Genomic DNA, 111,362 nt, shown 5'->3' on the forward strand with positions numbered 1-111,362 from the left:
TATATCGGCTCAGAAACTACCGTTGAGCATTGCCTCACTCATTCGGATTAATTCGCGCCTATGCAATCAAGCCAATCTACCTCGCCCGGATTAACTTGGATGCCGCCGGAAAATATCGAAAGAGGCTTAACGAATATTCCTAACAAAAAGTTAAAAAGCCTTCACGGCTTCAGTCCGCTGCCATGAGCGGACAGCCCAAATCCTTATCAGGGGAAGGCCTCCACAATGAAAAGAGTCACAGTCATCGGGTTCGCGCTGCTCGCCAGCACGTCTCTCAGCTCCGCCAATGAATCTTTCATCGCTCAGATTGGCGAACGAAATGCCGCCATTGTCGGGCAGCAGAACGGCGGCAATAAGCAAGTGAGCTTGCAGAACGGCCGCGGCAACCGGGCGTTCACCGCTCAGAACCGGACGGGCTCGGCCGAGAACGGCTCTCTGTCGGTCCAGAGCGGCGCCAGAAACGAAGCGGCGATCAGCCAGCTCGGCAGCAGGAACAGCCAGGGCACGGTCCAGCGCGGTTACCGCAACGCGGCAGCCACCGTTCAAAGCAACACGGGCACTAACGGAAACACATCCTTCACGGCCCAGTCCGGCGCGGGCAACCGCTCCTTCGCCGCGCAGGCCTCCGGCGGCAACAACCAGGTGACGACGCAGGACGGCTACCGCAACCAGGCGGTCACCGTGCAGACCGGCGGCGACCAGTCGAACGGCTCGGCCACGGTCCAGGCCGGCGTGCAGAACCATTCGGGTGCATTGCAGATCGCGAACGCAGGCGCCGAGAACGTGCAGAGCACCCTGCAGATGGGCTTCGGCAACGTGGCCGGCACGGTCCAGTCCGGCGGCTCTGAGAACACCTCCGCCACGATCCAGCTCGGCGCAGGCAACGTCTCGGTCGCAACCCAAAGCGGCTCCGCCGAAGGTGTCAACGGGCAGGCCACCATTCAGGCCGGCGCTCTCAACCTCGCCGCGACCGCTCAGGACGCAGCCGGTTCGAACCAGTCCGTCACGATGCAGTCGGGCATTAAGAACGCCTCGATCGCGGGCCAGAGCGGCTCCGCGAATGCGCAGGCAACCGGTCAGTTCGGCTTCGGCAACAATGCCGTGACCGCTCAGGTCGGCTCCGCTGGCTACACGAACGACTCAACGACGATCCAGATCGGCGCGTCCAACGAGTCCTTCGCGGGCCAGACGAGCACCGCCGGCGCAACCAACACGCAGAACACCCTGCAGATTGGCGCTGGAAACCTCGCCACCACGGGCCAGGCGGGTGCTTCGACCAACGGCTCCTCCACCGTGCAGATCGGCGGTCGTAACGCCTCTCTTGCCCTGCAGACGGGCGAAGCTACTGGAGACAATGCCCAGACCACGCTGCAGATCGGCAAGGGCAACTTCGCAAGCACGATCCAGACCGCTGGCGCTGAGCGCACCAATGAGTCCGGCATCGTTCAGCTCGGCAATGGCAATGCTGCGGCGAGCCTCCAGACCGGTGGCAACAACCAGCAGGGCACGCTGCAGGTCGGCGTCGGCAACTTCGCCGCAACCGCGCAGCAGGTCGCGACGGGCGGTGGCACCAACGATGCACGCACCGCGCAGTTCGGCGCTGGCAACGTGAGCGCAGCCATCCAGGCCAACGCAATCAACGGCGGCCTCAACGACTCGACGACCCTGCAGGTCGGCATTGGCAACATCGCCAGCGTCAGCCAGAGCAGCAGCGGATCCGTCGCGAGCGGCCCTGTTGAAGGTCGTGATTGGCTTCGGCGTCGTACGGAAACGACCACGCACGAGACAAATGGCGGTGGAAACAATCAGTTTATGATCCAAGCTGGCATCGCGAACGCAGCCCATGTCGGACAGGTCAGCGGCGGGAATGGCGGCGACAATGTCTCGACCACGGCTCAGTTCGGCGTCGGAAACAAGGCGACTGTGGCGCAGAGCAGCGAAGGTGAGGCAGGTTCAACGGTCACTACCTACCGCTTCCTCGGGGGAACCGATACTAACGTGACCCCTGGTGTCGATGGTGGCAATAACGGCCAGTCCACGGTCCAGCTCGGCTTCGAGAACGCCGCGTTCACCGCTCAGGACAACACGGCCTTCGGCGGCGACAACAGCAGCTTCACCGGTCAGTTCGGTGCAGGCAACAAGGCGACCACGCTCCAGTCCACGGGTGGTTCTCGTGTTCTCCTCGGCGACGCCGCCGGCGGCGATAACGGCTCCTCCACCCTGCAACTCGGTCTCCGCAACGAAGCTGTCACCCTCCAGGAAGCCAACGGCACGAGTGTTGTCGGCGGTCTTGGCGGCCTCTCGGCTGGCACCAACAGTGCCACGACGATCCAGGCTGGCGGCGGCAACAAGGCCGTGACGGCTCAGTCCAAGTCGCGGAGCCTCGGTGATCTCAGCGCCGACAACAACTCGTTCGTCGCTCAGATCGGCGTGGACAACGGCGCCTTCGTGGCCCAGGCCGGCGGCCTGAACACGCAGGGCACGCTCCAGATTGGTAAGGACAACTTCGCTGCAACCGCGCAGTCGAACGCTGAAACCTCGCTCGGTCTCAACACCGCCGTCACCGTGCAGGCCGGCCGTGGCAACAAGGCCCTGACGGCGCAGATCGCCAACCCGCTCTCGGGCGGAGCCAACACGATGCTGGTCGCCCAGCTCGGCGTGGACAACACCGCGATCACCGCTCAGAGCATCGAAGGCCTCGGCGCCAACACCTCGGTGGCCTTCCAGGTCGGACGCGACAACACGGTCGTGGCGGCGCAGTCGGCCTCGGCCGGCGCGAACACCGCGCTGGCCTTCCAGGCCGGCGTCGGCAACCAGGCCTTCATCAGCCAGTCGGCTACCTCGGCCGGGCTCACCAACACCTCGGTGTCGGCGCAGTTCGGTAAGGGCAACATCGCCGCGGTTGTCCAGCGCTAACCCGCTCCCGGGACGGCGGGCCTAAAGCCCGCCGTCTCTTTTCATCTCCGGAACGAAAGCGTTCCACGAGGCGGGCCATGTTTCTTCCCTTCGGTGCATTGAAACGACCGCTCCCGATCCGCTTCTCCATTATCGCCGCCGCTCTTCCCGCCCTCTGCTTCGCGCAAGATGCTCCAGCCTCGGCCACGGAGGATGGCATGGACGTGCAATGCCAGATCCGGACCGACGAAACTTCCGGCTTCGTTCGTCTCGACGCGGTTGCCGTCTCCAATGCCTCCATCACCGGCACGTATCAGCTGCAGGTCGTGAAGCGCGGCACGGGCGGTTCCAGCCAGAATTTGCAGAGCGGGCGCTTCGCTCTCGCGGCAGGACGACCGGAAGTCCTCTCCTCCGTGATCCTGGACGCCTCTGCCCATAACGCCTACGCGGCCCGACTCGATGTCGCGTGGGACAAAGGAACCCGCACATGCACAACTCCGTGAAAGCCGCCGCCATGAGGATCTCTGGATACGGTCGCCACGTCCGGTCGTTCCTTGTCGGGGCGCTTGCTTCTAGAGCATCGGACCCAAAAGTGGAATCCACTTTTGGGATCGATCCGATGCTCCCTTCTTGGAAAGAGCGCATCGTTCTGGCGAAAAACCGGGGCCACTTTTTCGCACGATGCACGAGAGCATCGGACCCAAAAGTGGATTTGCACTTTTGGGGTCGATCCGATGCTCACTCTTGGAAAGAGCGCATCGTTCTGGCCAAAAACCGGGTCCACTTTTTCGCACGATGCGCTATTGCGCTCAGCCTCGTCGCGGCGCCGTCAGCGATGGCAGAACCCGTCTTCATCAGCCAGGTCTCCGGAACGCTCCGTTCGGCCGAGAACATCGTCACCCCAACCATCCCCACCGCCACGACCGGTGCCGCGGTTCGTTCGGCCGCAATTGCCCACCCGGCCGCTCCGATGGCTTCCTCCGCCGCGCTCGGAGTTGGAGGCAACACTGCGCTGTCGATTCAGGCCGGTCTCAACAACGCCATTACGCAGCTTCAACTCGGCGCGCATAATCAATCCACCGTCGCTGTCCTGGGCGGGCGCGAGAACAATGTCGGCGTTCTGCAGGCGGGCAACGGGCTACGGTCGCAGGTCGCGCTCGTCAATACCCAAGGGCTGAATGTCGGCGTGCTGCAGCCCCAAAACTCCGCCCCCGTCAACGTCTTCATCGCGCGGCTCCCCAATGGAGCCCTGCTGATCAAGCGGTAATGCCCGCACGCCCACCGGTGACGCTCCCGGGAGAAACCCATACCGGGAGAAGTCCACGCGCCCTCCCCTCCCCTGAACCCAATCGGCATGCCATCAAAGATCGAATCCGGCGGCTTCCATTCGCGAGGATGATTGGCGGGAGATCAATAAAAGCTCTGAATGACGCAGGACGAACACAGGCTCCGCTCGAATGCGGCTCTGCTCCGGGTGCGCGGCGGACGCTTGTTCTCGGCGATGCTCACGGTGATCGTCGATGAACCGGACGATGCAGACGGGCTGGTGTTCCGCATGAGTTGCGCGAGCAGATCCGCCTCCCATCCACGTCGCGGCATAAGGCTGCGCCCGATCGAACCGGCAGGTCCCAGCCGCACAGTGCCCGCAGGAGCCCATTCCGCCACATCCTTTCCCGTGATAGCGCGGACGTAATGGATCGTCTCCATTGGAAGAGCACGACGACCCGCCAGCCAATCGCGCACGCGAGTGGGACCGGCATTGTATGCCGCAGCCGCGAGCCCCTGATTGCCGAACTGGGACCAAAGATCGCGCAGAAGTTCGGCTGATTTCGGCAGGGCTTCAATGGGATCGAAGGGGTCGCGCACGCCCCGCAAGGCCGCCGTTTCAGGCATGAACTGCGCTATCCCCTGAGCGCCTGCAGGACTGCGCGCGTGGCGGTCGAAGCTGCTCTCGCGCTGAATCAGGCGCAGGAAATAGGCCACGGGCAACAAATGCGCTTTTGCGGCTTCCTCTGCAACGCGCTCCAGTTCGGCGCGGCCGATTTCCGGTTTGGGGTTCACACCAAGAGGCTCGGCTGCCGCCCAAGGGGAGTTGACGAGAACGAGTGCCAACGCCGTCAGAAGGCGCAGGCGGCCGCACCATGAAAATGCTCGAGCGGCGGACCTGCTTCCCAGACCGCGATGCACATCGTGAGATTGGATCAAAGTCTTGAGATCCATTGGAGCAGCCGCACCTCTTCATTGCTTTCGTGGCTCAACCGTCACCGCATCGCGTTAACGCCCGCTTACTTTCGGCATGTCGGCGCTACGAATGGAAGAGGATGCTGCTTTCGCCTGAGGCTGGTGACCAGCCATATGAGGGTCGAACCGTGCAAAGATGAGAGAACATCACCCGGCACATTACGCAGCGGTTCCGAAGGCGGGCGAGACACGCTCATATACAAAACAGCAATGAGCCACCAAATGAAACGTTGATACACATAGTGTTTCTGACAAGTAGCGGCATGCATCTGCGACCACCGTGGATTTTAACCTAGAATGCGGTGCTTGGTTTACATCTATTCATTCTTTCGTAATTTGTCGCCAAACTAGGCCACTCTCCTTTACGATAATGAGATACAGAATGACCGAGGAAGAGATCGAAGCTGTTGCAGAGGAACTCGCAAAGATCGGAGGGATCGCCTGGTATCCAGGCCGGACAAATGGTCCCTTGCTCCGTCCAGTGGGAGAACGCTACAGAAGCCGTGCTCGCGCAGCGATCAGCGCGCTCGATCGGATACGTGCGATGCCCAAGGGGTCCGCAATCGAGCGAGGCTCCTCTTCCTCAGATGCAGCAGTCATCCAGCCTGAAGCGAACGAAACCGATGAGTTGTTCGTGGGCGCAATCGTCATGTACCGCCCGCCGGCAGACCAGCGAGCAGTTCCATGCCGGGTCGAAAAACTTGAAGGTGGCCGAGCCTACCTCGTTCCATGTCCGAAGCCGGATTTCGGCTGGATCTCCCTGGAAGATCTGCTACCGTCGCAGTAATGCTCTCACACTGTCAAAGAATTGGATGCGCTCCATCCTGTACTTTGAGGACAGAGCATTGTTGGGACTCCAACCGAGCCTACATTCCAGGCACGATGCGATAGCCGGAAACAGTTCATGCGATCAACTCAACCGTGCTGTGCCTCTCAGAACATTTCGAAGGTATCGTGATGCAGTCTTTGCAATCCCAGAATTCGAAGTTGCGCTGTTTCTTCCATCTCGTGAATGGCCAACAGGCAGTTCTGGACGAGATCGGCATCACGGTTTCCAACCTCGAAGATGCCAAGGCCGAAGCGTTGATGGCGATCAACGAGTTACGGCGGGAAAGCGAAGGGACGTCAAACGACGACTGGAAAGGCTGGATGCTCAATGTCGTGTGCCTGGAGGGCAACCTTCTCTATTCCTTGAATCTCGACAGCGACATGCGTGGGGATGGGTGATTGGACACGATGACCTCTCAAATCGCTAAAATGAGACTCCTCCGGGCTGCCCCGGAGCCAACAGTCGTTCCGACAGTTATTTTGTGCGAGAACTCAATCGTTCGTCTCGGTTTTGCCCACCTCCTATCGAATACCTGCTTTCAAGTCGTTGATGTCGAAGTCGCCAAGGATGTTCAGCCGCTTCCATTTGAGGATGCATCAACTGCCCTCATCATCGTGAGCGCAGGCTCCGATGTGTGCGAGGCCGCGAAGACAGTCGAGCAATTGCGGCGCGAGGCCTCCTCGGCGAAGGTTGTCGTCATTGCGGATTCGGTAGACGTAGCATCGATTACGCGCATGTACCGCGCCGGAGTGGATGGCCTGCTCCTGTCGACAACGCGACACGAGGCTCTGATCAAAGCGCTTGAAATGATCATGATGGGTGAGCGCCTCTTTCCATCGACTGCGCTCCTTGACGTCACACAGGAAATCGAACAGCAGCAGATGCGCCTCACCGATCGTCCGGAAGCCTCACAGGACGACAGTACGCCAGCCGTTCTGCGAGCTCTTTCGGAGCGAGAGAAGGAAGTTCTCTCCCGCTTGACGAAAGGCGCTCAGGACAAGGTCATTGCACGTGACCTGAACCTTGCCGAAGCAACGGTGAAAGTCTACGTCAAATCACTGCTGAAGAAACTCGGAGCTCAAAATCGCACTCAGGCTGCAGTGATTGCGAGTTCGTACATAGCATGAATATTGTTGGCATCAGGCTACGATGAGCCCTCGGGCCCGCGCCAACCTGGAATGAGAGGCAACTCTACAGGCCGATCACTGACGGCGCATTGTGCTGAAATCGCGTTCCATACGTTCCGCGAAGTGAGGCTATGCACCGGCACATCGTGCGGACCCGGTTTTGACGGACGGGCCCGTCGGGCCCGGTCAAGCGATGCGCTCACCTATGAAGGGAGCATCGTGCGAAAGAGTGGCTCCGGTTTTTCGCTCAAACGATGCGCTCTTCTATAGTGGGAGCATCGGAGAGAATCCCAAAAGTGGAATCCACTTTTGGGTTTGATGCTCTAGGACGGCGGATTGACGGGTTTGGCAGCTGCGATCGGCTCCAAAGCGTCTACCGGAATGACTGCCCTACCCTCTGTTTCAAGCGACCGGATGAATGCGTCGCCGGCTTTCTTATCCGCAAATGACCAGGAACCGTTCTGCACCCCTTCGAGGATCAGCGCATGAACGGCGAGTTGGATCGCTTCGCGAACCGCCAGCGTCGGCGGATGGTTGCGCGTAAAGCCGGACTCGATCTCAAGAAGCTTGTCGACAGCCACGAAGTGGAAGGCACCCCCGCTCACGGCAACGGAGTAGAGCGTCTTGGTGGTCGTCACGGAAGCGATCACACGACCCGTTTGGATACTGACGGCTCGCAGTGCAACCGTCACGATGTCATGCCGGTACTGCGTACCTCCGCCGATTCCAAGGTAACGAGCTCCGAGGCCTCCTGTCGTCTCATTGGAATCATAACCGACAATGCCGCCCTGCAAGGAAATCCCGGCAAAGCGAAGTGGAGGCAAACCCGGCGCCTGATCGCCGAGAGCTGCAGTTCGGGTATTCTGAATGATCTGACGTTCCTGCAGCAACGCCTGCAGTTCATTGCGCTCGACGACGTCGAACCACCTTCCGCCACCGGCCTTGGTGAGCACATCGATCAGAATGGCACTGCCGCCCTGCGTGACGGCGCGCGAGAACTCAGCGAAGTTTTCGCCGGGTTTGTTTTGCCCTGTCAGATCGGGGAAGCTGTAGACAGCCACGTCAAGCTTGCGGGCCGGAGGCGGCAGCTGATCGAGGACGACACCGGTTTTCGTCTCGGGGACCAACGTTGCGGGCTGGGACATCGGGTCTTGTACGCTTCCCGCCGAGACACAGCCTGCGAGACCCGCTGTCGCGAGCAGGCCAGCGGCCATTGCCGCCTGACGCAAGTACACTTTCATCCTCGTAACTTCCCCGCCGCTTCCGAATGGCTATCGGATTCTTGATCTTATGGATTGGCCGGGATGGTCGGTTGACCGCTGCCGCCGATAATGATGATTGGCGGCGTGTTCCCAACGCCACCCAGGTCAGGGAAATTGATCTCGGGTATCTGTTGCTCTTGACCCTTTGCGCCTTTCCCCTGGGCTTGAGCCTGCTGCATGAGCAAGGTACCGTTCAGCGGGTTTCCACCGAAATTCGGGTTCTGCGGCCGGTAAATCATCTCCGAAGCAAAAGCTCCTGACGAGGCGAGAACTCCGCCAATCGCGATCGCGTAGAATCCGAAATTCCTCATACTCCCCCCATACGCTACGCAAACGCCAGGTTTCCGGCTAGCGGCCGTCTCGTGCGCCCAGGCTTGAAAGCCATACCTTGATGCACACAGGAAAAGCCCGCTTTCGGCGTTCCCCTGCACAGGATCACCGATTCTAATTACGTAACGTAAATCCGAATAGCACAGCCAGAAAGGAGAATGTGTCTTAATTGTGCAACAGGCTAATGCAAATCTTCTTAGGATTGAGCTTTAAGAGGGAAATTTTCGGGTGGCATTCGCCATGCGTATCATCGGCGAACTCCGAGTTCCGGGACAATGGAAATCGCCAGATCTTGGGGGCGGTTCGCTGTCTTCCTGGTTATGCCCCGGTCTCCGCTGCAGCGGCGCACGACACGAATCCAACCTCTGGGCAAGCTCGCTTTCGATGAACTGGCCCGGTTGATCGAACCCGACCCCAGAGCGAAGAGACGCCACGACTTGCGGAGTGGTTTTGAGGGACCTCGAACGATTTTACTGCTTTATCACCTGCGCGGAACCCGATGCCTCTCAGATCCGAACGCATGTGGGTTATCGGCTCGCCCCGCCCCGGGCCGCAGCCGTCGCGCACTCAGGCGTCGTGGCGTTTTCCGGCGTGCAGCGGGTCGATCGGCCAGGCATCGGCACGGAGTCCGTCGCGTTCGGTTCCGGCGCTGTGGACGATTCCGGGCGGACCTTCAGCGTTGGGTCAAGCTGCTGGATATGAGTCTCTGAGCTGCGCGAAACGGGCCTCTCGGCCGCACAGGCGAGACTGGGCAACATTCCAGACAGGATAACGAGAGCGAGATGTCTGCGCATCGCCGGGATCCAAGATAGATTGCTAACTATCTCGCCAAAATGCGCTTTCCGCCACCAAAGGTCCAGAACGAAATCGCCTGGGCAGCAGGTTTCCCTTCCAGACATGCTGCCTGAAAGAGCCCGAGCCCCCTCAGCGCCTCTGAATGACGAAGGCAGAATTGCCGCGGCCATTCTGCAGGATCGAGGCTGTGCCGCCACCGCCGCTCTGCAGGATCGCCGCCTGATTGTTCACGCCATGCTGGACAATCTGCGCGACGCTTCCATCCTGGGAGAAACTGCCCGTAGGGTTTGACCCCGTCGTTGCAGTGGTTGGCACTATATCGATGCTTTCCCGAAACAGGCGAGTGGTGTCGATCTGCCTGATCGCCTCGCTCACGATGGGGGGCATCTGCTGGATCACGACCTCATTTGCCGCAACTCCGAAGCTGAAGGATATGCCAGCCACGACCAAAGTCGAACTCACGATTTTTTTTCGCATTGCCTTTATGCCTGCTCGTCGACCGCACTTGGTCTTACAAGGAGAAGTAAGCAATCGTTCAACGGATCAGTAAAGCGAAACCAAATCTTTACCTTAATTTGCGCCGCTCGATGCCCTGAACGAGAGCGCGCCGATCCTCGCCTCGTTGATTGATCGGCCGCCATTGGGATAGCGCTCCTGTCTGGCCAGGCCTTATGGTGGGAGCTGCTGCCACAGCGTCCTGCCCTGGATCGACACGCCCCTCGCATCCAGATGGATCGCGGGACAGATGCCGGTCAATCTTCGGATCGATCAGAGGGCCCTCGTTTCGAGGCCCAGGCTCCTCTGTTCAAAAGGAGCCCTGCCCCCCAAGCCTCTGAGCACTGCCTGTGGGCGCGTTGATCGGATAGACCTGGTGGTGGGGTGGGTCACACTTTTTGAGCCCTCGCTGTCGGTGGTTTCGGGCTCCCGCAACCAATCCTCAAAACACACCAAAACACACCAAAACACACCTTCCCCCCTCACCTGCAGAGAACCGGCTCGCACGAGACCGATGATCGTGGATGGAGCGCGGCGGCTAGCGCGTCGTGCGAAAAAGTGGACCCGGTTTTTCGCCAGAATGATGCGCTCATTTCAGGAAGGGAGCATCGGATCGATCCCAAAAGTGCAAATCCACTTTTCACGTACGATGCTCTAGTGTCCCTGCCCTTGCGGATTCAGCCGACGAAGCGCATGTCGGCTGAGGGAATTCTCGATCCTGCATGAGGCTCTGGACATGACGACGAAGGACAAGGACGCCGAAGGACCGCAATCCGCCGAGACTCAGGAACGGAGCATGGCCCAACCTGAGGCCCTGACGGAAACTGACCTGGAGAAGGTCACCGGCGGCAACGCGCACTTCGCGGGCGCCATGAACGGCATCCCCTTGGAAAGCCTGATCGGGCAGCCTCTGACGGAGGCGGCAGGCGGCTCCGGCAAGCCCAAACAATAGGCGCCACCCCTTCCACGAATAACGGGACGCGCCTTTCGCGCGACGCGCGAGGTGTTTGCATCGCGCGTTCGAGAGGATCGCGCAATAGGACAGGGCAAGGGCTTGCACAAATGTGAGGCAAGTCCATGGATCGTCTTTCATTGACACGCTCGGACACCCGGAATACTTTCCCTTACGTAATTTCACGGTGATCTTGGGGGGATCCATATGGACGAGAAGCAGGCGCCCGTCGCTCTGACGGAAGAGGAACTCGCGCAGATCACGGGCGGCGGCACCGTCAGCGGCGTAAGCGGCGCGACGACCATATCCTCCATCGACCTCACCAGCATGGACATCGAGACCGCCATGATGATGGTGCAGCAGCAGCGCGTCAGCCTTCTGGACACGCAGCTCAAGGATCAGATCGCGGAGGTCCAGGCCCGCAACACGCTGGTCGCGAGCCTCAACAACGATCTCTCGTCGCTGAACCAGTTCGCGGCCCTCTTCCCCAGCGACGCCAAGCCCGACGACAAGATTTCGGCCAGCACCCTGGTGCATGTCGGCGGCAAGGAGATGTCGCTGGGCGACGCCCTGACGAGCCTGAACCATGCCGGCGACGCCGCGCTGAAGATCGGCGAGATGCTTCAGGACGGCCAGATCAGCAAGGCGGAGATCGCTGAGTCCATCACGAATGCGAAGTCCCTGATCGACAGCGCCTCGAACAGCCAGCAGATGGACATGCTGCGCCTGCAGTCGATGTCGAGCAAGCGCAACGAAGCCTTCGACGTCATGACAAACTTCGTCAAGAAGATGCAGGAAAACCGCAGCAGCATCATCGGCAACATGCGCTGATGCTCCCACGATAGAACAGCGCATCGTTCCTGCGAGAAACTGGGTCCACTTTCTCGCACGATGCGCCAAGCCTCCCTGCAGGAGCCCCGTTCGGGCCCCGCGAGGCGACGGGCGGATGCAAGGTTTTAGCAGGTGACTCAGCTCTTTCGCCCGGCTGCCGTGGCATCCATGGCAGCCTCCCATGTTTACAAGGACGCCCTGAAGGTCATGCGCCCCCGAATGTGGGGCGCCGGCCTTTTTATCGTCACTCTCCTGGTCGCCGCCATCGTCTGGAGCGCCTTCTTCCGCGTGCCCGTCTCGGTCAACGGCCAGGGCATCCTGCTCGCCCCCGGCGGAATGATCGACGTCGTGGCCGATGCGGGCGGGCAGGTGCGCGCCCTCGACGTCGCTCCCGGCGATGCGGTCGAGCCCGATACGGTGGTTGCGCATATCAATCAGCCGGAACTCGACCTCAAGCTCTCCGTCGCCCGGAGCGAATTGCTCGATGCGGAGAAATTCCGCAGCGATCTGATCCTGTTCCAGCAACGGGACGCGAAGAACCGGCAGACGCGGCGCAGCGCCCGGGAAACGTCCCTGACCAACCGCGTCTCGGCCGTGAAGGAACGGCGCGACGCTCTGGTCGACCAGAGAGCCGGCCTCTATCGCCTCGTGGAGAACGGCACCGTCGTTCGCGAGCGCCTGATGTCCATCGATCAGGACATCCTGATCATGAACAGCCAGATCGCCGAAGCCGAGGATGAGCGCGTCGCCATGGCGTCCGAGGCGGCCATCAAGGAAACGGAGGACGAGCGCGCCCGCCTCGAGGCGGATCGCCGGGTCACCGAGGCGAGGAGAAGCGTCGCGACCATCGAGCAGCAATTGGCCCGGATGGGCGCCGTCCGCTCGCCCTTCGCGGGACGCGTGGTCGAGACCAAGGTCAATGTCGGCCAGGTCGTCCAGCCCGGAACGGCCATGGTGGCCCTGGAGCGCAAGCCCGAGCGCACGGCCTCGAAACTTCCTTTCGTGGTCGCCTATGTGTCGGCGAGCGACGGCAAGAAGATCCGGAAGGGGATGGCGGTCGAAGTCTCGCCCGCGACCACCCGGCGGGAGGAGCACGGCTTCGTGATCGGCCATGTCGCTCAGGTCAGCGAGGTACCGGCGAGCAGCGCTGGAATGATGCGCACGCTGCAGAACGACAGGCTGGTCCAAACCTTCCTGCACGATCTCGGCGCGCCATTCGAGGTGACCATCCTGCTCGACAGCGATCCTCGGAACGAGGATAAGCCTCTCTGGTCCTCGCAGCTCGGCACCTCCCCTCCCGTCGATAGCGGCACGCTCGCCCAGGTGCGCGTCACCGTCCGGTCAACCTCCCTGCTCGCCATGGCCATTCCGGCCCTGCAATATGTCGACGCGGACGCGGCCGGCCCGGGAGGCGAATGAACGATGCCTTCCCGTTTCCTTCGAAAGCGGACACCGACGGTTCTCCAGGTCGAGGCGGCCGAATGCGGAGCCGCCGCGCTCGGGATCGTTCTGGGCCATTTCGGCCGCTGGGTGACCCTCGAGGAATTGCGCCTCGCCTGCAACGTCTCGCGTGACGGCAGTTCGGCGAAAGCCATCGTGCGGGCGGCCCGCGCGATGGGCCTCGAGGTGGAGGCCAACCGGGCCGAGCCCCATCATCTGCGCACCATGCCTCTCCCGGTCATCGTGCATTGGGGAATGAACCACTTCCTCGTGGTCGAGGGATTCGGACGCGGAGAAGTCTATCTGAACGATCCCGCGCAGGGACCGCGCCAGGTCTCGGACGCGGAGTTCGATCGCAACTTCACCGGTATCGTGCTGAGCCTTCGACCGGGACCGGCCTTCGAACGAGACGGTCGGCCACCGTCGCTTTGGCGCGGTCTGGCGGATCGCCTGCAGGGCAGCCGGGACGCGTTCGCGTTCATTCTCCTGATGTCCCTCGCGCTGGTGATCCCGGGTCTTCTGGTTCCCGTTTTCACGCAGGTTTTCGTCGACCAGATCCTGGTGAACCAGTTCACGGACTGGCTGCTGCCGCTCGTCGCCGGCATGGGCATCTGCGGGCTTCTGACGGCGTTTCTCACCTTCCTGCAGCGGGAAGCCCTCCTGCGCCTCGAAACCCGGCTTGCGCTCGCCGGCGCGCTCCGCTTCGTGGAGCACATCGTCCGCTTGCCCCTGTCCTACTACGCGCAACGCCACCCGGGCGAGGTCGCGAGCCGCGTCATGCTGAACGATCGCGTGGCGCAGCTCGTCGCCGGCGAGGTGGGCTATGCCGCCTTCAATCTCCTGACCGCAACGGCCTATCTCGCCGCGATGCTGCTCTATGCCCCGGCGCTGTGTCTCATCGTCGTGGTCTGCGCTTCGATCAACCTCGCGCTTCTTGCCTGGTCGTCCCGCGCCCTCGCCGACGACAACCGCCGGCTTCTGGTGGCGACGACGGCACAGACCGGCTTTGCCAAGCAGGGCCTGCAGATGATCGAGTCCTATAAGGCGACGGGCATGGAAGACCTGTTTCGCGAGCGGCTCGTCGCCATGCATGCGCGGATGCAGAATCTGCGCCAGCGCCTCGCGGGGATGCAGCTGCGGCTCAATGCGGTGCCCGGTCTCACGGCGACGGTCACGGGCGGGCTCGTCCTGGTGATCGGCGGCGATCTGGTGATCAGGGGCGAAATGACCCTGGGCATGCTCATTGCCTTCCAGGCTCTGATGGCCGGGTTTCTCGCGCCCATGTCGCAACTGGTCCAGTTGGGCGCTCGCATCCAGGATGGACAGGCCTATCTGCGGATGCTGGACGATACGCTCCAGCATCCGCCGGCCCCCGAGTTCGAGTTCCGGGAGACGGCTCCTCCGAAAGCCTCCGGCCGCCTGATCGGAAAGGTCGAAATCCGCGACCTCAATTTCAGCTACAGCCCCAGCACGCCGCCGCTGATCCGCGATGTCAGCCTGGTGCTGGAACCGGGCGAGAAGCTCGGGATCGTCGGGCGTTCCGGCTCGGGCAAGTCGACCCTCGCAGGGCTCGTCGCCCGGATCCACACGCCGGTCTCCGGAGAGATCCTCGTCGACGGCGAGCCCCTCGCGTCGATCCCCCGCGAGCGGCTGCGCCAGTCGCTCGCCTATGTGGACCAGCGCGCTTCGATCTTCGAAGGCACGATGCGCGAGAACATCGGCCTCTGGGACCATAGCCTTCCGGACGAGCGGATCGTCGCCGCCGCCAAGACGGCCCTGATCCATGATGTGATCCTGAGCCGGCCGGGGGGCTATGGAGCGGCAGTTGCGGAAGGCGGAACCGACCTGTCCGGCGGCCAGCGCGCGCGTCTCGAAATCGCCCGCGCCCTCGTCCGCGACCCGCGGATCCTGATCCTCGACGAAGCGACCGCCGCGCTCGACGGCGAGACGGAAGCCCGGCTCCTGGCCAATCTGCGCGGCCTCGGCGCGACCGTCATCGTGATCGCTCACCGTTACTCCGCCATCCGTGACTGCGACCGGGTCATCGTCATGGAGGGCGGCATCGTCGTGCAGGACGGCAGGCCGCGGGATCTGCTGGCCGTGCCCGGCCCCTTCCAGGCCCTCATGCGCGAGGAATAGGCATGGACACGCTCGCGCACGAACGGGACGAAGAGCTGCCCTCCCTGATCCGGACGACCTCGATCCTCCTCGACACGCCCGGCACCTGCCATGCGGTCGTGGAAGGCGAGGTCGACCTTTACGCCGTGCGGCCCAACCACATGTCCGCACGTCATCCGCTCGGCCGCATCGGCCGGGGCGGCCTTCTGTTCGGCTCCGACCCCAGCCTGCTCGGAGACGAAACGCTGCTCGCCGTCCCGAGCGCCGACGCCCGGATCTACCGTCTTCCCGGCGAGGGCTGGCGGGCCGAAAAACCGCTCGAGGCCTTCGCGACCGGAGCCGCCGCCTGGCTCGCCGCCCTGGCTGCGGGCATCGGCCATGGCATCGAACCGAAGCCGCGCCTCGACGTCGCCTTCTCCGACGCGCTCCCCGCCCCGCTCCCCCTGCCTCCCAAGGCCGTGGTCGGATGCGGCAGCGGCGTCGTCTGGATCGACCTGCCCGAGGAAGGCGGTCTTCTGTTCGGGGTCGAACCCGTGCAGGGATTGATCCCCCTGCCCATGGGCGCATGGGTGACGCTCGACCAGGGCGGCGCGGTCACCGTCCTCTCCTGGTCGGGCGGTCTCGCGCGCGCTGATTGGTCGACGGCCCTCGACGCCTTCAACGCCGCCTCGACCGAGCTGCTTCCTGTGGTGCGCGGCTTTGCCGAAGCGGATGAGTTCAACCGCATCCAGAGCCGCGAGCAGGCCGAGGACCATGACCGACAGCAGACCGCCGAGCGTTTCGCCGAGATCCTGCACAACGCGGTTCCGCAGAAGCAGGAGACCATCGACCATGGCCTGATGGACGTGCTGCGCATCCTGGGAAAGGAGCTCGGCATCCGCATCCAGCGCCCGGCCAAGGCGCGCAGGGCCCAGATGGACCGCCTCTCCACCGCCGAGGAGATCTGCCGTGCGTCCGGCATCCTGCTGCAATCCGTTGCGCTGGACGAGGGATGGTGGCGCTTTGAGATGAAGCCGCTCCTGGCCCGACGCCGGAACGGCGACCCGGTCGCCCTGATCTGGCGTCGCGGCCGCTATGAGGAAGTGGATCGAACCGGAGCGCGCCGCGTCGTGTCGGGCAAGGTCGCGGACACGATCGAACCCCTCGCCCAGATGCCGTTCCTGCCGCATCCGGCAAAGATCGGCCTGATCGAGCTGCTCGTCGCAAGCCTGCGCAAGGGGGGACCTGACACCCTCGCTTTCCTGGCCGCGACCTTGACCGGCAGCCTGATCGGCCAGCTCCTGCCGATGATGACCACGCTCGTTTTCGGCATCCTTGTGCCGGCCGCCATGCAGGACAGCCTGGCTCAGATCGGCGTCGTCATCATGCTGGTCGGGGTCGCGGGCTTTCTGGTTCATATAGCGGGCGAGACGGCCCGCCAGCGGCTGATGACGCGCGGCGACGGCGCGATCTTCGACGCGACCTGGAGCAGGATCGTCGCCCTGCCTCTCGCGGAGCTGCGCAAACAGCCCAGCGCCATGACGGCCGCCCGGGTCGGCGCGAGCGTTTCCACCGTCGCGGGCCTGCGCCAGTTTCTCTATTCGACCGGCAGCACCCTCGGCATGGTCCTGTCGAGCCTCGCCACCATCGCCTGGAACAGCCCGCTGCTGGCGGCCCTGGCGGCCGGCCTGGTGACGGTGCACGTCGCGACCGGCCTCCTCGCGGGCTGGCTGCAGGCCCGCGCCTATCTCACGGGCGAGCAGCTGATGGGCGCGGCCGACAGCCACATGGTGCAGATGGTCAACGGCATCGTCAAACTGCGCAGCGGCGCCGCGGAGGAACGCGCAGTCCTTCGCTGGGCGGATCGCTTCGCGGCGATGCGGAACCGTCTCGTCAAGGCGCGGCGGGTGATGAACGTTTATGAAAGCTGGCTGGCCGCCTACCCGATCTTCGGCAGCGCCGCGCTGTTCTGGCTCATCCACACGCTCGCCGTCAGCAAGGACGGAAGTGCGAGCCTGCCCATCGCATCCGTGATTGCCGTCGTCACCGCCTTCACGATCATGTTCGCTTCGGTGGGGCAGTTCCTGCGCAGCATCCTGTCCGTCTGGATGCTCAAGCCCAGCTGGACCTTCGCGAAGCCGCTCCTGGAGACCCCTCCCGAGCGTCTGACGGGGCTTTCCGATCCCGGCTCCCTCACGGGCGAGATCGAGTTCTCGTCCGTCGGCTTCCGGTACGACGAGAACGCCAATGTCCTGAACGGCATTTCATTCCGCGCCGCGCCGGGCGAGGCGATCGCCATCGTGGGATCGTCGGGCAGCGGCAAGTCCACCCTCGTGCGGCTGCTGCTCGGGCTCGAGAAGCCGACATCAGGGGCGATCTATATCGACGGCCAGGATATCCGCTCGCTTCACCCGACCGCTCTTCGCCGCCAGATCGGCGCCGTTCTGCAGGACGAGAAGCTCCCGCCCGGCTCGATCATGGACATCGTCAGAGGAACCACCGACGCGGACCCGGACGCCATCTGGAGGGCCCTGAAGGCTGCCGCCATGGACGAGGATGTCGCCGCCATGCCGATGGGTATCCATACGGTCCTGCCGGATGCGAGCCGCACCCTCTCGGGCGGCCAGGTGCAGCGCCTCGCCCTGGCGCGGGCGTTCCTGCACAAGCCGCCGATCATGGTTCTCGACGAAGCGACGAGCGCTCTGGACAACGCCACCCAGGCCCGCGCCATGCAGACCGTGATGAGCATGCCGGCGACCCGGATCATCGTGGCTCATCGTCTGAGCACGATCCGCTATGCCAGCCGCATCATCGTGCTGCATGAAGGCCGCATCGTCGAAAGCGGCACCTACGCGGATCTGATGAAGCGCCGCGGGCGCTTCGCCGGCCTGGCGGAAGGCCTGGACGGCGGGCGCACCGCGCCTGCCGCCTGATGCCGCCGGAGGAGCATTTGGGGAAGCATCACGAGAGAGCGGCGGCGGCCGTACCGACGTCGTCGAAGATCTGAAAGATCGGTGTGAAGCCGCTGACGTCGAAGACCTCTTTCACCTGCGGCGCGAGACCGACGAGCGCCAGCCGGTTCCTGCCGGCCTTCGCGAGCTTCGCGGCCTTGAGCAGCACCCGCAATCCCGCCGAGCTGACATAGGCGACATCCTTGAGATCGACGACCAGGGCGGGCCTGCTCCGGGCGCGTTCGCTGAGGATCTCCTCCAGGTGACCGGACGTATTGCTGTCGAGCCGTCCGTTCGCGACGACGACGGCGACGTCGCCGATGGATTGTTCCTGAATGATCATCTCAAGCGCCTTTCGAACGAGCCGTATAGGTTTTCTGAAATCGAAGATGGTTGCGTCCCTGTGAGCGTTCATAAACGATATCGCTCATCATCGTGCGCAGGAAATGCACCCCGAGGCCGCCGATGGGGCGTTCCTCAACGCCGCTGTCGAGATCGGGCGGCGGCGCATGGAGAGGATTGAAGGGCCTGCCGTCGTCGATGATCTCGACGCGAACGGCTAAGGGGCCCGGCGCCATGCGCATCTCGACGACGCCCCCGCCCGGCTCGTCATGGCCGTGAGTGACGATGTTGGTGAAGATTTCCTCGATCACCAGGCAGAGCTGCGCGGCCTCCCGAGACGGGACGCCATGCGCCTCGCAGAAGGCCTCGATCGCGGCCACCATCTTGTCGAGATCGCCGAGATCGTTCGCCAGTTCGGTGACATGGGCTCCGTGACCCGTCGTTTCAGCCATGGCCGGCACCGCCCTGGTAGGTCCGGTGCGTCGAAAGGCCGAAGGCGACGAGAAGCCTGTTGGGATTGATGCCCAAGGCACCGCTCAAGTCGTTGATGTCCTGGTTCGGCCCGACGATTTCGACGCGCTGTCTCGGCCGGATCTCGGTGTCCGCAAGGCCCGTGACGTCGACACAGGTGGTCGTCATCGCGGCATCTCCGACGAAGGCCACGCGCCGATTGTTCACGAAGGCGCTGCAGCGATCCGTGAACGCCTCCGGCAGGCCGTCGGCATAGCCCAGGGCAATCGTCGCGATCCTGCGCGGCTCGTCGATCCTGTCGCCCCGATAGCCCAGGCTGCTTCCCGCCTGCAGCCCCTGCACGGACAGGACGGGAGCGTCGAGCGCGATCACGGGCTCGGAGTGGTATCCGGCGATGCGAGCGCTGTGCACGCCGTAAAGGGCGCTTCCCACCCGCGCCAGCCCGATATGCCAACGGGGCCCGGCATAGACGAAGGACGACGTGGCGATGCTCGGCAGCGCATCCGGAACCAAAGCCGAAAGCTCCTGGAACAAGGCGAGCTGGCTCCTGTTCCCGTCGCGGTCCGGCTCCGAGAAGCCGGCGAGATGGGACATCAGAACCGCCACGTCCAGCGATTCCAGCGCGGAGCCCGCCGCGATCTCCCGGAACGTGTCGGGCAGAACGCCCATGCGGCCGAGACCCGTATCGAGATTGATCGCGACGGACATTCCGGGCGCCGCCCGGGCGCTGAGCGCGATCTCCTCGGCCGTTCCCAAGGCGGGGACGAGGCGGGCTTCGACGAAATCCTGCGGCCGCCGGCCGGCGAGCCCTTGAAGCACGAAGACGCGAGCCCCGGCCACGACCTGCCGGACGCTCAGACCTTCCTCGAAGGTTTCCACCCAGAAGATCCTGCATCCGGCCGCCGCCAGGGACCGGACGACGGGCACGAGGCCCAACCCATAGGCGTCTCGCTTCACGACGGCGGACGCTGCTCCCTGCGAGAGTGCGCCGCGGACGGCTGCGAAGTTGCGGCCGATCGCATCCAGATCCACGGTGAGGCGCGCCCGTGCGGCCGGCTCCTCCACCGGCGGATGCAGGCGCTCGACGGCTTGCGCCTCCTTCAGCCTCAACATGCCATGAACTCCAGCAGAACGCTTTCGCCCGAGCGGCGGTACCGGATACCGCGCCATCCCGCTCGGAGAAGATCGGCCTGCCCGGCGACATCGGACGCGTCGACCTCCCTGCATCCCCCAGCCTGGTCCGAGCGGACCTCGTCCAGGACCAGCGTGTATCGAAGCCTGCCGCCGTAGCGCTCGCCGAGCGCGGCGATCATGAGCCCGGCCCGCATCAGGCTCATCCAGCTCGGGCAATTCTGCGGAGCGGCGGTCGCGAAGAAGCGTTCGATTCCCGTTCTTCTCCCGAAGGCCAGCCGCTCGCGGCTCAAGGCCTGCTGCAAACCTCTTCCGCGATAGTCCGGATCGACGGCGCTTCCGCACAATTTGGCGGTCGGGCGAGCGGCGGCATAACCGAGAAGCGCGCAAAGATCGTCCTCCGGCTCCAGGCGCGTCTGGATCAGCGCGTAGGCGATCAGCCTCTCCTCATGGAACACGCCGAGACCGAGACCATTGCCGTCGAGGATGTCCGCGAAGAAATCCGGCGTCTCGCGCCTCACCCAGTCAGCGCTGTCGAGCGTGCCGACCGCGACGTGATGGAGAGCGCACACGGCCTCCACATGACGCCCGTCGAGCGTGCCCCAGCTCAAGGCCTCGTCCAAGCCTGCGCGTTCCAGGGCGAGCATCAGATGACTTCCGCGTAGTTGAGCATGGCGAGCGGCGGATAGAACGCGAGCTTCTTGGCCACCTCCATGTTGATGATGAGCGAAAAGCGCTTGAGCGTTTCGGCCGGGATCGTCGCCGGATCCCGGCCTTTGAGGATCTCGATCGATTTGGACGCGGCGAGCTGACCGACCGAATAGTAGCGGCTGATCAGGCCGACGAGGGCGCCGCCCTCGCGGACCGCCAGCTCCGCGGCTCCGAAGGTCGGCAACCCGGCCGCCAGGGCCGCGGGGGACACCCGGTCGTAGATCGTTCCGAGGAACGTATCCGGCAGATAATAGAGCCAGTCGGCCCCCTCGCGGCGAATGTCTGCGACGAGTTCTTCCACGCCGTCGGCCAGCGGCGCGCCTTGCGCGTTTTCGGCGAAGGTGCGCTCGACGAGGCGGAACTCCATCGGTCCCGCGAGGCGGCGAAGCTCGTCGACGATGGCGACGGAATTCTGCTCGCTCCTGCTGTAGAGCACGCCCAGCGTCCTGAACGGCCGGTAGGATTTCATGGCCCGAAGCTGCTTCTCGGGCGGCACAACGTGAATGGCGCCCGTCACGCGGCGGCCCGGCCTTTCGAGTGACGGGATGATGCCTGCCGCGACCGGCGCCGCGACGAGCGCGAAGACCACGGGACTATCGACGATGTGCCGGGCCGGATCGGCCGCATCGAAGCGGCCCGCGACGCCGAGGGTGACGGGCGTCCCCCAGGTATAGACGAGGTCCGGCTTCAGCGCGCGGATCTCCTCGACCAGGGCGGGCAGCTTCCGGACATCCCTGTCGATGTCCCGTGTCGTGAAGAGGGCGTCCACGTTGTTGGCCGCGAAGTAATCGCGATAGCCGCGCTCGACCTCGGTCTCACCCCGGAACGTGATCATGTAGATGCGCGGCCGGGCCGTGGCGTCGGCCGCCCTGCCCGCGCCCGCACCGAGAGCGAGCGTGCCCGTCGCGCCCAGGCCCAGTGCGGCGATCATGTCCCGGCGGTTCAACATCTCAAATCCTGACAGAACTTTCGACCGAGACCGAACGGTGCCTCGTGCCCATGTGAACGAAAAGAAACAGGACGGCACCGGCCGCCACGATGCCGCCCAGCGTGAGCAGCGCCGCCTCGAAACCGAACCGCGCGAGCAGGAGGCCCGCCACGACGGGCCCCAGGGCGCTCCCCACGCGCTCCACCAGCCTGTAGAGCCCGAAGGCGGAATCCTCCGCGCCGATGCGGGACGCCAATTCGCCGACGAGGCCCGCCTGCGGGGTGATCGACATCGCCTGAGCGACACCGAACTGCAGCAGGATCACGAACAGGATCCAGTTCCCGGCGGGCAGCAGGATGTAGAGGCAGGCAAGCCCCGTCAGCAGGGCGCCGCCCAGCACGAACGGCATCCGCATGTCGAGCTGTTTCGACAGATGGGAGAAGACCGGAACGAGCAGCACGGTCGCCATGGGATAGACGATCTGCGCCCGCCCGATTTCCACGGCGGACGCGCCGTGAGCGGCCATCTGCATCGGAACGAGATAGAAGCACAGCGCGAAGAGAATGAGTTTCGCCGGCAGGGCGCAGCCCAGCAGAAGGACGCCGAAGGCGGGCGAGCGGCTCAATCCGGTCCAGAGGGACGACGCCTTCGCGGGATGCGAGACCATCGCGTCCATCGCGGCCCGCTTCAGGGGAATGATCGTCCAGCCGATCGCGAGGCTCAAGAGCGCTAAGCCGCTGATGACGAGATAGGTCGGCGACGGCCCTATCTGCTCGGCCAGCATTCCGCCGACGGCCGGGCCGCAGAGGCCCGCGACCATGATGGCTCCGACCATGATGGCGAGACCGCGCATGCGGCTTTTGCCCCTGCTGGTATCGATGACATGTCCCTGCGCGGCCACGAAAACCAGTGCGAAGCCGATCGCCGACAGGCCATGGCCGGTCAGAAACACGAGGAAACCGGTCGACACCGAGCAGATCAGATATCCGGCCGCCGCGACGCTCGCTCCGAGACGGAACGACAAGCCCCTTCCCCACCGCGCGGTCTGTACGGCGAGCGGCAGTTGCAGCGCCGCCACGATCCCCATGTAGAGAGCCATCGCGACGCCGACCGCCATCGTCGGAGACAGAGGGATGAGATCGGACGCGAGCGCGCCGACATAGCCCGGCATGAAGGGGCGTGTCATTTCAAGCGCGAACATGAAGAGGAAGAGCGGCGCGCGGATGCTCTCGGCGGACGTCGCCGAACCGTCCTGCGTCTCGAAGATCTTCGTGTCCGCCGCCAGAGAAGCGAGTTCGGCGCGGGCGGCGGCGTCTCCGACATCGTCGGCCCGGGCAACGAGCCGTTCGTGCCGCGCTCTCGCCCGCTCGATCCCGCGGTCGAGAGATCCCGCGGCTTGCGCCAGCGCCGAAGCGTCGGACATCATGGGGCGACGGCTGAAATCGCCGATGCGCAGCGCCCTGATGCGGCTCTCCACGCCATCGAGAGTGGAAACGAGGCGGACGCCGAACAGAAGCACCAGCAATTCGAGCGCGATCAGGACCGAGATCAGCAGCACGACGGCAAGATCGCTCCACAGTCCGTGCAGGATGCGCCGGGCATAGCCGGGATCGCCGGTCACCTCGATCCGGGCAACCTCCTTGCCGTCGAACCGCACGGGCGCCGCCACCGCGCGCCCGCCTGCGACCGCCCTGCCCTCGCTGATCATGGGCTTGCCCGCCCCGGCCGGGAACAGTGCAATTTGCGCGAACTCGCCATTGGCTTCGAGGACCGTCCTGAAACTCCCGTCCACGCCGACCAACCCGCTCAGCGGCACCCCGAGCGCGAGAGCGCGCTCCACCTGAGCCGCGAGAGACCGGCCCACGGTTTCGGCCTTCTGATCGATCTCCGGTACCAGGAGCTGACGGCTCGCCGTGAAGGCCGCATAGGATACGGCGCCAAGACCGAGCGTCAGAACCGCCACGAGCAGCACGGCGAGACGCAGGCGGAAATTCGCGCCGAACCGGGACCCGTCGAAGCCCGCCGCCCTCCTCATCCCGCATGCCCCAGGCGCGCTTCGATGCGATCGTGAGCCTGGCGAAGAGCGCTCCACGCCGGGCTCTCATCGAGCTGCCCTGCGGGATTTGCCGCAAGCCGCTGCATGGGCCTCAGAAGGACGAGCACTCCCATGGCCGACAGCGCGGTCGCGCATAACGCGACGGCAAGCGCGGCAAGACAGATCGTCCACGCCAAATCTGACAGCGCCGCCCCGATGGGGCCGGAGGCATAGACCGCCTCGACCCTGGCAGTCACCTCTCCCAGATCGTTCATGACGGGGACGGAGACGACCAATTGCCCTTCGCTCTCGCTCAGATCTTCGCTCCGGAACAGGACGCTCCGGTCGGGCAGGCGGACGAAGAAGCCGAGCAGCAGAGGCACGCCCTTGGATTCGCGCGCAAGCAGACTCGGAACAGCCGCCTGTTCGGTCACGGCGATCCCCATCGACTGGCTGGTCTCCATCGCGGCGGCGACCTGTTCCGCGAGCATGCGCATGCGCGCCGCGATGCCGTCGAGATATGTGGTGCGTGCGGCCGCATAACTCATGTAGGCGCCGAGCCCGAGGCAAAGCGTTACAATGATACATATCGTTGCAAGTATGCGCCCCGAGAACTGCAACATTGTCGTTTTTGTCCGCAATATTTTAAAAGCGATTTCCGCAAGCGGATGCAGGAATATTTTAATATAGAATAAATCGACCCTTGCAAGAACCCTGGCAAGAACCCTTGCATGAGTTCGCAGATCTGCTGAATCGGCCATCGAAAACTCGACGCCTCATCCACACGGTCCTGTTCGGAGAGACCCATGGGCTTTGCTTTCCGCGTCATCGCAAGCTGCGCGATTCCCGTCGCGCTCGCGATGATTGGCATCATCGTCGCCACCTATCTGACCCTCTCGGGCATCGCGGAGCGGCAGCAGGAAGACCGGATTCTGTTTCGCCTGGAAAATCTCCGCACGAGCATCGAGGCAAATCTGAGCCTCGGTTTCCAGCTCGCTCAGATCGGCGGAACGCAGGACGTGCTGGAGCGAGCCAGATCGACGGATTCGGTCCTTCAGGCCCTCGACGTCTTTTCCGGCGACGGCGTGTCCGTCTACAGCACGGATCGCGGCGTCAAGGGCGAGCCCGTTCCGGCCGAATGGCGCGCCGCTGCGACCACCGGCAACGCGGAGGACCATTGGCGGTATGAAGGCCCCGCCGAACTCGTTCTCGGCCTGCCGATCCGCAACGATCTCGGCGACGTCGTCGGTCACATCGTGAGCATCACGTCGCCCGAAGAGGCCCTGGCGGCGGATCTGCCAGGTCTTCTGCAGAGATTGGCGTTCTGGATCGTTCCCGTCGGTCTCGCCGCCTCGATGGTTGCGGCGCTCGCTCTGAGCCGGCGGATCACGCGTCCCTACCACGCGATCGCCGATGCGCTTGCGGGACGGATCGCCTCTCCGAATCCGGACGAGCCCCGAGAGGCCGCCGCGCACGCCGCGCGGCGATCCGGCCTGATGGCGATGGCCGATCTGGAAAGCGCCACCGAGCGCCTCGAGGCGATCGACCATGCCCTTTGAGCACAGGAAGGGCAGCCATGCGCGACATCTGCCGGCGCATGTCGCGGGGGTTGTCGCCGTCTTCATCATCACGGCGGCGACAGGCCTCGGCATCGCCTGGCTGTCGATCTCCTTCGTCAGGGAGAGCCTGCGGTCGGAGCAGCGCTCGGCCCAACGCGCTGTGGCGGAGGCCGTGCAGCGATCGGTCGACAGGGCGCTTGCCCATGGAATTCCCCTGACGGCCATCGAAGGACTGACTGATTATCTGAACGACATGAGCCGCCGCATCGCCGGGACCAGGGCCATCGAGATCCGCTCGGATGCCGGATTCAGGGCCGTCGGGGGTGCCCCCGGCTCCGCTCAGGACACGCTCGTCTTGCCTCTCGCGAGCCTGGGAGCGGAGATCGTCGTTTATCGCGACGACGGCCCCGTGACCGGCGCGATCGAGCGCCTCCATGCCCAGGCCCTGATCCTCGCGCTGGCCGCGGCGCTGCTGGCGTCGGCCCTTCTCTGGTTGCTGGCGCTTCGCCCGCTGACGCGGGCGCATCGCCATCTCGCAACCGTGATCGACGCCGTGAGCGGGGGCGACTTCACGCAGGCCGCGACGATCCACACGGCGACCCCGGCCGACATGCCCCTTCAGGAAGCCCGCGCGCTCACGCGCGAGGTCACTGCCCATTACGCGACGATGCATTTTCAAGCCGAAAGCCTCCGGGCCATCGATTTCGATGACAGCCTGGCTCCCTTGATCGACGAGGCCGTGGAGCGTGCCTGCGGCGGGCGCCGCTTCGCTTCGGACCCGGTTGCAGAAAAGACGCCCTGATGCTGTTGCGCCATCGACTTTCCATCATCGCGTCGGCAGGCGCCCTGCTGATCGTGTGCGGTCTGCTCTGGGCCTCCCGCCAGGGCGAGACGATTTCGGCGCAGCGCCTCTCCTCCGTGGCGACCAACGGGCAAAATGCGCTCTGGCAGCAGCTCGTCCGCTCCGAGGTGGAGCGCCTCGACCAGATGGCGGATGCCCTGCAGAACCCTTCGTTCCTGCGGGCCATCGACGACGGCGGCACCGGTCGGATCTCATCCGTCATCAATGCCGAATTCGGCGCGACCCGCGACCGGCTGGCGGTTCTCGAATTGTCCCGCGGCGACGGCCGGGTGCTGCATTCGACCGGACGCGCGCTCGACAGCGAAAGAGCCCTGGACCTGACCACTCTCGCGGAAGTGGCCGCGGGCGCCAGCAGGGCGGGCCTTTGGCAAAGCGCGCCGGACCGCTTCCTGATCGCGAAGACATTTCCGCTTCGCGACGCGAAGGGCGACACCGTCGTCGTCACCCTGGGCCTCGATGCGGCGGACGTTCTGGGCCGGTTCGCCGAGAGCCTGAAGACCGACGCCTTTCTGATCAACCCGCGTGGGCGAATGGTCGTGGGGACCGGTCCGGAGCTGTGGCACAGGCTGCTCCCTCGCCTGCCCCTGCGCAGCGCGAGCGTTGCGACGCAGGAGATCGACGGCCGCATCTACTCCCTGGTCGGGGTGCCGGTGAGCGATCTGAGCGGAGGCCTTGCGGGCCTGCTGGTCACGCTGGACGACGCCACGCAGGCCCTGGCTCCGGCGGAGCGGATCAGGACCCTGAGCATGGCCGGATCCTTCCTGTTCGCCCTGGCTCTCGTGGCGGGGCTTCATGTCTACCTGATCCGGGCCTTTCGTCCGCTCGACCGCACGACCAAGGTGCTGAACGCGCTCGCGCGGGGCGACACGACGGCCCGGATCGCTCCGACCGGCGACGACGAGATCGGCCGGATCGCCGAAACGGTCAGCCATTTCCGGGACAACGCCATCGCGCTCGACCGGCTGCGCCTTCAGCAGACCCGGCAGCGGCGGCGCCAGGAGCGGCTCATCCGGGGCAGGATGAAGGAGCTCGCCGGCACCCTCGATTCGAACGGACGCGATGAGATCCTGACCATCCTCGACACGCAGACGCCTCATGGCGGCGAGGATGCGGATTTCGTCCTGTTGCCCCATGTGCTGCAGCAATTGTCGAACCGCATCACCCAGCAGCATCTGAGGCTGAACGAGCTGATCGCGGACCTGCGCGACTCTCTCGTGACGAAGACGAAGCTCGCCGGCATCCAGCAGGAGCTGGAGATCGCCCGTCAGGTGCAGCTCGCCATGGTTCCGGCGACCTTTCCGGCCATCGACGCCATCGATATCGACGGCGGGATGATCGCCGCCAAGGAGGTCGGGGGCGACTTCTTCGACTGCTTCGCCCTGACGGAGAACACATACGTCCTGATGATCGGAGACGTGTCGGGAAAGGGCGTCCCGGCCTCCCTGTTCATGGCGATCACCCGCACCCTGCTGCGGGCCACCGCTCTCTACGAGCCCGATCCGGCGCGTTGCGTCGAGAGCGTCAACAACCTTCTCGCCCGCGAGAACGAGCAGATGCTGTTCGTCACCCTGTTCTACGGCGTGCTCGACGTTTCCACGGGCGAGCTCGTCTACGTCAATGCGGGCCACAACCCTCCCCTCCTCGTGAGCGCCTCGGGAGCCGCGCGCTATCTCGACGGGACCGGCGATATGGCGCTCGCGGTAATGGAGGATCAGGGCTACCGCGCCGAGCGCCTGACGCTGATGCCGGGCGATCTGCTCGTCACGTTCACGGATGGCATCACGGAGGCCTTCAATCCGGAGAACGAAGCCTTCGGCGAGGAGCGGTTGAAGGATCTCTGCCTGCGCGAGCGAGAGGCTCCGTCCGTTCAGGTGCTGATGCAGCGGGCCTACGGAGCCTTGACGGATTTCGTGCGCGACGCCGAACAATCGGACGACATCACATGGCTCGCCCTGCGCCGGCGGCCATGAGGTCCTATGGCATCGGACGTAACATCGAACCCGCATCCGACGCTGTAAGTCGATGTCTTTCAGCTTTTTTCGCGCAAAACCGGTTCCCACTTTTGCGTCCGATGCTCTCGACAAAAGAGCCGCCGGGAAACCCGGCGGCTCGTCGTTTCATTCAGGAACTCGGACGATCGGCGTGACTACGACGCGGAGCCCATCTCGCCGGTGAGCCAGTATTTGACCCGCGCGGGATGCTCGCTGATGTAGTTCTCGATCGCCTTGTCGACCGAGCCTTCGTTCGAGTCCGACATCGCGGCTTCGAGTTCGCTGAGCGGAAGGTGCATGCGCATCAGGAACTGCGCGACCTCCGGATGGTCGCTCTGGAAGCCCTGGCGGGCGATCGCGTAGACCCGCTCGACGCCGCCGAGCGCCTGTTTGGGATCGTCGAGATAGCGCAGCTCGTACTTGCCAAACATCCAGTGGGGGCTCCAGCCCGTCACCACGATCCACTCTTTCCGGCGGATCGCGCGATCCAGGGCCGACACCATGGCGGCGTCGCTGGCGGTGGTCAGATCGTAGCCGCTCAGGTCATAGGTCTTGACGGCTTCCTTCGACAGACGGGTGAGGCCCGCGCCGGGGTCGATGCCCTGGATCTTGCCTGAGAGCTTCTCCTTCACGTCCGGCTTGGAGAGGTCGGCGATGGACCCGATCTGATCCTTCGGGACGTAGTTCGGCACGACCCATCCGAGCTTGGCGTCCGTGTAGAGAACGCCGAGGGTCACGACCTTGTCGCCCACGCGCTTCCAGTAATCCTTATGGGTTTCGGGCAGCCAAGCCATCATCATCGCATCGATGTCGCCCTTCGCCACGCCCTGGTATTGCGGCGCGATATCGGTCTGCAGAAGCTCGACCTTCTCGGAATAATTGTCCTCGATGAGCTTCTTGGCGAGCTTGGTGACGAACTCCGCATCGGCCCAGGCGGTCCAGCCGATCTTGATCGGCTTCTTCTCCTCTTGCGCCTGCAGCGTGCCCGCAAGGCCTGTGGTCAGGGCCGCCGCGAGGGCGATCCGGGCGAAGGTCTTGAGCATAGGGTTCTCCTTTATCGCTCTTGGGGTTTCTTGGGGTTGTCGGGCACGGGACCGGAGGACCGGCCCCCTGCCCGTCGTCACGCGCCTGCCTGGGCAGGCACGGTTTCGATTCCGGCGACGGCCCGCCTGGCTCCGGCGCGGCGGGCGACGGGAAGCGGGATCCTCAGGGCTGCCGGCCGTGAGAGGCTCTGCGTCAGACGGTCGAGGATGATGGCCAGGATCACCACGGCGAGGCCGCCCTCGAAGCCCACGCCGACGTCGAGACGCTGAATGCCCGTCAGCACCGTGTTACCCAGGCCTCCCGCGCCGATCATGGAGGCGATCACCACCATCGAGAGCCCCAGCATGATGGTCTGGTTGATGCCGGCCATGATGGACGGCAGGGCCAGCGGGAACTGCACCTTGAACAGAAGCTGGCGGTCGGTGCAGCCGAAGGCTTGCCCGGCCTCGACGAATTCGCGGTTCACCTGCGTCAGGCCCAAAGCCGTGAGGCGCACGACGGGCGGCATCGAGAAGATGACGGTCGCGATGGTGCCGGGCACCGCCCCGAGACCGAAGAACATCGCGGCCGGGATGAGATAGACGAAGGCCGGCATCGTCTGCATCAGATCGAGCAGCGGGCGCGTGCCGGCCGCGGTCAGAGGGCTGCGGGCCATGAGGATGCCGAGCGGAATGCCGAGCGCGATCGCGATCGCCGTCGCGGCGATGACGAGGGCGAGCGTCTCGATGGTCTCCTTCCACAGGCCCATGCCGACGATGAGAAGAAGCGCCGCCCCGCAGAGTACGGCGAATTTCCAGCCGACCCGCCAGAGCGCGAAGAGCGCCACGATGCCGATGAAGGCCCAGGACGGCAGCCACGAGAGCCCATCCTTGATGCCGTCGGCGAAGAAGCCAATGACGTCCGCGATGGCGTCGAGGGTCGGCGAAAAATGGTCGAGCGTATACTCGACAGCGGCGCTGGCGGCAGCGCCGATGCTCAGTTCGAAATCCATGAATGTATCCTTCGCGCGGGAGCCGGGTTCAGGCGGCGCGGTCGAGCGTCATGAGGAGGGACGACTTGGAAATGGTGCCGACATAGCGCCCGGCCGCATCCACGACCGGCACCGGCCACCGGCTCTCGGCGACCCGGCCCATGACCTGCGCCACCGGCGCATCGGCCTCGATGGGCACCATGTCGGGCAGGAAGGCCCGCCGATAGGGATCGGGCCAGCCGGCATGCACGGCCTCCTTGAGCGACTCGGCGCTGACCATGCCCTGGTAGCGCTTGTCGCGTGCGACCACGATCGCGACGTCGCGATCGTGAGCCCTGATGCGTTCGAGCGCGGCATGGACGCTCAGGCCGGCGCGATCGATCAGGGTGATCTGGCTGTGGCGGGCGATGTCGCCCGCGCGGAAGACATGCGCGACGTCCACGTTGCGGAAGAACGACCGGACATAGTCGTTCGCCGGATTCATGACGATCTCTTCCGGCGTGCCGACCTGCACCACAACCCCGTCCTGCATGATCGCGATGCGGTCCCCGATGCGCATCGCCTCGTCGAGGTCGTGGCTGACGAACACGATCGTGCGGCTGTGCTCCGCCTGGAGGCGAAGAAGCTCATCCTGCATCTCGGTGCGGATCAGGGGATCGAGGGCCGAGAAGGCCTCGTCCATGAGGAGGATCGTCGGCTCGTTGGCGAGAGCGCGTGCAAGACCGACGCGCTGCTTCATGCCGCCGGAGAGTTCGTCGGGACGGCTTGCCGCATAGCGGCCGAGACCGACCGCCTCGAGCGCCCGGAGAGCCTTCTCGTGACGCTCCTTCTCGGGCATGCCGGCCACCTCCAACCCGAAGGCGGTGTTGGCCAGAACCGTGCGGTTGGGCAGAAGCGCGAAGCTCTGGAACACCATGCTCATGTCGCGGCGGCGCAACTCGATCAGGTCGCGCTTGCCCATTTTCGTTACGTCCTGGCCGTCCACCAGGATCGAGCCCAAGGTCGGGTCGATCAGCCGGTTCAGCAGGCGCAGGAGAGTCGACTTGCCGGAGCCGGACAGCCCCATGACCACGAAAATCTCGCCTTCCCTGATGCTGAAGCTCGCGTCGTTGACCCCGATGGTGCAGCGCGTCTCGGCCTGGACGGCATCCTTGCCCTGTCCGGACCGAATCATGTCGATGGCGCGCGGAACCTGCGGGCCGAACACTTTGAATACGTTGCGAAGGACGATCTTGTCAGCCGATAGGGCCGCAGCAGCGCTGCGCACGGTATCGTCTTTATCAGTCATCAAACCCCCGATTTCCCCTGCCTAAAAGGTTAGGGGCAACCTCCGTTGTGTAATGTTTGCCAGGAGAATAGTTGAAAGATTGGACCAGGCCATATTCCTGCACGCGTCATAGCGCGCAAATGCCTCGGTCCGGCGAAACGGACAGCATATTTGGCTGCCTTCGATGAGGTTTATCTAGACGGTTCGAGCCATATTGCCAACCCTTGAGGCATGAATTGGCTGGATTCCCTGTTCATGACGATGGGAATTCGACCGCCGCGCGCCATGTCTTTCGGTTACAAAACAGGAGCTTAGCGGCGATCGGAACAGGGCGGCCCCAAAGTCCGGGCAATGTTGCAAAACGCGGGTCTGGGCCAGGCATTCTTGTGGCTGGGGGCGCAGCACGGCGATTTTTCGGTGCCTTCGCGAACACCGTTCAGGGCCGGTTCAGGCGACTCGTTTTCAGCGAAGCGCCTGACGCCATGGGGCTGGCGCATCGTGCGGAAAAGTGGATCCGGTTTTCGCTGACGCGGCCCTTCGGGTCCGCAATGAACGATGCGCTGCTCTAAGAAGGGAGCATCGGATTCAATCCCAAAAGTGGATTCCACTTTTCACGTCCGATGCTCTGGAGCAGCTCGACGAAGAGCCGGACAGGATGCCGTCAGGGATGGTCCTGATCGGAGGGCAGGTCCGCCAGCCGCTTGATCTCGAAGATCGCCGCGACCACGAAGGCCGATAAGACGACGAAGGTCGTGAGCGTTGCGAGGGTCCCTTCCTGCACGCCCGAATTCACTCCGATCACCAGCATCATCGCCAGGACGGGAAGGCCCAGAGTGATCGCAGCCAGGATGACCAGGGGGTTCGCGAATGCCTCGGTTCCATGGGCCTTCGAAGAAGCCCGGGAAGGCTGCCGGGACGAGACCTCCTGCCGGAGGACCTCCCCTTGCGGCACAGGCATTGCCTGCCGGGACGGATCCCGTGCGGGCGAGGCGTCCAACGTTCCAGTCTGCTGCTTCATGAATGCGATCCCGTGATGCGATGCCGAGGAATTGTGCCGGTCGAGCCTGAACTTCACAAGCAAGCCGCACACCATTGGAGTTGGAGCAAAAGGGGTATTTTCAAGACGCTCCACGAAACATCGCCTGCGGCGCCGCCTTGAAAGTCAATGGCCCGCAGCCGAAGCGGAACTCGTAAACATGGCCGCAATGCCTCCCGTCGCCACGGGCTCGCTCGCGGCGCTTCTGAGCTGCCGCAGCAGGCCTTTCCGTTTGGCCTCGTAGTAATAGCCGCGCGAATACAGGGAGACCGCCCGGTCGATATTGCCCCCGGCCACCGTATAGGCATTGGCGAGATAGGGCACCGCATAGGTGAGATTGGTATTGGCATCGAGCAGGCCCGATGCCGGACCCGTGTATCCCATGCCGCGCGCCGTGGCGTAGCGGATCTGCATCAGGCCGAGGAAGCCCCGGTTGGCAGCCTGCGGATTGTAGCCGCTCTCCCGCTGGATGATCCGGTGCACCAGAGCCGCGGGCACGCCGTGAGCCTTTGCGTGCTGCGCCACGAGGGCATCGATGGCGGCGTGGTCCGAAGCGGCAGCCGGCAATGCGCAGGCCGCAACGGCACAGCCCAGAACGAGACGAGCGATCATAGCAACCCCTATGTTTATAGGGGGGCATTCTCCGGGCGAACGTGGCAATTAGGCGTCAGCTTGGCCGTATCGCGGGGGCCGCGCCTCTCTCCGACCCTGGGGAGCGCAGCGATGGACAGTCCGGAAATCGCGCTCCAGGACGGAACCTGAGCCGTTCTTCATCGTCATCCCCTTATGCTTTCCCACGCCGATAACCGAACCGGAGGCGGAGACGAACCGATGGGCAGAAAGTCCTTGCTGATGGCTGCATGTCTTGCCGCTCTCGCGGCCGTGTCTCCAGCCGGAGCCGCCGAAATCTCCATTCTGGTCAACAAGACGACACAGCGCATGACCGTGTCGGTGGACGGCGCGGAGCGCTATTCCTGGCCGGTCTCGACAGGCCTGGGGGATTATTCCACGCCTTCCGGCACCTTCGCTCCATCCCGGTTGGCGAAGGAGCACTACTCCAAGGAGTGGGACGACGCTCCCATGCCGCATTCGATCTTCTTCACCGATGCCGGCCACGCCATTCATGGCAGCCAAGCCGTCGCCCGCCTCGGCACGCCGGCCTCGCACGGCTGCGTACGGCTTGCTCCGAGGAACGCGAGCACTCTCTTCAACCTCGTCGCCGCCGAAGGAATCGGCAACACCCGGATCGAGATCACCGGTTTCGAGCCGATCGGCACGGCGCTGGGATCCGGAAACGGCTCGCAGGGCGACTACAGCCGCCTGACCAGCTTCGATCCCCTGACGGACGGGATCATGGCCGGCGGCGGAGCCGCCCGGCGGTCGACCGACGTGAGACGATAGCCACGGACCGTCATGGCGTCCCCGCGCAGGCGCGGATCCATAACCGCGATATTCCAGACAAAACACGGCGGCGGCCGCTCTCGCTAGGTCCGACCCGGGACGATAGCGAAGACACGATGACATGGGCGCGATGACATGGGCAAGAGAGCGCGGACTTCCCGGCCCGCGCGGATTCGGTTGCGCATCGCACGCACAAGTGGGAGCCGGTTTTGCGTGAAAGGATGGGCGAAAACCGGGTCCACTCCAGGCTGGAAAAAGTGGACCCGGCTTTTCGCAGGAGCGATGCGCTAACGCGGCTTGCGCGGACCCGGCTTCGACGATCCGCCGGTTTTCCGCGTCGATTTGCTCGCGCCCTTCAGGCCGGTCGACGATGCAGCCGCGCGACGCCTCGTAGCGCCCGCCGCGGCGCCCGTCTTCCTGGCGGTCGTCTTGGCAACGCCGGTCTTGGTGGCGCGTTTCACGGCACTCTTGGAAGTCGCGGCACGGGTTTTTGCGGCAGGACGGGCTGACGACACACGCGTCGTTTTCGCAACGCGCCCGGAACGTGCCGGCGTGGCTCTGGATGTCGTCGCAGAACGGCGCGCAGGCGTCTTTGATGCGGAGGCTGTCGTCTTGCGAGCAGTCGACGCCGTCTTGCGGTCGCTCGATGCCGTCTTGCGCGCAGCGGCCTTTTTGGCAACGCCTGTCCTGGACGAGCCGGTCGAGGATGCGCGTTGCGACGTGCTCTTCGTCGCACCGGCGCGTTTGGTGCCGGCAGTGCGACCGCCAGAGGTCCCGGTTTGGCGGGAACTCCTCTTGCGGCCGTCCGTGGAAGCCGAGGACGCGCGCGCGGCGCTGCGTTTCGTCCCTGCGCTCTTCGCCGTGCCGGGTTGGGCCGTCGCATTCCCGACCTTCCGCGATACTCGCGTCGTTGAACTCTTCGTTGAACTCTTCCTGGCGGTACTGGCGGCAGGCCGCCTCGCGGGGGCCGCCTCCGTCGCGATGAACTTGAAGAAGCGGCTCGTCTGATCTGCCCCGATGCTGTCCTGATGCAGGAACGTCAGGTCGCTGTCGTCGAAGATCCGAAAGAATTCATCCCAGGGGACTTCTTCGAGCGCCTCGTCCTGCTCGCCGAAATCGAAGCGGAGAATGCCGCCTCGACCTCTCCTCGTCCGAACGACCGAAGGCCGGCCGCCGCGCTCCTCCGCCCACCGGCGGATCTCGTCGTGATCGGTGGTCGTCGTGGCTTGACTCATGGTCCTTCTCCACCTGTACGAGTTTCATCCTCAACGTCGGCGGCAAAGGTCAGTTCCTGGCACGGCCCCCCGGGAGACCGCCTCGCCGAGCAGGCTTTTCGGTCAAGCTGAAACCAAGTGGTGCGCGACGCGTCTCTATCGCATGCAGGCCCGTGCCTGCCGATGTTGCGAACGCAACGAGCGGATCGCCGGTTCGACATGCTGCACCGTCAACACCAAGCCTTGCAAGCGCAAGCCATGCGGACAGCACCCGTGGACTTTCCCCTCTTTCACACCTGCAGGAGGATTGATCGAATGCTCCGCCAGCCCCTCACCACCCGTCTTCGGGCCACTCTCTTCACCAGCATGCTGTCGGCTGCCGCTCTCTCGGTACCGGCGACGCCAGTCTTCGCCCAGCAGCCTCAGGTCCCGACCGATTTCACCGCGATCGTGAAGCAGAAGATGCCCTCCGTCGTGGCGATCACCACGCGCCAGCACGTGCAGGAACAGAGCCAGATGCCGTCGCTGCCCGAGGATCTTCCCTTCCGCGAATTTTTCCGTCGCTATTACGGCGACGGCGCGCATCAGGATCAGCGGGAGCAGATCCGGCAGGCGCTCGGCTCGGGCTTCGTGATCAGCCAGGACGGCTACATCGTCACGAACAACCACGTGGTCGAGGGAGCCGAGGAAATCCATGTCGTTTTCGGCGAAAACACGAACGTGCCGGCCAAGCTGGTCGGTCATGACCAGGCGACGGACATCGCCGTGCTGAAGGTCGACCCGCAGCCGAACATGACCGTGGCGTCCTGGGGCGATTCGGATGCGGCCGAACCGGGCTCCTGGGCAATCGCCATCGGAAGCCCCTTCGGCCTGGGAGGAACGGTGACGGTCGGCGTCGTATCCGCCCGCGCCCGCGACATTCGATCGGGTCCTTATGACGACTTCATTCAGACAGATGCCTCCATCAATCGCGGCAATTCCGGCGGCCCCCTGTTCAATGCGGCCGGCGAGGTCATCGGCGTGAACACAGCCATCTTCTCCCCGACGGGAACCAATATCGGCATCGGCTTCGCGGTCCCGTCCCGCACCGCTCAGGCCGTCGCCAATCAACTCATTCAAACGGGTCACATCGAGCGTGGCTTCATCGGATTGAGTCTTCAGGACATCACGCCCCCCATCGCTCAGGCGCTCGGAAGGCCCGACGACACGGGCGTCCTCGTCGCTTCCGTGGAAGCAGGCGGACCGGCCGAGAAGGCCGGCGCCCAATCAGGCGACATCATCACCAAGTTCAATGACAAGCCTGTCGAGAACGGACGCAGCCTGTCGCGCTCCGTCGCTGCCGTGAAGCCCGGATCGGAAGCGACTCTGACCGTCGTGCGCGGCGGCAAGACGCAGGATCTGAAGGTCACCGTCGGCCAGCGCCAGGAAGAGCAATCCACCCAGATGGGCTCTCTCGATCAGCAAGACACCGGAAAGCGGCTCGGTCTCGCCTTGAGCCCGATCCCGGACGCCGCACGAGACCAGCTCGGCCTCAAGCCCGGCACGACGGGCGTTCTCGTCCAGCGGGTCGAGCCGAACAGCCCGGCGGCCGAGAATGGCCTGAAGGAGGGCGACGTGATCGTGTCGGCCAACAACCAGTCGGTGACCTCGCCGTCCGACGTCGCCAATGCCTGGTCGCAGGCGCAGCAGAACAAGAGGCCGGTCCTTCTGCGCGTGAAGCGCGAAGACCAGTACCTGTTCGTTGCGATCGGGTCCTGACGGCGCATGGCGCACGAGCGCCGTGCGGCTCCTACGGCATCGGGTGTGGAATGCGGGTGTATCCGAGGGACACAATCCCTCGGTGCCGCATCGCTTCGGGAGGAACCCGCCATGAGGCAAAGCAACTGGCTTGCCCTTTCCGTCGCCGCGATCCTCGTCATCCTGATATGCACGGCGCTGTGGCTCGTTTTCGTGAACCGCAACGAGCCGCCCGGGGCGACGGGGTCCATTGCCGGAGCGCCCGCCGAGGGGCACCCGGTGACGCCGGAGACGCCCGGCCGCTGAGAAGGCCGCATCGCAAGAGCATCGAACGCGGGAAGTGGGCACCGGTTTTGCGTGAAAAGGTGCTCAAGAACATAGACTAGACTGCATCGGATGTACGTTCGATGTCACACCCGATGCGCGACGACGTGCCGACCGGATGGACCGGGACGGCCGCGGTCATTTCTTCACGAATTCCGGAGCGGCTTTGAGCTGGTCCTGCGGGATATCCAGCGTGATCCGCTCGGGCGCGAGAACGTCGCTTACCTGAATGTCGGCCCGCGTCTTGGCTCCCGCCGCCGTGCTTGCCGGCAGGTTTCCGCTCACCATTCCGGTCGAGGCCGTCGTCTCCACCGGATCGATCCGCACAGTATAGAACGGGACCGCGATCTTCCGCTCCCCGATGCCCGCAATGCCCCCGATCGAGATCACATAGCCGCTGATATGCCCGTCCCGGCTGAGGATGACATCCGAGATGGTGCCGTCCGATTGTCCGTTCGCGCCGACCACGCTGTGCCCGATCAGGTCCGAAGTGCGCCAGAATCCGCGAGGCGGAGAAGCATCGGTCGAGCCGAGGGGTGTCTGGTCCTGCGCCATGGCGGTCGTGCTCAGTAGCAGGGCGGCCATCAGATAGGTCCTCGTCATGGAAGTTCCCTCCCTGTCGGTTGCGCGTCACCGGGGGCTCGCCGTCACGCGCATGCGACCCGGCGCGATCGGCCCGGCTCAGACCGAACGGCGGAAGCGGACAATTCGTTGCCGCAAGAGAGGCGTTCTCGAAGCCGCACGGAGACCTGTGCCGCCCCTCTCCCGAGGGTCCGAAGCCGAAGAAGCCAAGCGTTCACGCGAAGCGCTCGTTCAGGCGAAGCGTTTGGCGCCAGCGACACACAGGACGACGACACACGTCGCCGCGATCATCGTCCAGGCGACCGGCTCGTCCAGCAGCAGGCCCGCCAGGGTCAGGCCGAAAAACGGCTGGAGCAATTGCAGCTGCCCGACGCCCGCGATGCCTCCGAGCGCGAGGCCGCGATACCAGAAGACGAAGCCCAGCAGCATGCTGAAGACCGAGACATAGGCAAGCCCGAGCCAGGCCGGACCGCCGATCGCGCTCCAGGAGCCAGGGACCGTGATCAGCGCCAGGATGCCCATGACCGGCAGCGACAGAAGCAGCGCCCATGAGATGACCTGCCAGCCGCCGAGCCTTCGCGACAGGGTAGCTCCCTCCGCGTAGCCGAGGCCGCACAGCACGACCGCGGCCACCATCAGAAGGTCGCCCGTGAGCGAACCCGCATCGCTGTTGACGAGGGCAAATCCCGCGACGGTCGCAGCGCCGAGGCCCGAGAACAGCCAGAAGACGGGCTTCGGCCGCTCGCCGCCGCGCAGGACGCCGAAGATGGCGGTCGCGAGCGGCAGCAGGCCGATGAACACGATGGACCGCGCCGAGGTGATGTGCCGGAGCGCGAGCGCCGTCAGCAGCGGAAAGCCGACCACGACGCCGAGAGCGACCACGGCGAGCGACCCGAGATCGCGGCGCGCCGGCCGCATCTGCCGGAGGCCCGCAAGGAAGAGGGCCCCGAGAAGTCCGGCGATCACCGCACGGGCCGAGGTCAGGAACAGGGGCGAGAAATCGCCGACGGCGACCCGCGTCGCCGGCAACGAGCCGCTGAAGATGATGACACCCAGAAGGCCACTGCCCCACCCGTCCGTCGTACGATCCATGTCGCTTCTCCTTGAAAGGCGGATCCTAGGATCTCGGGGCTGGCCGCGACAGAGACAGTGCAATACAATTTTCCAGAACTGTATGGGTACGGCAGAGCATACAATTGGCAGGGACTGGATGAAGAACGGCGACCAGACACGAACCGGAGACGTGATGGCGGCGATCCGCTCGAAGGTGTCGAGCCGCGCCCTTGCGGCCGGTGACCGGCTGCCTTCGATCCGGAGCTTCGCGGCCGCCATGGGCGTCTCGCCGTCGACGGTCGTGGAAGCCTATGACCGGCTCGTGGCCGAGGGCCTGATCCGCGCCCGGCCCGGCTCCGGCTTCTATGTCGCGGGCGGCGGCCAGCCGCCGCTCGCGCTGGCGGAGGCCGAGCCCCAGCGCGACCGGGCGGTCGATCCGTTCTGGGTCTCGCGGCAGTCGCTCGACGCCGATCCCGCGGCGATGAAGCCCGGATGCGGCTGGCTCCCGGCGGACTGGATGCCGAACGCCGCCCTTCGCCGCGCCATGCGGACGCTCGCCCGGGCGGAGGATTCGATGCTGACCGATTACGGCAGCACGCGCGGCTCCCCGCGCCTGCGCCGGTGGCTCCTCGGCCGCTTCGCCGAAGAAGGCATCGAGGCCTCACCCGATCAGATCATGCTCACGGGCTCGGGCACGCAGGCGATCGACCTGATCTGCCGCTTCCTGCTGAGGCCCGGCGACACGGTGCTTGTGGACGACCCCTGCTATTTCAACTTTCAGGCGCTTCTTCGGGCCCATCAGGCCAGGATCGTCGGCGTTCCGTACACGCCGTCAGGCCCCGACGTGCCGGCCTTCGAGGCGGCTCTGATCGCGGAGCGGCCGCGCCTCTACATCACCAACTCGGCGCTCCACAACCCGACCGGCGCGACCCTCTCGCCGCAGACCGCCCACAGGATCCTGAACGCGGCCTCGGCTCACGATCTGACGATCGTCGAGGACGATATCTTCGCCGATTTCGAACCTGAGCCCTCACCCCGCCTCGCCGTGCTCGACGGGCTGGACCGCGTCATCCGGATCGGCAGCTTTTCGAAGACGCTCTCCGCCTCGATCCGCTGCGGCTACATCGCGGCGCGGACGGACTGGATCGACGGTCTGGCCGATCTCCAGGTCGCCACCTGTTTCGGCGGACCGAGCCCGGTCGCATCCGAACTCGTCGCGAGCGTGCTCGTGGGAGGCGGCTACCGCAAGCATATGCACGATCTGCGCCAGCGCCTCGCGCGGGCCAGGCACGCCATGGCGGCCCGCCTCGAGCCCCTCGGCATAAGGCCCTGGCTGATGCCGAGGGGCGGCTTCTATCTGTGGTGCAGCCTGCCCGAGGGGCAGGACTCCGCCGCGCTTGCCCGCATGGCCGTGGACGAGAACATCGTGCTCGCCCCGGGTAACGTGTTCAGCGTCTCGCAGACCGCCCGCTCCTTCCTCCGGTTCAACGTCGCACAATCGGACGATGCGCGTATCGTGGAAGTCCTGCGGCGAGCCATGCATTCGCTTCCGGTTCAGCGATCCTGAAGCTGTGAGGGACCAACGCTCGGCAGGATGAAGCGGAGCCGCTACAGGAAGGGCATGCTCCGCCTCGCGCATCGTGCGAAAAAGTGGACCCGGTTTTTCGCCGGGACGATGCGCTCATCGAAGGAGGCAGCATCGGATGCAATCCCGCAACTGGATTCCACTTTCCACGTCCGATGCTCTTGCGCTCACCGGCCGGCCGACACCTGTCAGGCCGCCAGGAAGAGCTCGCTCTGGCGCCAGGAGGCGGTCGGCCGGCGCTCTCTGGGCCGGGCCAGCGCGATCCGCTCCTCGAACCGCACCTGCGCTTCCTTGAGCAGGCGGCGCTTGCGCGCATAGGGCTGCGAGGCGATCGCCACATCCCTGACGACGGCGGCCGCCGCCGCGTAAAGATCGGTGGTCGCCGCATCGAGGCCCGGATCGCGTTCGTAGAGAGCGAGAAGGCTTGCCAGGTTCTTTCTCAGGAGGGTCTGAAGATCGCGCAGATAGGCCTCCTCTCCCCCGGCCTGTATGGCTTTCACGATGGGTGGGATCATCTTCAGCTTCTCTTCGATGGCTTCGTTAAGCGTCTTCTCCGTCATGGGCAATCGTCTCCGGATGAAGGGCCCGCCCAGTCCCTTAGTTCACGCAGCGTTAGGATGCGCCTTCCTGGTTAACCGACGGTTTCAGGCGCGCGCTGCACAGTGGGAAACCGACAGCGCCGGGACAACATGACGCTGTTCCTCGTTCAAATGGCGTTGAAGGCGCCCGGCCTCATGCGGCTCCGGCGTTCGATCACGTCCCGGCCGCCAGCGCGATCGAGTCCGCGACCTTCTCGTAGCGGTCCGACAGGGTCGCCGTGGCGATGCGCAGATGCCGCGTCGGGAGATTGGAGAACTTGGCCCCCGGATGGATGGCAATGCCGTGGGCCGCGAGCGTCACCATGGCGAACGGCTCCGAGGACACCGGAACCCAGGCGCACAGCCCCGCGCCATGCAGGGCGTGAACGCCCCTGTTCTGCAGTGCGCCGACCAGATGAGCGCGCCGGGTGTGATAAACCGTGCGCGCGTGATCGACGGAATCCCGCGTCGCCGGATCGCGCAGCAGCCAGGCGGTGGCGGCCTGCAGGATGCGGCTCGTCCATCCCGCGCTGAAGCTGCGATACGACTGGATCTGCTCGACGATCACCCTGGTGCTGGACAGGACGGCAAGGCGCAGATCGGGCCCATGCGTTTTCGAGAACGACAGGATGTGGATGACCCGGTTCGGAAAGCGGGTCCCGAGGGAATGGCGCGGGGCCGCGGAGATATCCCCGACGCCATCGTCTTCGACGATGAGCGTATCGCTCTCCTTCAGGACCTCGGCGAGCGCCTCCAGGCGTTCCCGGCTGACGCTCTGGCCTGTGACGGAATGCAGCCGCGGCTGAAAGATGAAGGCGGCGGGCCTGGATTTCATCGCCGCCGCGAGAGACGACGGCAGCGGCCCCTCGCCGTCGCATTCGACCGGAACGATACGGACGCCCCGGTCCTCCAGGATGTCGAGGATGCGCATGCCGGTCGGGTTCTCGATGGCGACGGACGCCCCCGGCGGCAGCAAGGCGTGAACCAGCGTATAGACCGCGTTGTAGCCGCCATTCGTCGCCAGGAAGGCCTCCGGCTCGTAGGGCCACGCCTTCCTCACCTCCTCCTCCAGCTCCGGCAGGATCCGGTTGCGCTCGTAGCTGTTGAGGTTCTCGGCCGAGGCGCCGTAGGCCATCGCCTCGGCGAGCGGCGGCAGCAGGCGCACGTCGGGAACGGCGGCGGTCAGGTTCAGGATGCCTTCGCCGTAATTGCCGGAGCTCCCGAGGCGGTTCGGCTTGGCGACGAAGCGGTCGCCGCTCACCCAGGTGCCGTTCCGCCCTCGCCCGCTGATGATCTTCTGACGCCGCAGCTCGCTCCACGCCTCCGAAATGGTCGCGGGGCTGACCCCGAGGGCGAAGGCGAGATCCCGGATCGGCGGCAGCTTCGTCCCGACGGGAAGCGCGCCCGCCCGGATCAGGGCCCCGGTCTCAAGGGCGATCCCGCGAATGCTCCTGTCCGTCAGCCTGTCGGTGAACCAATTCGCGTCCCTGCTCTCGGCCATGTCGCACCAGATTTAATGTTCAATAACATAATAGAGTTTGATCAACGTCATGTGAACATTTTAATTAGCCGTTAAACAAGTTTGCAGCGAGTGAATGCCGATGCCGTTGACCCTCCGCCTCGCCCTCCGCGACTGGGATTACATGACGCCTCTGGTCCTAGGCGACGTCCGGTCGCCGCGCCTCGACGTCAAGGTCGATCGGGTCGGTACTCTCGTCTCCAACGTCGCCCGCGATCCCGCCTATGACGGGGCCGAGATGTCCTTCAGCCGCTACTCGCAGCTGCGGCACGACGGGGACGACAGCGTCGCCGGCATCCCGAACTTCATCATGCGCGGGTTCCGTCACCGCTGCATCATCACCAGGAAGGACAGCCCGATCCGCAAGCTCTCGGATCTCGCCGGCAAGAAGATCGGCATCACGGGCTGGCGGGATTCCGGCAATACCTGGACCCGCGCGGCCATCCGTCGCGAAGGCGTCGGGGTCGAGGACGCCATGTGGTATGCGGGCCGGCTGACCGAGGCCCATCCCATCACGGACCGGCTCGACGGGTTCGGCCGCCCGGGCCGCATCGAGGCCGCTCCCGGCGAGCGTCCGATGGTCGATCTTCTGAAGGACGGGGGCCTGGACGCGATCTTCACCCCGTTCATGCCGCCCAGGTTCTTCGACCAAGACTCGCCCTTCCGCCAGGTCCTCGACGACTTCAGGGCGGCCGAAGTGGCTTATTTCCACGAGGTCGGCTATGTGCCGGGCATGCACCTGATCGGCCTCAAGGCCGAGATCGTGCGGGAAAATCCGTGGGTCATGGACGAGCTCAGCGAGCTGATCGACGCCTCCCAGCGCATGTGGCTGCAGAAGCGCGAGAAATACGCCGACACGACCCCCTGGATGATCGACGAGCTGCGCCGCTGCGCCGCCGATTTACCTCCCTGCTGGAATATCAGCGGCTTCAAGGCGAACGAGAAGATGATCAGCGACTTCGCCACCGAGCTGTACGAGCAGAAGATTCTTCCGCGTGTCCTGACGCCCGCCGAGTTCTTCCCATGGCACGCCGACGCGGCATGAGTTCCTGTCAGAACGACTGAAGACCTGAAACAGCGTCCTCCAATCGAAAGGGTCCTTCCCATGCATTCGAAACTGATCGCCTCCGCCGCCCTTGCAGCCCTGGTCCTCGCGGGTCCGGCCCTGGCACAGGAAACCGCCATCCCGAAGCAGAGCGTGAACGACGAGTTGCGGGCGCGCCTGCCGGAAAACATCCGGACCGAAGGCAAGATGATCTCGGTCAATAACGGTTCGTTTCCTCCCTATGAGATCGTCACCGGCACCGAGATGACCGGCGCCAGCAACGATCTGACGGACGCGATCGGGCAGGTCCTCGGCGTCAAGATCGAGCATGTCACGGTCGGCGGCCTGCCGGCCCTGCTCGCGGGCGTCAATTCCGGACGCTATCAGTTCGCGTTCGGCCCCGTCGGCGACTTCAAGAGCCGCGAAGAGTCCAACGACTTCGTCGACTGGGTTCAGGAATTCGTCGTCTTCGCCGTCCAGAAGGGCAATCCCAAGGGCATCACGTCGCTGGATACCGCCTGCGGCAACCGCATCGCCGTCATGGCCGGCGGGTCGGCCGAACGGGTGATCCAGGCTCAGGCGGAGAAGTGCAAGGCCGACGGCAAGGAGGCGCTCACGGTTCAGTCCTATACGGACCAGCCGAGCTCGATTCTCTCCGTCCGCTCGAAGCGCGCCGACGCGTTCTTCTCCTCCCAGGCTCCCCTCACCTACTTCGTCGCCCAGGCCAACGGCCAGCTCGAGCTGACCGGCACCGGACAGCGGAACGGCTTCGAGGACCTCTATCAGGGCGCCGTCGTGCCCAAGGGCTCGCCGCTCGGACCGGTGCTTCTCGATGCCATCAAGCTCCTGATGAGCAACGGAACCTACGCCCAGATCATGAAGAAGTGGGGCCTCGAGAACAACATGATCAAGGAGCCCGGCATCAATCTCGGCGGAGCGCTCCCGAAATGAACCGGCTTGATCTGTCGAGCGCATCGCCCTCCGGCGATGCGCCCTTCCGGGACGTGGCGACGGCCCACGCTCCCTTCCGCGTGGGCCGATTGATCCTCTGGGCCGTCATTCTTCTCGTGGCGGCGAATTTCGCCTGGATCGTCGCCAACAACGAAAACTTCGGCTGGCCCGTCGTAGCCGCCTATTTCTTCGATCCGACGGTGATCAGCGGCCTCTACGTCAGCCTCGGGCTGACGGTCGTCGCGATGGCGATCGGCACGATCCTCGGGCTGGTGCTCGCCATCGCGCGCCTGTCCAAGGATCGGCTCGCGAATTCGCTGGCGGCCCTCTTCATCTGGTTCTTCCGGGGCACGCCGCTGCTCGTGCAGCTCATCTTCTGGTACAACCTGTCCACCCTGTTCCCGCGGCTTTCGATCGCGATCCCCTTCGGTCCGACGCTCGCGAGCTGGGACACGAATTCGGTGATCACTCCGATGACGGCCGCCATCGTGGGCCTCGCGCTGAACGAAGCCGCCTACATGGCAGAGATCATTCGCGGCGGCCTCCTCTCGGTGGACCGCGGCCAGGCCGAGACCGCCGAAGCCTTCGGCATGACGAGAGGCCGGGCCCTGTGGCGCATCATCATTCCGCAGGCCATGCGCTCCATCGTGCCGCCGACCGGAAATCAGCTCATCAGCATGATCAAGGCGACCTCCCTTGTCAGCGTGATCGCGATGGCCGACCTGCTCTATTCCGTGCAGTCGATCTACAACCGCACCTTCGAGATCGTTCCGATGCTGCTCGTGGCGGTCATCTGGTATCTGCTCATCACCTCGATCCTCAACATCGGACAGGGCTATATCGAGGCCTATTACGGCCGCAGCGAACGCCGCAACAAGGCCGACGGGAAACCGGCGCTCGCGGGCGCCGCGGTACAGGAGGCAAGCCATTGAGCGCCGCCCAGACCATGAAGCCCATCGTCCAGGTCCGCGACGTCCACAAGTCCTTCGATCAGCTCGAAGTGCTGAAGGGCATCGACCTCGACATCATGCCCGGAGAGGTCGTCGTGATCCTCGGCCCCTCCGGATCCGGCAAGTCGACCTTCCTGCGCTGCATCAACCACCTGGAGGCCATCAACAAGGGCTTCGTCGCGGTGGACGGCGAGCAGATCGGCTACCGGCTCCATCGCGGCCGCCTGGAGAAGCTCTCCGCGAACGGCATCGCCCGCCAGCGCCGGAAGATCGGCATGGTGTTCCAGCAGTTCAATCTCTACCCGCACATGACGGTGCTGCAGAACATCATCGAGGCTCCCGTGGGCATTCACGGCGAAAGCCGTCAGGAGGCGACCCGGAACGCCATGAGCCTGCTGGAGCGGGTCGGCCTGTCGGAAAAGGCACAAAGCTATCCGCGCCAGCTTTCCGGCGGACAGCAGCAGCGCGTCGCGATCGCCCGCGCCCTGGCGATCAAGCCCAAGCTGATGCTGTTCGACGAGCCGACATCGGCGCTCGACCCGGAACTCGTCGGCGAGGTGCTGGCGACCATGCGCGACCTTGCCAAGCAGGGCCTCACGATGATCGTCGTCACCCACGAGATCGGCTTCGCCCGCGAGGCCGCCGACCGGGTCGTGTTCATGGACGGCGGCAAGATCGTCGAGATGGGCAACCCGGAGGACGTGATCGGGAACCCGCAGCATCCTCGCACGCAGGCCTTCCTGTCGCGTTTTCTGTGACCGTCGACGGCCCCTTCCTTTCAAGCCAGCCTTTCTCAAAGTCATTCGGACGATATTCATGCTCAACGACAACGTCTTCGCCAGAGTCTCCGATTTCGATGCCATGGAAGCGGAGCTCACCGGCATCCGCCGCCATCTCCACGCCAACCCGGAACTCTCCTTCGAGGAGGCCGAAACGGCGCGTTTCGTCGCCGAGAAGCTCGAGGGCTGGGGTTATGAGGTGACCCGCAACGTCGGCGGTCACGGCGTCGTTGCACGCCTGAGCGCAGGCGACGGGCAAAAGGGCATCGCCATCCGGGCCGATATGGACGCTCTCCCGATCGTGGAGGAAACCGGTGCGCCCTATGCCAGCCGTTCGCCGGGCAAGATGCACGCCTGCGGCCACGACGGCCATACGACCGTGCTGCTGGGCGCGGCCGAATATCTGGCCCGCACCCGCCGCTTCGACGGCACCGTCACGCTGATCTTCCAGCCTGCCGAAGAGGCCGGAAAGGTGAGCGGCGCCCAGGCCATGATCGCAGACGGCCTATTCGAGCGCTTTCCCTTCGATGCGATCTTCGGCCTGCACAATCATCCCGGCGCACCGGAAGGCAACATCCTTCTGCGCTCCGGTCCGATGATGGCCTCGTCCGACACGGTCAACATCACCATCAAAGGGGTCGGCGGCCATGCCTCGCGCCCCCACCTCACCGTGGACCCCGTGGTGGTCGCGTGCAACCTGGTCGTCTCGCTGCAGACGATCGTTTCGCGAAACATCGACCCGACCCAGACGGCCGTCGTCACGGTGGGGACGATCCATGCGGGCAACGCCGTCAACGTCATCCCGGAATATGCCAAGCTCGCGCTGAGCGTCCGCTCCTTCGATCCGAACATTCGCGATCTCCTGGAAGAGCGCATCGTCAAGCTGACCCGGTCCGTCGTCGACGGCTACGGCGCGACCGTGGAGATCGACTATGAGCGGGGCTACCCGGTGGTCGTCAATTCGGAAGCGGAGACGATCTTCGCCCGCTCCGTCGCGGAGGAACTGATCGGAGCGGACCGGGTTTCGACCTGTCATCTCATTCCGGGAAGCGAGGACTTCGCCTATTTCCTCGAGCACAAGCCGGGAAGCTTCCTGCGGCTCGGCAACGGCGTGAAATCGGCCATTCTGCACAGCGCGAAGTACGACTTCGCCGACGGCAGCCTGACCACGGGCGCTGCGCTCTGGGCCCGTCTGGTCGAACGTTACCTGGCCTAGAGCCTTTTCCATGAACTTCGGTTCACGGAAAAGGCATTTGTTGTTTGAGAAAGACGCCTTTTCTTCGCAAAACCGGCATCCACTTTTGCGGAAAAGGCTCTAGAGCCCCGAACCCAAAAGTGGGAACCGGTTTTGCGTGAAAAGATGCTCAAAATATAAACTTACAGCATCGGATGTGGGTTCGATTTCACGTCCGATGCCGTAGGGTACGCGGCCTTACTCGGGCGGCGTCCCCTTGACGAGCTTGAGCGCATGCTGCGCGGCGGCGGGCTCGCTCTCGCCGCGACCCGCCACCTGCACGGTCGGGAACGCGAACTGAATCCCGTTCTCGTCGAAGGCCTTCTTGAGATTTGCGAGGGCCCTGCGCCGCACCGCGAACTGCTCGCCGGGGCGGGTCATCATCTTCAGGCGGATCTGAATCGCGAAATCCCCGAACTGCTCCACGCCCTGCATCTTGAGCGGCTCGATGATGTGCGGCGCGAACTCGGGGTCCGATGCCAGGTTCTTGCCCACCTGCTTGATGATCTTCTTGGTCAGGTCGAGATCCGTGTCGTAGGTCACGTTGATGGACAATTTGTCGATGACCCAGTCGCGGCTCATGTTCTCGACCGCCCCGAGCTGTCCGTAAGGCACGGTGAAAATCGGCCCGCGATGATGCCTTAGCTTCACGGAGCGAAAGCCGAGGGACTCGACCGTGCCCTTGTAGCTGCCGCTCTGGACGTACTCGCCCACACGGAACGCGTCGTCGAGAAGGTAGAAGATCCCGCTGATCACGTCCCTCACCAGCGCCTGCGACCCGAAGCCGACCGCGACGCCGAAGATCCCGGCGCCGGCGATCAGCGGCGCGATTTCCACCCCGAGCGACGACAGCGCCATCAGAACGGCCACCACGGCGAGCACGATGAAGGCCGTCATCCGGAAGATCGGCAAGAGCGTCAGGAGCCGCGCCTGCTTCAACGCCTCCTCGCTGCCGGGCACCGTCGTGGCCTGAATGCGCGACAGCCTGCGGTCGATCTGGGTCTTGACCACCTGCCAGACGAAGTCTGCGAGGAGCAGGATCACGAGACTGCTCAGGACGCCCCGCACCAGCCGCGTGACCGCCGTGTCGCGGCTGGTCAGCTCCACGAGATCGATCTGCCAGACCCAGGCGAGGAACAGGGCGGCTCCGGCGATCAGAAGCGCGCGAATTCCCCGGTCGAGGTAAACGGCGTTCATCTCGTGTTCGGCCGAGAGTTCTTCCGACCCTTGGGGATGAAGAAGATTGCGAACCGAAAGCCTTGTGATCGTCACGGCCTGCGGCAGGATGACGGCGACGGTCGAGAGCCAGAAAATCCCCATGAGCCCCGCGACCCAGAACCCCCACAGGAGAACGAGGTAAATCGACAGGAGCCAGCTTCCGAGATGGTGGTGCCGCGCCGGCCGTTCGGGATTTGCGGCGACCTGGGAGGAAACGGGCCGCCGCCAGACGACCTCGAGGGCGATGGCCAGAAGGCCGATCCCGAGGAAATACGCGACCACTCTGCGGCCGTCGAACGAGAAGCCGAGATTGCGGGCCGTCTCGACCGTGGCCCAGCCGAAGACGAACCAGCCGATGAACAGCATCGCGCGGCGATACCAGAACCGGGCCTCGCGATCGGCCAGGGGAATGACCCGGAAACGGCGGGACGCCACGCGCCACGCGCCCCCGGGCGCGAGGAGGATGCGTGTGACGAGACGGGCGAGCCGCAGCAGGAGCGCCGCCGCCAGATAGGCCAGGACGATGCGCCTCAACAGGAGCGGCCAGTCGAAGATCAGGAAGGCGCCGATACTCCCGATCCCGAAGATCGCCACATAGGTCAATCCCAGGGCAAGGCGCATGCCGATCGCTTTCACGCGCCCGTTCACCGTGTCTCCGGAAGACGAGAGAAGCCGCTCCCGTGCCCTTGCCGTCGCCTTGATGAAGATCCGCTCCAGGCCGATTCCGAGGCAGAGAAACCCGAACACCAGGAGAAGGATGTTGAGCAGGGACCGGCTCTGAAGCTCTGCGGTCAACAGCTCCGCGCCCTGTCTCGCCTCCTCCGGCAGACGAGGAATGGCCGACATGAGGTCGATGAATTGCCTCCGGATCGCAGCGATGCGCATCCCGAGGGCCTCGGAAAGGGTGGCCGTCTGGGCGGTCTCTCCGGGAGGTGGCGGCGGTCGCCGCTGCTGGTCGATCCATTGGCGGATGGCGGGATCTTCGAGAAGCCGCAGAAGCTCGTCGACCTGTGCCGGGGGAGGTGCGGAAGCGCGCGGCGCCTGGGCGAGTGCCGGACCATCCACATGAATCAAGACGAGGGCAGCCATCGCCCACAAGGCGCCGGCCCATCTCCTCTGCCCTGTCCCTCTCACGCTCTGTCCCAGTCCGATCTCCCCATAGACCCTGGAGGCTTCAGCAACTATAACCGATTTCGCCGCCCGCGTTGACAGGCGCCGACGAGCAGCCGCGCCGGATCCCGGGCAGACCTCCCGGCCCGTCGTTCCGCTCGCGCGTTACCGCTGGCGCCCCTTGGCGCGCCAGGCGGTCGGGGTTCGGCCCGACCAGCGTCGGAACGCACGGGTAAAGGCGCTCGCCTCCGAATAGCCGAGAGCCGCCGCGATCTGGCAGAGCGAGACCTCGGTATCCTCCAGCAACTGGCGGGCGATCTCGAAGCGGATCTCGTTCGCGATGATCCGGTATCCGGCCCCGCTGTCCTTGAGGCGGCGGCTCAATGTCCGCCGGTGCATCGCCATCAGCGCGGCGATGTCCTCCGCCGAACACCGGTTGCTCGTCAGGCGGGTCCGCAGCAGCCTCCGGATTCCGTCAGCGAAATCCGATGCGGAATCCGTCATGTGCTCGATCCGCTCCTCCAGCAGGATCCGCATCAGAGGATCGGCGCCGTGGATCCGGCGCGCCAGATCGCGCGCGGGCAGTACGATAGTGGCGCTTTCCTGATCGAATCGGACCGGAGCCCGGAAATGCCGCAGATAGGGTTCCGGGTCCGGGGGAACGATCCGCGGGAGGAGCACCTCGGTCGGATTCCAGTCGGAGCCTATCAGGGTCCGGATGGCATTGACCGTGACGGCGAGAGCGCCGTCGGAGATTTGATCAGCGCTCTCGATATGGGGCTGGTAGATCATGAAGGAGAACAGGGCGAGGTCGTTGCTGACCGCGAGCAAAGGCACGGCCCCCCGGTTCTGGACGCCCAGATATGTCACGATGGCGCGCAGAGCGTCCCCCAGGGTCTCCGAGTGCTGCATCAGGCGGCCGAGCATGCCGAGAGACAGGATCGTCGCGCGCCTGCCGACCAGAAGCCCGAAATGCGGGCAGTTCGTCTGGAGCACGCATAGGCTCAGCAACCGGCCGAGGGTCGCGTTCGGGATCACGTTTTCCCCATCGTCGAAAAGGCGCGGATCGAGCCCCGCCTCCCGGATCGTCGCATCCGGGTCGAGACCGAAATCCCGCAAAGCCGGGGCGACTCCCTTGGCAACCCCCAGATGGATATATCCGTAAGGAAGCGCCGGCCTGGGAGATGCGACGGCGAAGCCCGGCCGTGGCGCGGGCTCCGGTCGATCGCTTGACATGGACGAAGTCACAACGTGATCGGCCATCGTGGCTGCTCGCAATCGATTAAAAATGATCCGAACTGGCGCGTCTGAGAGCGCCTAAGACCAAACTCGGGTACAAACAGCTTTGAATTGCATCGGGTTTACCTATGTTAATGGACAAACTCCGCAATTCAACAAACGCGCGGGATCGACCGGGCATTTTGTCCATTTCGGTCAATCATCTGTCTCAAACTATCAAGGCAGCCGATCATTCCGGCGTCGGCCGCCGGGATCGGGCTTAAGCATCGAGCCCCCTCCTCGGACAATGTGCGCCCGTCGTCCGAGCGCACGCCCCGCAAATCCGCCTCGCTCGGGACGCGGCCGATCTTGGCGTAACATGCGGACAGGCAAGATTCTCACACCCGAAAGGCCCGGATGGATGAAGCCCGAAGCAGGGAGGATCGTTTGCATCGGCGGCGCGACCGTCGATCGGAAATATCGCACGCGCGCGCCCATCCACTTCAGGACGTCCAATCCTGCCATGGCCGAGCGCTCGTTCGGAGGCGTGGCCCGGAACGTGGCGGAGGGCATCGCCAGGCTCGGAACGAAGTCCTCCCTCGTCTCGCTTTTGGGGAACGACGAGAACGGGCGTGCGATCCGGGCGGAGCTCGCACGCCTGGGCATCGACATCCGGCATGTCGGGATCTCGGAAGACCACGCCACCGCCGAATACGTCGCCGTCCTCGAACCCGAAGGCGATCTCGCCCTCGGGTTGGCGGACATGGCGATCTTCGATGCCCTCGACCCGGCGTTCCTCCGCCGGATCTGGGCGGAGATCGCCCCTTCCTGGATCTTCGCCGACTGCAATCTGCCCTCCCCCACCCTGCGCGAGCTGATCGGGCTGGCGCGGCGGCGCTGCCCGATGCTCGCCATCGACGCCGTGTCGGCCGTGAAGGTGATGCGCCTGCCGCGGGACCTGACCGGCGTCGGGCTCCTGTTCCTCAACATGGACGAGGCGCGGTCTCTTCTGGACGACACCGGCATCTCGCCCGACGCCGCAGCAGCCGCTCTGCTCGCTCGCGGCCCCGAACGAATCGTCCTGACTCTTGGCGAAGGCGGGCTCATCGCGACGGATCGCACTGGCCCCACGAGGGTCCACGCGATCCCGGCGCGGGTCGTCGACGCGACCGGCGCCGGCGACGCGCTCATCGCCGTCACGCTCGTGGCCCTGCTCGAAGGCCGCTCCTTGGCGGAGGCGGTGCGAATGGGTACGGTAGCGGCCGCTTTGACCATGGAGTGTCCGGCGAGCGTGCGTCCGGACCTCACGCTTGCGTTGCTGGAATCCGCCGTGGCGGGACAGCCAGCCTGAAAGAGGAGTGAAGGAGCATGCTGATGGGCCACGACACGGTCGGCCGTTTCCTCGACGTCGCGCCCAAGGTGAGATCGGCTCTGGATGAAGGCAGAGCCGTCGTGGCTCTCGAATCCACCATCATCACGCATGGCATGCCACACCCCCAGAACGTGGCGACGGCGCGCGAGGTCGAAGCGGTCGTGCGCGACAACGGCGCGGTGCCCGCGACGATCGCCGTCATCGCCGGCCGGATCAAGATCGGCCTCACGGACGAGGAGCTCGACTGGCTGGGAACCGCGACGGGCGTGATGAAACTCAGCCGCGCCGACCTGCCCTATGCGGTTGCCTCGAAGCGTCACGGCGCAACGACGGTCGCCGCGACCATGATCTGCGCCCATCTGGCCGGTATCGGCGTTTTCGCGACTGGTGGCATCGGCGGCGTCCATCAGGGCGTCGAGAACACCATGGACATCTCGGCCGATCTCGACGAACTCGCCAGGACGCCGGTCGCGGTGATCTGCGCCGGCGCCAAGGCGATTCTCGACCTGCCGCGGACCCTGGAATATCTCGAAACGCGGGGCGTGCCGGTCGTCGGCTACCGGACGGACGAGTTTCCCGCGTTTTGGAGCCGTGCGAGCGGATTGCCCGTTCCGGTCCGGCTCGACAGCCCCGCCGCCATCGCCGATCTCATCCGTACCAAGGACGCTCTCAATCTGACAGGCGGCATCCTCATCGCCAATCCGGTACCGGACATCGACGAGATTCCGGCACCCGAGATGAAAGGCTTCATCGAGCGGGCGATCGCCGAGGCCGCGCGCCGGGGCGTGACCGGAAAAGCCGTCACGCCGTTCCTGCTGTCGTTCCTGTTCGAGAGCACCGGCGGGCGCAGCCTTGCCACGAACATTGCCCTGATCAAGAACAACGCCGCGCTGGCCGCACGCCTCGCCGCATCGCTGAAGCAAGATACGCCCGCAGGCTGATTGCCCTATGAGTGCATCGTGCGGCCCCGGCGGGCCCAGCTAGCGCATCGTGCCGACCCAGCGGGCCGCGCGAGCGAAAAGTGGACCCGGTTTTCCGCATCGAACGATGCGCCATTGAAGGAGGGGAGCATCGGATTGGATCCCAAAAGTGGGTCCACTTTCCACGTCCGATGCTCTAGATGACGATGAAATCGTTGTGCGTGAGCGCAAGTCCCGGCTTGAGCTTCGCAAACAGAATGGGACTGGAGGACCCCGATCCGTCCGGATCGTAAAAGAGGTAGCCCGTCTTCCGGTTGTAGATGATGTAGTCGTTCTTATCCTGCGCCTTGCTGCCGATGATGAAGGAGTTTTCGTTCAGCACGCCGGTCTTGGTGAGTTTCTTGAAAATGGCGTTTTCCAGCCGGATCGTATCGTCGGCGACGTTGAAATCCGTGATCGTCGTGACGTTCCGCTTGCCATCGAGCGCCGTGTTGAAGACGAAGGTATCCCGGCCCCAGCCGCCCGAGAGCGTGTTCAGGCCCGCGCCCCCGTTCAGGTAATCGTTGCCGGCATCGCCGTAGAGCCTGTCGTTCCCGTCGCCGCCCGAGAGCGTGTCCCGGTCCATTCCACCGTAGAGCGTGTCGTTTCCGGCGCCGCCCGAGAGCTTGTTGTCGCCGGTTCCGCCGTAGATGCGATCGTTGCCGTTGCCGCCGAGAATGGTGTCGTTTCCGACGTCTCCATAGATCGTGTCGTTTCCATCGCCGCCGTTCAGGCTGTCATGGCCGGGGCCGCCGTAGAGAGTGTCGTTTCCGGAACCGCCGTTCAGGATGTCGTTTCCGACGTCGCCATAGAGCTTGTCGTTTCCGGCTCCGCCATCGAGGCGGTCGTTGCCGATGCCCCCATAGATGACGTCATTGCCGTTGCCGCCGTCGATCGTGTCGTTGCCGCCGTCGCCGTAGAGCTTGTCGTTGCCGTCCTGCCCACGGATGATATTGCTGCCGGCGTTTCCGTAGATCTCGTTGGACTGCGCGTTTCCAGTGAGAGTGAGGCGGGCGCTGCCCGGGCCGGCCTTGAGAATCTCGAGATGGTCGCTGAGCTGATACGAACTTTGCGCAATGACCGTATCGCGCCCGCCACCTGCGTATTCCAGAACGACGTCGAGCGCATTGTCGACCAGGTAGGTGTCGTCCCCGGCGCCGCCGATCAGCGTGTCGATGCCGCCCTTTCCGTCCAGGACATCGTTACCCGGCGTTCCGATGATCTGGTTCCTGAACGTGTTGCCGGTCAGGGTCAGGGAGCGGGCGCTCGGCGTGGCCTTCAGAACCTCCACCTCCGAATCCGCCGCGAGGGCGAAGCTCACGCTCGTCTGAACGACGTCGTAGCCGCCCCCGATGGCCTCGAGGACCCGGTCCTCCTTGTTGTCGACGATATAGGTGTCGTTGCCCGCGCCGCCGACGAGCGTGTCGGCTCCCTCCTGCCCGTCGAGTAGGTCGTCTCCCGCATAGCCCTCCAGATAATCCCCATGGGACGATCCATAGAGGGTGTCGCTCCCGGCCATGATCAGGGCGGCCGCCTGGGCCCCCTGCCTGTGAAAGGCGGCGAGATCGTCATAGGTGAACAGGGTGGGGCCGCCCATTTCGCCGAAGGAAAGCCACGGCGAGGCACTCGGCCCGAAACGCAGAGAGGACACATCGCCGAATTCGTTCGAGAGAGCGGCTCCCTCGTAGACAACGGCGAGCGGCGCGTTGGAGACGTTGACCTGGAAACTCGCCGTCCACCGTTCGCCCTGTTGAGCGAAGACGACGGCGCCGAGAACGGGCTTGAAAAAGTCCTGGAGGCGAAGGCCTGCAGGCATGGAGCGATGGAACGTGACGACGGCCATCCTGCGCTTTCCGGCTTGGGCCCGATCCGCGTAGGATCAGGGGACTCTTGTGAAGCGATGGGCGCGCCGCACGAGGGACATGACGAGAAGCCCCTCGTATAACCGACCTTACGTTAGGATAACACCCCTAAAAAGCCCGCCCCCTGCGCCGGAAATGCCATGGGAATCTAAGCTGCGGAACGAACCTCCACAGCCTCTTCCTCGTCGGTCTCCGCCGCGTTGCGCTCGAGCTGAACCGCATAGGCCGCCTCCAGGCCGCGGAACCGCAAAGCGTCGTCTGTTTCCGAGAGGCCGGATACGACCGGAACCCTCTCGCAGAAGCGGGCAAGAGCGCTGCGCAGAAGGCGCACGTTCCTGGGTACGGGATGAACGCCCGCCAGGGCATCCTTCACGGTCTCCCGGGCAGCGGCATAGAGGTCGTCCACGGCGGCCTCGACGCCGGGATCGCGGCTCAGCAGGCTCATGGTATTGATGAGCAGGACGCGCAGGTCCCGCAGGTCGGTCTCGCTTCCCTCCTCAGCAATTGCCTCCGTCACTACCTCAACCGCCGCGATCCTTTCACGGATCGTGTCTGCGAAGCTCTTTTCGGTCATGAGCGCTACCCCCGGTGAATCGCCTGGAACACTTCCATCGGCCGCCCGGAAACAATGCGCGCGCATGGTTAACGAATGCTTACGGAACCCGCGAAGGCCTTTATTCCCATAGGTTTTTCAAAGGCTTTCCCAGCCCGGCCGGCTCTGCTCCCGCGCCACCTCGCGCCTGCGGATCGGCGGGACCGGCGACGCCTCAGCAGCCCTGGCAGATGCCCTGCTTGGCCTTGTCCTCCAGCTCGCGGCCTTCCTGGAGAAGCTCGTTTTCCCTTGTGGAACGGGGAACCACCGAAGGCTGCCCCGGACGCAGGTTGGTGCCGGAGATCGCGCCCGTGGTCGTCGCCGCATTGTTCTCCGCAGCGCCGCCCGTGCTACCTTCGGTGCCGGGCGGAGGGGTTGGCGGAGTGTTCGCTTCCTCAGGCGTCGAGGACCGGCGCGCATTTGTCGCGGGGCTGGCGGGCGTCTGCGCGCCCGGGCTCGGGCGAGTGAGCGTGGACGTGCTGTCCGGCGCAGGGGCGGTGCCCATGGACGGCGCCGTCGTCATGCCGCCGGATGAGGACCCTATGCCCGACGAGGTTCCGGTGCCGGTGGAGGAGGTTCCCGTGCCGGAAGAGGCTCCCGTGCTGCTGGAAGTGGATCCTGCGCCGCCTCCCCCGGAGCTCGAACCTCCGCCGGATGAGCCTCCGCCGGATGACCCTTGAGCCCAGGCAGTGCCGGCCAGGAGGCCGGAGACGATCAGAACGGCTGGTATCGTGAAGCGCATGTGCTTTTTCCCGACAAGGGGTTCTGCACGTCAACTCGGCGCAGGCTCAGGAAGTTTCCGATCAGCGGCGCCATACCACAAGGCTGACGGGACCGGCCGGGTCGATCACCTGCCGATAGCCGGGCGTGAGGCCCGCTTCGGCGAGAACCGTCTCGGCTTTCCTTCCGCCCTCGCATCCCGAGAAAAGCGGGATGCCGTCGGGAACCAGAATCCCCTCGGCTCGCGTGAGGTGGAAGGCATCGTAGCCGATCTGGAGGAAAAGGTCGAAAACCCGCCGCCCGCCCGGGACCGCAACCCTGCCGCCATAGGGCAGAACCATGCGCGCAGCCTCCTTCCAGGACAGCCGCTGCGGGTTCCACCACCAGCCGTCCGCGCGTCTCTCGATCCCCTGCGACGAGGAGGAGACGATCATGCGCGTCCGGTTGCGGGGATTCGGGTTCGCCTCGTGCCCCAGACGGCCCAGGACCGTGACATCGGACCGGTTGAGTTCCGCCTGGAAATAGGCCCAGTCCGCATCGTTGCGAAGCACGTCCGGCGTCACGCCCGTCGCATCGGCAATGCGATCGTTGTCGGACACGATGGCATAGCCATGGGTTTCAATGCGGGACATCGATTACCTTTCTCGTGCACGGGGACGAGCGCGGCGAGTGGTAGCCCAGAGCGGGCCGCGCTGTCGATGGCCTCGAACCGGTGCGGGTTCATGGATGCCGTGGGGATGACGGCCGGTTCCGCCTTGCAAGCTTTCGGCGAACATCCGAAGAAAGCCCAGAGAGACAGACGGGCGAGAGAAAGACGGGACGGACACGATGCGCATAGCCACCTGGAACGTGAACTCGATCAAGCAGCGGCTGGATCATCTCGCCACCTTCGTGAAAAGCGCCGATCCCGACGTGGTGTGCCTCCAGGAACTGAAGTGCATGGACGAGGCCTTTCCCAGGACCGAGGTCGAAGCGCTCGGCTACAACGTCGTCACCCACGGCCAGAAGACCTATAACGGCGTCGCCATCCTGTCCAAGCGTCCGCTCGAGGATGTGCGGAAAGGACTGCCGGGAGACGAGACCGACGAGCAGGCCCGCTATCTCGAAGGCATCGTCCCCATGGCGGGAGGCGTCGTGCGGGTCGCGTCCATCTACCTGCCCAACGGCAACCCGATCGGCACGCCCAAATTCGACTACAAGCTCTCCTGGATGGACCGGCTGAATGCCCATGCGCGCCATTTGCTCGCGCTGGAAGAGCCGCTCGTGCTCTGCGGCGACTACAACGTGATCCCGGAGCCCGAGGATGCGGCCAATCCCGAGGCATGGGCGAACGACGCTCTCTTCCAGCCGGCAAGCCGCAGGAAATTCCGGGAGCTGCTGAACCTGGGCCTTTCCGACGCCCTGCGCGCCTGCAGCGACCAGGCCGGGCTCTATTCGTTCTGGGATTATCAGGCGGGGGCCTTCCAGCGGAACAACGGCATCCGAATCGACCATCTCCTCCTGTCGCCTCAGGCGCAGGACAAGCTCGCGAGCGCGTCGATCCGCAAGGAAGTGCGCGGATGGGACAAGCCCTCCGACCACGTGCCCGTGATGGTGGATCTGGAGATCGCCTGACCGGCGTCAGTGCATCTCAGAAGGGAGCATCGCTCGGGCGGACCCGAAGGTCCGCACGATGCTCTAGTGACGCGCCTGGATGTATTGCTCGAGAAGGGCGAGGGCGAGCTTGCGGTCGCTCTCATCGGCAGACGAGAAAGCCTCCTGATACAGGCTCTCGATCCACTGGTCCTTGCCGGACGCCGCCGCGGATTCGCGGGCGAGCGTCAGCCACATGAGGCCCCTGGCCCGCTGGCGCGGCACGCCCTGGCCGTTCATCAGCATATGCCCGAGGAGCGCCTGGGACGGAGAATGTCCCTTTTCGGCCGCCAGGTTGAACCAGCGCGCGGCCTGACGCACGTCCCGGGAGACGCCCGTCCCTTCCATGTAAAGGCGGGCGAGGTTGTACTGCGCGTTGGAATCGCTGAAATAGGACGCGGCGTAGCTGAACATCTCCACGGCCCGGCCTGGATTGGCCATCACGTAGGTGCCCTTGATTCCGTCGAGGAAATAGCCGCCGAGCGCCACGAACGCGCTCGAGACGACCATTGCGTTCGGAGAATCCGGGCTCTCGTCCGCATGCTGGTCCGCGAGCTTCGAGAAGTATTCGAACGCCCGCAGGTCGTCGTGCTCGACGCCGTCGCCGTCCGCATACATCCGCCCCAGCTTCCAGAGCGCCAGCGTATGCCCCTGCCCCGCCGCATATTCGAGCGCCGCGGCGGCGCCGAGCTTGTCGCCCGCATTGTAATCGCGCATGCCCGTGCGCAGGGCCTCGCGAACGGAGCCGTATTTCACGGGCGGAACGAGCCCCGGCGCGAGCGCCGGCGTGAGAGGCTGAGGACGTGGTGCGGCATCCAGAGCGAGCGCAGAGGAGGAGCCGAGCAAGACCAACGCGCAAGCGGCTACCGTCATGGGACGGCTCATCAGCTTCAATGTGTCGATCAGGCGCGCGTGCATGGATTTTTTTCTCTTTTCCATCCGGTTCTCACGAGAGCCCCCACCAGGATGGAACTTTCGTGATCTGCCACGTGCTGCGCCACCGATGCAATGATCCTCGCAACAGGCCGTCCGATAGAGTTAATCGGCAATACCCCTGAAGCGCCTCGTCATAAAGCGTTGGTTTAGAAGCACTTTAGCTGGCTTTTACAGGTGATCGCCCTTTATGGCGGGATCGCGGCGGCGCTCGGGCCAAGAACGGCAGGATGAGGAAGGTTTCTGGGTGTTGCCCGAAGGCCACAACTTCGGCCACCCATCGGATACTCTGTAACGGACATCTCGGCACGGCCTCCTGCCCTTCTCGGCGGACAGTCTATGCGATGATTCCGTTAGGCAAGGTGCGGGGATGCACAAAGCAGACTGTCCCAGTGCATCGGACGCGGGAAGAGGAATCCACTTCCCGCGCCCGATGCTCTCTTCTTGGAATGAGCGCATCGTTTGAGTGAAAAACCGGGGCCACTTTTTCGCACGATGCGCTAAGCCTCCACTTTGGCGGAGGAGAACCAAACCTGATCGTAGACCGCCACGGCGGTCGGGTCGGGCGACCGGTCGGCGCCGAGCCAGATCGAGCGGACGGCGGCGAGCCCGGCCTCGCCGGGCTTGCGCTTCGACCTGGGCCGCTCCGTCGTTCCGCTGCATGCGATGAAGCCCACGGTCATAAGCGGCTTGGCGCTGTAGCCCTTCGCCCGGCGACGGACCAGCATGGCCGGCCCCCAGCCCTCATGCGGCTGCCATGGGAAGATCAGCCGCCCGCCCGGCCTGAGGGCCTTCAGCCATTCGACATCCGGCGCGGCGACGCCGGCATTGACGTAGATCACGTCGGCTTCGGGAAGCGGCCGCCCGAAGGCCGATCCGGCATGCACGCTCACATGGGGATAGTCCTTCAGGTTGCGCGTCGCCTGAGCGGCGAGATCCGCCTCGTACTCGAAGGCCTCCACGTGCCCCCCGGGCTCCACCAGACGGGCCAGGATGGCCGTGTAGTAGCCGGTCCCGGCCCCCACATGAATCACCGTTTCGCCCGGCTGCGGCCCCACCGCATCGAGCCAGGCGGCATGGAGCGCAGGCTCGCCGTTGTTGATGCCGCGCTCGCGATCGATGGCCACGAGGACGTTGTCGTAGATGCCCGCGACATCCGCGGTCTGGATCGCAACGCCCGCGCTGATCGTGGTCCAGGGCGGCGGCGGCAGAAAGCTCTCGCGGGGCACGGCCGCGAACGCCGCCTCGATGCGCCTGTCGCGAATTTCGGTCAGGCGTGCGATCTGCTCCGCATATTCCGAGCGGTATCTCTCAAGTGCGCTCGTGGACATGCCCTGGAAATCCCGACCGGCCCGGGCCGGTTCCGAACGAAGGCCGCATTCCGTGCGCTACATCCTGAACACGCCGAACCGCGTCTCCGGAACAGGAGCGTTCAGGGCGGCCGAGAAGGCGAGCGCCAGCACGCGGCGGGTCTCGGACGGCAGGATGATGCCGTCGTCCCAGAGACGGGCGGTGGCGTGGTAGGGAGAGCCCTCCTCCTCGTATCGGCTGCGGATGGGAGCCTTGAAGGCCTCCTCCTCGTCGGCACTCCAGCTCTTGCCTTCGGCTTCGAGATTGTCGCGCCGCACGGTGGCGAGCACGCTCGCCGCCTGCTCGCCGCCCATTACGGAGATGCGGGAATTCGGCCAGGTGAACAGGAAGCGCGGAGAATAGGCGCGGCCGCACATGCCGTAATTGCCCGCCCCGAACGAACCGCCGACGAGCAGGGTGATCTTCGGAACCTGGGCGCAGGCCACGGCGGTGACGAGCTTCGCGCCGTCCTTGGCGATGCCGCCGGCCTCGTACTGCCGGCCGACCATGAAGCCTGCGATGTTCTGCAGGAAGAGCAGCGGGATCCGCCGCTGGCAGCACAGCTCGATGAAATGCGCGCCTTTCAGGGCGCTTTCCGAAAACAGGATGCCGTTGTTCGCCACGATGCCGACCGGCATGCCCCAGATCCGGGCGAAGCCCGTGACCAGCGTGGTGCCGTAGAGCCGCTTGAACTCGTCGAACTCGGACCCGTCGACGAGACGCGCGATGACCTCGCGGATATCGTATTGCTTCTTGAGATCGGTGGGCACGATCGCGTCGAGATCGTCGATCGCGTATTTCGGCTCCGCCGGCTCCGCGAGATCGATGTCGATCCGCTTGCGCGTGTTGAGCGTGCCGACGATGCGGCGCACGATGGCAAGCGCGTGCACGTCGTCGGTGGCGTAATGATCCGCGACGCCCGACTGGCGGGCATGAACCTCCGCGCCGCCGAGATCCTCCGCCGACACCACCTCGCCCGTCGCCGCCCGCACCAGAGGCGGGCCGCCCAGGAAGATCGTGCCCTGGCGGCGCACGATGACGGTCTCGTCCGACATGGCCGGCACATATGCGCCGCCCGCCGTGCACGAGCCCATGACGCAGGCGATCTGCGGAATGCCCATCGAGGACAAGGTCGCCTGGTTGTAGAAGATGCGGCCGAAATGCTCGCGGTCGGGGAAGACCTCCGTCTGGTGCGGCAGGTTCGCGCCGCCGGAATCCACGAGATAGATGCAGGGCAGACGGTTCTCGCGCGCGATCTCCTGCGCGCGCAGGTGCTTCTTCACCGTCATCGGATAATAGGTGCCGCCCTTGATGGTCGAATCGTTGCACACGATCATGACCTCGCGGCCTTCCACCCGGCCGATGCCGGTGATGATTCCGGCGCCGTGGATGGCGTCCTCGTACAGGCCGTAGGCCGCCAGCGAGCCGAGTTCCAGGAAGGGGGCGCCCGGATCGAGGAGGCGCATCACGCGCTCGCGCGGCAGCAGCTTGCCGCGGGCGAGGTGGCGTTCCCGCGCCTTCGCGGGCCCGCCCTCGGCGGCGGCCTGCCGCTTGGCCTGAAGGTCGCGGGCGAGCGCCGCCCAGGCGGCGCGGTTGGCCCGCGCGTTGTCCGACGTGAGATCCGCGGAAGTGGCGATGACGGGCACGGCGTCAGGCTCCCTCTAGAGCATCGGGCGCAAAAGTGGGAACCGGTTTTGCGTGAAAAGATGCTCACAATCAAAATGTTAAAGCATCGGGCGTGAATTCGGTGCCACGTCCAATGCTCTCGTATCGGCTCCCTCACGGCTGAACCGGAGGGCTCTCCGTCAGTCGCTGGGACGAAGGAGCCCGCGCGGCGCCGTCGCGAGGCCGGCGTCAGCCCTTGGCCCGGATGACGGTCTCGCGCTGGATGACCCTGGAGCCGCAGCGATAGGCGATGCCGCGCACGAGGGACCAGTCCTGGGTTCTCTGCTGCAGATAGAGATGCGTGCCGCCCAGGGCGACCACCGCCTCCTTCATGCCGTCGAACTCGGAGCCGAAGCCGGGGGTGGTCGAGACCACGGGGCTCACTTCGCCCAGGCGCTGGCATACGCGCACGTCGGCAGGAGAATCGACGACCTTCACCAGATCCGTCGGATCGGGATGGTAGCTGCAAGCCGAGACGCCGAGGAGAAGAAGGGAAGCGAGGAGGGTGCGCTGCATGAAATGTCCGCCAATGATCATCCGTTCGCTCTAGCTTAGAGCACGAAGCGGCCAGGAGGAGAAGCCTGACCATGGCAGGTGTGAAAAACTACTCCTCGTGGCTGGAAAGCAACGGCGCCTCCACCCTCTCGGTCGGGCCGAAGATGTCCTCGAAAGCCCGGCGCATGACCGCGTCGACCTCCGGCATGGTCACGGGGATCCCCAGGTCCACGAGGCTCGTGACCCCATGACGGGTCACCCCGCAGGGAACGATGCCGGAAAAATGGGAGAGGTCCGGCTCCACGTTGAGGCTGATTCCGTGGAAGGTTGCCCAGCGCCGGACGCGGATCCCGATCGCCGCGATCTTGTCCTCGGCGGTCTCGCCCTTGTCGGGACGGCGCACCCAGACCCCGACCCGGTCCTCCCGGCGCTCGCCCCGGACGTTGAACTCCGCGAGCGTCCGGATCAGCCAGGATTCGAGCGCCGCCACGTAGCGCCGCAGATCGGGCCCACGACGCTTCAGGTCGAGCATCACATAGGCCACCCGCTGGCCGGGGCCATGATAGGTATATTGCCCTCCCCGGCCCGTCTGATGAACCGGAAACCGGTCCGGATCCACCAGGTCCGCGGGCTGCGCCGAGGTCCCGGCCGTATACAGCGGGGGATGCTCCACGAGCCAGGCGAGCTCGCGCGCCCGGCCCTCGGCGATCGCCTCGGCCCGGGCCTCCATGAAGGCGACCGCCGCCTCGTAGGGCATCAGCTCTTCGGAAATCGCCCATTCCACGGAATCGGATCCGCTTTCGCTCAAAAACCGATCGGCCAGGCTGTCCCGCAGGTTCGACACCGTTTCACCCTTACGCTCAATGTTGCGATCTTGTGGTCCCGGACAGCGGCAACGGTCAACACGCGCCCCTGATTCCGCCCTCTATATGGGGATTGTCGGCTCCGGGATGCACATCTTCCCATAGGAAATGTCGAGTTTCGCGACGGAGTGAAAAGATGGGCTTGCGGTGCCCGGATCGATCTGTTAGAGCCACCACCACTTCGGGAGCACTGCTCCTGAAGACGAGTTCCGCGGCCATGGCGGAATTGGTAGACGCGCTAGCTTGAGGTGCTAGTGGGGAGACCCGTGGAGGTTCGAGTCCTCTTGGCCGCACCAACTCACCGGATGCCTTCGGGCATCACAAAAAGGCCCCTTCGGGGGCCTTTTTTGTTGCCCGGATTCCACCACGCGAGAGCATCGCCCCCGGAAGCGGATTTTTGCTTTGCGACCGGTTCGATGCTCCACTCTCTGGACGCGCATCGTTTGAGCGGAAAGCGGGGTCCACTTTTCCGCACGATGCTTCCTTCCTGGAAAGAGCGCATCGTTTGAGCGGAAAACCGGGTCCACTTTTCCGCACGATGCTTCCTTCCTGGAAAGAGCGCATCGTTTGAGCGGAAAACCGGGTCCACTTTTCCGCACGATGCGCTAGGTTCCCGAATCTCCCTTTCGCGAACCTGAATCGATCTTCCAGGAACTGCGGCCAATCATTTCCCTGAACGAGACTTTCAGGCGCGTTGCACCCATGCCCGCACGCCCCTAAAAGGCCCGCTCAACAATCCGAGGACAGGCTCATGCTGGAAGTCGACACCAATCCGACTCTTCCACCGCCCAACGGGCCGGTTCTTCAGCCTCTGAGCTTCCGGGACGAGGAAGGCGAACTCAATCCGGAATTCCTCGCCGCCGCCGCGGACGCCATCGACGCGTCCGATTCCGAGCGCCTGCAGCAGCTGGTGGAGGACTTTCACGAATCCGAACTCGGCGACCTTCTCGAAGCCCTGGCGCCGGAACAGCGCCCGCGGCTGATCGAACTGCTCGGAGCGGCCTTCGACTTCACGGCGCTCACCGAGGTGGACGAGGCGGTCCGCGAGGAGATTCTCGAGGAGCTCGAAACCTCGACCGTCGCGGAAGGCGTCCGCGAGCTCGATTCCGACGACGCCGTCACGATCCTCGAAAGCCTGCCGGACGAGGAAAAGGCCGAGGTCCTCGATCAGCTTCCGGCCATGGAGCGCGTCGCGCTCCAGCGCTCCCTCGACTACCCGGAAGACAGCGCCGGCCGGCGCATGCAGACCGAGTTCATCGCCGTGCCGCCCTTCTGGACGGTGGGCCAGACCATCGACTTCATGCGCGACACGGAGGAGCTGCCCGACACCTTCTACGAGATCTTCGTGATCGATCCGGCCGGGCATCTTCTCGGCGCGGTGGCTCTCGACAGGCTGCTGCGCTCGAAGCGTCCCATCACGATCCAGGAGATCATGGAGGACGAGCCGGACCGGGTGGAGGCCACCGACCACCAGGAAGAGGTCGCCCGCCTCTTCGAGCGTTTCAACCTCGTCTCCGCCGCCGTGGTGGATTCCGAGAACCGCCTCGTCGGCGTGATCCTGGTCGACGACATCGTCGACGTGCTGGAAGAGGAAGCCGATGCCGACATCAAGCAGCTCGGCGGCGTGAAGCCGGACGAGGAGCTGTCGGACACCGTCTTCTATACCCAGCGCAGCCGTTTCCCCTGGCTCTTCGCCAATATGTGCACGGCCTTCCTGTCGGCGGGCGTCATCCGCATGTTCGAGGAGTCGCTCCAGCACATGGTGGCCCTGGCGATCCTCATGCCCATCGTGGCCTCCATGGGCGGCAATGCGGGCACGCAGACCATGACGGTGACCGTGCGGGCGCTGGCCACCCGCGATCTCGGGCGCTCCAACGCCTGGCGCATCATCGTGCGCGAGGCGGCGGTCGGCGTTCTCAACGGCGTCGTCTTCGCCATCATCATGGGAGGCGTCGCATCCCTGTGGTTCCAGACGCCCGAAATCGGCCTCGTGATCGGGCTCGCCCTCATCACCGTCCTGATCTTCGCGGCGCTGGGCGGCATCTTCGTGCCGCTGGGGCTCAACCGCCTCGGCGTGGACCCCGCCGTGTCCTCCGGCCCCTTCGTGACCACGATCACCGATATCGTGGGATTCTTCTCCTTCCTGGGTATAGCCACGCTCTGGTTTAATCTGTAATAGGATTGCAGGGACCTGATCGTAAGGAGGATGTTAACCCCTTTTGGGGCATCCCTGATGCGATCAAGTTCTGCGTTCATGACAGATAAGCCCGATGACGAAACGCCGCCGTTCCTCCCGCCGCTCCAGAAGCTCCGGTCTGACGACGATCCTTCGGGCTGCCCGCTTCGGCGCCCTGACCGCCATCGCGTTCGGCTTGGCCTCCTGCGCGATCTCCCCCGCGAGCCGCTACCCGGCCAAGGGCGATGCGCGCCCGCACCAGGGCGTCGCAACCGCCCATAGGCTCCCGATCCATGGGGTCGACATCTCCAAGTGGCAGGGCCAGGTGGACTGGGCCTCGCTGCGTCAGGCGGGCACGAAGTTCGCCTTCATCAAGGCCACCGAGGGCGGCGATCACATCGACAGCCGCTTCACGGAAAACTGGTACGGCGCGAAGAAGGCCGGCGTTCCGCGCGGGGCCTATCACTTCGTGTTCTGGTGCCGCCCGGCCCACGAGCAGGCGGCCTGGTTCAAGAAGAACGTGCCGGCCGACCCCGACGCCCTGCCCCCGGTCCTCGACGTGGAATGGAACGGCCAGTCCGTGAACTGCCCGAAGAAGGTTCCACGCGAGCAGGCCCTCTCCATGATCGGCGTCATGCTGCGTGAGATGGAGGCGCATACCGGCAAGCGCCCGATCATCTACACGGACATCACCTTCCATAAGGAAATCCTCGAAGGCGAGTTCACCGATTATCCGTTCTGGATCCGCAGCACCGCCGCGGAGCCTCACGAGCGCTACGCCGACCGCCGCTGGACCTTCTGGCAGTTCACCACCACCGGCCGCGTGCCGGGCGTCGACGGCGACGTGGACCGCAACACGTTCTACGGCACCGAGAACCAGTGGCGCATGTTCGTCCAGAGCGCCTGCGACCCGCGTGACTATCGCAGGCTCGCACCGGTCGGAAAATGCCAGGGCCTGGACCCGGTCCAGACCGCGAGCATCGGCGACTGACCCCTCGCGGAACCGCCGGGAAGACACGTCCTCGACGCCGTCTCGGGGCTCGAGCCTTTTCCATGAACTTCGGTTCATGGAAAAGGCTCTTGTTGTTTGAGAAAGACGCCTTTTCTTCGCAAAACCGGCATCCACTTTTGCGGAAAAGGCCCTCGCCCGAGACGGGCTGTCTCTGCCCTCTTCGTCGTCCGCGCGACCGTGTCATTCCCGCGCCCATCGCGTAGGCGGGTATCCATAGCCATTACCTACCGAGAGGAGTTCGGTCATGACGGGAGTCAGGATGGCATCGCCAGCCTAAACGCTCCACGCGGCCAAGATCCAAGATTCTCCTGCTGAATCCCATTCACCCTCCCTGTTCGGAGAGTTCACGCGACGAGGATAATAATCATATTCGCCCTGATAGCTTAGCCATTGAGAGGGCACCATGGGCGCAGAGAACACCTCCCCACTCGTCGTAGGGACGGAAGGCGACGATTTCCTCAGGACGCCTGTCGACGGCGGCTCTCTCGCCGGGCTCGGGGGCAATGACTGGCTCGACGGCGGCGACGGGAACGATACCCTCGACGGCGGGGCCGGCAACGACGTGCTGCATGGGGGATACGGCGACGACACCTATCTCTGGCGGCCCGAGGCGGGCGCTTACGACGTCATCCACGACCCCATGGGCAACGACACGATCCGGATCGATGCGCCGCACGCCCGGCTGACGTTCATGCGGGATCCGAACACGACCTCGCTCAAGATCGTGTCAGACGGCGCGGTCCTTGAAGTCGAGGGCTATTTCAACCCTCGGCTCCACATCGAGAACATCGTCTTCTCGGATGGCACCGTCTGGCACCTGGACGATGTGCTGCAGGTGGTGTCAGATCCCCTTCCGCCTCCGCCGCACGAGGAGCCCCCGCCGCCTCCCCTGCCCCCGGAAGAGCCGCCGCACCAGCCCGTGGAAATCCACGGCACCGGCGGCAACGACCTGCTCGTGGGTGGGGCTGAGGATAATCTCATCTTCGGCTATGACGGCGACGACACTCTCGCTGGCGGCACCGGCAACAACCTGCTCGTCGGCGGCAGCGGCAACGACACCTACCGCTGGAACGGCGGTTGGGATGTGATCGTGGACGACAGCGGCGACGACACGGTCGAGATCGGCCTCGACGGCCACCTGACCTGGTCGTATCAGGTCGGCACCGACAACCTGCTCATTGCCGCGGACAGCGGCGAGACGCTGATCGTCAAGCACTTCTTCAATCCGGAGAACGGCATCGAGCGCTTTACGTTCTCAAACGGCGACGTGCTGACGCGTGCCGACATTCTGGAGCGCCTGCCCTTCCCGCCGCACGAGGAGCCCCCGCTGCCCCCGCATGAGGAGCCCCCGCCGCCGCACGGGCCCGTCGCCATCGTCGGCACGGAGGGGAATGATGACCTCCAGGCGCCGACCGGGGTCAGCGCGGCGATGAACGGGCTCGGCGGCGACGACATTCTCATAGGAAGCCAGTACGACGATACCCTCAATGGAGGGGCTGGCGACGACCAGATGATCGGCGGTTCCGGCAACGATACCTATCTCTGGCGGCCCTTGACCGGATCGAACGATTTCATCTCCGATATCGACGGCGAGGACACTCTGCGGATCGATGCCACGGCGGGAGAACTGACCTTCAGCCGGAATGGGAACGGGTTCAGCCTAGTGATCTCGCGGGGCAATTCTTCCCTGATGATCGAGGGCTATTTCGGGTGGTTCAACGGCAACGGCCACATCGAGAAGATCGTCTTCTCGGACGGCATCGTCTGGCACCTGAACGACGTGCTGGCGGCGTTGTCCGAAACGCCTCCGCCGCCGGAGGAGCCTCCGCTACCGCCTGGGGAAATCCACGGCACCAGCGGCAACGATCTGCTCGTGGGCGGGGCTGGGGACAATTTCGTCTTCGGCTGGGACGGCGACGACACCCTCGCTGGCGGAGCAGGCAGTAATGTGCTCGTCGGCGGCAACGGTAACGACACCTACCGCTGGACCGGCGGCAACGGCAACGACGAGATCGTGGACGGCAGCGGCGACGATACGGTCGAGATCGCTTTCGATGGCCACCTGACCTGGTCGTACCAGGTCGGCACCGACAACCTGCTCATCGCCGCGGACAACGGCAGCACCCTGATCGTCAGGAACTTCTTCGATCCGGAATACGGCATCGAGCGTTTCACGTTCTCGAACGGCGACGTGCTGACCCGTGCCGACATTCTGGAGCGCCTGCCCTTCCCGCCGCACGAGGACCCTCCGCTGCCGCCTGAGAACCCGCCTCCGCACGAGGAGCCGTCTCCCTCACCCAGAGTGATCATCGGTACGGATGGCGACGATATCCTGATCGGCAGCGATCTCGACGACACCATCGACGGTGGCGCCGGCAACGATCTGCTCAAGGGAGGCTCTGGAAACGACACCTATATCTGGGGTCCCGGCAAGGGAATGGATGTGGTTCGCGACTCCGGTGGCATCGACAGGATCGTCATCGATGCTAGGCCAGAAGAGCTGCAATTCTTCGGTAGCACCGGCGACAGGAGTCAGGCCCTGATCATCAAGGCCGGCAACGATCAGCTCCTCATCGAGGGTTATTTCAACGAAGAGCCTTTCGAGAACGGACAGATTGAAACGCTGGTCTTTTCCAATGGAGTCGAGTGGCGGATGGCGGACGTACTCGCTGTGCTCCGAGACATTCCCGGCCCAATTCCGAATCCTCACCCGGAGCCAAATCCGGATCCGATTCCAGAGCCAAATCCGGATCCCGAAAACCCGCCACCGGACGGGCATCCCGACCCGCAGCCGGATCCGCAGCCGAATCCAGTGGGCCAGCTGATCATCGGAACGGCCGGGAACGACGTCCTTGTGGGCGGCGACGGGAACGACACCCTCGACGGCGGGGCCGGCCAGGATCTGCTGAAGGGCGGCGCCGGGAACGACACCTATCGCTGGGCCCTGGGCAGCGGAAACGATACGATCTCCGATGCGAGCGGCACCGATACCTTGAGCATTTTCGCCAATTCGTCGGAAGTGACCCTCACGGCGAGCGGTCGCGACTTCGCGGATCTGACCATCGGTCTCCATGGCCAAACGCTGGTCGTCCGGGACTACTTCGTCGTCACGGCGAGCGGCGGCTATCTGGAGAACATCGCGTTCGCCGACGGCCAGGTCTGGCAGGTCGATAAAGTCTGGCAGGCCCTGCAGACGAGGATTGGCGGGAACGGCAACGACATCATCGTCGGCAACGACCTCAGCAACATCCTCAAGGGCGGATCAGGCCGCGACAAGCTCAACGGGGGCAAAGGCAACGACAAGCTCTTTGGCGGACATGACAAAGACGTCCTGACGGGGGGAGCGGGCCGAGACGTCTTCGTGTTCACGAAAGCCTCCGACGCCGGCCTTGGCACGAACCGCGACACGATCACGGACTTCAAGTGCGGGTTCGATCGCATCGATCTCAGCGGCATCGACGCCAATGCCCGGACGAAGGTCGACAACAGCTTCACGAAGCTCCTCTCCGGGAAAGCGAAGTTCACGGCGGCCGGGCAGCTTCGCTACGACGCCAAGACCGGGATCCTGTCCGGCAATACGGACAAGGACGCGGCGGCGGAGTTCGAGATCCAGCTGAAGAGCAAACTGCATCTCAAGCTGAGCGATTTCGTCCTTTAGCGCATCGTGCGAAAAAGCGGGAACCGGTTTTGCGGGAGAAGATGCTCAAAGACAGAGACTGACTGCATCGGATGGGAGTTCGATGTCACACCCGATGCTGTAGCCCCGATCTCCAGGCCCGTTTTCAAGGCCCTTTCCCCAGGTCCTCCTGAAACCGGCAGAGCGCCCCCTTCATCACCTGATGGAGGGGGTTTTCTTTTGGCGCCGGGCCTGAGGCCGGGCATCGGTTCCGGCGATCGAGCGGCGCCCCTTTCGATCCGCCGCAGGCCCGGAAGTCCGCCCTCCCCCGGAATCCGTGACGCATTCGGACAGGCCCCTTGAAAAGGTCAGCATCGCTGTCCAAGATCATGCGGAACGACAAGCGGTCCACGGCGCTTCCGATGCCGATGGGCGAAGGAGGAAACAGGAATGCTGCCGAACGCCGCCCAAAGCTTCAATTTCGACCTCGGCGAGACCGCCGACGCGATCCGTGAAACCGTGCGCGACTTCGCGCAGGAGAAGATCGCCCCGCGCGCCGAGGAGATCGACCGCACGAACCAGTTCCCGCGCGATCTCTGGCCCCAGATGGGCGACCTTGGCCTCCACGGCATCACCGTCGAGGAGGAATACGGCGGCACCGGCCTGGGCTATCTCGAGCACGTGATCGCCATGGAGGAAATCTCCCGCGCCTCGGCGTCCGTCGGCCTCTCCTACGGGGCGCATTCCAACCTCTGCGTCAACCAGATCCGCCGCAACGGCACGGACGACCAGAAGCGCCGCTACCTGCCGAAGCTCATCTCCGGCGAGCATGTGGGCGCGCTGGCGATGTCGGAGCCCGGCTCGGGCTCCGACGTGGTCTCCATGCGCACCCGCGCGGAGAAGCGCGGCGACCGTTACGTGCTCAACGGCAACAAGATGTGGATCACCAACGGTCCGAGCGCCGAGACGCTCGTGGTCTACGCCAAGACGGACCCGGAGGCAGGTGCGCGCGGCATCACGGCCTTTCTCATCGAGAAGGATTTCAAAGGCTTTTCCACGCACCAGAAGCTCGACAAGCTCGGCATGCGGGGCTCCGACACCTGCGAACTGGTCTTCGAGGATTGCGAGGTGCCCGAGGAGAACGTGCTGGGACAGGTCGGCAAGGGCGTGAACGTGCTCATGTCCGGTCTCGACTACGAACGCGCCGTGCTCGCCGCCGGCCCCTTGGGCATCATGCAGGCCTGCATGGACGTGGTGTTTCCCTATATTCACGAGCGCAAGCAGTTCGGCCAGTCCATCGGCGAGTTCCAGCTCGTTCAGGGCAAGGTGGCCGACATGTACGTGACCATGAACGCCGCGAAGGCCTATGTCTATGCGGTGGCGAAGGCCTGCGACCGGAGCGAGACCACCCGCGAGGACGCCGCCGGGGCGATCCTCTACGCGGCCGAGAAGGCCACGCAATGCGCCCTCGACGCCATCCAGCTCCTCGGCGGAAACGGCTACATCAACGATTACCCGACGGGCCGCCTTCTGCGCGACGCAAAGCTCTACGAGATCGGCGCGGGCACCAGCGAGATCCGTCGCATGCTGATCGGTCGCGAGCTGTTCGCGAAGACCGCATAGGTCACGCCGTCGCCCGCATCGGAAAGACGCGAAGGCGCTCCTTGTGAGCCGCGCGGGCGAGATCGGGCCTGGAGCATCGGACGCGGGACGTGGGAACCGGTTTTGCGTTCGATGCTCCTCCTAGAGGAGCGCATCGTTCTCGCGAAGAACCGGATCCATTGTTTCGCACGATGCTCTAAGACGGCTTGCGGACCTTGTAGAGCTGGAACCCACGCCCGTTATGCATGATCTGCAGCAGGTCCGGCGCCGGATTGGCCGTCTCGTCGGGGTCGGTGCCGAGCACGATTAGATAATCGTAGAAGTCCGGCCAGCGGTCCCAGTAATGCGGCCCGTCGGCCGAAGCCCCCTGCTCGTCCGCATCGACGATCACGCGGCTGATGGTCGGCGTGTCGCCGTCTTCCGTATCCACATGCGCGGCGTGGCCTGCGCGGGCGCGCAGGATCTGCTTGCCCGGAACGACGAACAGCCGCGACACCAGGGCGGACCTCTCGATTACGGCCAGATTGGGCGCATGCGACAGCGCCGCGTCGACGGCTCCCTCGGCGGGATCGTCCGCCTGGGTGACGAGCAGCCGCGAGCCCGGCTGCATCATGCGCAGCGAGGTCCTGAGCTCCAGCAGGGGCTGTGAGAGGGCGACCCAATGGGCGGAGACGTCGACGATGCGAAACGCGATGGCGACGAGGCAGATCGCGAAGAAGGCGTTGTGGTTTTCGAGCTTCTTCAGGTCGACCGAGATGAAGCCCAGGCTCATGAAGAAGATGCCAACGACGAGCCGCTGATCCGCCATCCATGAGCCGAACGCCATGCGGGGCATCGCCAGGAAGGCGATCGTCAGGATGCCCGCCACGATCACGCCCGCCGGATGGAACCGAACCAGCCCGCGGCGGATGGCGATCCCGATCGCAGCCGCGATGAGAATGAGGAACGGGATGTCGGTAAAGTCCGAATAGACCGAGAAGAAGAGCGTGATCGCCTCGAACTTCCCTTGCGATTCCCAGACGATGTCGTGCGAGAGTCCCCATGTGGGGCTCGTGACGAGAAGATAGAGGAAAGGCAGGAACGGCAAGCCGAGGGCGAGTGCGCTCTTCACGAGAGGCATCGGCCGCCAGCCCTTTTGCGTCCACAACCGCCAGAACTCGAAGCTTCCGATGCCAAGGCCATAGAGGCCCAGCGCCGAGAGGTGACAGACGTAGAGCACGGCGCAGAACGCCACGCTGACCACGGCTCTGACGAGCCAGTGCCTTTCACCGAGGGCCATCCAGGCGGCGAGGCCGAAAACGGCGACGCCGACGCCGAACAGGTAGTTCATCAGGCCCGTGAACAGAAAGCCGTTATAGACGAAGAGGCCGCCCACGAGCGGCCAGGCGGACCAGCGGCCGTTGAGGACCCTCTGCAGCACGACCGGCCCGAGCAGCATGAGAAGAAGCGTCAGTCCGACGAAGACCCGTCCCGCGGTATAGACCCCGAGGAGCGGCGTCAGCGGCGGCACGATCAGGTCCATGATGAGGTTCGGAACCGGCGCCCAGGCCGCCTCGTAGAACCGGGACAAGGCCTCGTTGCCGGGAAGGCTTGCGAGGGCGTGCATCCGCGCCAGGTGGTTGGGGTAATCTTCCAGAGGCGGCACGAGGGCATAGAAGAGCGGCAGGAGGATCAGCGCCGCCACCAGCCCGATCTGCTTGAACACGACCCAGGAACGTTCGCCGCCTGCATCGGCATCGGCCGCCACAGCGATGCCGCCTCTCTTGTACTTCGTCATCTCGGCCCCTCGACAGCCGCTTTTCGAACGCATCGCGACTCGGCTTACGGCGACGGTCATAAGAACCCGCCGCCTGCCAAGGTCAACTGGTCATTCAGAGCGAGTTGATGCGGAAACGGAGGAGAAGACCGAGATGCGGCATTTTGCTCGGATCGTCCGTACGTCCCGCGTGATGGCCGAGCCGACGCGTCATCGGGACATGCTCAACGCGACGTGATCCCTCAGCCTCTTGCAATCGTGAAATAATGGTGCATGACAATGGCAGGGCTTGCGGAGGCATCTCTCGCGGTGGCGTTCCGCGCGCTCGCCCGCTATGAGTAGCTATCCTAACGTCAGGAAACTCTCATGACTCTCGACAAGACGATCGCCGACGCCCTGCGCGCCGCCTCCACCGCCACGATCACCACCGTGCTGCTGAAGAAGGGCGTCCGCCGCTGCTGGATGAAGGGGCCGATGCCAGCCTTCAACGCGACGGAGAAGATGGTGGGCCGCGCCTTCACGCTTCGCTTCGTTCCCGCCCGCGAAGATCTGGCGACGCCCGAGTCCTGGGCCTCTCCGATCTCGACGCGCGCGGCCATCGAGGCCATGCCCGAGGGTTGCATCGCGGTCGTCGATTCCATGGGCGTGACCGATGCCGGCATCTTCGGCGATATCCTCACGGCCCGCATGGAAAAGCGCGGCGTCGCGGCGCTCGTCACGGACGGCGCCGTGCGTGATGCGGTCGGCGTCGAGGGCACGAATCTTCCGGTCTGGTGCGCGGGCGTCGCCGCGCCGCCTTCGGTGGCGGGCCTCACCTTCGTCGGCTGGCAGGAGCCCATCGGTTGCGGCGGCGTCGCGATCTTCCCCGACGACGTGATCGTCGCGGACCGCGACGGCGTGGTGGTCATTCCCGCCGCCCTCGTCGAGGATGTGGCGAAAGCCGCCGTCGAGCAGGAACGCTACGAGTTGTGGGTCATGCGCGAAGTGGAGAAGGGCGTTCCCCTCCCCGGGCTCTACCCGCCGAACGCGGAGACGAAGGCCCGCTACGAGGCCGAGTCCAAGGTTTAACCCCCAACGCAGAAGGATGGCTGGTGTTTTACTACGTCTCTAAGATCGCCTGGTTCTTCGCCACGCCGTCCAACCTGCTTCTCAGCCTGATCCTGCTGAGCCTCCTCGTCGCGCTGGTGCGCCGCCTGCGGGGATTCGGACTGGGCCTTGCGATCGTCGCCACGGTAGCGACGATCGCGCTCGGGCTCCTGCCCGTCGCCACCTTTCTCATGGCGCCACTGGAAGAGCGCTTTCCTCAGTTTCAGGACGACGGAAAGCCGGTGGATGGAATCATCCTGCTCGGCGGCGCCATCGATGCGTCGGACTCCGTTTCGCGCGGACAGATCGCCGCCAACGAGGCGGCGGAGCGCATTCTCGACACGATCCAGCTCGCCCATCGCTATCCGCAGGCGCGCATCCTGATTTCCGGCGGCGGCGGCACGGTGTTCGGCGACGGCGTCGACGAGGCGCCCGTCGTCGCGGATTACTTCAAGAGCATCGGCATCGACCCGGCCCGCTTCATCATCGAGGACCGCTCGCGCACGACGGCGGAAAACGCGCTCTATTCGCGCGCGCTCGTGCAGCCCAAGGACGGCGAGCGCTGGCTTCTCGTGACCTCGGCGTGGCACATGCCCCGCGCTGTGGGGGTCTTCGACAAGGTGGGCTTTCCCGTCACTCCCTATCCGGTGGATTTCCGGACCGGTGGCGGCGCGAACAATCTCTACATCTTCGCGTCTATTTCCGACGGATTGCGGCGGCTCGATGTGGTGGCGAAGGAATGGGCCGGGCTCGTCGGTTATTACCTGGCGGGCCGCATGAACGTGCTGTTCCCGGCTCCTCACGCCTCCCCATCGGCGGCGGGAAGCGCGAGCCTGTAGGTTCCGCGAAAATCGTCGGGGTCGACCGGACGGCCCTTGCGCAGAATCACGATCCGCCCCTCCTTCATCAGGCGCACGGCCACCTTCCGCACCGGCTGCATGAGAGGGCCCCAGCCTTCCGGCTGGTTGCCGCCGACCGCCTGAGCGACATCGGCGGGTCCGATGGTCTTGCCCGGTCCGCGCTCCTCAAGGAGCGAGAGCAGGACAGTTTCGAGGTCTTCCGGTTTCGCGTCTTTAATCATGCTCGTGTCCCAAGGCGGCGTCATGCGCGTCGGATATGAATTGACGGCGCCACATGACGAACAGAACCGCTGCCGTCGCGGCGATGAACAGATAGGCGCCGATGAACCAGCCGAGATAGGCGAGCGAGAAGAAAAAGGCCCGCTGTCCCCGGTTGAAATGCTTGCCGGCGACCACGTTCATGGCGGCGGCCTGGCGCGCCACGGCAAGCGCCTCCTCCCGGTTTCCGTCCTTCAGGATGGGGACGGAGCCGACGATGATGGCCATGTAGTTGAACAGGCGGTACGACCAGGCGAACTTGAAGAAGGCATAGACGAAGATGATCGCGAGGCCGATCACCTTCACCTCCCAGGCGAGGCGCGTCATCGGAGGGCCGAAGGGCAGCTCGCCGAAGATCGGCAGAACCTCGTCCGCCGAGCGCAGAAGCGCCAGCACGCCGCCGATTGCGATCAGGGAGGTGGAGGCGAAGAAGGCCGTGCCGTTCATCAGGGAGGCCATGATCGTGGTGTCCACGATCCGGTTCTCGCGCACGACCAGCTGCTCCATCCAGCGAAAGCGATACTGATTCATGATCCTGTTGAGGCTCTTCTGTCCGGCACCGGTCAGCTCGACGGCTCCATGGTAGCCGAGCCACGCCACGACGAAGAAGATCAGCGCCGTATAATCGACCAAGGTGAATCCGAGCAAACTGCGCCTCCCGTTGACTCTGTCGCTATCATGCCCAGTTTGTTGATGGCCTCAAAGTGGAGCGAACCGGCTATGCCTCAGACCATCACCCGCGGCTACAAGACATTGCTCGACGAGGCCAGCGCAAAGATCGAGACTCTGCCCATTCAGGAGGCAATCGCCCTGCATGGACGCGAGGACGTGGTGTTCGTGGATCTGCGGGACCCGCGCGAGCTGGAGCGGGAGGGCCGCATGCCCGGCGCCGTCCATTGCCCGCGCGGCATGCTCGAATTCTGGATCGATCCGGAAAGCCCCTACCACAAGCCGGTCTTCAATCAGGACAAGACCTTCGTGTTCTTCTGCGCCGCCGGATGGCGCTCCGCCCTCTCCGCGGCCACGGCGCAGGACATGGGGTTGAAGCCCGTGGCGCATGTCGAGGGCGGCTTCACGGCCTGGAAGGATGCGGGCGGTCCTGTCGAAGTCGGGGCGAAACAGGCTTAGAGCATCGAACGCGGGAAGTTGGAACTGGTTTTGCGCGAAAAGACGCTCGAGACCATAGACTCGAGGAGCGCATCGCTTGAGCGGACCCGCCGGGTCGATCCGATGCTCTCTTCTTAGACGAACGCATCGTTGCGAGCGGACCCGAAGGGCCACGTTCGTGAAAACCGGGTCCACTTTTCGCTCGCGCGGCCCGCCTTAGTCCGCGATGCGCTAAGCCGTTCTGCGCACTTCGAAGCCGTTTGCGTGGTCGAGTTCGTGATCGGCGCCCTCGACCGGCTCGACCAGCTGCACCAGGGACCCGGCCGGCCCTTCATGGCAGGCCTTGAGCATGACCTCGACCATCTCGCCCGGGCCTGAGAACACCGCCTCGACACTGCCGTCCGCCCGGTTGCGGACCCAGCCCGTCAATCCATGCAGCTGAGCCTGGTGCTGCGTCCAGACGCGAAAGCCGACCCCCTGAACCCGTCCGTGTATCCGCACATGAGCAATCCGGTTCGCGATCATTGTTTCCTGCTCTCACATTACGCATGTCGGGCATCGCGCGCCGTCGAGCCCACCTTCGGTCGCATCGAAGGATCATGCAACACGGGATTCAACGCATGCCTACGGCAAAGGTTCGGGCAGGCGGAGAGGCTGCAGATATCCTACTTGCGGATCGTGCTCGAAGGCGCGGCCCAGAGCGGACGGACCTTCGGGGCCTGCGGGGCGGGCGCAGGCGCGCCGTGGCGGTTCGGCAGCCACGGGCCGAGGCTTCGGACGTAGTCCTCCGGCAACCCTGCATGGATGGCCGCCTCGATGACGCCCTCCATGTAGCCGGGACGCGGCGTGCCGGGCTTGGCGCTTCGCCCGATATAGACCACGGCGCGGCGGGGCCCCTGCTCCGTGACGACCGGCTGGACCACCTTGGCGTAGAGGCCGGTCGAGAGGCTCTCATAGCGGTCGAGCGCGGGCACGTCCGCAAGCGCCAGATCCCACACCATGCCCCAGACCGTGCGCTGCGGATCGCGCGTAACGGTCGCGTAGCCTTCATCGAAAATCATGAAGCGGTGACGCATGAGCCGCGCGATGCCGACCGGCTTCGAGGCCGGGCAGCGCTGAAGCATCGCGACCCGGTCCATGTTGGAGCCATAGGCGAAGTAAAGGGGCATGGGACCTGTCCTGCGGGACTGGCGGCTCTCAGGCGAATTCGAGAATGACCGCGTCGACGGCGAGGCTATCGCCTTCCTTGGCGTGAATTTTGGCGATGGTGCCGTCGCGCTCGGCGCGCAGCACGTTTTCCATCTTCATCGCCTCGACGATGCACAACGGCTCGCCCGCCTTGACCTCCTGGCCGGGGCTGACGCTGATCGCCTTCACCAGGCCGGGCATCGGGCACAGCAGCCGCTTGCCCGTATCCGCCTCCTGGCGCGCCGGCATCAGCGCGGCCAGCTCCGCCTCGCGCCGGGTATAGACCCGCACCTCGGCCGCCGCGCCCGCATGCGCCAGCGCCACCCCGTTGAGGAGCGGCCGCACCTGCACGGCGATGGCCTCGCCCCCGACCGTGCCGGTCCAGACCGGCTCGCCCGGCCGCCAGGCCGACACCACCGGCCAGGACTGGCCGTCGAGCACCACGGCAACGCCGCCGTCGCGGTCCTCGATCACCACGTCGTACCGGGCGGCGCCGAGCAGCACGACCCGTTCCCGCTCGAACCGGAGCGCGGCGGCCGGGCGCAGCTGGCCCGAGATCTGGCGCTTGCGCTCGTTCATGAGGTGATCGATCGCCGCCGCCACGGCCGCCATGCGAAGCGCCACCGCGCCCTCCGGCGCCGGCACCGTGAAGCCGTGCGGGAACTCCTCGGCGAGAAAGCCGGTCGAGAGCTTGCCGCTCTTCCAGCGCGGGTGCTGCATCAGCGCCGAGAGGAACGGAATGTTGTGGCGGATGCCGGCGATCGCGAAGGCATCGAGCGCCTGCGCCTGGGCGGCGATCGCCTGCGCGCGGGTCGGCGCATGCGTCACCAGCTTGGCGATCATCGGATCGTAATGGATCGAGATCTCGCCGCCCTCATCGACGCCGGTGTCGGTGCGCACGCTCACGCCATCCGCCGTGCCCTCCGGCGGCGGCCGGTAGGTGACGAGGCGGCCGGTCGAGGGCAGGAAGTTGCGCACCGGATCCTCGGCATAGATGCGGCTTTCCACCGCCCAGCCGCTAAGCCGCACGTCGGCCTGGCGCAGGCGCAACGGCTCGCCGGCCGCGACCCGGATCATCTCCTCGACGAGATCGATGCCGGTGATCATCTCGGTCACCGGATGCTCGACCTGCAGGCGGGTGTTCATCTCGAGGAAGTAGAACGCCTTGTCCTGGCCGGCGACGAACTCGACGGTGCCGGCGGAATCGTAGCCGACCGCCTTGGCGAGCGCCACAGCCTGCTCGCCCATGCGGCGGCGGGTGGCCGCGTCGAGCAGCGGCGAGGGCGCCTCCTCGATGACCTTCTGGTTGCGGCGCTGGATCGAGCATTCGCGCTCGCCGAGAAAGATCACGTGGCCGTGCTTGTCGCCGAGCACCTGGATCTCGATGTGGCGCGGATCGGTGATGAACTTCTCGATGAAGACGCGGTCGTCGCCAAACGACGAGGCCGCCTCCGACTTGGCGCGCGCGAAGCCCTCGGCGACCTCGGCGGCGGCATGGGCGATGCGCATGCCCTTGCCGCCGCCGCCGGCCGAGGCCTTGATCATCACCGGGTAGCCGATCTCGTCGGCGATCGCGACCGCCTGGTCGGGGCCGTCGATCACGCCGAGATAACCCGGCACGGTCGAGACCCCGGCGGCGGCGGCGGCCTTCTTGGACGCGATCTTGTCGCCCATGGCGGCGATCGCGCCGGGATGAGGCCCGATGAACACGATGCCGGCCTCGGCCAGGGCGGTGGCGAAGGCCTCGCGCTCGGACAGGAAGCCGTAGCCGGGATGGACCGCCTGGGCGCCGGTCGCCTGGCAGGCCGCGACGATCTTCTCGATCGCGAGATAGGACTGGGCGGCCGCGGCCGGGCCGATCGGGACGGCCTCGTCGGCCATCTCGACGTGCAGGGCGTCGCGATCGGCCTCGGAATAGACCGCCACCGTCTTGAGGCCCATGCGCCGGGCGGTCTTGATCACCCGGCACGCGATCTCGCCGCGGTTCGCAATCAGAATCTTGTCGAACATGAGCCTCGGACGCTCCACCCACAAAAGAACTTGCCACAAAAGGACTTGGCCCCACCTCCGTTACTGCACATCGGTGCCTTGGGGAAGCAGGGCCAGGTTCAGTATTTAGGTTAGATAACGATGGGCCGGCGCTCAGGCGGCCGCGAGGCTCATCCGGGCCCGCTGGCGTCCGCGCATGATGAAGTCGAGGAGCGCCACGTCCACGTAGCCCGCCTCGTCGAGAATGGCATAGGCGATGGTCATGGCGTTGCGGCTGGGGCCGCTGACCTCCAGAACGGTGGCCAGCCACAGGGCATCGTCGTTGCTCACGACCCCATGAGGTTGCCGTTTCCATACCACGAAATCCACCACGAGCCTGGTGAGCGCCACCCCCCAGCTCTCGTCCGCCTCGACGATGCGGTCCACGGCCAGCAGCGTCTCCACCTCCAGGCGGCTGGTGATGCCATCCCGCAGCACTTCGCCGGTGAGCGCCTTCACGGCATCGGCGGAAATGAAATTGCAATCCGCGGCATTGTCGATGAACTGGCGAAGGCTGTCCTTCATCATCCCCATGGCTCCCTCCGGCCCTCATCTGCGACAGGCCGGTCGATCTCTTGCGTGGGATGAGTTTCACACGGGCGGCAGCGTAAACCGTTAACGCGAAATGCTGAATCGCCGTTGAGGTTAAGCCTTGCTGAGACTTTTTGGTTGCCGGTTTCTTAGTCGCCCCGAATTTCGAGCAGCCATGCGGATTTGAATGCGGGGCTCCATGTCGCTTGCATTCCCGCAAGATCGCCCTTTCCGCACTCCCTTCCGCACCGATGGTACATATCTTGGCGTCATGCGGCGCGCTTTTCGCTGCCGCTCGTTAAGGAACACGCTCATGCGACACCACGGTATTCATCACGTCACCGCCATCGCGGGTCCGGCCCGTCGCAACCTCGATTTCTACACCCGGGTCCTCGGGCTTCGTCTCGTCAAGAAGACGGTCAATTTCGACGATCCCGGCACCTACCATCTCTATTTCGGCGACAGCCACGGCAGCCCGGGATCGATCCTCACCTTCTTCCCCTGGGAGCATGTGGCTCCCGGTCGGACCGGAATCGGCTCGACCTCCGAGACCGCCTTCCGCGTGCCGGCAAGCTCCCTCGGCTACTGGAGCCATCGCTTCATCGAGCAGGGCGTCGAGCATGGCGCGCTGGAGAAGCGCTTCGGCGAGAGCGTCCTGCCCTTCAAGGATCCCCATGGCACCAGCCTGGCCCTCGTCGGAGTCGCCGATGCCGGGACCGAGGAGGCCTGGGCGGCGGGCGAGATTCCGGCGGAACATGCCATCCGGGGCCTGGAGGGCGTGACGCTCCTCGTGGAGAACGGCGAGCCCACCGGCGCGATCCTCACGGATGTCCTCGGCTTCCGCGAAGTGGCGCGGGAAGGCTCTCTCGTGCGCTACAGGAGCGACGCCGCCATCGGCGGCACCGTCGATATCCGCAGCGTCGGCGGCTTCCTGCCGGAGCGCATGGGCGGCGGGTCGGTGCATCACGTCGCATTCCGGGCCGCGGACGATGACGACCAGGCCAGGATGGTGAAGACTCTCGCGGAGAAATACGGCCTCCACACTACGGAGCAGAAGGACCGGAACTACTTCCGTTCCGTCTATTTCCGCGAGCCCGGCGGTATTCTGTTCGAGATCGCCACCGATGCGCCCGGCTTTGCCGTGGACGAGGCGGAGGATCGCCTGGGAAGCGAACTCAAGTTGCCCGCCTTCCTCGAGCCGAGCCGCCCCAAGATCGAGGCTCGTCTGCCTGAGCTGGCTTGACGAAAACCCTCTCCCCTTCGGGGGAGAGGACAAGGTGAGAAAACCCATGACCGAGCTGTCCTTTATCCATCGCTACGAGCCCGCCACCGAGCCCGGCCGCCCGCCTCTCCTGCTGCTTCACGGCACGGGCGGAGACGAGAACGACCTGATCTCCTTGGGCCGCATGGTCTCGCCCGGATCCGCCCTGCTCTCCCCGCGCGGCAAGGTGCTGGAGAACGGCATGCCGCGCTTCTTCCGCCGATTGGCGGAAGGCGTGTTCGACGAGGAGGACCTGCGCCTTCGCACCGGCGAACTCGCCGATTTCGTCACCGACGCGCGCAAGGCCTATGGCCTTGAGGCTCCGATCGCGCTCGGCTTCTCCAACGGCGCGAACATCGCCGCCGCGATGCTGATGCTGCGTCCCGCGGCGCTGTCGGGCGCCGCGCTGCTGCGCGCCATGGTGCCGTTCCAGAATGAGCCCAAGAGCGATCTTACAGGCAAGCGCGTGCTGATGGTGTCGGGGCTGATGGATCCGATCATTCCGGCCGACAACGCGGCGCGGCTCGCCGCATCGCTCGCGGCGTCGGGAGCGGAGGTCACGCATGAAACACTGCCGACCGGGCACGGGCTGTCCCAGACCGACCTGCAGCTGCTCGTGAAGTGGTTTTCGGAGCAAGGGACGTAGCGGCGCCGGCGCGAATAGCGCCTCACGCCCTCATCATTCATCGTCATGGCCGCACTTGGTTTACGGCCATCCGCGTCTTCACGAGCCGACCAAGTCAAAAGACGTGGATGCCCGGCTCAAGTCCGGGCATGACGAGAATGATGCTTCCACGATAGAGCAGCGCATCGGGCGAAAATTGAACCCGGTTTTCACGACCGTGGCCCTTCGGGCCCGCGCCGAACGATGCGCCATTGAAGGAGTGGAGCATCGGATTGGATCCCAAAGGTGCAAATCCACTTTTCACGTCCGATGCTCTAGAGAACCCCCGTTTCGAAGAAGCGCTCGATGGCCTCCTCGGAAGGCTTGATGTCGATGCCGCGCTCCTTGAGCCAGTCGTCGTTGAAATGCGTGGAGCGGTAGCGGTCGCCGGAATCGCACAGCAGCGTTACCACCGAGCCTGTCTCGCCCTGCCGCACCATGTCGCCGACGATCTGCGCCACAGCCCAGAGATTGGTGCCGGTCGAGCCGCCGCAGGATCGGCCGATGCGCCGGGAGAGAACCCGCGCTGCCGCGATGCTCGCGTCGTCGGGCACCGCATAGGCCCGGTCGATGAGTTCCGGCACGAAGGACGGCTCGCAGCGCGGCCGGCCGATGCCCTCGATGACGGAAGGCGGCTCGCTGGTGGTGCATACGCTGCGGTCCGCCAGGTGCCGATGGAAGACCGAGGCCTCCGGATCGGCGAGGCACAGCTTCGTCGGCAGGCGGCGATAGCGGATGTAGCGCCCGAGCGTCGCCGAGGTGCCGCCGGTGCCCGCGCCGACCACGACCCAGCGCGGCACCGGATATTCCTCATGGGCCATCTGGCTGAAGATGGATTCCGCGATGTTGTTGTTGCCGCGCCAGTCCGTAGCCCGCTCGGCATAGGTGAACTGGTCCATGTAATGGCCGCCGAGATCGCGGGCGAGCCTCGCGCTCTCCTCGTACATCTCGGCAGGCGAATCCACGAAATGGCTCTCGCCGCCATAGAAGGCGATCTGCGCGATCTTCTCGGCGGAGGTCGAGCGCGGCATCACAGCGATGAAGCGCAAACCCAGCATCCGGGCGAAATAGGCCTCCGACACCGCCGTCGATCCGCTCGATGCCTCGATGATCGTCGTGTTCGGCCCGATCCAGCCGTTGCACAGCCCGTACAGGAACAGCGAACGCGCCAGCCGATGCTTGAGGCTGCCCGACGGATGGGTCGATTCATCCTTCAGGTACAGCGATATGCCGGGCAAGGCCGGCAGCGGCACCTGCAGGAGATGCGTATCCGACGAGCGGTTGAAATCCGCCTCGATGATCTGGATGGCGGTGGAAACCCAGGAGCGGTTGCATGAAACTGGCATGATCATAGCGGAATATTATCGTGCTTTTTCCAGGGCTGCTCGGTTTCCTTATGCCGCAGCATGGCGAGCGCCCGGGCGATCCGCCGGCGGGTCGAATGCGGCATGATCACCTCGTCGATATAGCCGCGCTCGGCCGCCACGAACGGCGACATGAAGCGGTCCTCGTATTCCTTGGTCCGCGCCGCGATCTTGTCGGCATCGCCCAGATCCTGGCGGAAGATGATCTCCACCGCGCCCTTGGCTCCCATCACGGCAATCTGCGCCGATGGCCAGGCATAGTTGACGTCGCCGCCGATATGTTTGGACGCCATCACGTCATAGGCCCCGCCAAAGGCCTTGCGCGTGATCACCGTCACCAGCGGCACCGTCGCCTGCGCATAGGCAAACAGCAGCTTCGCGCCGTGCTTGATCAGGCCGCCATATTCCTGCGCCGTGCCGGGCAGAAACCCCGGCACGTCCGCGAAGGTGACGATCGGGATGTTGAACGCGTCGCAAAAGCGCACGAAGCGCGCCGCCTTGCGCGAGGCATCCGAGTCGAGCACGCCCGCCAGCACCATCGGCTGGTTGGCCACGAACCCCACCGTGCGGCCCTCGAGGCGCCCGAAGCCGGTCAGGATGTTCTTGGCATACGCCTCCTGGAGCTCGAAGAAGTCGCCCTCGTCCACGACCTTCAGGATCAGCTCCTTCATGTCGTAGGGCTTGTTGGGATGGTCCGGGATCAGCGTGTCGAGGCTGGCGTCCACCCGGTCCGGGTCGTCGAAGCTCGGGATTTCCGGCACGCCGTCCATGTTGTTGGCGGGCAGGAAGTCGAGCAGGCGGCGCACCTGCAGCAGCGCCTCGACGTCGTTGTCGTAGGCGCCGTCGGCGACCGACGACTTGGTGGTGTGGACCTTGGCGCCGCCGAGCTCCTCGGCCGTGACGGTCTCGTTGGTGACGGTCTTGACCACGTCGGGGCCGGTGACGAACATGTACGAGCGGTCGCGCACCATGAAGATGAAGTCGGTCATGGCCGGCGAATAGACGTCGCCACCCGCGCACGGGCCCATGATGACCGAGATCTGCGGGATCACCCCGGAGGCGATCACGTTGCGCCGGAACACCTCGCCGTAGCCGCCGAGCGCGGCCACGCCCTCCTGGATGCGCGCGCCGCCGGCATCGAACAGGCCCACGATCGGAGCGCGCATTTTCAGGGCCATGTCCTGGATCTTGGTGATCTTCTGGGCATGGGCCTCGGAGAGCGAGCCGCCGAACACGGTGAAATCCTTGGCGAAGACGAAGACCGTGCGGCCGTTGACCGTGCCCCAGCCGGTGACGACGCCGTCGCCCGGGATCTTGGCTTGGTCCATGCCGAAATCCGCCGAGCGGTGCTCGACGAACATGTCGAACTCCTCGAACGAGCCCGTGTCGAGCAACAGCTCGAGGCGCTCGCGCGCCGTGAGCTTGCCGCGGCCATGCTGCGCCTGAATGCGCTTGGCGCCGCCGCCGAGGCGGGCCTGCCCCCGCCGCTCTTCAAGCCGTTCGAGAATGTCTTTCATGGATAGTCCCTGATACCGGGAGATGGATCGCTCCCGATTAGCACAGCCATAAGCCGCCCCAAAGTCCCACGAAGGAAGTGTGCTCCGGAGCACTTCACAGGACGGCTCCCGCGCGCTAAGACAGCTCCGTTATAACATTATAATGGATAAACCATGAACACCATGAAAGCTCTTGCAGCCCTCGCCCTCGCCCTCTCCCTGTCGGCCGCCGGCTGCGCCAGCCGCTCCGAGGACGTGGCGGCATCCTACGTCTCCTCGTCCATGTACTCCGGCTATAGCTGCCGCGAGCTGAGCGCCGAGGCCCAGCGGGTCAGTTCAGCCGCAGCCGCAGCCGCGGGCACGCAGGATTCCGCCCGCATCCGGGATACGATCGCCACCACCGCCGCCCTCGTGGTCTTCTGGCCCGCCGCCTTCTTCGTCGGCGGCAACGGCGCCCAGGCGGCCGAGCTCGGACGCCTGAAGGGCCAGATGCAGGCAATCGAGGAAGCCTCGGTCAGAAGGCATTGCGGCATCACCTTCCGCCGCGTCTAAGCCCTCGAAAGATCTAGAGCATCGGACGTGAAAAGTGGACTCCACTTTTTGGGATCGAATCCGATGCTCTCTTCTTGGAATGAGCACATCGTTCTGGCGGAAAACCGGATCCACTTTTTCGCACGATGCGCCGGAGCATCGGACCCAAAAGTGGATTTGCACTTTTGGGATCAATTAGATGCTCTCTTTTTGGAATGAGCGCATCGTTCTGGCGAAAAACCGGGTCCACTTTTCCGCACGATGCGCTCGGGAAAAACCCGCCGGGCATCGGCGCCGGCGGGTTCGTTACGAGAGGGCCCCGAGGCGGTAGACCTCGGAGGCGGCCCTGAAATCGGCCTCGCGCCTGCGGCGGCGCTCCATGGCTTCCTCGTCCTCGCCCCAGACGCTTTCCTGGTACAGTTCGTCCACATGGGCGGCGGCCCAGGCCCCGTCGGGGTCGAGCGGCCCCAAGGCATGGGCCAGGGCGATCAGCACCGATCCGGAAAGCGTGGTCATCACATGCAGGGCGGCGAGCGCGAAGGGCGAATCGATCCGCTCGAGGGCCGACCGGATCGCGGCGACCGCCTCATCCGGCTGGGTCACGTGCATGACGCCTTCCGCCAGGGTGAAGCGGGCGCCATGGCTGTCCCTGGCCCAATCCAGAATCGGGTTCCAGGCATCATCCTGCGCCTGGACGAGCCTCGCGGGCTCGCTCACGCGGTAGAGGACGAGGTCGGATCCCGCATATCGCACCAGATCCTCCACCACCTCGGCCCGGCGCGCCGCCACGCCGTCGATGGCGGAATTGACGATGCGGGTGATCGGCATCGTCGCGGGATCGATCTCGGTCTCCTGTGCCGCCCATTCCCGGGCCATCGCCTCGGCGAGCGCGCGCGACGGCACCGCCAGCGCCTGCTTGCCCGGGGTTTTCGCCATCCGCCCGTCGAGGGCAAGATGGAAGAGGCCGTCCCGCTCCGCGACGCCCGCCTCCTTATAGAAGCGCTTCGGCAGCATGGGCTTCATGCCGGCTTGGGCCGCCCGCATGGGGTCGGGCTCGTCCTGTGATGGGAACCAGTCGCGTGAAGAATCTGTCATGGGGGAGAAATAGGCGATCGGACGGAAAGTTACGAGAGGTTCGCGATGAAAGTCCGGAGCATCGGCTCGAGTTCCCCATAGCTGTCGACGATGCGGTGAGCCCCCGCCTCGTTCAGCGCCGCGACAGGCTGGAAGCCCCAGGACACACCGATCGGAAGCACCCCGGCGGCCCGCGCCATTCCCATGTCGTAGCTGGAATCGCCGATCATCAACGTGTCTTCCGGTGCAACGCCGATGGCCGCCATCGCCTGCAGGATCATGGCCGGATGAGGTTTCGAGGGCGCGTCGTCGGCGGTCTGGGTCGTGGCGAAGACCCCCTCCCAGCCCTGCTGTGAAATCAGGCGCACGACCCCTTTTCGGGATTTGCCCGTCGCAAGCCCGAGACGCACGTCGTCGCGGCCCTTGAGCCATGCGATGCACTCGCCTGCCCCCGGAAAGAGCGGCGCCTCGTTGACCGGATCCCGATGCAGAACGGTATAGGCATCCCTGTAGGCCTGAGCCAAACCTTCCACCGGAGCCTTCGGCCCGGCGAGCACCGTAAAGGCCTCCACCAGCGACAGGCCGACGATCGAGAGGGCGCGCTCCCGGCTCGGCGGCTCCAGCCCATAGGCGTGGAACGCCCCGCACACCGAGGCCACGATGACGTTCTGACTGTCGACGAGCGTTCCGTCGACATCGAAGAGAATGAGCTTCACCAGGACGTCCCCGCTCGCTCAGCCCTGAGGATGGGAACCATGACAGAACTGGGGCGTATTGATGTTCCAGTTGCCGCACTTGTCGCAGGCGGTCGCCAGGAATCCGATGCCGATTACGAAGATCGCTTGGAGGAGACGCTTCATCACCCATTGCCCCTTTTCTGAAGCGGCACCTTATTCAATTCATCCGCTTCCTGCTAGAGCATCACTCCCGTCGAAGCCTGGGGATGTCGGGCCGGGCGAGCGACCATCTGTCCGGACTCGCCACGGGTCGAATAAGCACTATTTTTCAGCAAGCCCGCCAAGTTTGCCAAGACGAACGAACCAAGACGACCGAACCAAGACAATCGAATCAAGGCTCCCGACACAGTGAACGACAACCTTCTGCGGCGGATCGAGGAATTGGAGCGCGCCAACAGTGAACTGCGCCTACGGCTCCGCGAACAGGACGAACTCGCGCAGGCGGCCGCATTGCATCACGAGGCCCGAGGCCGTGGACATGCGCAGGAGCTGTCCTCCGCATCTCTGCGCATCGACGCCCTGCAGGTCTCGCGCGATTCCCTGCAGGCGGACGAGAGCCGCTTGCGCGAAAGCGAAACGCGCGCGCGCGCCAGTGAGGAGAAGCTCAGGCAGATCGCCGACAACCTTCCCGCCCTGATCGCCTATGTCGACAGCGACGAGCGCTACCGCTTCAACAACAGGGCCTACGAGACCTGGCTGCTCCAATCCCCCGAGGACCTGTTCGGCGTTCAGCTGAAGGACGCCGTCGGAGAGGCCACCTATGGCCGCGTGAAGCCCCTCATCGACGCCGTTTTCTCGGGACAGCGTGTCTGTCATGAATGGTGGGCGCATTTCCCCAGCGGACTGCGCTACGTCAAATCGGAGTACATTCCGGACCAGCGGGGGGATGGCAGCGTCGCCGGCTTCTACGTGCTCGCCTCCGATCTGACGGACATCAAGCAATCGCAAGCCGCGCTGTCCGAGAGCGAGGCCCGGCTGCGCCTGGCCATCGACGCCGGGCATATGGCGATCTGGGAAGCGGACACCGCCACAAGCACGATCAAATCCTCGCCGGAGCTGAACCGCCTTCTCGGTCTGCCCCCGGCTTTCATGCCGACCACGATCGACATCCGGCAGCGCCTTGCGCCGGGTGAGAGGGTCAGGCTCTGGCGGGTGACCCTGGAGGCCCTGGCCCGGGGCGACCGCTTCGCCGAAACGGAGCTGCAGGTCGTCTGGCCCGATGGCTCGCTGCGCTGGCTGTTGCTGCGGGTCGAATTGCTGGATATCGACAACGGCGTTCCGGCCCGCACCATTGGGGTCGCCCTGGACATCACCGCCCGCAAGAAAGCGGAAGAACATCAGCAATTGCTGATCAACGAGCTCAATCACCGGGTCAAGAACACGCTCGCCACCGTGCAGTCGATCGCCACCCAGAGCCTGCGCAGCGCGGCGACCACCACGGAAGCCCGCGAGGCGGTCGAGGGCCGCCTTTTCGCCCTCTCGCGCGCTCACGACGTCCTCACGCGCGAGAACTGGGACGGAGCCTCCCTGGCGGAGCTGGTTCAACAGGCGATCGAGCCGTTTCGCGGGGCGAAAGACCGGTTCGAGGTGTCCGGCCCCGACATCCGCCTGCCACCCCGCATCGCTCTTGCCCTTGCCATGGCCCTTCAGGAACTCGGCACCAACGCGGTCAAATACGGCGCCCTGTCGCGCGAGGGCGGACATGTCGCCATCGGATGGATCGTTCCGGACCGGGAATCCAGCCCGCGGCTCAAGATGACCTGGCGGGAAATGGACGGCCCTCCCGTCGCGACGCCCGAACGCCGGGGCTTCGGAACCCGGCTCATCGAGCGCAGCCTCGCCCAGGAGCTCGGCGGGTCGGTCACCATCGACTTCGCGCCGACAGGGGTCGTCTGCACGATCAACGCGCGCCTATAGCATCGGACCCATAAGTGGAATTCACTTTTGGGATCGCTCCGATGCTCCCTTCTTGGATGAGTGCATCGTCCTTGCGAAAAACCGGGCCACTTTTTCGCACGATGCGCTCGCGGAGAGTTCCGAGCCTGCAATCAGGCGGCTGCGAGCCGCCTTTGCGTCGGAGACACGATCCGGCGGACCTCGTCGCCCTCGATGGTCTCGTGCTCCAGGAGCGCATCGACGAGAGCGTCGAGCCCCTCGCGGTTGTCCTCGATGCAGGCTTTGGCGGCCGCATACATCTCTTCGACGATGCGACGGATCTCCTGTTCCGCCTCGCGCGGGAAGCTGTCGCCCGAGCGGGCCACCTTCACCATGCCGATGGCGGGGCTCATGCCCCATTCCGTGACCATGCGCGTGGCGATGCTGGTCGCGTGGGCGATGTCGCTCGCGGCGCCCGTCGTGACCTTGCGGGGGCCGAAGACCACCTCCTCCGCGGCGCGTCCGCCCATGGCGACGATGAGGTCGGCTTCGAGCTTTTCCACGGGAATGCAGTAGCGGTCGTTCTCAGGCAGGCGCATGACGAGACCCAGCGCCTGGCCATGCGGAATGATGGTGGCGCTGTGCACCTTGTCGGAGCCCGGAGTCAGGCAGGCGCAGAGGGCATGGCCAGCCTCGTGCACCGCGACGAGTCTGCGCTCCTCCGTGCTGATCACGAGGGAACGGCGCTCCAGCCCCATGATGATCTTGTTGCGGGCGGCCTCCAGGTGTTCGCGGCAGATCTCGGCCAGACCGTCGCGCGCCGCGAAGATCGCCGCCTCGTTGAGGAGGTTGCTCAGATCGGCCCCCGAGAAGCCAGGCGTTCCCCGGGCGATCGATGCGAGCTCGACGCCCGACGCCAGCTTCACGTTGCGCGCATGCACCGAGAGGATCGCCTCACGGCCCGTGATGTCGGGCAGGCCGATATGGACCTGCCGGTCGAAGCGGCCGGGGCGCAGCAGGGCGGGATCGAGCACGTCGACCCGGTTGGTCGCGCCGATCACGATGACGCCGCTGGTCGTGTTGAAACCGTCCATCTCCACCAGGAGCTGGTTCAGCGTCGACTCGAACTCCCGGTCCGCCGCCGACCCGCCGCCGCCGCGCTTGCGGCCGATGGCGTCGATCTCGTCGATGAAGATCAGGCAGGGAGCGCGCCTGCGGGCCTGCTCGAACAGCTTGGACACGCGGCTCTTGGCGATGCCGATCAGCGGGGCGGAGAAGTCGCTGCCCGCCACGGCCATGAAGGATACGCCGGCCTCGCCCGCGAGAGCCTTGGCGATAAGGGTCTTGCCGGTCCCGGGCGGGCCGACCATCAGCACCCCCTTGGGGATGCGGGCCCCGACCCGCTCGAAGGCCCGGGCGTCGCTGAGGAAGGCGATGACTTCCTGCAATTCGGCCTTCGCCTCCTCCTGGCCTGCCACATGGTCGAAGCGGTCGGGAACGTTCTTGACGGCGCGGGGCCAGCGCGATGTCGGCTTGAAATCCACCTGGACGGCCACGAGCGCCAGAACCGCCGCGACCATGATGAGGGAAATCACGAAGCTCGCCGCATGGGCGGGGTCGATTCCGGACGGCTGGAAGACGACCTGCGCGCCCGCGGCCGTCGCCCGGTCGACGGTCAGGGCGCTCAAATGCGAGCTTGGCACCCGCACGAACGCCTTCTGGTCGTCGATCCAGACCGAGAGGCCTCCCTCGTGAACCTGGACCTTGCGGATTTTGCCCGCCTCGAGCTCGCGGGAGAAGTCCGAATAGGCGATCTCGTCGACCGTCTCGGAAAGGAAAAAGGGCACGGATATGGCGGTTGCGACCACCGCCAGAGCCAGAATGGCGGCGCTGACGGCAACACTTTTCCTGCGCAAGAGCCTTCTTGCTTTCTCGATCACACCGGACACGGACGCCCCCTGTCGAACTTCGTTTCTTGTCGATGAAGTCCAACCTGTAGTCTTTTTGGCATCGCTCCGCAGTACGGCGAAAAGGCACACCCTTTTCGGATAGCGCTCCGGTCAGCTCAGAAGGTCGTGAAACTCCTTGTGCCGCCGGATCCAGGCGTGAGCGTAGCCGCAGAGAGGCGTGATCTTGCGGCCTTCGGCCCGGGCGATCTCGGCGACGCCGCGCATCAGTTCGCCCGCGGCGCCCGTGCCACGCAACGGAACGGCCGCCTCGACATGCCGGATGACGAGAGACGAGTTGCGGCGTTCATAATTGGCGAAGGCAAGATGGCCGTTCCGTTCGAGTTCGAAGCGGTGGCCTGCTGTATTGTCGCGAACGGCGCTGCCCATTCCTCAACTCCATCCTGGCGCATCGTGTGGACCCGGTTTTCATGAACGTGGCCCTTCGGGTCCGGTCAAACGATGCGCTGTTCTATCGTGGGAGCATCGGACCCGCCTGGTTCAACGCTTCCCTTGCGAGACGCGTTCCGGGAGGCGGGAATGCTCAAGCCTCCAGGCGCTGCTGCAGCCGCGCTTTCACCTCGGGCCATTCCTCCTGGAGGATGCTGTAGACCGCCGTATCGCGGATATGCCCGTCGGGCATGATCATGTGGCGGCGCAGGATGCCGTCGAGCTTGGCGCCGAGGCGCTCGATGGCGGCGCGAGACTGGTCGTTGAGCGAATGCGTCCGGATCTCGACCGCGTGGCAGCCGAGCGCCTCGAAGGCATGGCGGAGCATGAGAAACTTTGCATGGGTGTTCACGAAGGTGCGCTGCCAGGATCCCGCGATCCAGGTCGTGCCGATTTCCACCCTGTGATTGGCCGCATCGATATTCATGTAGCGCGTCGATCCGACGACACGCCCGCCGTCCCGGACCACCGTGGCGAAGGGAAGAGCAAGGCCCGCCGCCTGCAGTTCCAGGGCTTTTCGCACATACTCCTCGAAGCCTTCGGGCCTCGGCACCGTCGTGGTCTTCTTCTCCCAGAGAGCCCCGTCCATGGCGGCCTCGCCCAGAGCGGGCACGTCATCGAGGCTCAAAGGGCGAAGAATGAGCCGGTCGGTCGAGAGGGTCACGGGCTCGATGCGAAGCATGGAGAAAGCCTTTCACGCTGAAGCTTCGCCATTCATCGTCGACCCTGCAGCCACAGTCAAACGGCACCGACCGGGGAATGCGCTTTTCCCCGGCCGACAGGAGAGGTCACGGCCCTTTCGCTCGGCTCAGCGCAAGAAGTACACGAGCGCCGGCAGACCCACTGCCAGGCTCGCGAGAGCCCAGGCTCCGATGGCCTGCTGCCAGGCCACGTCGCCCGTCGTGTTGCGCAGGCGCTGGGCGAAGGCTCCCGATTCTGCCGTGTGTCCGCTCAGGCACGAGCAAAGGGCATAATGCGCCTGCCCGTCGGTGAGTCCGAAATACCGCATGGCATCTCCGAGCCGGTCGCTCGCAAGGCCGTCCGCCCGCAGGATCGGGTCCTCGTAGGCAACGGTCAGGGGAGAATTGTCCTCCCGGACCAGGGCCCGCTCCGTCGGAGGCTTGTATTCGATTTCACCGAGAGAATTCAGGCGTCGTGTCGGATCGCGCTCGAGAAGGCTGATCCACCGGTCGAGCCGCTCCTCATGGGTGAGAGGCCTCGGCTGAACGTCGGCTACGCTACGGAGATAGTCGAGATCTTTGTGTTCCATCGATCTCCTCCTTGCCAATGTCCCGGTCATCCGCTGGATGATCGAGGCAATCAATGGTGCGCCCTGCCCACGGCAAAAGTGCGACAAGAAGGGATCGAAAAACGGATAGTCCGGATTACGCCTCAGGGGCCTCGACGATCGGATCGTACTGAGTCGTATCGAACCCGAGCAGGTTGAAGCTCTGCTGCATGTGCGGCGGCAGCGGCGCCGTGACGTCGATCGGTTTTCCGGTTCTCGGATGAGCGATCACGATGCGCCGCGCCAGCAGATGCAGCTTGTTCTGAATGCCGCCCGGCAGCTCCCAGTTCTCGATGTCGAAATATTTCGGGTCGCCGACGATGGGATGGCCGATATGGGCCGTATGTGCGCGCAGCTGGTGCGTCCGCCCGGTGACCGGCTTCAGGGAGAGCCAGGCGAGCTTCTGAGCCGCCGTGTCGACGACGGCATAATAGGTGAGCGCGTGGCTTGCGCCCTCGTCGCCGTGATGCGCCACCTTCATGCGCGCATCGCCCTCGTCGCCTTCCTTGGCGAGATAGGTCGAAACGCGCCCCTGGCGGACGCGCGGCACGCCTGCGACCAGCGCCCAATAGATCTTGCGCGTGGTGCGCGAGCGGAAGGATTTCGCCATGGTGGAGGCGGCAAAGCGCGTCTTGGCGATGACGAGACAGCCCGCGGTGTCCTTGTCGAGACGGTGCACGAGGCGGGGCTTCTGGCCCTCCGCATCGCGCATGCATTCGAGCAGGCCGTCCACATGGCGCGTGGTGCCGGAGCCGCCCTGCACCGCCAGCCCCATGGGCTTGTTGATGATGAGGACATCCTTGTCCTCATAGAGCGTGATGGATTGCAGGAACTCGCGGTCGCTCTGATCCTTGCCCGCATTGCGCGATACGGGGCGCGGCTGATCGAGCTTGAGCGGGGGAACGCGGACCTTCTGTCCCGGCGTCAGGCGGTCGCTGGGATCCGCGCGCTTGCCGTCGACCCGCAACTCTCCCTTTCGGACGATGCGCTGGATATGCGTGAAGGCCAGCTGCGGGAAACGCGCGACCAGAAAGCGGTCGACCCGCATGTCGGCCTCGTCGGGCTCGACCACGAGCGTCTGCACGCCGGTCGCCAGCACCTCTTGCGCCGCGGCCTTGGCCTGGGCGCGCGTCGGCTGCCGCGGCGCTTCCGCAGCCGCGGGCCGTGCCGTCGCACGGGCGGCAGGTTTCTCGCTGCGAGCGGCTGCCGAGGGGCGCGGCGCCTTCCCGGCCGCTTTCGCGGGGGCTTTCTTCGCGGGGGCCTTCTTCGAAGGCCCGCCCGCGCGTGCGGGCCCGTCCTCGCGGGAGCGGAACCCCTGGCGGGAGCCCGCGCGACCGCCTCGGGCGCCGTTATTCTGTCCTGAACTGCTTTTTTTCATGAGATCGTGGGTACCAGAGCGCCGCACGGGCGGCAATCGAGCACCGGAATCATTTTGACCGTGGCGGCATCTCTCGACCCATGAGCGTCGGACGCGGGAAGCGGAATCCACTTTTTGGGGTCGAATCCGATGCTCCCACGATAGAACAGCGCATCGTGCCGCGCCGACGGGATCATGAGGATCGCCCGGCACGTTGCCATGCCGGGCGACTTGTCCGAAAGACCATCCGGGCTCTCTCCCGGTCGCCTGTCGGTAAGCCTTTACGCTACAGCGGCGGACATGATCGAACTCACGTCCGCCGCTTCGACATTTTGGACTTGAGCATCTTTTCACGCAAAACCGGTTCCCACTTGGGGGATCGATGCTCTAGTCGCACACCACCTCGCGGCGCAGGACGATGCGGCCCCATGGGTTCACGACCCGGCGGGGAACCACATAGCAGTCGCCGCCATAGGCGACGCCGTAGGTGGGATACCCGTAATCATAATAGGAGTCGTAGGGATAGCCGTAAGCCAGGCCTCCGAGGAGCGCCCCGCTCACCAGGCCGAAGGCGAAGCCATTATTGTGATGGAAGCGATCGTGATCGAAGAACGCGCGGTTCCTGAAGAAGGGACGCCCGGCAAAGCCGGGGCGGAAGCCTGGGTTGAAGCCGACATGGGAGCCCGGATGCATGAAGAACGGATGGAATCCGCCCATGCCGCCGTGGAATCCTCCCATGCCCCCAAAGCCCCCCATACTTCCATGGAAGCCGCCCATGCCGCCTATTCGCGCATCGGCAGGCGCGGCGAGCGCGATGGCTCCCGCGCCGATGACGGCGGCGATCAACAAGGATTTGAGTTTCGGTTTGGACAGGGATTTGGACTCGAATGCGACGTTCATGACAATGCCCTCCGTTAGGGCCAACTCACTCTTGTCATAAACAACACTTCCGACCGCGAATTATTCGACCATGCCTCCGTTGCCGGAGAGTTTTCCCCGGCCGGCCGTCGTCAGGCGGCCATCGCGCGGATCACGGCCAGTCCCGACACCAGCGCAGCCAGGGAGAGCAGGACCGAGGCCGCGACATATCCGGCCGCGATCCCCGCCTCCCCGCGCTCCCAGATCAGCACCACGTCGAGGGAAAAGGCCGAGAACGTCGTGAAGCCGCCGAGAATGCCCGTGGTGAGGAAAAGGCGCAGCGGCTGGCTCCATCCCCCGCCCGCCTTGAACGCCAGCCATCCGGCGATGGCGCCCATCAGGAACGACCCCACCACGTTCACGGTCAGGGTGCCCCAGGGAAAGGCCATGCCGCAGTAGCGGGCGCAGCCGACATTCACGGCATGGCGGACAGCCCCGCCGATTCCGGCGCCGAGAAAGACGAGGAGATAAGCCTTCATGGTCTAGTCCTGCTCGCCGCCGCCACGCCGTTCGCGGCGGAGCTTCTCCCACCAGTCGAGGCGCTTTCTCACCTCGCGTTCGAAGCCACGGTCGACGGGTTCATAGAACGTCTGCCGGCCGAGCTTCTCGGGCCAGTAATCCTGTCCGGAGAACGCATCCGGCTCGTCGTGATCGTAGCGGTAGTTCTCCCCGTAGCCGATCGTCTTCATGAGCTTCGTCGGTGCGTTCAGGATCGTCCTGGGAGGCATGAGAGAGCCGTATGCCTTCGCGGCTGCCGTCGCCGCCTTGGAGGCGGTATAGAGCGCGTTCGATTTCGGCGCCGTTGCGAGATAGATCGTGGCCTGGGCCAGCGCCAGCTCGCCCTCGGGAGAGCCCAGGAAATCGAAGGCGTCCTTCGCCGCGTTCGCGATCACCAGCGCCTGCGGATCGGCAAGCCCGATATCCTCCACCGCCGCGCGGACGAGCCGGCGGGCGATGAACAGGCGGTCCTCGCCTGCGTCCAGCATGCGCGCGAGGTAATAGAGCGCAGCATCCGGGTCCGAGCCGCGAATGGCCTTGTGCAGGGCGGAGATGAGATTGTAATGCCCCTCCTGCCCCTTGTCGTAGATCGGCGCGCGGCGCTGGATGATCTCCTGCAGCTGCGCCGCGTCGAAGACCTCGCCGAGCTTCGCCGAACGCCAGACCTCTTCGGCAAGGGTCAGCACGGCGCGCCCGTCTCCGTCGGCCATTCGCACCAGGGAAGCGCGCGATTCGTCGTCCAGCGGCAGAGCCTTTCCCGTGATCTCCTCGGCTCTTGCGAGGATCTGCCGGATCGCCTCCTCGTCGAGCGACTTGAACAGAAGCACCCGGGCGCGGGACAAAAGCGCCGCGTTCAGCTCGAAGGACGGGTTCTCGGTGGTCGCTCCGACCAGAGTGATCGTGCCGTCCTCCATGACGGGCAGGAAGGCATCGAGCTGCGCGCGGTTGAAGCGGTGGATCTCGTCGACGAAGAGCAGCGTGCCCTTGCCGAGCGCACGGCGCTGGCGGGCGGCTTCGAACACCTTCTTCAGGTCTGCGACGCCGGAGAAGATGGCCGAGATCTGGTCGAAATGCAGATCGGTTTCATGGGCGAGAAGCCGCGCGACCGTGGTCTTGCCCGTCCCGGGCGGCCCCCAGAAGATCAGCGAGCCGAGAGATTTCGACGCGATCAGCCGGGTCAGGATGCCGTCGGGGCCGACGAGATGATCCTGCCCTGCGACCTCGGACAGCTTCTGCGGCCGCATCCGGTCGGCCAGCGGCCGAGGCGCGTTCCGATCGAGGCCGGCGGATGAGAACAGGTCGCTCATGGTCCCTTGGAATTTAGGTCACTTGGAATTTAGAGCATCGAACGCAGAAGTGGGAACCGGTTTCGTGTGAAAAGATGCATAGGAACAGAGACTTTCAGCATCGGTTGTGGGTTCGGTGTCAGGTCCGATGCTGGAGCCGCGCATAGACATCCGGGTCCAGCCGCTGCATCAGCCTTTCGGGATTCTCCGGAATGGAAAAGCCATATTCGGCATAAAAGCCGTGAGCATCCCTTGTCGCCAGCATCCAGCGGCGCAGATCCTGAAGCTCCGGATGCCCCATGATGGCGCCCATCAGGGCTTTCCCCGCGCCCTTGCCTCGCGTGCTCGCGCACACGAAGACGTCGCAGAGATAGGCGAAGGTGGCCCTGTCCGTGACGACCCGGGCAAAGCCCCTCAGCTCTCCGGCCGCATCACGCAGAGCGAAGCAGAGGGAGTTCGCCACGGAACGCTGGAAGCACGGGAGCGGCAGGCCTTTGGCCCAGTAGCTCTCGGCGGAGATCCAGCGGTGCGCCGTGGCGATTTCGGCGTCGGACAGCGTGGTGGAAACCGTCCAGCCGCTCATCGGCCGAGCACTGTCGTGAACACGCGGCCGCCGCGGTTGATCGTGATCTCCCAATAGCCCCCGGCCTGGCCGATCAGCCGTTCGGCGTCCTTGGTGGAAGCCAGCCGCTCGCCGTTGATGGCGACGATGAGATCGCCCTTCTGGAAGCCGACATTCGCGGCAACGCTGCGCTCGTCGAGATCCGCGACCACCACTCCCTGGTCGGCCATGTCGACCTGGAGCTCGTCGGCGACGGCCGGCGAGATATTGACCAGGGTCGCACCGGCGAACGGCGTCCGCGCACGCCCGCGCACCGGATCGCGCGACGGGTTCTCGGGCGGAGGCGTCAGCTTGACCTGGATCGTGCTCTGCTTCCCGCTGCGCAGGATCGTCAGAGGCGTCTGCCCCTGCGTGCCCTTCAGCGTGAAGCGGTAGCCGAAGGAATCGGGGTTGTCGATGGACTGTCCGTCCACCGCCAGGATTACGTCTCCTCGCTTCAATCCGGCTTCGGCGGCGGGCCCCTTGTCGTAAACGGACGTGACCAGAGCCCCCGTGGGATGGTCCAGTCCGAGCCCCGTCGCGATGTCGCCGTCGACGCCTTGGAGCTGCGCGCCGAGCCACGGACGCACCACGTTGCGTGCCCCGCCCTTGGCCGAGTTGATGACGACCCGAACCATGCTGGACGGAATGGCGAAGCCGATTCCGATGCTGCCGCCGGAGCGGGAATAGATGGCCGTATTGATGCCGACGAGCTGGCCGCTCATGTCGATGAGGGCGCCGCCGGAATTGCCGGGATTGATGGCCGCATCGGTCTGAATGAAGAACTGGTAGTCGGAGATTCCGACCTGCGTGCGCGCCACGGCGGAGACGATGCCCTGGGTCACGGTCTGACCGACCCCGAAGGGATTGCCGATGGCCAGAACGAGGTCGCCCACCTGCAGGGCCTCGGAGTCCCCGATGGCGATGCTATGGAGATTGGTCGCCCCCTTCAGCTTGAGCACGGCGAGATCGATGCGGCTGTCCCGGAGAACGATCTCCGCCTCGAACTCCCGCCTGTCGGCGAGCGCCACCTTCACCTCGTTCATGTTCTCGATGACGTGATTGTTGGTGATCACGAGACCGGACGGATCGACGATCACGCCCGAACCGAGAGAGCTCTGGGAACGGCCCCGCGGGACCCCTGGCGCATCCTCGCCGAAGAACCGGCGGAAGAACTCCTCCATCGAGGGATTCTGCCGCCGGTCGTTGCGTGTGGCATAGACGTTCACCACCGCCCCGGCGGTCTCGCGGACGATCGGCGCGAAGGAGAGCTGAACCTGCGCCTTGCTCTCCGGCACGGCGCGCTGTGTCTGGGCAGAAGCGCTCCCAATCCCAAGCGCGACAGCGAAGGCGATGAGCATCAGACGGATCGGAGAACAACGCATGGGGTCGAATCCCTTCAACAACGGCAAAAGTCCATTACGTGCTAGAGCATTGGACGTGAAAAGTGGACATGCACTTTCGGGATCGATCCGATGCTCAGCTCTCTGGACGAGTGCATCGTTCATTGCGGAAAACCGTGTCCGCTTTTCCCCACGACGCGCACGCCTGAAACACCGAGTTCCCGACACATAGGGCAAAGCGCCCAACAAGCAAAAAGGGCGGCCCGAAGGACCGCCCTTGATGAACTCGGACGAGACGCGAGCGATTACTCGGCAGCCTCGACGACCTCGGTCTTCTGGGTCGGGCCCGAATCCTGGCCGCGCGCATCGACGTCGCGATCCACGAACTCGATCACGGCCATCGGAGCGTTGTCGCCGAAGCGGAAGCCGGCCTTCAGGACACGGGTGTAGCCGCCGTTGCGGTCCTTGTAGCGACCGCCAAGAACGTCGAACAGCTTCTTCACCATGGCCTCGTCACGCAGCTTGGACATGGCCTGGCGGCGGGCATGCAGGTCGCCGCGCTTGCCGAGCGTGATCAGCTTCTCGACAACGGGACGCAGGTCCTTGGCCTTCGGAAGAGTGGTGACGATCTGCTCGTGCTTGATCAGCGCAGCCGCCATGTTGGCGAACATTGCTTTGCGGTGTTCGGTCGTGCGGTTAAAGCGACGACCACTGAATCCGTGACGCATTGGCTCTCTCCTTGATTTTACGGCCGCCGTGCCAAGGTACGGCCGTCTCTCTTAATTCACCGCCATTCCCGGCGGGGCAGATCCGAAGCCGCCTTCCGGATGGAGGCGGCTTCGAGAAACTCAGTAATGCTCTTCGAAGCGCTTCGCGAGATCTTCGATGTTCTCCGGCGGCCAGCCCGGCACGTCCATGCCGAGGTGCAGGCCCATGCCGGCGAGAACTTCCTTGATCTCGTTGAGCGACTTGCGGCCGAAGTTCGGGGTGCGGAGCATCTCCGCCTCGGACTTCTGGATAAGGTCGCCGATATAGACGATGTTGTCGTTCTTCAGGCAGTTCGCCGAACGCACCGACAGCTCGAGCTCGTCGACCTTCTTGAGGAGGGCCGGGTTGAACGGAAGCTGCGGCGCGGCTGCGGCCGTCTCTTCCTTGCGCGGCTCCTCGAAGTTGACGAAGACCTGGAGCTGATCCTGCAGGATGCGGGCGGCATACGCCACGGCATCCTCAGGCGTCACGGCGCCGTTGGTCTCGACCGTCATGATCAGCTTGTCGTAGTCGAGAATCTGGCCCTCGCGGGTGTTCTCGATGCGATACGACACCTTCTTCACCGGGCTATAGAGCGAATCGACCGGGATGAGGCCGATCGGAGCATCCTCTGCGCGGTTACGCTCGGCCGGGACATAGCCCTTGCCGGTATCGACCGTGAACTCCATGCGGATCTCGGCACCGTCGTCGAGGGTGCAGAGAACGAGCTCAGGGTTCAGAATCTGAACGTCGCCCACCGTGTTGATGTCGCCTGCAGTGACCGCGCCGGGGCCGGTCTTGCGGAGCGTCATGCGCTTCGGTCCCTCGCCCTGCATCCTGATGGCGACCGCCTTCACGTTCAGGACGATGTCCGTCACGTCCTCGCGGACGCCCGGGATGGACGAGAACTCATGCAGCACGCCGTCGATATGGATCGACGTCACCGCAGCGCCCTGGAGCGACGACAGGAGAACGCGACGCAGCGAGTTGCCGAGCGTCGTGCCGAAGCCGCGCTCGAGCGGCTCGGCAACGACCGTCGCGATACGCTTCGGATCGACGCCGGGGGCGACTTCGAGCTTGTTGGGCTTAATCAGCTCTTGCCAGTTCTTTTGGATCACAACCACACCTCTCGAGGTACGGCTTGAAGGGAGGCCTCAGGCCGGCCCTTTAAACCGGAACGCGCGCGGGCGAAGGCCCACGCGCCGGATGATCTTAATTAGACGCGGCGACGCTTGCGAGGGCGGCAGCCGTTATGCGGGATCGGCGTCACGTCACGGATCGACGTGACGGTGAAGCCGGCCGACTGAAGGGCGCGGAGCGCGGACTCACGGCCGGAGCCGGGACCGGACACCTCGACCTCGAGGGTGCGCATGCCGTGCTCGGCAGCCTTGCGGGCGGCATCCTCGGCCGCAACCTGCGCGGCGTAAGGGGTCGACTTGCGGGAGCCCTTGAAGCCCATTGCACCGGCCGAGGACCACGAGATCGTGTTGCCCTGTGCGTCCGTGATGGTGATCATGGTGTTGTTGAACGAGGCGTTCACATGCGCCACGCCGGACACGATATTCTTGCGTTCGCGGCGGCGGACGCGGGTCGCTTCTTTAGCCATTCCAAAGATCCTTCAAACGCGCCCGTCATGCCAGGCGCTCGGGAGAAAAGGGCCACCGCCCGGGTGGCCGCTGAAAACTTACTTCTTCTTGCCGGCGATCGGCTTCGCCTTGCCCTTGCGGGTGCGGGCGTTGGTGTGGGTGCGCTGGCCACGAACCGGCAGGCTGCGACGGTGACGCAGGCCACGGTAAGCGCCGAGATCCATCAGGCGCTTGATGTTCATGGACACTTCGCGGCGAAGGTCACCTTCCACGATATAGTCGCGGTCGATGGTCTCGCGGATGGCCAGAACCTCGGCGTCGGTCAGCTGGTTCACGCGGCGCTCGGCCGGGATGTTGACCTTCTCGACGATTTCCTGAGCCTTCTTGGGCCCAATGCCGTGGATGTACTGAAGCGCGATCACAACGCGCTTGCCGGTCGGGATGTTGACGCCTGCTATACGGGCCATCGTCCGTCTCCATATGGTGAAGCCTGAGCTTCCGTTGATCATTGTCGCGCGTCCGGTGGAGGCCGGCCCCTGCGCGGGTGATGAATGCAAAAGAAAACGGCCCGAACGACCTCCTGCGAAGCCCTTGGAACCGGATGCCTTCTGATGCAAGAGGTGGCACATAGCCGCAAATGGAAGCGGCGTCAACCTTTGTTTAACAGGAAGATACCGCTTTCCGTGCGTCCGGAAACCTTCCCGGTCTCCTGATCGGCGACGGCGGGCGTTTCGGCGGCGGACCGCTAGCCCATCGTGCGAAAAAGTGGACCCGGTTTTTCGCCAGAGCGATGCGCTCTTCCCAAGAGGGGAGCATCGAATTGATCCCAAAAGTGGATCCCACTTTTGGGTCCGATGCTCTAAGCCCAAATCAGTGAGGCTTGAGCCTCACCGTCCGAGAATCGCCTTCACCGCCTCGGTCACCTCGTCGATGGCCTTCATGCCGTCGACGGTCTTCAGCATGCCCCTGCCCTCGTAGTAGGCGGACAGAGGAGCGGTCTGGTTCCGGTAGGCTTCGAGACGGGTCTTGAAGACATCCGGATTGTCGTCCTTGCGCACCTGCTCGCCGCGGGCTTCGGTCTCCATGGCCCGCTTCACGATGCGGTCCACGAGCTCGTTCTCGACGACCTTGAACTCGATCACGCCGTCGAGCTTGAGGCCCTTTTCAGCCAGCATGGAATCGAAGGCCTCGGCCTGCGCCACGGTGCGGGGAAAACCGTCGAGGATGAAGCCCGCCTTGGCGTCGGCCTCCTCGATCCGGTCCGCGATGATGCCGACGACGATATCGTCGGACACCAGTTCGCCGCGGTCCATGACGGCCTTCGCCTTGAGGCCCACCGGCGTGCCGGCAGCCACCGCTGCCCGGAGCATATCGCCGGTCGACAGCTGGGGTATCCCCAGACGCTCGACCAGACGCACGGCCTGGGTCCCTTTACCGGCCCCAGGCGGCCCCAGCAGGATGATCCTCATAGACGTTCCCCTCACAACTTGAACGGGCGCCCCGCATTGCTCTGCGGGGACGCCAACCTCTTACCGCCGCCGTGCGCCCTTGAGCTTCGCCTTCTTGACGAGGCCCTCGTACTGGTGAGCCAACAGATGGCCATGCACCTGGGCAACCGTATCCATGGTAACAGACACGACGATCAGGAGCGAAGTGCCGCCAAAGTAGAATGGCAGCGACGCGTAGGACACCAGTACTTCCGGAATCAGGCAGATGATGACGAGGTAAGCTGCACCGAGAACGGTGATGCGAGTCAACACCTGATCAATAAAGTCGGCCGTTCTTTCACCGGGCCGGATGCCCGGAATGAACCCGCCCTGCTTCTTCAGGTTGTCGGCCGTTTCGGTGGGGTTGAACACGATGGCCGTGTAGAAGAACGCGAAGAACACGATCAGCGCCGCATAGAGGAACATGTAGGCCGGACGCCCATGCCCAAGATAGGTCGTGAGCATGGAGATGAACCCGGTGCCGTCCGCGCCCGTCTGGAAGCTGGCGATGGTCGCCGGAAGCAGGAGGAGCGAGGAGGCGAAGATCGGCGGGATGACGCCCGAGGTGTTGAGCTTGAGCGGCAGGAACGAGGTCTGGCCCTCGTACAAGCGGTTGCCGACCTGGCGCTTCGGATAGTTGATCAGAAGGCGCCGCTGAGCCCGCTCCATGAACACGACGAAGTAGATGATGGCGACCGCCATCACGATGACCCCGATGATCAGCCCCGTGGAGATCGCGCCCTGCCGGCCCAGTTCCAGCGTTCCCGCGATGGCGCGCGGAAGGTTGGCGACGATGCCCGCGAAGATGATGAGAGAGGTGCCGTTGCCGATGCCGCGCGAGGTGATCTGCTCACCGAGCCACATCAGGAACATCGTGCCGCCGGTCAGGGTGATGACCGTCGAGACGAGGAAGAACGGACCGGGAGCCAGAACGATGTTGCCCGAACTCTGGAGGCCGACCGCGATGCCCCAGGACTGGAACACGGCCAAGAACACGGTCAGGTACCGGGTATACTGGTTCAGGATCTTGCGACCGGCCTCCCCTTCCTTCTTGAGCGCCTCGAGCGAGGGAAGAACGGAGGTGAGAAGCTGGATGATGATCGACGCCGAGATGTAGGGCATGATGTTCAGGGCGAAGATCGCCATGCGCTCCACGGCGCCGCCCGAAAACATGTTGAAAAGCCCGAGAACGCCGCCGCTGGCGTTCTGGAAGCTCTGCGACAGGGCTTCCGGGTTGATCCCGGGCAGCGGGATATACGTGCCGAGGCGATAAATGATGAGCGCACCGAGGGTAAACCAAATGCGCTTCTTCAATTCCTCCGCCTTGGCGATCGACCCGAAATTGATGTTTGCGGCGAGTTGCTCGGCTGCTGAAGCCATTTTTCGTCCCCGAAATACCGAGGCATGATCGACATACGGCCCAAGCGGGCTCCGCACGGATCATGCAAACTTTGGAAGGCAGGAGCTTGATCGCGCCTTCCTCCGGCGCAGTCAAACTTTAACTTACGGAACTCACATCACACAAACGGCGGCCACGCGATCAGACGCGGGCCGCCGCTTGGATCTGGCTTAATGTGGGCTCAGGCTCACGCCTGTGCAACGGCGCCCAGCAGGGTCACCGAACCGCCAGCCTTCTCGATCGCCTCGACGGCCGACTTGGAGGCGCCGTGGACCTGGAACGACAGCTTGGCCTTGAGTTCACCGACGCCGAGGATCTTCACGCCGTCGCGGGGCTTGGAGACCACGCCCGCGGCCACCAGCGACTCGACGGTCACGGGAGCGGCCTGGTCGAGCTTGCCGGCCTCGATCGCCTGCTGAATGCGGCCGACATTGACCTCGTTCAGATCGATCGCGTTCGGCTTGTTGAAGCCACGCTTCGGCAGACGGCGATGCAGAGGCATCTGACCGCCTTCGAAGCCCTTGATCGACACGCCGGTACGGGACTTCTGACCCTTGACGCCACGGCCGCCGGTCTTGCCCTTGCCCGAGCCGATACCACGGCCGACGCGCATCCGGTTCTTGGTGGAACCTTCGTTGTCACGAATTTCGTTGAGTTTCATGACCGCTCTCCTCACTGCCCGTCGACAACGCGCACGAGGTGCTTGACCTTTTCGATCATGCCGCGAACGGACGGCGTGTCTTCCAAGGTCGAGGTGCGATGAAGCTTGTTGAGCTTGAGGCCGATCAGCGTCTGGCGCTGCTTGGCCTCGCGGCGGATCGGCGAACCGATCTGCTCAACGGTGATGGTTGCTGCGGAAGCAGGCTTCTTAGCCATTCTGGAAGCCCTCCTTACGCGTCAGCGCCGGCATCGGCGCCGGCATCGGCGTCGCGGCGGCGGGCCTGGAGCGTCGAAACCTTCAGACCACGGCGGGCAGCCACGGCGCGCGGGCTGTCCTCGTTCTTGAGCGCATCGAAGGTCGCGCGCACCAGGTTGTAGGGGTTCGACGAGCCGAGCGACTTCGACACGACGTCCTGCATGCCGACCGCCTCGAAGACGGCGCGCATCGGACCGCCGGCGATGATGCCGGTACCCTGGGGAGCCGCACGCAGCACGACCTTGCCGGCGCCATGACGGCCGTTCACGTCGTGATGCAGGGTGCGGCCCTCACGCAGCGAGACGCGGATCATCGAGCGCTTCGCAGCGTCGGTGGCCTTGCGGATCGCCTCCGGAACCTCGCGGGCCTTGCCGTGGCCGAAGCCGACGCGGCCCTTCTGGTCGCCGACGACGACGAGAGCGGCGAAGCCGAAACGACGGCCGCCCTTCACGACTTTGGCGACGCGGTTGATATGGACCAGACGGTCCACGAATTCGCTGTCGCGCTCGTCGCGATCAGCACGTTCTCTGGGCTCTCTTGCCATGAGACCTCTCACTTGCGCGGGCGACGGGCCCGCTCGCTGGGGTTTGATATACGATACCCGCCGTAAAGCACGATCGGGACGGGAGGTAAACCACTCCCCGCCCCGCTCGTGAAATATCGAATGATCAGAACTCGAGGCCGCCTTCGCGGGCTGCGTCGGCGAGAGCCTTGACGCGACCGTGATAGAGGTAGCCGGAGCGATCGAAGATCACCTGCTTCACGCCAGCCTTGGCTGCGCGCTCGGCGACGAGCTTGCCCACTTCCTTCGCCGCGTCGACGGTGGCGCCGGTCTTGAGCTTGCCGCGGAGATCCTTCTCGATCGTCGAGGCCGAAGCCACGGTCACGCCGCGCTCGTCATCGATAACCTGGGCATAGATCTGCTTGGACGAACGGAACACCGACAAACGCGGGCGGCCATTCGCTGCCTTCCTGATCGCACGGCGTACACGAGCCTTGCGGCGATCTTCAGCGCCTTTCTTCTCAGCCATGATACGTCGTCCTTACTTCTTCTTGCCTTCCTTGCGGAAGATGAATTCGCCGGCATACTTGACGCCCTTGCCCTTATAGGGCTCCGGACCGCGATACTCGCGGATCTCGGCGGCGGTCTGGCCGACCTTCTGCTTGTCGATACCGGAGACGACGACTTCCGTCGGCTTCGGCGTCGTGATCGTGATGCCGGCCGGGATCTCGTAGTCGATATCGTGGCTGTAACCGAGCGACAGCTTCAGCATCTTGCCAGCGACAGCGGCCTTGTAGCCGACGCCGTTGATCTCGAGACGCTTCTCGAAGCCGTTGGACACGCCCTGCACCAGGTTTGCAACCTGAGCGCGGGAGAGTCCCCACTTCGAGCGAGCCACCTTCGACTGGTCGCGGGGAGCAACCGAAACGGCGCCATCCTCGAGCACAACCGACACTTCTTCGGGAACGAGGAACGAGAGTTCGCCCTTCGAGCCCTTCATCTTAACCGTCTGGCCGTCAACGGTCGCCGTCACTCCCGACGGAACCGGAACCGGCTTCTTGCCTACTCGTGACATTCTGGAATCTCCGTGGTTCTGTGCTGTTGCTTCGGCCTTAGAAGACCTTGCAGAGCACTTCGCCGCCCACGTTCTTCTCACGGGCCTCGTGATCGGCCATCACGCCCTGGGGCGTCGAGAGAATGGTGATGCCGAGGCCGTCAGCCACGCGAGGCATGGTGTCGACGGAAGCATACACGCGGCGGCCCGGCTTGGAGACGCGCTCGATGGAGCGGATCACCGGCTGACCGTCATAGTACTTCAGCTCGATCGAAAACTCCGTGCGGCCGTTGCCGAACTCGGTCTGCGAATAGTCGCGAATGTAGCCCTCGCTCTTGAGAACTTCGAGAACGCGAGCGCGGAGCTTCGAGCCAGGGGTCGTGACCACACCGCGACGACGCATCTGCGCGTTGCGGATACGGGTGAGCATATCGCCCAACGGATCGTTGATCATATAGTGCTCTCCCTCTTACCAGCTGGACTTCACGAGGCCCGGGATCAGGCCCTTGTTGCCGAGCTCGCGCAGAGCGATGCGCGACATGCCGAGCTTACGGTAGTATGCGCGCGGACGGCCCGTGATCTCGCAACGGTTGCGGATGCGGGTCGGGCTCGCATTGCGCGGCAGCTCAGCCAGCTTGAGGCGCGCTTCGAAGCGCTCCTCCATGGACTTCGACTCGTCGTTCGCGACCGCCAGGAGGCGCTCGCGGCGGCCGGCGAACTTCTTCACCAGCTGGCGACGGTGCTTGTTCTTCTCAATAGCGCTTTTCTTAGCCATTCTTTTATCTCCAGTGTCCGCGTCTGAGGACAGCTATCCTCACTGCCGGAACGGGAAGTTGAAGTGACGCAGCAGAGCGCGGGCTTCGTCATCGGTCTTGGCCGTCGTCGTGATGATGACGTCCATACCCCAAACCTGCTCAACCTTGTCGTAGTTGATCTCAGGGAACACCAGGTGCTCCTTGATACCCATCGCGTAGTTGCCGCGGCCGTCGAACGACTTGGGGTTCAAGCCCCGGAAGTCGCGGACGCGGGGAAGCGCGATGGTGACGAGCCGATCGAGGAACTCGTACATGCGCACCTTGCGGAGCGTAACCTTGGCGCCGATCGGCATGCCCTCGCGGACCTTGAACTGCGAGATCGCCTTACGGGCCTTCGTGATCACCGGCTTCTGACCGGCGATGAGCGCGAGATCCGCAGCGGCCACGGAGGCCTTCTTCGAATCGGCGGTCGACTCGCCCACGCCCATGTTCAGCACGATCTTGTCGATCTGCGGAACTTCCATGGGGTTCTTGTAGCCGAACTCTTCGATGAGCTTCGGACGCACCACTTCCTCGTAGTGCTTCTTCAGCCGCGGGGTGTAACCGTCCACCTGAGCCTTAGCCATCGATCAGGTCTCCCGAACGCTTCGCGAAGCGAACCTTGCGGCCGTCTTCGAGAACTTTGAAACCAACCCGGGTCGGCTTGCCGTCCTTCGGGTCCGCATAGGCCAGGTTCGACAGCTGGATCGGGGCCTCTTTCGAGATGATGCCGCTCTCCTGGGTCGCCGTCTGGCGCTGGTGGCGCTTCACCAGGTTCACGCCACGGACGACCGCGCGCTCTTCCTTCGGGAGCACCTGCACGACTTCACCGGTCTTGCCCTTGTCGCGACCGGTCAGGACGACGACCTTGTCGCCCTTCTTGATCTTCGCGGCCATTAGAGCACCTCCGGCGCAAGCGAAATGATCTTCATGTGATTCTTGGCACGCAGTTCGCGCGGCACGGGCCCGAAGATACGGGTGCCGACCGGCTCTTTCTGATTGTTGATCAGAACGGCGGCATTGCGGTCGAAGCGGATGACCGAGCCGTCGGCGCGACGGATGTCCTTGGCGGTGCGCACGACGACCGCCTTCATGACGTCGCCTTTCTTCACGCGGCCGCGCGGAATAGCCTCTTTCACGGATACGACGATGATATCGCCCACGGAAGCGTACTTACGCTTCGAACCGCCGAGAACCTTGATGCACATCACGCGACGGGCGCCGGAATTGTCGGCGACGTCAAGATTCGTCTGCATCTGGATCATGGCTTTGATCCTTTCCTTTGTTTCAGACAGGTTTCCGGGTCAAGGCACGATTGCCCCCCGGACTACGCCTGACGGGGATCTCCTGTCCCCTGCCCTTCAAATGTCGAGAGAGGCGGCCGTATACACGAACCGCCCCCGCTAGACAACCCCAAAAAGAAGACCGGTTAGGCCTTCGCTTGGTCGACGAGCACCCAGGTCTTGAGTTTGGAGAACGGCCTGGTCTCTTCGATGAAGACCGTGTCGCCCACCTTAGCTTGATTGTTCTCGTCGTGAGCGTGGTAGTTTTTCGTCTTACGCACGGTCTTCTTTAGAACCGGGTGCGTGAAACGACGTTCCACCTTCACGACGACCGTCTTGTCCTGCTTGTCGCTGACAACGACGCCCTGCAAAACGCGCTTCGGCATCTTGATTTCCTCTTAAGCCTTAGCCGCAGCGGCCTTCTGGCGCTGCAGCGTCTTGACGCGGGCGATGTCCCGGCGGACTTCACGGACGCGTCCGGTGTTCTCGAGCTGGCCGGTCGCGCGCTGGAACCGCAGGTTGAACTGCTCCTTCTTGAGGTTCAGCATCTCGTCCGACAGCTGGTCCGCAGACATTGCCTTGAGGTTCGAGAATCTTTCCTTCGACTTCATGATTCCCTCTCCTTACTCGGCAATACGCTGGATGAAGCGCGTCTTGATCGGGAGCTTGGCTGCGCCGAGACGAAGCGCCTCACGGGCGATATCCTCCGACACACCATCGATCTCGAACATGATACGGCCGGGCTTTACCTTGGCGGCCCAATATTCCGGCGCGCCCTTGCCCTTACCCATACGCACTTCGGTCGGCTTCGTCGACACCGGCACGTCCGGGAAAATGCGGATCCACACCCGTCCCGCGCGTTTCATGGCGCGGGTGATGGCGCGGCGAGCCGCCTCGATCTGACGAGCGTTGATCCGCTCGGGTTCCATCGCCTTCAGACCGAACTGGCCGAAGTTGAGGTCCGTACCGCCCTTCGCAGCGCCGGAAATACGGCCCTTGAACTGCTTACGGAACTTGGTTTTCTTCGGTTGCAACATGGCAAACCTCTCCTGACCTCTCCGTTACGCCGCTTGCTCGCGGCGGCCACCAGAGCGGCCTCCTTCCTCGTTCATCCGCTTGTCCTGGGCCATCGGATCGTGCTCAAGGATTTCGCCCTTGAAGATCCAGACCTTGATGCCGCAGGTGCCATAGGTCGTAAACGCCGTGGACACGCCGTAATCGACATCCGCACGCAGCGTGTGCAGCGGAACGCGGCCCTCGCGGTACCACTCCAGGCGGGCGATTTCAGCGCCACCCAGACGGCCCGAGCAGTTGATACGGATGCCCTCGGCGCCCAGACGCATGGCCGACTGAACGGCACGCTTCATGGCGCGGCGGAAGGCGACGCGACGCTCGAGCTGCTGAGCGATCGAATCGGCCACGAGCGTGGCATCGACTTCCGGCTTGCGGACTTCGACGATGTTGATCGCCACGTCCGCGTCGGTCATCTTCGAGACGATCTTGCGGAGCTTCTCGATGTCGGCACCCTTCTTGCCGATCACCACGCCCGGACGGCCCGAGTGAATGGTGACGCGGCACTTCTTGTGCGGACGCTCGATGACGATCTTCGAGACGGCGGCCTGCTTCAGCTGCTTCATCAGCGCTTCGCGGATCGCCATATCCTCATGCATCAGCTTGGCATACTCGCCTTTGCCGGCGAACCAGCGCGAGTCCCAGGTCCGGTTGATGCCGAGCCGAAGACCGATCGGGTTAACTTTCTGACCCATCTGGTTCTCCTTTATGCCTGTTCGGCAACTTCCCGAACCACGATCGTGAGGTTCGAGAACGGCTTTTCGATACGAGCGCCCCGGCCACGGGCCCGGGCGTGGAAGCGCTTCATGACGAGCGCCTTGCCGACAAATGCCTGGCTGACGACGAGGTCATCCACATCGAGGTTGTGGTTGTTCTCGGCGTTGGCAATGGCGCTCTCGAGGCACTTCTTCACGTCGCGAGCGATGCGCTTGCGGGAGAACTCGAGGTCGGCGAGAGCCGCAGAAACCTTCTTGCCGCGGATAAGGGCCGCAACAAGATTGAGCTTCTGGGGGCTGACGCGCAGCATGCGAGCGACGGCTTGAGCCTCGTTGTCGCTCAATGCGCGAGGAGTCGCGGCCTT

Annotated in this window: 112 protein-coding genes, 1 tRNA gene and 1 pseudogene (1 of these 114 only partly in view); 39 read left to right on the plus strand and 75 right to left on the minus strand. The window is 64.6% G+C overall.

The features are described from left to right. Positions 1-225: 225 nt before the first annotated feature. The 3 genes from AB8841_RS22170 to AB8841_RS22180 all read left to right on the plus strand — a co-directional run bounded on the left by AB8841_RS22170 (position 226) and on the right by AB8841_RS22180 (position 4,162). Positions 226-2,916, plus strand: coding sequence for a beta strand repeat-containing protein (locus AB8841_RS22170; RefSeq protein WP_370437946.1), 2,691 nt, complete (start codon positions 226-228; stop codon positions 2,914-2,916). A gap of 77 nt (positions 2,917-2,993) precedes the next feature. Continuing rightward, on the plus strand, positions 2,994-3,398 hold the full coding sequence (gene csgH, locus AB8841_RS22175; protein WP_370437947.1) for a curli-like amyloid fiber formation chaperone CsgH: 405 nt from the start codon (positions 2,994-2,996) through the stop codon (positions 3,396-3,398). Between the two features lie 332 nt (positions 3,399-3,730). Beyond that, the gene (locus tag AB8841_RS22180; RefSeq protein WP_370437948.1) at positions 3,731-4,162 is read left to right on the plus strand and encodes a hypothetical protein; all 432 of its coding nucleotides are present in this window, start codon (positions 3,731-3,733) and stop codon (positions 4,160-4,162) included. 143 nt (positions 4,163-4,305) lie between these two features. Here the strand turns inward: AB8841_RS22180 and AB8841_RS22185 are convergent, their stop codons facing one another. Beyond that, complete coding sequence (locus AB8841_RS22185) at positions 4,306-4,956, minus strand: lytic transglycosylase domain-containing protein (RefSeq protein WP_370437949.1); 651 nt, start codon at positions 4,954-4,956, stop codon at positions 4,306-4,308. 562 nt (positions 4,957-5,518) lie between these two features. Between AB8841_RS22185 and AB8841_RS22190 the strand changes: the two genes are divergently transcribed. The 3 genes from AB8841_RS22190 (at position 5,519) to AB8841_RS22200 (ending at position 7,092) form a co-directional block, all read left to right on the plus strand. Next, positions 5,519-5,923, plus strand: a complete 405-nt coding sequence (locus tag AB8841_RS22190) for a hypothetical protein (protein ID WP_370437950.1) — start codon at positions 5,519-5,521, stop codon at positions 5,921-5,923. Between the two features lie 134 nt (positions 5,924-6,057). Next, entirely contained in the window at positions 6,058-6,363 is a 306-nt protein-coding gene (locus AB8841_RS22195; RefSeq protein WP_370437951.1) for a hypothetical protein, read from the plus strand. A 9-nt stretch (positions 6,364-6,372) separates the two neighbouring features. After that, the gene (locus AB8841_RS22200) at positions 6,373-7,092 is read left to right on the plus strand and encodes a LuxR C-terminal-related transcriptional regulator (RefSeq protein WP_370439343.1); all 720 of its coding nucleotides are present in this window, start codon (positions 6,373-6,375) and stop codon (positions 7,090-7,092) included. A gap of 323 nt (positions 7,093-7,415) precedes the next feature. On the opposite strand, the gene AB8841_RS22205 is transcribed toward AB8841_RS22200, so the two are convergent. From AB8841_RS22205 to AB8841_RS22215, 3 genes are all read right to left on the minus strand, one after another. Continuing rightward, a complete protein-coding gene (locus tag AB8841_RS22205) occupies positions 7,416-8,333 on the minus strand; it encodes a CsgG/HfaB family protein (RefSeq protein WP_370437952.1) in 918 nt (305 codons plus the stop codon). A gap of 47 nt (positions 8,334-8,380) precedes the next feature. Then, a complete protein-coding gene (locus AB8841_RS22210; protein ID WP_370437953.1) occupies positions 8,381-8,665 on the minus strand; it encodes a curli assembly protein CsgF in 285 nt (94 codons plus the stop codon). Between the two features lie 943 nt (positions 8,666-9,608). Then, on the minus strand, positions 9,609-9,941 hold the full coding sequence (locus AB8841_RS22215; RefSeq protein ID WP_370437954.1) for a hypothetical protein: 333 nt from the start codon (positions 9,939-9,941) through the stop codon (positions 9,609-9,611). A 769-nt stretch (positions 9,942-10,710) separates the two neighbouring features. Here AB8841_RS22215 and AB8841_RS22220 point away from each other — a divergent pair. From AB8841_RS22220 to AB8841_RS22240, 5 genes are all read left to right on the plus strand, one after another. Beyond that, on the plus strand, positions 10,711-10,926 hold the full coding sequence (locus AB8841_RS22220; RefSeq protein WP_370437955.1) for a hypothetical protein: 216 nt from the start codon (positions 10,711-10,713) through the stop codon (positions 10,924-10,926). A 207-nt stretch (positions 10,927-11,133) separates the two neighbouring features. Then, positions 11,134-11,757: a hypothetical protein gene (locus AB8841_RS22225; RefSeq protein ID WP_370437956.1), complete on the plus strand. Its 624-nt coding sequence runs from the start codon at positions 11,134-11,136 to the stop codon at positions 11,755-11,757. A gap of 132 nt (positions 11,758-11,889) precedes the next feature. After that, positions 11,890-13,176: an NHLP bacteriocin system secretion protein gene (locus AB8841_RS22230; RefSeq protein ID WP_370437957.1), complete on the plus strand. Its 1,287-nt coding sequence runs from the start codon at positions 11,890-11,892 to the stop codon at positions 13,174-13,176. Positions 13,177-13,179: 3 nt separating this feature from the next. Further along, positions 13,180-15,336: an NHLP family bacteriocin export ABC transporter peptidase/permease/ATPase subunit gene (locus tag AB8841_RS22235; protein WP_370437958.1), complete on the plus strand. Its 2,157-nt coding sequence runs from the start codon at positions 13,180-13,182 to the stop codon at positions 15,334-15,336. A 2-nt stretch (positions 15,337-15,338) separates the two neighbouring features. Next, on the plus strand, positions 15,339-18,227 hold the full coding sequence (locus tag AB8841_RS22240) for an ATP-binding cassette domain-containing protein (protein ID WP_370437959.1): 2,889 nt from the start codon (positions 15,339-15,341) through the stop codon (positions 18,225-18,227). Between the two features lie 28 nt (positions 18,228-18,255). On the opposite strand, the gene AB8841_RS22245 is transcribed toward AB8841_RS22240, so the two are convergent. From AB8841_RS22245 to AB8841_RS22275, 7 genes are read right to left on the minus strand one after another with little or no spacing between them, the layout of a single operon-like run. After that, positions 18,256-18,588, minus strand: coding sequence for an STAS domain-containing protein (locus AB8841_RS22245; protein ID WP_370437960.1), 333 nt, complete (start codon positions 18,586-18,588; stop codon positions 18,256-18,258). A 1-nt stretch (position 18,589) separates the two neighbouring features. Next, positions 18,590-19,039, minus strand: coding sequence for an ATP-binding protein (locus AB8841_RS22250; RefSeq protein ID WP_370437961.1), 450 nt, complete (start codon positions 19,037-19,039; stop codon positions 18,590-18,592). Then, positions 19,032-20,171: an alanine racemase gene (locus AB8841_RS22255; protein ID WP_370437962.1), complete on the minus strand. Its 1,140-nt coding sequence runs from the start codon at positions 20,169-20,171 to the stop codon at positions 19,032-19,034. The genes AB8841_RS22250 and AB8841_RS22255 overlap by 8 nt, the downstream gene beginning before the upstream one ends. Beyond that, the gene (locus AB8841_RS22260; RefSeq protein ID WP_370437963.1) at positions 20,165-20,836 is read right to left on the minus strand and encodes a GNAT family N-acetyltransferase; all 672 of its coding nucleotides are present in this window, start codon (positions 20,834-20,836) and stop codon (positions 20,165-20,167) included. Before AB8841_RS22260 ends, AB8841_RS22255 begins: the two co-directional genes overlap by 7 nt. Next, on the minus strand, positions 20,836-21,849 hold the full coding sequence (locus tag AB8841_RS22265) for an ABC transporter substrate-binding protein (RefSeq protein ID WP_370437964.1): 1,014 nt from the start codon (positions 21,847-21,849) through the stop codon (positions 20,836-20,838). The genes AB8841_RS22260 and AB8841_RS22265 overlap by 1 nt, the downstream gene beginning before the upstream one ends. A gap of 1 nt (position 21,850) precedes the next feature. Then, positions 21,851-23,863 (minus strand): MFS transporter, encoded by a 2,013-nt coding sequence (locus AB8841_RS22270; protein ID WP_370437965.1) that lies wholly within the window; start codon positions 23,861-23,863, stop codon positions 21,851-21,853. Further along, positions 23,860-24,624 carry a hypothetical protein gene (locus AB8841_RS22275; protein WP_370437966.1) on the minus strand — a complete coding sequence of 255 codons (765 nt, stop codon included), beginning with the start codon at positions 24,622-24,624 and terminating at the stop codon, positions 23,860-23,862. Before AB8841_RS22275 ends, AB8841_RS22270 begins: the two co-directional genes overlap by 4 nt. Positions 24,625-24,669: 45 nt before the next feature. Between AB8841_RS22275 and AB8841_RS22280 the strand changes: the two genes are divergently transcribed. The 3 genes from AB8841_RS22280 to AB8841_RS22290 are packed head-to-tail and all read left to right on the plus strand — an operon-like array spanning position 24,670 to position 28,254. Beyond that, positions 24,670-25,422: a hypothetical protein gene (locus AB8841_RS22280; RefSeq protein WP_370437967.1), complete on the plus strand. Its 753-nt coding sequence runs from the start codon at positions 24,670-24,672 to the stop codon at positions 25,420-25,422. Beyond that, complete coding sequence (locus AB8841_RS22285) at positions 25,412-26,224, plus strand: hypothetical protein (RefSeq protein WP_370437968.1); 813 nt, start codon at positions 25,412-25,414, stop codon at positions 26,222-26,224. The genes AB8841_RS22280 and AB8841_RS22285 overlap by 11 nt, the downstream gene beginning before the upstream one ends. Further along, positions 26,224-28,254: a SpoIIE family protein phosphatase gene (locus AB8841_RS22290; RefSeq protein ID WP_370437969.1), complete on the plus strand. Its 2,031-nt coding sequence runs from the start codon at positions 26,224-26,226 to the stop codon at positions 28,252-28,254. Before AB8841_RS22285 ends, AB8841_RS22290 begins: the two co-directional genes overlap by 1 nt. 176 nt (positions 28,255-28,430) lie before the next feature. On the opposite strand, the gene AB8841_RS22295 is transcribed toward AB8841_RS22290, so the two are convergent. The 5 genes from AB8841_RS22295 to AB8841_RS22315 all read right to left on the minus strand — a co-directional run bounded on the left by AB8841_RS22295 (position 28,431) and on the right by AB8841_RS22315 (position 33,204). After that, the gene (locus AB8841_RS22295; RefSeq protein WP_370437970.1) at positions 28,431-29,318 is read right to left on the minus strand and encodes a glycine betaine ABC transporter substrate-binding protein; all 888 of its coding nucleotides are present in this window, start codon (positions 29,316-29,318) and stop codon (positions 28,431-28,433) included. 77 nt (positions 29,319-29,395) lie between these two features. After that, complete coding sequence (locus AB8841_RS22300) at positions 29,396-30,310, minus strand: ABC transporter permease (RefSeq protein WP_370437971.1); 915 nt, start codon at positions 30,308-30,310, stop codon at positions 29,396-29,398. Between the two features lie 28 nt (positions 30,311-30,338). Then, a complete protein-coding gene (gene proV / locus AB8841_RS22305) occupies positions 30,339-31,577 on the minus strand; it encodes a glycine betaine/L-proline ABC transporter ATP-binding protein ProV (protein ID WP_370437972.1) in 1,239 nt (412 codons plus the stop codon). 640 nt (positions 31,578-32,217) lie between these two features. Beyond that, positions 32,218-32,574, minus strand: a complete 357-nt coding sequence (locus AB8841_RS22310) for a hypothetical protein (RefSeq protein WP_370437973.1) — start codon at positions 32,572-32,574, stop codon at positions 32,218-32,220. A gap of 144 nt (positions 32,575-32,718) precedes the next feature. Beyond that, positions 32,719-33,204 carry a transglycosylase SLT domain-containing protein gene (locus AB8841_RS22315; protein ID WP_370437974.1) on the minus strand — a complete coding sequence of 162 codons (486 nt, stop codon included), beginning with the start codon at positions 33,202-33,204 and terminating at the stop codon, positions 32,719-32,721. 219 nt (positions 33,205-33,423) lie between these two features. Here AB8841_RS22315 and AB8841_RS22320 point away from each other — a divergent pair, with 219 nt between their 5' ends. The 4 genes from AB8841_RS22320 to AB8841_RS22335 all read left to right on the plus strand — a co-directional run bounded on the left by AB8841_RS22320 (position 33,424) and on the right by AB8841_RS22335 (position 37,250). Further along, a complete protein-coding gene (locus AB8841_RS22320; RefSeq protein WP_370437975.1) occupies positions 33,424-33,993 on the plus strand; it encodes a L,D-transpeptidase in 570 nt (189 codons plus the stop codon). 297 nt (positions 33,994-34,290) lie between these two features. Next, positions 34,291-35,001 carry a hypothetical protein gene (locus tag AB8841_RS22325; RefSeq protein WP_370437976.1) on the plus strand — a complete coding sequence of 237 codons (711 nt, stop codon included), beginning with the start codon at positions 34,291-34,293 and terminating at the stop codon, positions 34,999-35,001. A gap of 521 nt (positions 35,002-35,522) precedes the next feature. After that, positions 35,523-36,965 (plus strand): DegQ family serine endoprotease, encoded by a 1,443-nt coding sequence (locus AB8841_RS22330; protein ID WP_370437977.1) that lies wholly within the window; start codon positions 35,523-35,525, stop codon positions 36,963-36,965. 111 nt (positions 36,966-37,076) lie between these two features. Next, positions 37,077-37,250 (plus strand): hypothetical protein, encoded by a 174-nt coding sequence (locus tag AB8841_RS22335; protein WP_370437978.1) that lies wholly within the window; start codon positions 37,077-37,079, stop codon positions 37,248-37,250. A gap of 156 nt (positions 37,251-37,406) precedes the next feature. On the opposite strand, the gene AB8841_RS22340 is transcribed toward AB8841_RS22335, so the two are convergent. Then, on the minus strand, positions 37,407-37,871 hold the full coding sequence (locus AB8841_RS22340; protein ID WP_370437979.1) for a PRC-barrel domain-containing protein: 465 nt from the start codon (positions 37,869-37,871) through the stop codon (positions 37,407-37,409). Positions 37,872-38,081: 210 nt separating this feature from the next. Next, the gene (locus AB8841_RS22345; protein ID WP_370437980.1) at positions 38,082-38,942 is read right to left on the minus strand and encodes a DMT family transporter; all 861 of its coding nucleotides are present in this window, start codon (positions 38,940-38,942) and stop codon (positions 38,082-38,084) included. Positions 38,943-39,060: 118 nt separating this feature from the next. Here AB8841_RS22345 and AB8841_RS22350 point away from each other — a divergent pair, with 118 nt between their 5' ends. Beyond that, complete coding sequence (locus tag AB8841_RS22350; protein ID WP_370437981.1) at positions 39,061-40,470, plus strand: PLP-dependent aminotransferase family protein; 1,410 nt, start codon at positions 39,061-39,063, stop codon at positions 40,468-40,470. A 206-nt stretch (positions 40,471-40,676) separates the two neighbouring features. Here AB8841_RS22350 and AB8841_RS22355 read toward each other — a convergent pair whose 3' ends face one another. Together AB8841_RS22355 and AB8841_RS22360 are read right to left on the minus strand one after the other, a co-directional pair. After that, on the minus strand, positions 40,677-41,048 hold the full coding sequence (locus AB8841_RS22355; protein ID WP_370437982.1) for a hypothetical protein: 372 nt from the start codon (positions 41,046-41,048) through the stop codon (positions 40,677-40,679). A 193-nt stretch (positions 41,049-41,241) separates the two neighbouring features. Continuing rightward, on the minus strand, positions 41,242-42,567 hold the full coding sequence (locus tag AB8841_RS22360; protein WP_370437983.1) for a PLP-dependent aminotransferase family protein: 1,326 nt from the start codon (positions 42,565-42,567) through the stop codon (positions 41,242-41,244). Between the two features lie 100 nt (positions 42,568-42,667). Here AB8841_RS22360 and AB8841_RS22365 point away from each other — a divergent pair, with 100 nt between their 5' ends. The 5 genes from AB8841_RS22365 to AB8841_RS22385 are packed head-to-tail and all read left to right on the plus strand — an operon-like array spanning position 42,668 to position 47,526. Beyond that, complete coding sequence (locus tag AB8841_RS22365; RefSeq protein WP_370437984.1) at positions 42,668-43,630, plus strand: ABC transporter substrate-binding protein; 963 nt, start codon at positions 42,668-42,670, stop codon at positions 43,628-43,630. A 60-nt stretch (positions 43,631-43,690) separates the two neighbouring features. After that, positions 43,691-44,581: an ABC transporter substrate-binding protein gene (locus AB8841_RS22370; protein ID WP_370437985.1), complete on the plus strand. Its 891-nt coding sequence runs from the start codon at positions 43,691-43,693 to the stop codon at positions 44,579-44,581. After that, the gene (locus tag AB8841_RS22375; protein WP_370437986.1) at positions 44,578-45,513 is read left to right on the plus strand and encodes an amino acid ABC transporter permease; all 936 of its coding nucleotides are present in this window, start codon (positions 44,578-44,580) and stop codon (positions 45,511-45,513) included. The genes AB8841_RS22370 and AB8841_RS22375 overlap by 4 nt, the downstream gene beginning before the upstream one ends. A 14-nt stretch (positions 45,514-45,527) precedes the next feature. Next, positions 45,528-46,289 (plus strand): amino acid ABC transporter ATP-binding protein, encoded by a 762-nt coding sequence (locus tag AB8841_RS22380; RefSeq protein WP_370439344.1) that lies wholly within the window; start codon positions 45,528-45,530, stop codon positions 46,287-46,289. A 58-nt stretch (positions 46,290-46,347) separates the two neighbouring features. Further along, positions 46,348-47,526, plus strand: a complete 1,179-nt coding sequence (locus AB8841_RS22385; protein ID WP_370437987.1) for a M20 aminoacylase family protein — start codon at positions 46,348-46,350, stop codon at positions 47,524-47,526. Positions 47,527-47,742: 216 nt separating this feature from the next. Here AB8841_RS22385 and AB8841_RS22390 read toward each other — a convergent pair whose 3' ends face one another. After that, entirely contained in the window at positions 47,743-49,851 is a 2,109-nt protein-coding gene (locus AB8841_RS22390) for a mechanosensitive ion channel family protein (protein WP_370437988.1), read from the minus strand. Positions 49,852-50,037: 186 nt separating this feature from the next. Further along, entirely contained in the window at positions 50,038-51,108 is a 1,071-nt protein-coding gene (locus AB8841_RS22395; protein WP_370437989.1) for an AraC family transcriptional regulator, read from the minus strand. A gap of 403 nt (positions 51,109-51,511) precedes the next feature. Between AB8841_RS22395 and AB8841_RS22400 the strand changes: the two genes are divergently transcribed. Further along, positions 51,512-52,441, plus strand: coding sequence for a carbohydrate kinase family protein (locus AB8841_RS22400; RefSeq protein WP_370437990.1), 930 nt, complete (start codon positions 51,512-51,514; stop codon positions 52,439-52,441). Positions 52,442-52,464: 23 nt separating this feature from the next. Beyond that, positions 52,465-53,403: a pseudouridine-5'-phosphate glycosidase gene (locus tag AB8841_RS22405; protein ID WP_370437991.1), complete on the plus strand. Its 939-nt coding sequence runs from the start codon at positions 52,465-52,467 to the stop codon at positions 53,401-53,403. A 175-nt stretch (positions 53,404-53,578) separates the two neighbouring features. On the opposite strand, the gene AB8841_RS22410 is transcribed toward AB8841_RS22405, so the two are convergent. From AB8841_RS22410 to AB8841_RS22425, 4 genes are all read right to left on the minus strand, one after another. Beyond that, positions 53,579-55,264: a calcium-binding protein gene (locus AB8841_RS22410; protein WP_370437992.1), complete on the minus strand. Its 1,686-nt coding sequence runs from the start codon at positions 55,262-55,264 to the stop codon at positions 53,579-53,581. Positions 55,265-55,431: 167 nt separating this feature from the next. Beyond that, a complete protein-coding gene (locus AB8841_RS22415; protein ID WP_370437993.1) occupies positions 55,432-55,857 on the minus strand; it encodes a hypothetical protein in 426 nt (141 codons plus the stop codon). A gap of 193 nt (positions 55,858-56,050) precedes the next feature. Next, on the minus strand, positions 56,051-56,617 hold the full coding sequence (locus AB8841_RS22420) for a hypothetical protein (protein WP_370437994.1): 567 nt from the start codon (positions 56,615-56,617) through the stop codon (positions 56,051-56,053). A 61-nt stretch (positions 56,618-56,678) separates the two neighbouring features. Next, complete coding sequence (locus AB8841_RS22425; protein ID WP_370437995.1) at positions 56,679-57,227, minus strand: hypothetical protein; 549 nt, start codon at positions 57,225-57,227, stop codon at positions 56,679-56,681. 196 nt (positions 57,228-57,423) lie between these two features. Between AB8841_RS22425 and xth the strand changes: the two genes are divergently transcribed. Continuing rightward, positions 57,424-58,209, plus strand: coding sequence for an exodeoxyribonuclease III (gene xth, locus AB8841_RS22430; RefSeq protein ID WP_370437996.1), 786 nt, complete (start codon positions 57,424-57,426; stop codon positions 58,207-58,209). 63 nt (positions 58,210-58,272) lie between these two features. Here xth and AB8841_RS22435 read toward each other — a convergent pair whose 3' ends face one another. From AB8841_RS22435 to lipB, 5 genes are all read right to left on the minus strand, one after another. Further along, on the minus strand, positions 58,273-59,112 hold the full coding sequence (locus AB8841_RS22435; protein WP_370439345.1) for a tetratricopeptide repeat protein: 840 nt from the start codon (positions 59,110-59,112) through the stop codon (positions 58,273-58,275). A gap of 548 nt (positions 59,113-59,660) precedes the next feature. Next, on the minus strand, positions 59,661-60,491 hold the full coding sequence (locus AB8841_RS22440; protein WP_370437997.1) for a protein-L-isoaspartate O-methyltransferase: 831 nt from the start codon (positions 60,489-60,491) through the stop codon (positions 59,661-59,663). A 57-nt stretch (positions 60,492-60,548) separates the two neighbouring features. Then, on the minus strand, positions 60,549-62,156 hold the full coding sequence (locus AB8841_RS22445; RefSeq protein ID WP_370437998.1) for a carboxyl transferase domain-containing protein: 1,608 nt from the start codon (positions 62,154-62,156) through the stop codon (positions 60,549-60,551). Positions 62,157-62,364: 208 nt separating this feature from the next. After that, positions 62,365-62,691, minus strand: a complete 327-nt coding sequence (locus AB8841_RS22450) for a hypothetical protein (RefSeq protein ID WP_370437999.1) — start codon at positions 62,689-62,691, stop codon at positions 62,365-62,367. An 88-nt stretch (positions 62,692-62,779) separates the two neighbouring features. Beyond that, complete coding sequence (lipB, locus tag AB8841_RS22455; protein ID WP_370438000.1) at positions 62,780-63,514, minus strand: lipoyl(octanoyl) transferase LipB; 735 nt, start codon at positions 63,512-63,514, stop codon at positions 62,780-62,782. 230 nt (positions 63,515-63,744) lie between these two features. Between lipB and AB8841_RS22460 the strand changes: the two genes are divergently transcribed. The 5 genes from AB8841_RS22460 (at position 63,745) to AB8841_RS22480 (ending at position 71,960) form a co-directional block, all read left to right on the plus strand. Continuing rightward, a tRNA-Leu gene (locus AB8841_RS22460) sits at positions 63,745-63,829 on the plus strand. Positions 63,830-64,284: 455 nt separating this feature from the next. After that, a complete protein-coding gene (mgtE, locus tag AB8841_RS22465; protein WP_370438001.1) occupies positions 64,285-65,709 on the plus strand; it encodes a magnesium transporter in 1,425 nt (474 codons plus the stop codon). 94 nt (positions 65,710-65,803) lie between these two features. After that, positions 65,804-66,700, plus strand: coding sequence for a GH25 family lysozyme (locus AB8841_RS22470; protein WP_370438002.1), 897 nt, complete (start codon positions 65,804-65,806; stop codon positions 66,698-66,700). 424 nt (positions 66,701-67,124) lie between these two features. Beyond that, positions 67,125-70,379, plus strand: a complete 3,255-nt coding sequence (locus AB8841_RS22475) for a calcium-binding protein (RefSeq protein ID WP_370438003.1) — start codon at positions 67,125-67,127, stop codon at positions 70,377-70,379. 408 nt (positions 70,380-70,787) lie between these two features. Further along, on the plus strand, positions 70,788-71,960 hold the full coding sequence (locus AB8841_RS22480; RefSeq protein ID WP_370438004.1) for an isovaleryl-CoA dehydrogenase: 1,173 nt from the start codon (positions 70,788-70,790) through the stop codon (positions 71,958-71,960). 175 nt (positions 71,961-72,135) lie between these two features. On the opposite strand, the gene AB8841_RS22485 is transcribed toward AB8841_RS22480, so the two are convergent. Further along, positions 72,136-73,716, minus strand: coding sequence for a hypothetical protein (locus AB8841_RS22485; protein WP_370438005.1), 1,581 nt, complete (start codon positions 73,714-73,716; stop codon positions 72,136-72,138). Between the two features lie 345 nt (positions 73,717-74,061). Here AB8841_RS22485 and AB8841_RS22490 point away from each other — a divergent pair, with 345 nt between their 5' ends. Further along, positions 74,062-74,763: a ribonuclease activity regulator RraA gene (locus AB8841_RS22490; protein WP_370438006.1), complete on the plus strand. Its 702-nt coding sequence runs from the start codon at positions 74,062-74,064 to the stop codon at positions 74,761-74,763. Between the two features lie 23 nt (positions 74,764-74,786). After that, a complete protein-coding gene (locus AB8841_RS22495; RefSeq protein ID WP_370438007.1) occupies positions 74,787-75,620 on the plus strand; it encodes a YdcF family protein in 834 nt (277 codons plus the stop codon). Here AB8841_RS22495 and AB8841_RS22500 read toward each other — a convergent pair. Both AB8841_RS22500 and AB8841_RS22505 read right to left on the minus strand, forming a co-directional pair. Beyond that, the gene (locus AB8841_RS22500; protein WP_370438008.1) at positions 75,581-75,862 is read right to left on the minus strand and encodes a DUF3253 domain-containing protein; all 282 of its coding nucleotides are present in this window, start codon (positions 75,860-75,862) and stop codon (positions 75,581-75,583) included. The two genes, AB8841_RS22495 and AB8841_RS22500, sit on opposite strands and share 40 nt — an antisense overlap. After that, a complete protein-coding gene (locus tag AB8841_RS22505; RefSeq protein WP_370438009.1) occupies positions 75,855-76,547 on the minus strand; it encodes a DUF599 domain-containing protein in 693 nt (230 codons plus the stop codon). Before AB8841_RS22505 ends, AB8841_RS22500 begins: the two co-directional genes overlap by 8 nt. A 72-nt stretch (positions 76,548-76,619) precedes the next feature. On the opposite strand from AB8841_RS22505, the gene AB8841_RS22510 reads away from it, so the two are divergent. Further along, on the plus strand, positions 76,620-77,027 hold the full coding sequence (locus AB8841_RS22510) for a rhodanese-like domain-containing protein (RefSeq protein ID WP_370438010.1): 408 nt from the start codon (positions 76,620-76,622) through the stop codon (positions 77,025-77,027). 210 nt (positions 77,028-77,237) lie between these two features. Here the strand turns inward: AB8841_RS22510 and AB8841_RS22515 are convergent, their stop codons facing one another. The 4 genes and pseudogenes from AB8841_RS22515 to AB8841_RS22530 form a co-directional block, all read right to left on the minus strand. Then, on the minus strand, positions 77,238-77,531 hold the full coding sequence (locus AB8841_RS22515) for an acylphosphatase (protein ID WP_370438011.1): 294 nt from the start codon (positions 77,529-77,531) through the stop codon (positions 77,238-77,240). Between the two features lie 233 nt (positions 77,532-77,764). Beyond that, positions 77,765-78,175: pseudogene (locus AB8841_RS22520) on the minus strand (gamma-glutamylcyclotransferase family protein); the annotation flags it as partial. Positions 78,176-78,203: 28 nt separating this feature from the next. Continuing rightward, on the minus strand, positions 78,204-80,204 hold the full coding sequence (locus tag AB8841_RS22525) for an acetyl-CoA carboxylase biotin carboxylase subunit (protein ID WP_370438012.1): 2,001 nt from the start codon (positions 80,202-80,204) through the stop codon (positions 78,204-78,206). A 132-nt stretch (positions 80,205-80,336) separates the two neighbouring features. After that, complete coding sequence (locus AB8841_RS22530) at positions 80,337-80,750, minus strand: hypothetical protein (protein ID WP_370438013.1); 414 nt, start codon at positions 80,748-80,750, stop codon at positions 80,337-80,339. 316 nt (positions 80,751-81,066) lie between these two features. On the opposite strand from AB8841_RS22530, the gene AB8841_RS22535 reads away from it, so the two are divergent. After that, a complete protein-coding gene (locus tag AB8841_RS22535; protein WP_370438014.1) occupies positions 81,067-81,996 on the plus strand; it encodes a ring-cleaving dioxygenase in 930 nt (309 codons plus the stop codon). A 46-nt stretch (positions 81,997-82,042) separates the two neighbouring features. Beyond that, positions 82,043-82,660, plus strand: a complete 618-nt coding sequence (locus AB8841_RS22540) for an alpha/beta hydrolase (protein ID WP_370438015.1) — start codon at positions 82,043-82,045, stop codon at positions 82,658-82,660. Positions 82,661-82,754: 94 nt separating this feature from the next. Here AB8841_RS22540 and AB8841_RS22545 read toward each other — a convergent pair whose 3' ends face one another. Genes AB8841_RS22545 through AB8841_RS22555 form a run of 3 tightly spaced genes read right to left on the minus strand, consistent with a single transcriptional unit; the run spans position 82,755 to position 85,559 of the window. After that, complete coding sequence (locus AB8841_RS22545; protein ID WP_370438016.1) at positions 82,755-82,907, minus strand: hypothetical protein; 153 nt, start codon at positions 82,905-82,907, stop codon at positions 82,755-82,757. Positions 82,908-82,953: 46 nt separating this feature from the next. Then, positions 82,954-84,024, minus strand: a complete 1,071-nt coding sequence (locus AB8841_RS22550) for a PLP-dependent cysteine synthase family protein (RefSeq protein ID WP_370438017.1) — start codon at positions 84,022-84,024, stop codon at positions 82,954-82,956. A gap of 2 nt (positions 84,025-84,026) precedes the next feature. Next, complete coding sequence (locus AB8841_RS22555; protein WP_370438018.1) at positions 84,027-85,559, minus strand: acyl-CoA carboxylase subunit beta; 1,533 nt, start codon at positions 85,557-85,559, stop codon at positions 84,027-84,029. 153 nt (positions 85,560-85,712) lie between these two features. On the opposite strand from AB8841_RS22555, the gene AB8841_RS22560 reads away from it, so the two are divergent. Then, complete coding sequence (locus AB8841_RS22560; RefSeq protein ID WP_370438019.1) at positions 85,713-86,090, plus strand: hypothetical protein; 378 nt, start codon at positions 85,713-85,715, stop codon at positions 86,088-86,090. 285 nt (positions 86,091-86,375) lie between these two features. Here the strand turns inward: AB8841_RS22560 and AB8841_RS22565 are convergent, their stop codons facing one another. From AB8841_RS22565 to AB8841_RS22575, 3 genes are all read right to left on the minus strand, one after another. Beyond that, positions 86,376-87,113 carry an ATP12 family chaperone protein gene (locus AB8841_RS22565; RefSeq protein WP_370438020.1) on the minus strand — a complete coding sequence of 246 codons (738 nt, stop codon included), beginning with the start codon at positions 87,111-87,113 and terminating at the stop codon, positions 86,376-86,378. 80 nt (positions 87,114-87,193) lie between these two features. After that, positions 87,194-87,859, minus strand: coding sequence for an HAD-IA family hydrolase (locus AB8841_RS22570; protein WP_370438021.1), 666 nt, complete (start codon positions 87,857-87,859; stop codon positions 87,194-87,196). A gap of 18 nt (positions 87,860-87,877) precedes the next feature. Beyond that, complete coding sequence (locus AB8841_RS22575) at positions 87,878-88,003, minus strand: hypothetical protein (protein ID WP_370438022.1); 126 nt, start codon at positions 88,001-88,003, stop codon at positions 87,878-87,880. 225 nt (positions 88,004-88,228) lie between these two features. Here AB8841_RS22575 and AB8841_RS22580 point away from each other — a divergent pair, with 225 nt between their 5' ends. Beyond that, entirely contained in the window at positions 88,229-89,797 is a 1,569-nt protein-coding gene (locus tag AB8841_RS22580; protein WP_370438023.1) for a sensor histidine kinase, read from the plus strand. 131 nt (positions 89,798-89,928) lie between these two features. Here the strand turns inward: AB8841_RS22580 and AB8841_RS22585 are convergent, their stop codons facing one another. From AB8841_RS22585 to rplV, 31 genes are all read right to left on the minus strand, one after another. Then, on the minus strand, positions 89,929-91,671 hold the full coding sequence (locus AB8841_RS22585) for an ATP-dependent metallopeptidase FtsH/Yme1/Tma family protein (RefSeq protein ID WP_370438024.1): 1,743 nt from the start codon (positions 91,669-91,671) through the stop codon (positions 89,929-89,931). Between the two features lie 144 nt (positions 91,672-91,815). Next, positions 91,816-92,091: a GNAT family N-acetyltransferase gene (locus tag AB8841_RS22590; RefSeq protein ID WP_370438025.1), complete on the minus strand. Its 276-nt coding sequence runs from the start codon at positions 92,089-92,091 to the stop codon at positions 91,816-91,818. 154 nt (positions 92,092-92,245) lie between these two features. Next, the gene (locus tag AB8841_RS22595) at positions 92,246-92,833 is read right to left on the minus strand and encodes a GNAT family N-acetyltransferase (RefSeq protein ID WP_370438026.1); all 588 of its coding nucleotides are present in this window, start codon (positions 92,831-92,833) and stop codon (positions 92,246-92,248) included. A 126-nt stretch (positions 92,834-92,959) separates the two neighbouring features. Then, a complete protein-coding gene (locus AB8841_RS22600; RefSeq protein ID WP_370438027.1) occupies positions 92,960-93,421 on the minus strand; it encodes a hypothetical protein in 462 nt (153 codons plus the stop codon). Positions 93,422-93,536: 115 nt separating this feature from the next. Beyond that, a complete protein-coding gene (locus tag AB8841_RS22605) occupies positions 93,537-94,817 on the minus strand; it encodes an RluA family pseudouridine synthase (protein WP_370438028.1) in 1,281 nt (426 codons plus the stop codon). Positions 94,818-95,183: 366 nt separating this feature from the next. Continuing rightward, positions 95,184-95,696: a hypothetical protein gene (locus tag AB8841_RS22610; protein WP_370438029.1), complete on the minus strand. Its 513-nt coding sequence runs from the start codon at positions 95,694-95,696 to the stop codon at positions 95,184-95,186. Between the two features lie 110 nt (positions 95,697-95,806). Then, positions 95,807-96,193: a fluoride efflux transporter CrcB gene (gene crcB, locus AB8841_RS22615; RefSeq protein WP_370438030.1), complete on the minus strand. Its 387-nt coding sequence runs from the start codon at positions 96,191-96,193 to the stop codon at positions 95,807-95,809. A 3-nt stretch (positions 96,194-96,196) separates the two neighbouring features. Next, complete coding sequence (locus tag AB8841_RS22620; RefSeq protein WP_370438031.1) at positions 96,197-97,519, minus strand: replication-associated recombination protein A; 1,323 nt, start codon at positions 97,517-97,519, stop codon at positions 96,197-96,199. 118 nt (positions 97,520-97,637) lie between these two features. Continuing rightward, positions 97,638-98,081 (minus strand): GNAT family N-acetyltransferase, encoded by a 444-nt coding sequence (locus AB8841_RS22625; RefSeq protein ID WP_370438032.1) that lies wholly within the window; start codon positions 98,079-98,081, stop codon positions 97,638-97,640. After that, on the minus strand, positions 98,078-99,484 hold the full coding sequence (locus tag AB8841_RS22630; protein ID WP_370438033.1) for a Do family serine endopeptidase: 1,407 nt from the start codon (positions 99,482-99,484) through the stop codon (positions 98,078-98,080). Before AB8841_RS22630 ends, AB8841_RS22625 begins: the two co-directional genes overlap by 4 nt. A 263-nt stretch (positions 99,485-99,747) precedes the next feature. Continuing rightward, on the minus strand, positions 99,748-100,170 hold the full coding sequence (gene rplQ / locus AB8841_RS22635; RefSeq protein ID WP_370438034.1) for a 50S ribosomal protein L17: 423 nt from the start codon (positions 100,168-100,170) through the stop codon (positions 99,748-99,750). A gap of 120 nt (positions 100,171-100,290) precedes the next feature. Then, complete coding sequence (locus tag AB8841_RS22640) at positions 100,291-101,313, minus strand: DNA-directed RNA polymerase subunit alpha (RefSeq protein ID WP_370438035.1); 1,023 nt, start codon at positions 101,311-101,313, stop codon at positions 100,291-100,293. Between the two features lie 92 nt (positions 101,314-101,405). After that, positions 101,406-101,795, minus strand: a complete 390-nt coding sequence (gene rpsK / locus AB8841_RS22645) for a 30S ribosomal protein S11 (protein WP_091136316.1) — start codon at positions 101,793-101,795, stop codon at positions 101,406-101,408. A gap of 78 nt (positions 101,796-101,873) precedes the next feature. Continuing rightward, entirely contained in the window at positions 101,874-102,242 is a 369-nt protein-coding gene (gene rpsM, locus AB8841_RS22650; RefSeq protein WP_370438036.1) for a 30S ribosomal protein S13, read from the minus strand. A 420-nt stretch (positions 102,243-102,662) separates the two neighbouring features. Then, entirely contained in the window at positions 102,663-103,244 is a 582-nt protein-coding gene (locus AB8841_RS22655; protein ID WP_370438037.1) for an adenylate kinase, read from the minus strand. Between the two features lie 60 nt (positions 103,245-103,304). Then, complete coding sequence (gene secY / locus AB8841_RS22660) at positions 103,305-104,642, minus strand: preprotein translocase subunit SecY (protein WP_370438038.1); 1,338 nt, start codon at positions 104,640-104,642, stop codon at positions 103,305-103,307. A gap of 206 nt (positions 104,643-104,848) precedes the next feature. Further along, positions 104,849-105,322, minus strand: coding sequence for a 50S ribosomal protein L15 (gene rplO / locus AB8841_RS22665; protein ID WP_370438039.1), 474 nt, complete (start codon positions 105,320-105,322; stop codon positions 104,849-104,851). An 11-nt stretch (positions 105,323-105,333) separates the two neighbouring features. Next, on the minus strand, positions 105,334-105,537 hold the full coding sequence (gene rpmD / locus AB8841_RS22670) for a 50S ribosomal protein L30 (RefSeq protein ID WP_370438040.1): 204 nt from the start codon (positions 105,535-105,537) through the stop codon (positions 105,334-105,336). A gap of 14 nt (positions 105,538-105,551) precedes the next feature. Further along, entirely contained in the window at positions 105,552-106,121 is a 570-nt protein-coding gene (rpsE, locus tag AB8841_RS22675; RefSeq protein WP_370438041.1) for a 30S ribosomal protein S5, read from the minus strand. A gap of 124 nt (positions 106,122-106,245) precedes the next feature. After that, complete coding sequence (rplR, locus tag AB8841_RS22680) at positions 106,246-106,608, minus strand: 50S ribosomal protein L18 (RefSeq protein ID WP_370438042.1); 363 nt, start codon at positions 106,606-106,608, stop codon at positions 106,246-106,248. A 12-nt stretch (positions 106,609-106,620) separates the two neighbouring features. Continuing rightward, a complete protein-coding gene (gene rplF / locus AB8841_RS22685; RefSeq protein WP_370438043.1) occupies positions 106,621-107,154 on the minus strand; it encodes a 50S ribosomal protein L6 in 534 nt (177 codons plus the stop codon). Positions 107,155-107,191: 37 nt separating this feature from the next. Beyond that, positions 107,192-107,587: a 30S ribosomal protein S8 gene (gene rpsH / locus AB8841_RS22690; protein ID WP_134499503.1), complete on the minus strand. Its 396-nt coding sequence runs from the start codon at positions 107,585-107,587 to the stop codon at positions 107,192-107,194. A 15-nt stretch (positions 107,588-107,602) separates the two neighbouring features. Continuing rightward, entirely contained in the window at positions 107,603-107,908 is a 306-nt protein-coding gene (gene rpsN, locus AB8841_RS22695; RefSeq protein WP_116529227.1) for a 30S ribosomal protein S14, read from the minus strand. A gap of 39 nt (positions 107,909-107,947) precedes the next feature. Continuing rightward, complete coding sequence (gene rplE, locus AB8841_RS22700; RefSeq protein WP_134499502.1) at positions 107,948-108,514, minus strand: 50S ribosomal protein L5; 567 nt, start codon at positions 108,512-108,514, stop codon at positions 107,948-107,950. Further along, positions 108,507-108,824 carry a 50S ribosomal protein L24 gene (gene rplX / locus AB8841_RS22705; protein WP_370438044.1) on the minus strand — a complete coding sequence of 106 codons (318 nt, stop codon included), beginning with the start codon at positions 108,822-108,824 and terminating at the stop codon, positions 108,507-108,509. Before rplX ends, rplE begins: the two co-directional genes overlap by 8 nt. After that, positions 108,824-109,192, minus strand: a complete 369-nt coding sequence (gene rplN / locus AB8841_RS22710) for a 50S ribosomal protein L14 (protein WP_009764309.1) — start codon at positions 109,190-109,192, stop codon at positions 108,824-108,826. Before rplN ends, rplX begins: the two co-directional genes overlap by 1 nt. A gap of 164 nt (positions 109,193-109,356) precedes the next feature. Next, positions 109,357-109,596, minus strand: coding sequence for a 30S ribosomal protein S17 (rpsQ, locus tag AB8841_RS22715; protein ID WP_370438045.1), 240 nt, complete (start codon positions 109,594-109,596; stop codon positions 109,357-109,359). A gap of 12 nt (positions 109,597-109,608) precedes the next feature. Next, positions 109,609-109,821, minus strand: a complete 213-nt coding sequence (gene rpmC, locus AB8841_RS22720) for a 50S ribosomal protein L29 (RefSeq protein WP_370438046.1) — start codon at positions 109,819-109,821, stop codon at positions 109,609-109,611. Between the two features lie 12 nt (positions 109,822-109,833). Continuing rightward, positions 109,834-110,247, minus strand: a complete 414-nt coding sequence (gene rplP / locus AB8841_RS22725) for a 50S ribosomal protein L16 (RefSeq protein ID WP_370438047.1) — start codon at positions 110,245-110,247, stop codon at positions 109,834-109,836. A gap of 24 nt (positions 110,248-110,271) precedes the next feature. Next, positions 110,272-110,976, minus strand: a complete 705-nt coding sequence (gene rpsC, locus AB8841_RS22730; protein ID WP_134499499.1) for a 30S ribosomal protein S3 — start codon at positions 110,974-110,976, stop codon at positions 110,272-110,274. Between the two features lie 11 nt (positions 110,977-110,987). Continuing rightward, a protein-coding gene (gene rplV, locus AB8841_RS22735) for a 50S ribosomal protein L22 (protein ID WP_161724274.1) crosses the window boundary here: on the minus strand, positions 110,988-111,362 show its 3' portion. 6 nt of this gene lie beyond the right edge of the window; the window shows 375 of its 381 coding nt (coding positions 7-381); the start codon falls outside the window, past its right edge; its stop codon occupies positions 110,988-110,990.

The organism is Microvirga sp. TS319 (assembly GCF_041276405.1).
In the GTDB taxonomy this organism is placed as follows: Bacteria; Pseudomonadota; Alphaproteobacteria; order Rhizobiales; family Beijerinckiaceae; genus Microvirga.

Excerpts from the sequence above, each read along its gene's own strand:
- rpsM (WP_370438036.1), bottom strand. The coding sequence starts at position 102,242 with ATGGCCCGTATAGCAGGCGTCAACATCCCGACCGGCAAGCGCGTTGTG.
- AB8841_RS22335 (WP_370437978.1), top strand. The coding sequence starts at position 37,077 with ATGAGGCAAAGCAACTGGCTTGCCCTTTCCGTCGCCGCGATCCTCGTC.
- AB8841_RS22190 (WP_370437950.1), top strand. The coding sequence starts at position 5,519 with ATGACCGAGGAAGAGATCGAAGCTGTTGCAGAGGAACTCGCAAAGATC.
- AB8841_RS22425 (WP_370437995.1), bottom strand. The coding sequence starts at position 57,227 with ATGTCCCGCATTGAAACCCATGGCTATGCCATCGTGTCCGACAACGAT.
- AB8841_RS22420 (WP_370437994.1), bottom strand. The coding sequence starts at position 56,617 with ATGCGCTTCACGATACCAGCCGTTCTGATCGTCTCCGGCCTCCTGGCC.
- AB8841_RS22410 (WP_370437992.1), bottom strand. The coding sequence starts at position 55,264 with ATGGCCGTCGTCACGTTCCATCGCTCCATGCCTGCAGGCCTTCGCCTC.
- AB8841_RS22320 (WP_370437975.1), top strand. The coding sequence starts at position 33,424 with ATGGGCAGAAAGTCCTTGCTGATGGCTGCATGTCTTGCCGCTCTCGCG.
- AB8841_RS22350 (WP_370437981.1), top strand. The coding sequence starts at position 39,061 with ATGAAGAACGGCGACCAGACACGAACCGGAGACGTGATGGCGGCGATC.
- AB8841_RS22450 (WP_370437999.1), bottom strand. The coding sequence starts at position 62,691 with ATGCAGCGCACCCTCCTCGCTTCCCTTCTTCTCCTCGGCGTCTCGGCT.
- AB8841_RS22535 (WP_370438014.1), top strand. The coding sequence starts at position 81,067 with ATGCGACACCACGGTATTCATCACGTCACCGCCATCGCGGGTCCGGCC.
- rpsN (WP_116529227.1), bottom strand. The coding sequence starts at position 107,908 with ATGGCTAAGAAAAGCGCTATTGAGAAGAACAAGCACCGTCGCCAGCTG.
- AB8841_RS22340 (WP_370437979.1), bottom strand. The coding sequence starts at position 37,871 with ATGACGAGGACCTATCTGATGGCCGCCCTGCTACTGAGCACGACCGCC.
- AB8841_RS22590 (WP_370438025.1), bottom strand. The coding sequence starts at position 92,091 with ATGGGCAGCGCCGTTCGCGACAATACAGCAGGCCACCGCTTCGAACTC.
- AB8841_RS22270 (WP_370437965.1), bottom strand. The coding sequence starts at position 23,863 with ATGAGGAGGGCGGCGGGCTTCGACGGGTCCCGGTTCGGCGCGAATTTC.
- AB8841_RS22225 (WP_370437956.1), top strand. The coding sequence starts at position 11,134 with ATGGACGAGAAGCAGGCGCCCGTCGCTCTGACGGAAGAGGAACTCGCG.
- AB8841_RS22265 (WP_370437964.1), bottom strand. The coding sequence starts at position 21,849 with ATGTTGAACCGCCGGGACATGATCGCCGCACTGGGCCTGGGCGCGACG.
- AB8841_RS22290 (WP_370437969.1), top strand. The coding sequence starts at position 26,224 with ATGCTGTTGCGCCATCGACTTTCCATCATCGCGTCGGCAGGCGCCCTG.
- mgtE (WP_370438001.1), top strand. The coding sequence starts at position 64,285 with ATGCTGGAAGTCGACACCAATCCGACTCTTCCACCGCCCAACGGGCCG.
- AB8841_RS22500 (WP_370438008.1), bottom strand. The coding sequence starts at position 75,862 with ATGATTAAAGACGCGAAACCGGAAGACCTCGAAACTGTCCTGCTCTCG.
- rpmC (WP_370438046.1), bottom strand. The coding sequence starts at position 109,821 with ATGAAGTCGAAGGAAAGATTCTCGAACCTCAAGGCAATGTCTGCGGAC.
- AB8841_RS22655 (WP_370438037.1), bottom strand. The coding sequence starts at position 103,244 with ATGAGGATCATCCTGCTGGGGCCGCCTGGGGCCGGTAAAGGGACCCAG.
- AB8841_RS22400 (WP_370437990.1), top strand. The coding sequence starts at position 51,512 with ATGAAGCCCGAAGCAGGGAGGATCGTTTGCATCGGCGGCGCGACCGTC.
- AB8841_RS22550 (WP_370438017.1), bottom strand. The coding sequence starts at position 84,024 with ATGCCAGTTTCATGCAACCGCTCCTGGGTTTCCACCGCCATCCAGATC.
- rplE (WP_134499502.1), bottom strand. The coding sequence starts at position 108,514 with ATGGCTAAGGCTCAGGTGGACGGTTACACCCCGCGGCTGAAGAAGCAC.
- AB8841_RS22540 (WP_370438015.1), top strand. The coding sequence starts at position 82,043 with ATGACCGAGCTGTCCTTTATCCATCGCTACGAGCCCGCCACCGAGCCC.
- AB8841_RS22545 (WP_370438016.1), bottom strand. The coding sequence starts at position 82,907 with ATGCTCCACTCCTTCAATGGCGCATCGTTCGGCGCGGGCCCGAAGGGC.
- AB8841_RS22355 (WP_370437982.1), bottom strand. The coding sequence starts at position 41,048 with ATGACGGAGAAGACGCTTAACGAAGCCATCGAAGAGAAGCTGAAGATG.
- AB8841_RS22235 (WP_370437958.1), top strand. The coding sequence starts at position 13,180 with ATGCCTTCCCGTTTCCTTCGAAAGCGGACACCGACGGTTCTCCAGGTC.
- rpsH (WP_134499503.1), bottom strand. The coding sequence starts at position 107,587 with ATGATCAACGATCCGTTGGGCGATATGCTCACCCGTATCCGCAACGCG.
- AB8841_RS22525 (WP_370438012.1), bottom strand. The coding sequence starts at position 80,204 with ATGTTCGACAAGATTCTGATTGCGAACCGCGGCGAGATCGCGTGCCGG.
- AB8841_RS22210 (WP_370437953.1), bottom strand. The coding sequence starts at position 8,665 with ATGAGGAATTTCGGATTCTACGCGATCGCGATTGGCGGAGTTCTCGCC.
- AB8841_RS22300 (WP_370437971.1), bottom strand. The coding sequence starts at position 30,310 with ATGGATTTCGAACTGAGCATCGGCGCTGCCGCCAGCGCCGCTGTCGAG.
- AB8841_RS22285 (WP_370437968.1), top strand. The coding sequence starts at position 25,412 with ATGCCCTTTGAGCACAGGAAGGGCAGCCATGCGCGACATCTGCCGGCG.
- AB8841_RS22345 (WP_370437980.1), bottom strand. The coding sequence starts at position 38,942 with ATGGATCGTACGACGGACGGGTGGGGCAGTGGCCTTCTGGGTGTCATC.
- xth (WP_370437996.1), top strand. The coding sequence starts at position 57,424 with ATGCGCATAGCCACCTGGAACGTGAACTCGATCAAGCAGCGGCTGGAT.
- AB8841_RS22610 (WP_370438029.1), bottom strand. The coding sequence starts at position 95,696 with ATGAACGTCGCATTCGAGTCCAAATCCCTGTCCAAACCGAAACTCAAA.
- AB8841_RS22625 (WP_370438032.1), bottom strand. The coding sequence starts at position 98,081 with ATGAGCGGCTGGACGGTTTCCACCACGCTGTCCGACGCCGAAATCGCC.
- AB8841_RS22200 (WP_370439343.1), top strand. The coding sequence starts at position 6,373 with ATGACCTCTCAAATCGCTAAAATGAGACTCCTCCGGGCTGCCCCGGAG.
- AB8841_RS22180 (WP_370437948.1), top strand. The coding sequence starts at position 3,731 with ATGGCAGAACCCGTCTTCATCAGCCAGGTCTCCGGAACGCTCCGTTCG.
- AB8841_RS22390 (WP_370437988.1), bottom strand. The coding sequence starts at position 49,851 with ATGGCTGCCCTCGTCTTGATTCATGTGGATGGTCCGGCACTCGCCCAG.
- AB8841_RS22250 (WP_370437961.1), bottom strand. The coding sequence starts at position 19,039 with ATGGCTGAAACGACGGGTCACGGAGCCCATGTCACCGAACTGGCGAAC.
- AB8841_RS22310 (WP_370437973.1), bottom strand. The coding sequence starts at position 32,574 with ATGAAGCAGCAGACTGGAACGTTGGACGCCTCGCCCGCACGGGATCCG.
- AB8841_RS22220 (WP_370437955.1), top strand. The coding sequence starts at position 10,711 with ATGACGACGAAGGACAAGGACGCCGAAGGACCGCAATCCGCCGAGACT.
- AB8841_RS22560 (WP_370438019.1), top strand. The coding sequence starts at position 85,713 with ATGAACACCATGAAAGCTCTTGCAGCCCTCGCCCTCGCCCTCTCCCTG.
- rpsK (WP_091136316.1), bottom strand. The coding sequence starts at position 101,795 with ATGGCTAAAGAAGCGACCCGCGTCCGCCGCCGCGAACGCAAGAATATC.
- AB8841_RS22485 (WP_370438005.1), bottom strand. The coding sequence starts at position 73,716 with ATGACGAAGTACAAGAGAGGCGGCATCGCTGTGGCGGCCGATGCCGAT.
- rplN (WP_009764309.1), bottom strand. The coding sequence starts at position 109,192 with ATGATCCAGATGCAGACGAATCTTGACGTCGCCGACAATTCCGGCGCC.
- AB8841_RS22470 (WP_370438002.1), top strand. The coding sequence starts at position 65,804 with ATGACGAAACGCCGCCGTTCCTCCCGCCGCTCCAGAAGCTCCGGTCTG.
- AB8841_RS22360 (WP_370437983.1), bottom strand. The coding sequence starts at position 42,567 with ATGGCCGAGAGCAGGGACGCGAATTGGTTCACCGACAGGCTGACGGAC.
- rpsQ (WP_370438045.1), bottom strand. The coding sequence starts at position 109,596 with ATGCCGAAGCGCGTTTTGCAGGGCGTCGTTGTCAGCGACAAGCAGGAC.
- AB8841_RS22295 (WP_370437970.1), bottom strand. The coding sequence starts at position 29,318 with ATGCTCAAGACCTTCGCCCGGATCGCCCTCGCGGCGGCCCTGACCACA.
- AB8841_RS22240 (WP_370437959.1), top strand. The coding sequence starts at position 15,339 with ATGGACACGCTCGCGCACGAACGGGACGAAGAGCTGCCCTCCCTGATC.
- secY (WP_370438038.1), bottom strand. The coding sequence starts at position 104,642 with ATGGCTTCAGCAGCCGAGCAACTCGCCGCAAACATCAATTTCGGGTCG.
- AB8841_RS22375 (WP_370437986.1), top strand. The coding sequence starts at position 44,578 with ATGAACCGGCTTGATCTGTCGAGCGCATCGCCCTCCGGCGATGCGCCC.
- crcB (WP_370438030.1), bottom strand. The coding sequence starts at position 96,193 with ATGAAGGCTTATCTCCTCGTCTTTCTCGGCGCCGGAATCGGCGGGGCT.
- rplP (WP_370438047.1), bottom strand. The coding sequence starts at position 110,247 with ATGTTGCAACCGAAGAAAACCAAGTTCCGTAAGCAGTTCAAGGGCCGT.
- AB8841_RS22280 (WP_370437967.1), top strand. The coding sequence starts at position 24,670 with ATGGGCTTTGCTTTCCGCGTCATCGCAAGCTGCGCGATTCCCGTCGCG.
- AB8841_RS22405 (WP_370437991.1), top strand. The coding sequence starts at position 52,465 with ATGGGCCACGACACGGTCGGCCGTTTCCTCGACGTCGCGCCCAAGGTG.
- AB8841_RS22245 (WP_370437960.1), bottom strand. The coding sequence starts at position 18,588 with ATGATCATTCAGGAACAATCCATCGGCGACGTCGCCGTCGTCGTCGCG.
- AB8841_RS22565 (WP_370438020.1), bottom strand. The coding sequence starts at position 87,113 with ATGCGGGCGGCCCAAGCCGGCATGAAGCCCATGCTGCCGAAGCGCTTC.
- AB8841_RS22600 (WP_370438027.1), bottom strand. The coding sequence starts at position 93,421 with ATGGAACACAAAGATCTCGACTATCTCCGTAGCGTAGCCGACGTTCAG.
- AB8841_RS22380 (WP_370439344.1), top strand. The coding sequence starts at position 45,528 with ATGAAGCCCATCGTCCAGGTCCGCGACGTCCACAAGTCCTTCGATCAG.
- AB8841_RS22260 (WP_370437963.1), bottom strand. The coding sequence starts at position 20,836 with ATGCTCGCCCTGGAACGCGCAGGCTTGGACGAGGCCTTGAGCTGGGGC.
- AB8841_RS22595 (WP_370438026.1), bottom strand. The coding sequence starts at position 92,833 with ATGCTTCGCATCGAGCCCGTGACCCTCTCGACCGACCGGCTCATTCTT.
- AB8841_RS22435 (WP_370439345.1), bottom strand. The coding sequence starts at position 59,112 with ATGAGCCGTCCCATGACGGTAGCCGCTTGCGCGTTGGTCTTGCTCGGC.
- AB8841_RS22275 (WP_370437966.1), bottom strand. The coding sequence starts at position 24,624 with ATGGCCGATTCAGCAGATCTGCGAACTCATGCAAGGGTTCTTGCCAGG.
- AB8841_RS22205 (WP_370437952.1), bottom strand. The coding sequence starts at position 8,333 with ATGAAAGTGTACTTGCGTCAGGCGGCAATGGCCGCTGGCCTGCTCGCG.
- AB8841_RS22605 (WP_370438028.1), bottom strand. The coding sequence starts at position 94,817 with ATGAAAAAAAGCAGTTCAGGACAGAATAACGGCGCCCGAGGCGGTCGC.
- AB8841_RS22415 (WP_370437993.1), bottom strand. The coding sequence starts at position 55,857 with ATGACCGAAAAGAGCTTCGCAGACACGATCCGTGAAAGGATCGCGGCG.
- csgH (WP_370437947.1), top strand. The coding sequence starts at position 2,994 with ATGTTTCTTCCCTTCGGTGCATTGAAACGACCGCTCCCGATCCGCTTC.
- AB8841_RS22630 (WP_370438033.1), bottom strand. The coding sequence starts at position 99,484 with ATGCGTTGTTCTCCGATCCGTCTGATGCTCATCGCCTTCGCTGTCGCG.
- proV (WP_370437972.1), bottom strand. The coding sequence starts at position 31,577 with ATGACTGATAAAGACGATACCGTGCGCAGCGCTGCTGCGGCCCTATCG.
- AB8841_RS22515 (WP_370438011.1), bottom strand. The coding sequence starts at position 77,531 with ATGATCGCGAACCGGATTGCTCATGTGCGGATACACGGACGGGTTCAG.
- AB8841_RS22555 (WP_370438018.1), bottom strand. The coding sequence starts at position 85,559 with ATGAAAGACATTCTCGAACGGCTTGAAGAGCGGCGGGGGCAGGCCCGC.
- rplQ (WP_370438034.1), bottom strand. The coding sequence starts at position 100,170 with ATGCGTCACGGATTCAGTGGTCGTCGCTTTAACCGCACGACCGAACAC.
- AB8841_RS22480 (WP_370438004.1), top strand. The coding sequence starts at position 70,788 with ATGCTGCCGAACGCCGCCCAAAGCTTCAATTTCGACCTCGGCGAGACC.
- rplX (WP_370438044.1), bottom strand. The coding sequence starts at position 108,824 with ATGGCCGCGAAGATCAAGAAGGGCGACAAGGTCGTCGTCCTGACCGGT.
- rpmD (WP_370438040.1), bottom strand. The coding sequence starts at position 105,537 with ATGGCTAAGAAGCCTGCTTCCGCAGCAACCATCACCGTTGAGCAGATC.
- rplF (WP_370438043.1), bottom strand. The coding sequence starts at position 107,154 with ATGTCACGAGTAGGCAAGAAGCCGGTTCCGGTTCCGTCGGGAGTGACG.
- AB8841_RS22530 (WP_370438013.1), bottom strand. The coding sequence starts at position 80,750 with ATGATGAAGGACAGCCTTCGCCAGTTCATCGACAATGCCGCGGATTGC.
- AB8841_RS22490 (WP_370438006.1), top strand. The coding sequence starts at position 74,062 with ATGACTCTCGACAAGACGATCGCCGACGCCCTGCGCGCCGCCTCCACC.
- AB8841_RS22575 (WP_370438022.1), bottom strand. The coding sequence starts at position 88,003 with ATGAAGCGTCTCCTCCAAGCGATCTTCGTAATCGGCATCGGATTCCTG.
- AB8841_RS22385 (WP_370437987.1), top strand. The coding sequence starts at position 46,348 with ATGCTCAACGACAACGTCTTCGCCAGAGTCTCCGATTTCGATGCCATG.
- AB8841_RS22440 (WP_370437997.1), bottom strand. The coding sequence starts at position 60,491 with ATGTCCACGAGCGCACTTGAGAGATACCGCTCGGAATATGCGGAGCAG.
- rplO (WP_370438039.1), bottom strand. The coding sequence starts at position 105,322 with ATGAAACTCAACGAAATTCGTGACAACGAAGGTTCCACCAAGAACCGG.
- rplR (WP_370438042.1), bottom strand. The coding sequence starts at position 106,608 with ATGGCTGAGAAGAAAGGCGCTGAAGATCGCCGCAAGGCTCGTGTACGC.
- AB8841_RS22315 (WP_370437974.1), bottom strand. The coding sequence starts at position 33,204 with ATGATCGCTCGTCTCGTTCTGGGCTGTGCCGTTGCGGCCTGCGCATTG.
- AB8841_RS22370 (WP_370437985.1), top strand. The coding sequence starts at position 43,691 with ATGCATTCGAAACTGATCGCCTCCGCCGCCCTTGCAGCCCTGGTCCTC.
- AB8841_RS22475 (WP_370438003.1), top strand. The coding sequence starts at position 67,125 with ATGGGCGCAGAGAACACCTCCCCACTCGTCGTAGGGACGGAAGGCGAC.
- rpsC (WP_134499499.1), bottom strand. The coding sequence starts at position 110,976 with ATGGGTCAGAAAGTTAACCCGATCGGTCTTCGGCTCGGCATCAACCGG.
- AB8841_RS22255 (WP_370437962.1), bottom strand. The coding sequence starts at position 20,171 with ATGTTGAGGCTGAAGGAGGCGCAAGCCGTCGAGCGCCTGCATCCGCCG.
- AB8841_RS22365 (WP_370437984.1), top strand. The coding sequence starts at position 42,668 with ATGCCGTTGACCCTCCGCCTCGCCCTCCGCGACTGGGATTACATGACG.
- rpsE (WP_370438041.1), bottom strand. The coding sequence starts at position 106,121 with ATGGCAAGAGAGCCCAGAGAACGTGCTGATCGCGACGAGCGCGACAGC.
- AB8841_RS22170 (WP_370437946.1), top strand. The coding sequence starts at position 226 with ATGAAAAGAGTCACAGTCATCGGGTTCGCGCTGCTCGCCAGCACGTCT.
- AB8841_RS22620 (WP_370438031.1), bottom strand. The coding sequence starts at position 97,519 with ATGAGCGACCTGTTCTCATCCGCCGGCCTCGATCGGAACGCGCCTCGG.
- AB8841_RS22510 (WP_370438010.1), top strand. The coding sequence starts at position 76,620 with ATGCCTCAGACCATCACCCGCGGCTACAAGACATTGCTCGACGAGGCC.
- AB8841_RS22330 (WP_370437977.1), top strand. The coding sequence starts at position 35,523 with ATGCTCCGCCAGCCCCTCACCACCCGTCTTCGGGCCACTCTCTTCACC.
- AB8841_RS22395 (WP_370437989.1), bottom strand. The coding sequence starts at position 51,108 with ATGTCAAGCGATCGACCGGAGCCCGCGCCACGGCCGGGCTTCGCCGTC.